This window comes from Mesorhizobium sp. M0058, assembly GCF_040323095.1.
In the GTDB taxonomy this organism is placed as follows: Bacteria; Pseudomonadota; Alphaproteobacteria; order Rhizobiales; family Rhizobiaceae; genus Mesorhizobium.
On record NZ_JAMYUQ010000009.1, the window covers coordinates 110,049 to 223,531 of the forward strand.

The window sequence follows — 113,483 nt, forward strand, 5'->3', positions numbered from 1 at the left end:
TTTGCGCGGCCGGCATCCGGCATCAGTTCCGGCAGCACCGCCGAGTCGTTGAACTGGATCGTCTGCGGGAAGCCGTGGCCCTGCGGATCGCGCCAGGGACCGCGCACCAGCCAGTCGAGGAAAAGCTGGGCGACATAGACCAGCATCAGGCTGGTCAGGATTTCGTTGGTGCCGAAGCGCGTCTTTAAGAGAGCCGGGATTGCAGCGTAGGCGGCGCCGCCGACCATGCCGAACAACAGCATCAGCGGCAGCACCAGCGGGCCTTCGAACCCGGGAAACAGCACCGGAATGGCCGAGCCGAAAATGCCGCCGAGGATGAACTGTCCCTCGGCGCCGATGTTCCAGATGTTGGCCTTGTAGCAGACGGACAGGCCGACCGCGATCAGGATCAACGGCGCGGCCTTGATCGCCAGCTCATGCAGCTGCCAGACCTGGCTGATCGGCTCGATGAAGTAAATCCCGAAAGCAGTCAGCGGGTTGACGCCGAGCAGCGCGAACAGAACCGCGCCGGCGATGATCGTCAGAGCGAAGGCGATGAAAGGCGACAGCGCCGAAAACAGCATCGAGCGCTGTGGGCGTTTGACGAGTTCGAGGCGCATCATGCCGTCTCCAGACCATGTTCGGCGTGGCCGGGCTCGGCGCCGCCCATCAACAGGCCGATCTTCTCGAAAGTGGCCTCGGCGATCGGCAGCGGCTTCGACAATTCGCCATTGTGCATGACCGCGATCGCGTCCGAAATCTCGAACAGCTCATCGAGGTCCTGGCTGATGACCAGAACCGCCGAGCCACTGCGCGCCAGTTCGATCAGCGCCTGGCGGATATGAGCGGCGGCGCCGGCGTCGACGCCCCAGGTGGGTTGGTTGACGACCATGACGGCAGGGCTGCGGTCGAGTTCGCGACCGACGATGAATTTCTGCAGATTGCCGCCCGAAAGGGCCGCAGCTTCCGGATCGGGCGCGCTCTTGCGCACATCCATCGCCACGATGATGCGCTGGGCGGCGGCATAGACCGCACCGCTTTTGACGGCGCCGCCGACGCCGACAAAAACCTTGCCGTCGGTGGCGTGCCGCGACAGAAGCAGGTTTTCCGAAAGCTTCATGCGTGGCGCCGCGCCATGGCCGAGGCGTTCTTCCGGCACGAAGGCAGCGCCCATCAGCCGCCGGCCTGTGATCGAGAGCGAGCCGGCATCCTTGCCGCGGATGCGCACGGATGCGGCGTCCTGCTGCAGCACCTCGCCGGAGACGGATTCGAAGAACTCGCCCTGGCCGTTGCCGGCGACACCGGCAATGCCGATCACCTCGCCGGCGCGCACAGTGAGGTTGATATTCTTCAGCGGAATCGAAAACGGCGTTGCCGGCTTGCGGCTGAGGGCGCGGATTTCGAGCAGCGGCTGCGCGGTCTCGATGCCTTCGGCCGGCGCACGCACCACGGCCTTCACCTCGTTACCGACCATCATGCGGGCCAGCGACGAAGCCGTTTCCTCGCGCGGATTGCAATGGCCGACGACCTTGCCGTGACGCAGCACGGTGGCGCGGTCGCAAATGCGTTTGACCTCTTCCAGCCGGTGCGAAATGTAGAGGATGGATTTGCCCTCGGAGCGCAGGCGCTCCAGCGTCTCGAACAGCTTGTCGGCTTCCTGCGGCGTCAGCACCGAGGTCGGCTCGTCGAGGATGATGAGCTGCGGCGTCTGCAACAGGCAGCGGATGATCTCGATGCGCTGGCGTTCGCCGACCGAGAGATCGCCGACCAGCGAGTCCGGATCGAGCGGCAGGCCATAGCTGAAGGAAAGCGCCCTCGCCTTGGCCGCGATCGAGCTGATCGGTGAGCCGTCATCCAGAGACAGAGCGATATTCTCGGCCGCGGTCAGCGCCTCGAACAGCGAAAAGTGCTGAAACACCATGCCGATGCCGAGCTTCTTCGCCATGCCCGGACTGGTGATCCGCACCGCTTCGCCGTTCCATAATATCTCGCCGGAATTGGGCTCCAGCGAGCCGAACAGCATCTTGACCAGCGTCGACTTGCCGGCGCCGTTTTCGCCAAGCAGCGCGTGGATCTCGCCCTTGGCGATGTTGAGGTCGATATGATCGCACGCCGTCAGCGTGCCGAATATCTTGGTCAGGCCACGAACCTCAAGCAGGTTCGCTCCATCATGATCTGCACTCACAGTGCCTCCCATCCGGTTCCCGGACATGTTCTGTGTTCCCGCCAGCATGGTATGCGCTGGCCGCTCTCGTGCGAAAGCAGCACCCACCTTGAAAGAGCTTCAAGAATTTCAGCGGAAACTCAAGGGGTAAAGACTGACCTGCTTCGTACAACAGACCGATCGCCCGGTTTTTCGTGCAAACAGTGCCTGGCGTCGCGGCAAAACGCTGAAAGCAAGGCAGATCAGGGGATCAGTATGGTCGTGCCCGTGGTCTTGCGCCCTTCGAGATCGGCTTGCGCCTTGCCGGCGTCCTTCAGAGCATAACGCTGGTTGATCTTGATCTCGACCGCACCGCTCAACACCACGTCGAACAATGCCGCGGCGGAGACTTCGAGGTCTTCACGCTTGGCGTTGTAGACGAACAAAGTCGGCCTGGTAGCGAACAGCGAGCCCTTCTGCGCCAGCAGCGACATCGAAAATGGCGGGATCGGTCCAGAGGACTGACCGAAAGAGACGAACATGCCGAGCGGCTTCAGACAGTCGAGCGAGGCCGGGAATGTGTCGTTGCCGACCGAATCGTAGACGACGTCACATTTCTTGCCGTCGGTTATGGCGGCGACGCCGGCGACGAAATCCTGCTCCTTGTAGTTGATGACATGGCCGAAGCCATGCGCCTTGGCGAGCTCGATCTTATCGGTTGAGCTTGCCGTGCCGATCACGGTGGCGCCGAGATGTTTTGCCCATTGTCCCAGGATCAGCCCGACGCCGCCGGCGGCGGCATGGAACAGGATGGTGTCGCCTGCCTTCACCTTGAAGGTCCGGCGCAACAGATACTCCGCCGTCATGCCTTTAAGCATCATGCCGGCGGCCTGTTCGTCGCTGATGCGGTCCGGCACCTTGACGACGCGGTCGGCGGCGACGACGCGCTGTTCGGCATAGGCGCCGACGTTGACGGCATAGGCGATGCGGTCGCCCGGCTTCAGCCAGTCGATGCCTGCACCGACCTCGAGAACCACACCTGCCGCCTCGCCGCCGGGGATCAGCGGGAAGCCGCCGGGCGGCGGATAGAGGCCGATGCGGTGATAGACATCGATGAAATTGAGGCCGATCGCGGTGTGCCTGACCAGGATCTGCCCGGCGCCGGGTTGTCCCGGATCGGCGTCTTCATAGGTCAGGACTTCCGGACCGCCATGGGCGTGGATACGGACTGCTTTGGACATTGTGGGCTTTCCTGCGGTCAGGCTTTCTTAGTGTCCGGCTTGGCGCCGAGTTTGGGGAAGAACTGCATGATACCGCCGATGCAGGCGAGGTAAAGTCCGGTGATGGTGATGCCGACCTTGGTAAAGACGCTGACCTGTTCGCCCAAAACGCCGATCTGGTCGTAGAAGGCGGCAAGGGCCGCCTGCGCCAGCGCCAGCGCACCGAAAGCACACCAGAGCAGCGTCATGCCAAGATTAATTGGCCGCAGCCGCACCACCCGCACGGGGTGAATGAAGTTGATCGGCACGAAGGTGAGGATGCCGGCCGCCACGACGACGCCGAAGGACACCCACTGTCCCGGCTCGATGACGAACAGCGTGAACACGACCATGTTCCAGACGACCGGAAAGCCTTTGAAGAAGTTCTCCTTCGTCTTCATTCCGGTGTCGGCATAATAGATGGCGCTGGACACCACGATGATGGCCGCCGACAGGAACGACAGCCCTTCGCCCATGAAGCCGCGCTGGTAGAGTGCGAAGGCCGGGATCAGCACGTAGGTGACATAGTCGATGATGTTGTCGAGGAGTTCGCCCGACCAGGTCGGCAAAATCTCCTTGACCTCGAGCTTGCGGGCGATCGGCCCGTCTATGCCGTCGACGAACAGCGCCAGCCCCAGCCACCAGAACATCGCCGTCCAGCGTTGCTCGCTTGCCGCCACCAGCGACAGGAAGGCCAGGAACGAGCCAGACGCGGTCAACAGATGCACCGAGAATGCCCGCGCCTGCGGCCAGGTGACCTTTTTCTTCGGCCTCGGAATCCGGTCGGTGATCTTTTTGGCGGCGTTTCTGGCCGTTGTGTTCTTGCTCACGGGCCCCGCCAATCCAGTTTGCAGATTTCGGCCGAGCGGCCGGCAAAGTTCCAGTTGCGGCCGAAAGCCCGCATCTTGCTCTTGTCGGACCTGGCCACGATGATCTCCGGCGCGATCCAGTATTCCGAGTTGCCGATCACGGTATCCTTCTCGCGATCCTTGCCGGGAATCGGTGTGACCGCCCCGTCGATGATCTTCGGTATCTGGAAAATGCGGGTCTTGTCACGCGTCTCGTAGGTGATCGGCACCTGCTCGACACCGAGGAACTTGCCGACAAGGATCGACAACAGCGAGGTTGTTCCGCCGGCCTTCCCGGTGAAGATCCTGGTCAGCGCTTTCACCGCGTAGACGGAGGCGCGCTTGTCGATGAACAGGCCTGCGGTCCAGTTGCCGCGGCTCATAAAGCCGGGGATTTCCATGACCAGACCGAGATTGAGGCCGGACAGGTCGACCTCGCCGAAATGGCCTGCGTCGATGCGGAAGCCCGCCCAGGTCTGACAATAACCCTCCGTCGGCGGATGGCTGCCAAGCGACAGCACGCAAGGACAAAAAACCGTGCAATTGCAGGAGAGTACGAGCTCTCCTTTCATTGCCCAGCCTTGCTCTGCCATGGAATTCTCCCCCGTCATGCCGAGACTACTAGCAGGGCGACTACCCAGACAAGCAGTATCGCACCGGCCACTCGGGTTGGAAGGCTGCCGGTGGTCTGTTTTTCGATCAAGGTGAACAGGCCGATCAGCGCCATCCAGAACACGTTCATCGCGCCGACGGCAAACATCACCAGCATCAGCGCCCAGCAGCAGCCGAGGCACCACAGGCCCTGCTTCAGCCCTAGCCGGAAGATGCCACCCGGCTCCGCGCTCCAGTTGGAAAACAGTGTCGAGAACGGGTTCCGGCATTTTGTCAGGCAGGCCTGCTTGAGGCTGCTGAACTGGTAGAGGCCGGCAACCAGCAGCGCGGCCGCCGCGGCAAGGCCGCTCACCGGATCGAGCAATCGAGCGGAGGACGTAAATGCGTGGACGAGCAACGTCAGCACCGCGAAGCCGATAGAGGCGACAAGCCATGTCGAGAGGTAGCCGGCAGCCAGGACCAGCGGATGGGCCACCGGCTCGCCCTTGATGCGGGCGGTGTCGGCGATTTCACAATAGGTACGGATCATCGGCGCCGCCGACGGCAGCATCGTCGCCACGGCCATCAAAAACCACATCACGATCAGCGCCAGAACCGGTGCGCCGCCGGCATCAAGTGGTGCGGGCGTCAGGCACATGCCGAAGAAGCGGTCGAGGACATCCGGCAGCGGCAGTTGCGGCAGATATCGCAGGACCACATGGCCTGGTACGCCGGGGAGCCGGGCTTCGGCGCCGCGGATCGCCATGGCGCCGAGAATGAACCAGGCGAGCAGAATGCCGCCGGCGATGGCGATGTTGACCGTCAGGCGGGGGCTGCGGGCCAGGCTTGCCGTGGCGCGGCCGGCGCGGTCGAGATGGCTGAAATCGTCCTGCTGGCCGGTCATGACAACCGAATGAGCCTAATCGCCGCGTTGATCAAGCCGCATGGTCTGACCTATATCCATGGGTAGACACCTGCATCGCAAACTGGAAGTCCAATTTGGATCATCGCGAGACAGCACGGATACTGGTAGCCGGCAGCGGCCCTGCCGGACTGATCGCGGCGCTCGGTTTCGCCGAGGCGGGCTTTCCGGTAACCCTGGTCGGACCCGAAGCAGGCGGGCCCGATGGCCGGACCACGGCGCTGATGAACCCTGCTCTCAAGGTTCTCAATCGGCTGGGCGTGCTGGCCGAACTTGCGCCGAAGGCCGCGCCGCTGAAGGTGATGCGCATCGTTGATGCGACCAGCCGGCTGATCCGCAGCCCGGTGGTGACTTTTCGCGCCATGGAGATCGGCGAGGAGCAGTTCGGGCTCAACCTGCCCAACAGTGCGCTGAACCCGACGCTGGCCAAGTCCGTCGCGGCCCATCCCGGCATCGAATGGCTGACGTCGATGGTCGAGAGTTGGCGTCTGGACGCCGATCAGGCGCATGCCGTCTTGACTGATGGTCGCGAAGTCTCGGCCGCGCTTGCGGTCGCTGCCGATGGGCGCCTGTCGCCGGCGCGCGAGGCGGCAGGCATAGTGGCCTCGGTGCGATCCTACCGCCAAGCGGCGCTGGTGCTGAATTTCGGCCATCGCAGCGAACACGGCTTCACCTCGACCGAGTTCCACACAGAGACCGGGCCGTTCACCCAGGTGCCGCTGCCCGGCAACCGCTCCAGCCTCGTCTGGGTGGTGAAACCGGAGGCGGCGAAGGACCTCGCCGCACTCGATGACGCGACGCTTTCCGAGCGTGTCGAGCAGCAGATGCAGTCGATGCTGGGCCGGGTGTCGGTCGAGCCCGGCCGACAAATTTACCCGCTTTCAGCGGCATCACCGGGGCGCTTCGCGCAAAACCGTGTGGCGCTGGTCGGCGAGGCTGCACATGTGTTCCCGCCGATCGGGGCCCAAGGTCTAAACCTCGGCATCAGGGACGTCGAGGATCTGATTGGAATCGCACGCGAAAATCGCGGCGACCCTGGCGCCGCAAGGGCTTTGGCCGCCTATGATTCCAGGCGCCGTCCCGACATTCTGGCGCGTTCGGGCGCGGTCAACCTGCTTAACATGTCGTTGCTGTCGGACATGTTGCCGGCGCAGATGGCACGCAGCGCCGGCCTCAATGTGCTCGGCAGTTTCGCGCCGCTGCGCGCCTTTTTCATGCGCGAAGGCTTGAGGCCGGGCAGCGGCTTTGCGGCGCTTACCGGCGGTTCAGGGAAACAGGTCCGGCGGTAAGATGCCGTGGCGGATCATGTAGAGCAGCCCGGTCACCGTCAGCACCGAGAGGCAGGTGGTGATCAGCACGCTGGCCGACGCGCGTTGCACCCAGACGCCATATTGCTGGGCGATGACGAAGACGTTGGTTGCGGTCGGTAATGCCGCCAAAAGCACGGCTGAAAAAACCCAGATTTCGGAAAAGTTCCCGATCCAGCTCAGCACGACGTAGCAGAGCGATGGATGCAGGATCAGCTTCAGCGCCGCGATCGACGCCAACTCATGCGGCCACGCGGTTGAGGGGCCGGAGCGCAAGCGTCACGCCCATGGCAAACAGGGCGCAAGGGGCGGCCGCCCGAGACAGATATTCGAGCAGGCGATCGACCGGCTGCGGTGGGTGAAAGCCGAGATAGGCGGCGCCGACGCCAAGCGCGGTCGCGATGATGAACGGGTGCAGGACGATTTTCCTGACTACGCCGAGGATGAGCCGCCACGGCGATGTCTTGTCGTCGCCCGACAGCGCCATCATCATCGGCGCGATGGCGAAATGCATGATATTTTCGAAGCAGAAGATCAGCGCAACGGGGACCGCCGCTTGTTCGCCGAAGGCGAGCAGCGCCAGCCCCGGCCCCATATAGCCGATATTGCCGTAGGCCGCGGCCAGCGCCTTGATCGTCGACTGGGCTATCTCGCCGCGCGACGCCGTCACCGACCAGACGAACATGATCGAGAAGATCGTGTAGGTGGAAAACACCGAGCCGAAGATGAAACGCCATTCGGTCAACTGTTCGAACGGCGTGCGGGCCAGCAATTGGAAGAACAGGGCAGGAAGCGCGACATAGACGATGAAGGTGTTCATCCAGCCAAGCGCTTCCAGCGGCTGCCTGGTGATGCGCGCGACCAGAAAGCCGATGAAAATCAGCCCGAAGAACGGAAGAACAAGACCGACAATGTCAGACATTTTTGCCCTGGCCCGAAACCCCGGGACCGGGCTAGCCCGTAGCTTCATCGGGCGTCAAGCGCTTCGGCATTGAACTGACACGCTTTCTGCGCCAAATAAAGCCTGATCCCAGACCTAAGTCGGGCTCGATTTTTGGCCACGGTGTGTGTAAATTCAAAGTCTTAGAGCGCTCTTCGCACATTCGAGGGGACGCCGGGCGCTCTAGAGGCTTAGTGGTGAGTATGATGAAAACGGCCAAATTTTCGATCGGACAGGTGGTTCGTCATCGGCTGTTTCCGTTCCGCGGCATCATTTTCGATGTCGATCCGCAATTTGCCAACACCGACGAATGGTACGAAGCCATCCCGGCCGACGTGCGGCCGCGCAAGGACCAGCCGTTCTATCACCTGCTCGCCGAGAATTCGGAAACCGAATACATCGCCTATGTCTCCGAGCAGAACCTGCTCGAGGATCAATCGGGCGAACCGGTCCGGCATCCACAGATCGGCGAGATGTTCGACAAGCGGCCCGACGGACGCTATGAGCCAAAACGCCAGTCGAGACACTGACATCACCTTGCATCGACGTGACGACAACAAAAAAGCGGGGCATGACCCCGCTTTTTGTCGCTCCGGTATCTGTCCCGGCGATTAGTTGGCGGCTTTGGCCTTGGCCTGCTCGTCCTTGAGCTTCTTGGCGAAGTCCTGGTTGTTCTTGACGACGAAATCCTGAAGTTTTTTCTGCCGATCCTCGATGTCCGACTGCTGCAGCGGCGCGCCGTCAAAGGCGCCGCTGAAGCCGGTCAAGGCAACCTTGATTGGATTTGGCTGACTCTGGAAGTTGATCGAGGTCAGCGTGATCGCCTGTCCCTTCTTGAAGGACGCGACGAGCGCGTCGGTCAGCGGCACTTCGGCAACGCAACGGTCGGCGAAGCAAATGACATAATCCAGCTTCGTCGCCTTGCCGGCGTCTATCTGCAGGGCGATGCCGGGGGGCACCAGGCGACCTGGGGGAACCGTGACCTGGAAGACCTTGCGGTTTACCTTGCCCTTCAACTCGATCAGGCTGACCCCGGTGACGAACTGGCCGTTGCCGGCAGTAATGATGTTCTGGACATTGCAGATGTCGACATCTTCCTGCTTGGTGCAGGCCTTGAACCAACCCTGCGGAATCTGTTGCTGTGCCGAAGCGGTGGGAAGTCCGGCGCCCAGAAAGCCGACCACGCCTGCGGCCAGGACCGAAAGGCGGTATGCGTTGCTCAGGCTCGTCATGTCGTGCATTTCCTCTCAAATGATCCCGGGACCGGCTTCTTCGCGCCGTGTGGTCCTGCTACCTGTTGCCGAATTGAGGCAACAGAATGACTTCGGAGCGCGTGTTACACTGCATGAGCAGCCGAATCCAGCCCGCCGCCTGCAATTCTTGGCCTCGCAATTTGGGTCGTGCGATTTGGGTTGATGTATCTGGCCGGAGCGCCGCAGCGCCATGTTAGGGTGCACTCCGAATCATCAAGCCGCCCAGTAAGGAGACGGTCATGGGCCGCATTCTTGTTTGGCTGATCGCCGCAATTTCGTTCTTCGCCTTTGCACCCGGCGTGGCGATGTCGGAACCGAAACATGCCATCGCCATGCAGGGCGAGCCGGCGCTGCCAGCCGACTACCAGCATTTCGACTACGTCAATCCCGATGCGCCCAAGGGCGGCAACATCACTTACTGCGTCGTCGGCAGCTTCGACAATCTGAACCCGTTCATCCTGAAGAGCCTGCGCACCACGGCGCGCGGCATGCAGGACCTCATTTTCGGCAATCTCGTCTTCGAGCCGTTGATGATGCGCAACTACGACGAGGCCTTCAGCCTCTATGGCCTGCTCGCAGACACAGCCGATATGGATCCCGAGCGCAAGTGGATCGAGTTCCATCTCAACCCAAATGCAAAGTGGTCCGATGGCGACCCGGTGACGCCGGATGACGTGCTGTTCACCTACGATGTCTTCACCGACAAGGGCCGCCCGCCCTACAGGGATCGCATGAGCCTGATCGCCAAGCTCGAAAAGACCGGCGATCACAGCGTGCGCTTCACCTTCAACGACAAGGCCAATCGCGAGACCCCCTTGATCATCGCGCTGACGCCGATCATCCCAAAGCACGCCTTCAACAAGGATACCTTCGACAAGACGACGTTGAAGCCGGTGATCGGCAGCGGTCCCTACATCATCGACAAGGTGCAGCCGGGACAGCGCATCGTGTTCAAGCGCAACCCGAATTACTGGGGCAAGGACATCCCTTCCAAGCGCGGCTTCGACAATTACGACCAGATCACCATCGAGTACTTCCTCAACGCCAATGCCAAGACGGAAGCGTTCAAGAAAGGCATCTGCGCCATTTACGATGAGGGCGATCCGGTCAAGCGCGAGCGCGATATCGATTTTCCCGCCTTTCATCGCGGCGAGGTGATCGCCGAGACCTTCGACACCGGCATACCGCCCGTGGTGACCGGCTTCCTGTTCAACACGCGACTGGAGAAGTTTTCCAATCCGGAGGTGCGGCGCGCGCTCGGCATGCTCTACGACTTCGAATGGGCTAACAAGAACCTGTTCGGCGGCAAGTACACGCGCACGATGAGCTACTGGCAGAATTCCGAACTTTCCGCGCTCGGCCATCCCGCCAGCGACAGGGAAAAGGCGCTGCTGGCGCCCTACCCCGGCCGCGTGCCGGCCGATGTCATGGACGGCAGCTGGCGCCCGCCGGTGAATGACGGCACCGGCCAGGACCGCAAGGTGATGAAGGTGGCGTTCGACCTGCTGAAGAGCCAGGGCTACGCCGTTAGGGATGGTGTCCTGCTGGACCCAAAGGGAATTCCCTTCGGTTTCGAGATCCTGACCGCCTCGCAGGACGAGGAACGCTTTGCCGCCATTTATCAGCGCTCGCTGGAAAAGATCGGCATCGCGGTGACCATCCGCAGCCTCGAAGCCGACCAGATCCAGTCGCGCAAGCAGCGTTTCGACTTTGAGGTTCTTGTCGGGTCGAGCGGGTTCAGCAACTCGCTGTCGCCCGGTATGGAGCAGAACCTTCGCTGGGGTTCTTCAGAGGCCAAAAGAGAAGGTTCATTCAATCTGGCCGGCGTCGCCGATCCGGCGGTCGACGCGGCGATCGACGCGATGCTGAGAGCACGGACCAAGGAAGACTATGTCGCCGCCGTGCGCGTGCTCGACCGATTGCTGATCTCCGGCAATTTCATGGTGCCGATGCAGTACAACGCGCAGCAATGGCTCGCTTACTGGAATTACCTGGATCATCCCAAAAAGACTCCCATATTCGGTTATCAATGGCCGACATGGTGGCGCAAGCCGAACTGAGCGTAGCCGAGATCATGCTCGGTAAAACGCTCGGCTGCAGGAGATCAAGATGAGCGATGACAATTCCATTTCCGTCGACGTGGTTTCCGACGTCGTCTGCCCCTGGTGCTTCGTCGGCCAGAAGCGGCTGGATAAAGCGATTGCCGCTGCCGGCGACGTTGAGGTTCATGTGCGCTGGCGGCCGTTCCAGCTCGACCCGACCATCCCGCCCGAGGGCAAGGACCGGCGCGAATACATGCTGGCCAAATTCGGCAGCGACGAGCGCATCCGCCAGATGCATGCCCGCATAGAGCCGCTCGGCGAAGCCGAAGGCATCGATTTCGCTTTCGACGCCATCAAGGTCGCCGCCAACACGCTGGACGCGCATCGTGTCATCCGCTGGGCCGGTGCCGCCGGTGAAGCCGTGCAGAACCGGCTCGTGCGCCGGCTGTTCCAACTGTATTTCGAGAAAGGCGGCAATATTGGCGATCACGCCGTGCTGATCGATGCCGCCCGCGAGGCCGGCATGGACGCTGCCGTGGTCGAAACGCTGTTGCCGACCGATGCCGACGTCGAGGAGGTGCGCACAGAAATCGCCACGGCATCGCGGATGGGGATCACCGGCGTGCCGTGTTTCCTGCTCGAAGGCAAATACGCCGTCATGGGCGCGCAGGACGCCGACACGCTGACTGATGCCATCCGCCAAGTCGCGGTCGCAAAGGCCAAGGGCGAACTGGAAAAGGCCGGCTAGAGCCTGTTCCATCCCGATGGAAATCGGGATGGGCTCTATCTCCTTGTTTGAGCATGATCTCTGGACAAAACGGTTTCCCGTTTGTCCGAGAAAACCGGCAACCACTTTTCGGGATCATGCTCGGGTTATTTCACCGTCACCTTGGCTTTGCTGAGGAAGAATCCGTGGCCGTTGCTGCCCGTGCAGGTCAGTCCCTTGGTTGACGACTGGCAGGTAAACGGCCCTTTGCTCCAGCTGCTTCCGTAAGCCAGCTTCGCCACATCGCTGCAGCAGCCCTGCTCGCCCGGATTCTTGATCAATGTCGCCGGGCCGTTCGGCCCAAGGATCACGGTGACGTAGCTGGGCTCGACGCGCGAACAGCTCAGTTCCGGACCGCCATCCTGTGGCTCGTAGGTGCTGGTGCCGCCCTTCGGCGTGTAGATGCAGCCGATGTTGCCGGACGGCGCATTGAACTCGATTTGCCCTTCGGCGCTTGCCGGAATGGTCTGGCTGCCGGCATGCGCAAGAGGCAGCCAGGCAAAGAGCGTCACGATTGCGGGAACGGCTGCGCTTGCAAGCATTGGGGAGCTTCCTTGTTGGGGACCGGACATGCATTGGTGCCGACAGTGCCCGGCAAGGTTCATTCCAGTGCGCTTGATTGTCAAACGGTGTTGAACTGCAGCTAAAAAGCGCGTGCCACCTCATGAACAGTCGCTTTACAGCAGCGACGATCTTGCGTGCCCAACCATGATGGCCGGTGAGATGATTCGGGCGGCCTGGGGCGATCATGGACGGCAATTTTTCGGGCGATCCGGTTAGCGCGCGGTGGGAAAACCGGCCGACGGGCAGGCCTTTTGGTCACAAAGCCGTGTATGAGCCTTCCCTCAGGGAATATATTCGCACATCTGAACGTTCTCGCAACACATTGAAATAAAGGACAAATTTGGCCCAAAGACGGCGATCTCGCAGCGCCAACTGTTGCCTCATGGCAACGGCGGGTGGGCTGCTTCACATCCGCCGGGATAAAATTCATAGAAAATGATCAATTGGTGTTACTATCCGTAACAAAACTAAAAAAGGTTTGGGCGGGATTGTGATTCGGGTCGACAGACCGCGACGTTCAATATCGGCACTTTGGAACCGCGACGCCCCCGTCGGGCCGTCGCCCCTGACGCCAGTATCGTCGATGCGGACCTTCTGGGGACTGATGCGGGCCTACTGGTTCTCGGACCGGTGGAGGGAGGCCTGGGCTCTCACCGTCGTCCTCGCACTCATCATAGCCCTGTCGAGCAAGGCCGACGTTTGGTTTACCGTGTTGGCGGGCGAACTGGCAGCCTCAATCGCTTTTTTTCACGACGCCGCGAATACCACGCCCCTTGAATCGGTGCTTACCAATGCCGGCCTGCTTGTGCTGCTGGTCGTGTTCAAGGACATGGGAATCATAGGCGCCTGCAAATTTGTATCGGCGACATTGCATCGCAAATGGCGCGCCTGGTTGAACGCGCGTTTCAATGCGGCGCTGCTCGATACCAACCATACGCACTACCACGCTCAGAATGGCTCGCCAGATGCGCCAGCGCCCGACAACATCGATCAGCGCGTGCAGGAATCCATCAAAGACATGGCGGGCGGCGCCATCGGGCTTGCCCAAGGTGTCTTCGGCGTCTTCACCTCACTTTATTTTGTCGGCGGCGCTTTGCTGGCGAATTCCGTGGAGGTAAAAGGCCTGGATGCCCTCGGCAGCTATGGCAGCGCCGTCCTCGCTCTCCTGGCGGTTGCCATCTACGTGCCGGTCAATACCTGGATCGCGATCAAACTCGGCGGAATGCTGGAGTGGCTCAACGTCAGGATGCAGAAGGCCGAAGGCACCTATCGCAGCGAACTGATCACCTTGTTGCGCCGCAGTTTCCATGTGTCGGCGTCGCAAGGCGAAGACGTGCAAAAGACGATACATGGACGGCTCTATCTCGATATCGATACCACCTGGTCGAAGCTCAACATCGTCAACACCCTCTATGCGGGATTCGAATCGGTCTATAATTTTGTCGGGGCCAAAGTTGTCGCCTACGGACCTGGTCTGGTGCCGTTCATCCACAACGGCGTCGACCTCAAGGGCTACATAACCGGTTCCGAGCAGGTCAACGCGCTGATCAGCAAATGTTCCTGGTTCATCCATGTCATGCCGAGTCTCGCCACGTTGCGGGCCAACAGCCAGCGCGTCATTGAGTTGGCGAACGCCATCGAAAACGTCCAGCAGCCGCAAGACTTCTACAGCCAGACCGGCCAGTCCGACTTCCACTATGCCAGCCAGAACCCCGTCTTCGGCCTGACCATCCAGAAGCTCGAACTGGCGCATCAGGGCGAGGACGCCACGCCATTCCTGAGTGCTGCCAATCTGCGCTTCCGGCGCGGCGAGTGGGCATTCCTCAAGGGCGAATCCGGCTGCGGCAAGACTTCACTGATCAAGGCGATCAACGGCCTGTGGCCCTATGGCCGCGGCACCATCGTCTTCCCTGACGGTGTGAAGAGTTTCTATGCCGCCCAGGAGGTCAAGCTGCAGCAGGTGTCGCTGAAGCAGCTGGTATCCCTGCCCGGCTCCGAGCAGGACTATGGCGATGCGCAAGTGGCGTCTGCCCTGCACAAGGCGGGCCTTGGCGACTTCATCGAACACATGGCCGATGAAAGCCGCGAGGGAAAGATCTGGGACCAGCTGCTGTCGGGCGGCCAGAAGCAGAAGCTGGTGGTGGCCCGCATCGTGCTGCAGCAACCGGGACTGCTGTTCCTCGACGAAGCGACCGGCGCGCTCGATCCCGATGGCAAGATTGCCTTCCATCAGGCGATCAAGGACAATTGTCCCGATGTCACGGTGATCAGCATCATGCACGAGGCGGTGGCGCCACGCTCGGCCTCGGGCGTAGAATTCTATCACAGCGTGGTCGCGATCGCCGACGGCGTCGCCACCAAGAGGCCGCTTGTTCCGAACCTGCCGCGCGAGCTCACCACCATCCTTACGCAGCCGCGGCCGGTCGAGGACAAATGGATGCGTTTTTCACGCCGGCTGAAGCAGAAATAGCAGCCGCGCCGAAGCGCGTTCCGCCACTGGCGGCGGGGCACTCGCTCCCTCCCCCTTCAATAATCATCACAGTCTCGCGATTGGGCCGGCTCCCGGCTGTTTTCCGCCACTCCCGCGATTGACTCGCCAAGATGCGCTCCTATGTTGCGCCCGCTCGCTGAATTCCAACTCGAACCGCGAGCAGAAAGGTCACCGCGCCATGCCTGGCGACAGTAGTCGAACGCAACCGCCGTCCGCCTCGATGTGACCTCTAACGGCTCACGTCCCGCCGGACGGCAAGGAGTGAGCCATGAACGAATTTACCCCCGTCGTAGCGGGCGACGATGCCGTCGCTATCGCCCGTATCCTTGCCAATGATCACGTCGCCGATGTCGTCGAGGCCCTGAACCGGGAATCTCGCGATACCGCGATAGAACTGCTTTGCGAAATGCCGTTCGAGCGGCTCGTCGAGATCTTCGACCAGCCTGAACTCGACGGCGCCTCCGATCTGGCCGAGGCGCTGCCGCGCGCCAAGGCGTGCAAGCTCCTGACCGCCATGTCGGTCGACCGCGCCGCCGATATCCTGCGCGAACTGGACGAACCGGCGCGCTCCAGCTGCTCGGCGGGTTGGTCCCGCCGCTGCGGGCAACGCTGCTTTCCATTCTCGGTTATCCCGAAGGCAGCGCCGCCTCGATCATGACGACCGAATTCGTCAGCGTGCCGTCGGACTGGACCGTCGGGCGCACGCTCGACTACATCCGCAAGGTGGAGCGGACGCGGGAGACCGTCTACGCCATCTACATCGTCGATCCAGACACGCATGTGCTGGTGCGCTCGACCGGCCTGCGCCGGCTGATCACCGGCGAGCCGGACGATCCGATCCTGTCGGTGGCGCCGGATCGCGCGCCGGTGACGGTGACGCCGCTGACCGATTGCGAAACACTGGCGCAGACGATCTCCAAATACGACCTGCTCGCGGTTCCCGTCGTCGACCACGGCAAGATCCTCGGCATCGTCACCATCGACGACATCATCGACACCATGATCGAGGAGACGACCGAGGACGCGCATCGCTTCGGCGGCATGGAGGCGCTCGACGAGCCCTACATGAAGATGAGCTTTCTCGCCATGATCAAGAAGCGCGGCGGCTGGCTGTGCGCGCTGTTCATCTCGGAGATGCTGACCGCCAACGCCATGCAAAGCTATGAAGGCGAACTGGAGAAGGCGATCGTGCTCACCCTGTTCATCCCGCTGATCATGAGCTCGGGCGGCAATTCCGGTTCGCAGGCGACCTCGCTCGTCATTCGCGCGCTGGCGCTGCGCGAGATCGGCCTTCGCGACTGGTGGCGGGTGGCGTTGCGCGAATTGCCCACCGGCTTCGTGCTCGGCGCCATGCTTGGCGTGGTCGGCATCTGCCGCATCGCGCTCTGGCAATATATGGGCTTCTACGATTATGGGCCGCATTGGCCGCTGATCGCGGCGACCGTGGGGGCAGCACTCGTCGGCATCGTCACCTTCGGCTCGCTGTCGGGGTCGATGCTGCCGTTCGCGCTGAAACGGATCGGCTTCGATCCGGCGAGCGCCTCGGCGCCGTTCGTCGCCACGCTGGTCGATGTCACCGGCCTGGTGATCTATTTCTCGGTGGCGCTGGTCATCCTGCGCGGCACTTTGTTGTAATAAGCTTCAGGCGTCCCATCGCGGTGGCAACAGCGGCTGCGATGGGATGGGGGTATTCAAGATGGAGCGCGCGGGCATCAATCGACCCGCACGCCGTCCTTCACGCGGTAGGTCGGCTTGTACATGGTGACCAGTTCCTCCGCTGCCGTGGGGTGGACGGCCATGGTGCGGTCGAAATCATCCTTGGTGACGCCGGCCTTCAGCGGAATGCCGAGCAACTGCGCCATCTCGCCGGCGTCCGGCCCGAGGATGTGCGCGCCGAGCACTTTTCGCGTGGCGCCGTCGACCACCAGCTTCGTCAGCATCTTTTCGTCGCGGCCCGACAGCGTGTGCCGCATCGGCCGGAATGTGGCGCGGTAGATTTCGATATCGGAGTAGCGCTTGACGGCATCGTCCTCGGACAGCCCGACGGTGCCGATCTCCGGCTGTGAGAAGACGGCGGTCGGGATGGTGTCGTGGTCGGGCGCGGTCGGATTGCCCTTGAATGCGGTCTCGATGAAACACATGGCCTCGTGGATCGCCACAGGCGTCAACTGCACGCGGTTGGTGACGTCGCCGATCGCCCAGATGTTGTCGATGTTGGTGCGGGAAAATTCGTCGACAACGATGGCGCCGGTTAAGCCGAGCTCGATGCCGACGCCTTCCAGGCCCATATTCTCGGTGTTGGGGAGGCGGCCGATGGCGAGCATGACCTGGTCGACGGTCAGCACCTTGCCGCCGGTGACCAACGCATCCAGCCTGCCGTCCGGCCGTTTGCGGACCCATTCCGACACGGCGTGGCAGAGGATCTTGATCCCCTTCTTTTCCATGGTTTCGTGCAACATGTGCCGCAGGTCCATGTCGAAGCGTGACAGTATCTCCTTGCCGCGATAGACCAGCGTGGTGTCGACGCCCAAGCCGTGGAAGATATTGGCGAATTCGACGGCGATGTAGCCGCCGCCCTCGATCATGATCGCCTTCGGCAGTTGCTTGAGGTCGAAAACCTCATTGGAAAAGATGCAATGCTCGTGACCGGGCAGCGCCGGGTGCGGCGCCGGCCGGCCGCCGGTGGCGATCAGGATCTGGTCGGCGGTGACGGTGCGGTCATCGCCCAGGAGATGCACGACATGCGGGTCGACCAGCATGGCGCGCGAGTGGAACGTCTCGCCGCCGGCGCCTTTCACGTTCTTTTCGTAGATCGCTTCCAGACGGGCGATCTCGCGGTCCTTGTTGGCGACCAGCGTCGGCCAGTCGAAGCTCGCCTCCGGCACCGTCCAGCCATAGCCGGCGGCGTCGGCAAAATGCTCGGGAAATTGCGAGGCATAGACATAGAGTTTTTTCGGCACGCAGCCACGCATGACGCAGGTGCCGCCATAGCGGTATTCCTCGGCGATGCCGACACGCTTGCCGAGCGCTGCCGCCAAGCGCGCCGCCCTCACCCCGCCGGAGCCGCCGCCGATGACGAAGAGATCGTAGTCGTAACCGGCCATGCTGCTGTTCCTTGCCCCAAGAAATGTTTGAGACAGGTAGGCTGCATGAAGCCAAAAGAAAAGCCCGGTTTCCACCGGGCTTTCTGGTCCAGCGGCAAGGATGCCGGTGGCGAAATCAGACGTCTTAGTTCTTCGGCGCTTCCGGCTGGTCACCGTCTGCGGGCGCATCGCCGTCGGCAGGTGCAGCGCCATCGGCGGGGGCAGTTGCGCTATCCGGCGCAGGCGCGGCCGGAGCAGCGGCCTTCGCGGCGGCTGCCAGCGTTTCGCCGACCTGCTGGGCGAGATCGCGCGCCAGGCCGTTCTGCCAGATGTCGGCGGCCTTCACCAGTTCGCGCGTCACGTTGGGGCCGTTGTCGAGCAGCTTCTTGCCGGCATCGGAATTGTAAAAGGCGGCGATGTCGGTGAGATCCTTCTCGGAGAACACCTTGGCATAGGCGAGCGCTGCTTCCTTCTCCAGATCGGCACGGCGCGAGGCCAGCGCCAGTGCCTTTTCGCTGACGGTCTTGCCGATCAGCTCCTGCATATCAGGGTTCTTCTGGATGAGCTGCTGCTCGAGCGAGGCCGCCGCTTGCGGCAGGATGTTGTCGAACGAGTCGGTCGCGTGGATTGCCGTGACCGCCGCCCGTGCCGCCTTCAGATGCGATTCCGTGATCTCCTGCGAGAACGCCGGGGAAGAGAAGGCGAAAACGGCCGAAGCCGCCAGAACGGCGCAAAGATTGCGAACCCGGTTATGCAACATCATGATCGGTAGAACTCCCTGGTTTTCGGGCGGCATGGACTGTTTGGATGCCGTCGCCGCCGGCGATGATGGCCGCTGACGCCAGCCCGATGAAAAGACCATGCTCGACCACACCAGGAATGGCATGGAGAGCATTAGAAAGCGCTCTTGTATCCGGAATGCGGCCAAAAGATGCATCGAGGATAAAATGGCCGCCGTCTGTAACAAAAGGCTGGCCCCCCGTCATCCTCAATGTAACCGGGCCGGAAAGGCCGAGACTTTTGGCCGCTGCCGCGACCGCGATTTCGGTCGCGCACAGGCCGAATTGGTTGACTTCGATCGGCAAGGGAAACCGGCCAAGGGTGTCGACCATCTTCGAGCGATCGGCAATGACGATCATGCGCTGAGATGCCGCCGCGACGATCTTCTCGCGCAGCAGCGCGCCGCCGCCGCCCTTGATCAGTGTCAGCGCCGCGTCGATCTCGTCGGCGCCGTCGACGGTAAGGTCGAGCTCGGGCGTTTCCTCAAGCGTCGACAGCGGCACGCCAAGTTCGCGGCAAAGGGCTGCGGTGCGCTCCGACGTCGGCACGCCGATGACGGACAAGCCGGTGGCGATCTTTTCGGCCAGCAGCCGCACGAATTCGTCGGCCGTCGTCCCGGTGCCGATGCCGATGCGCATGCCGTCGCTGACATGGGCAAGGGCTGCCCGCGCGGCCTCGACTTTCAACTGCCTCGCATCCATGCTCGCCCCAGGGGTTTGGCTTGGTTCTGATTTTTCTGGATGCGCGCTCCTAGCACTTTTGCCCGCAGGGTCAAAGACTTTGGCTCGCACCGGCTTGCCTGAAAGAAGCGCAGCCGCTATCGCCTGCCTGCAATGCATCAGCCACAGGACAGGCCATGACCCAACCGATCATCGTGTTCGACCTCGACGGGACGCTGATCGACACGGCGCCGGATCTGCTCGACAGCCTCAACCACAGCCTTGCCGCCAGCGAGCTTGCCGCTGTCGACGAGGCCGGCTTCCGGCGTTTTGTCGGCCAGGGCGGACGGGTGATGATCGAGCGCGCGCATACCGCGCAGCAGAAATCGCTGGCGGTGGAGGAGCACGACAGGCTGCTGAAGGTGTTCCTCGACCACTACACACTCAACATCCCCGGCAAGTCGCGCCCCTACCCCGGTGTCGTCGAAGCCATCGCCCGCTTCGAGAAGGCCGGCTATCTGCTCGCCATCTGCACCAACAAATATGAGGCGAATTCGAAAGCGCTGATCGAGGCGCTCGGCCTGACAAAGCATTTCGCCGCGATCGCCGGCCAGGACACGTTCGCCTTCCGCAAGCCCGACCCGCGCCATCTGACCGAGACCATCCGGCTCGCCGGCGGCGATCCGCATCATGCGCTGATGGTCGGCGATTCGCAGACCGACATCGACACCGCCAAGGCAGCCGGCATTCCGGTGGTCGCCGTCGATTTCGGCTACACCGACCGCCATGTCAGAGAATTCGAGCCGTCGGCGGTGATTTCGCATTTCGACGCGCTGACGCTCGACCTGGCGGAACGGCTGATTGCAGCTGCGGCCGGCTGAGCGAAACGGGCGATTGCGCGGCAGCGCCTGCCCTCGCCTATTTCAGGCACAGAAGGCCGGCGCATCGCCTTGACTTCACAACCCTGCCTCCCTTATATCGCGGCTCGCTTGGCCTTCGGGCAACGAGCGGGCGATTAGCTCAGCGGGAGAGCACACCCTTCACACGGGTGGGGTCGCAGGTTCAATCCCTGCATCGCCCACCATCTTTCTTTCCCTGAACAGCGCACTCCAAGCCAGCACTCCTAGCAGCTGCAACTCGCCCCTTCCCCACCAAAATTCTTCTGCGCGAAGTTCAAGGCGCTTGAGTAGCTCGTGTAGCTCTGGAACTGGCAGACATCGGAGCCGTTGCGCACCTTCATCTGCTCGAGATCCCAGAACGAAACCTCGATGTGATCGTTGGCGCAATAGACCGTGTATTTTTCAGGCTCCAGCGCGTTGGCTTTCTGCAGCGGCATGGAGACGGCTGGAATGCAAAGCGCGGAAAGTGCAAGCATGACGGCGTGACGCGTGCGCATGTAAAAACCTCTGGAGTGAGAACAGCCCGTATTTGTCGCGACGATAGTGAGCGGCGCATCGCGGCTTTTTTACGCGCCCTTGTCTTCGCCCCGCTCGGGCCTTCAGTGTTTCTATATGCTGGTCCATATCTCCAATGTGTTGGCCTTGATGATCGGCACCGCACGGGCTGTCACCAGTCGGCCAGCGGCAACCGTGAGGTCGGCGGCCAGCAGTTCGGCGGCGCCACGGTCGGCGTCGTTGTAGGGGTTGTAGCGAACTTCGTTCTTGCCGGCGGCAGCGGCGACACGTTCTTCGCCAGGGTTTGGAATGCCCCAGCCCAAGGCCCGCATTTTTGCGGAAAGCGCCCCGGCCTCCTCGCGCGCCATGCCGGCGAACTGGACGTAAACCGTCTGTGGGCTCTGCTGGATACGCAGCCGGTCCTTCAGCGTGTTGAGTGCGTTGCGATCCTGCTCACCGATAACAGTCTGGCCGTCGGCTGCCGAAAGGGCGAGATCGGCAACCGCCCGGCGCGCGCCGGCAAACACAGCCAGCCAGTCCGGGCGTTCCCACAATTCAGGCGGTACCCCAAGCAGGGTCTCAAGCACGTTGCGGCGCCCCGCCGGTGTCAGCCCGCTTATGCTTTGCAGGCCGGCCATCTCGACGAGAGCCGCGACGATCTTCTGCCGTTCGACCACCGGAAGGTCTGCGTCTTCGAGGACGGCAATCAGGTCACCGCGCAGTGCATCATTTGCGCCGTCGAGCAGCTTGACGCGAGCCGCCAGTTCGTCGGCCGCGGTTCCATTGGGGCCGCGGTTCTTCAGTGAATCCGTCCATTCGATGAGAGGGTCGAAATTGAGGCTCGTGAGCCTTTCAAGCTCGGCAACCGGGAGCCGATACTGCTCGACGTTGAACGCCCCCGTAGCGTCGGCTGGAATGAAGAACGCATCGACCTCAAATTCCGGCTCCCTCACCTCTCCCTTCACGGCCGCCGACACCGAGGACACCGCGAGCTTCCAATAGGCATAAGGGACCGGCACGCCGTCGACCGGCTGGTCCGCGGGCCGGAAGACAGGACCACTGAAGATGGTCACCCGATTGGCGAGCGGATTGTGCTGCGAGCGAACCCAGTTTTCGAGCGGCACCCATCGGCTGCCGTAGAAAGTACGCGGCTGCGGCATCGTGTTTGGCAGGAAAGAGGCATACTGCGCCAGCTTGAGCGCCGCCGTTGCCGGATCGCCGGCGAACTCCGGACCCCAGGCGATGTCGCTGGCACTTGCAAATCGCGCCGCCAGCCAGGGCCGGTCCGCGCGAAAGTACCAGTTGGGACGAGGCTGGTAGTCGACCGACAATCGGCTGTCGGGTTTCAGTCTGCTGGCGGTGAATTGCAGCGGCAACCTCTGCGACCGATCCAGGTTGACGGCCGAATAGATGGCCATGCGATGAGTTCGGCCCATGACCAGCGAGTAGTTGATGTAATCAAGCGGCGGCGCCACGGCGTCGTTGGCCAGGTCGTCGGTTATCCTGGGCAAGCCGATCGTGGCCCCTATGAAATCGACCTTGTATCCCGAAAGAACGTTAGGCTGTTTGTCTATGTCTTTGCCAAGCAGCGGTTCAAGCGCGGCGCGCAGCGGCGCCGGCAATTGGTCGAGCGCGACCTCGCCGCTTTTGACCTGCCCGGCCAGCTCGACCAGCACCCCCTGTCGCAAATCGGGCGCCAACTTGTCCAGGGACACGCTGCCGAGTTTGAGCTGTTCGACCACAAGCAAGATCGCGGATCGCAAAGTGGCCTGCGTGGCTTGCTGCTCGGCCAGCGTCTTGGCGGCGTCTTCCGCCTTCTTCTCGGCAACGGCAAGTGCAGCCTCGGCTCGCTGGCGTGCGTCTTCCGTCTTTTCAAGGGCGGTGGAAAGCTTTCCATTGAGCTTTGCGACCTCACTCGCCGTCGTCTCGGCATCCTTGCGCGCGTCAACAGCGTCATTTCTCTGGACGTAGGCGAAATAGGTGGTTGCCCCAAGGATCGCGGCCAGGATGGCAAACAGCGCGATCAATATATTCTTGCTGCGATCGCGCTGCTTCTGGCTGTCGGTCTCCGCCTTGGCGCTCGCCTCGACGAACTCGGCGATGTCTGGCCCCTGCGGAAGCTCCGCCGCCTCCTTCAGCGCTTCGCCGCGCAGGAGATAGCCGGGATAGCCGGTGTTCTTCCATTGCCGCGCCTGGGCGGCCACGCGAATGCGAAAGCGCTCGGTCAGTTCGTCCGAACTCAGTTCGTCGTCGGATGCGAAGCCGTCGCCGGATACGGCACCGTCTTTGGTCGTCACGACTACAGGTTCAGGGACAGCGATGGCGATCGCCCCGGAATCGGTGATTTCACGCGATGCGGATTCGTCGTCGGCCGCAACGGCAACTGGCTCGGCTGTTTCGAGCCCACCACCGCCGGCGAAAGACGCGAGCCGCGCCGGGCTGACGTCGGCTGAGGTGATGCCCGGCCGCGTGACCAGTTCGGCGGACCAATAATCGAGTATGCGCTGCGCCGCGCGCCGGTCGGATTCCCGCGCGATGGTGCTGCCGGCGCGCCGTGCCTTGGCCAGGAAGTCGCGGATGGCCTGCGCATCGGGGGCCGTGTTGTCGATGCTGGCTTCCGTCGTCTCGGCGCCGGCCTTGTCGCTGCGGCTCATCGATGGGTCGACGGCTTCATTGCTGCTGGCGATGCGCATCAGCTCGAGATGTGCGATCCGGATGTCGCTCAGCGAAATAAAATCGGCCGGAGTTTCGGTCTCCGTGCCTGTCGCAAGTTCATCGCTCATGGCCCCAGGTCCTCAATGATCTTGTGCAAAGGCGTGCTGACGCGGACGATCGAGGCGCATTCCGTTTTCAGCGCCAGATCGACCTGGACGAAGCGTTGCTGGGCCTCGTCCCGATAGGCTTCGAAGGCAAGGATGAAGGCGGTATCGACGGTCTCGCGCGATAGCTGGTCGTTGACGTCGGTGGAGTAGTCGACGAGCGTCGCCCGCCACGCTCCAGTGGGGTCGAGGTCGGCAAGAACCTTGACCTTCACTTCCAGGTTTCGCCACAGCGGCGAAAACTGGAACGGCAGCGACTTGTCCGCCGCAGCGCCCCCTTCTATCGGCTCGATCATGTCGGTAAGGCTGGCCAGCTTGTTGTCGATGTCCTGCCATAGCTTGTGCTCGACGACGCGCGCATAGATGGTCGAGGACAGCACCATGATCGCGTCATGCGCGGCCTTGATCAAGGGCACGGACGGCTCTTCTGCAGGAAGTTTGCCGGCTATCGTATCTAGACCGGTGGCCAAAAGTCCGAAGGGCAGGTTCTTTGCCGTGACGAAAATCTGCTGGTTGAGCCGCGACGGCACGACGCGCAGCACGGTGCGCACGTCAAACAGCGCGTCGTAGGCGTCCGGAGACTTGTTATCGATGGCAGCCTGCAACTTGATCGCAGCCGCCTTGAGGTCGTCGAGCCAGGCCTGCTCGATATCGTGAAGCGCCGGCCCCGCCGGCAGCTCCATGACCGACTCTCCGATAGAGACACAGAAGAGCTTCAATATTTTGAGGAAATTGCGCATGACGCGGACCTGCTCCAGGTCGGCCCCCATGTCGCGGGCGGCGACCAGCAGGTTCTGGAAGCTGCCGATGCCGTATTGAAAACTCTGCAGATGGTCATGCAGGTCCTTGTAGGTCTTGAGGACATCGATCTGGCTGGTGACATTGGTGAGGCCGTTGTCGGCGGCAAGCGTGGCCTGAATGTCCTTGGACTGCTGGTTGACGGCGTTGAAGCCTGCGAGCGCGGTGTTGACCCGATCGTCGGTCGTCATGCCGGGCAACTCGGCCGTCGGTTTCTGGCCCGCGGCGAGTTCGTCCAGATAGGCCTTGAACCGGGCCGCGCACTGCGGATTTTGCGCCACGACGGCAGTCATAAGCGCCTGCGACAGTTTATTGGTCAACGCATAGTCAAGGATGTTGAACCAGACTGTAAGCGCCGCCCCCTGGAGGTTGATGGCGCCAGCGACGATTCCAGCGTCCTTGGTTACCTGCAACCAATCGGGAGGCAATGGGTAGAGATCAGCCAGTTGAAGCCTGAGGTCGAAATAGGCGCTGATCTCTGAACTCCCTGGTGTTTGGTGTCTGGCGTTATAAACCGTCACATCCGAAAAATTTTACATGCCGTAGTCCCAAATCGCCGCGCATCGAGCTGCGCCATCGGTCTGCATAGCTCACCATCTACACGGGCTTGGCCGCGAGGTCCTGGATGATGGTGTCGATCGCGATGCCTTCGTTGCGATAATATGTGCTTTTGGTAGGCGCGTTGGGCTCGGTGAGCCAGCCTCCGCTGTGATGCAGCGCAATCAGGTTCCAGTCGGTGTCGAAGACCGGCGAGCCCGAGGAACCCGGCAGCGTGTCGGTCAGATACTGGACGCGGCCGCCGCCGACGAAGGCCACGACATTGGCGACGAATGAAATCTGCTTTTGCGCGCCGCCGGGATGCTGGATGATGTTGACATGGTCGCCGGCCTTGACGGCCATGGGCTTCAATTCCAACTCGCCCCATTTGGAGGCATCGCCCTTGATGCGGACAGCTGACCAATCATTGTCCTTGGAGGTACGAAGCGGCACGGCGGTGTCGATGTCGAACTGGTCGAGCGGCGCGTCGAGCCCGGCAACGGTGCGCTGATAGTTGAACTGGACCACCGTGCCCGCCAATGAAGCGTCGTCAGGCAAGACATGGTTGTTGGTGATCAGTATCCCGCCGGTGGTCATGAAGCCGGTGCCGGAGCTGCCATCCGCACGCTTGATGCGCACCACCGATCTTGCCCTGACAAGGCCGAGTTCGAGATAGCTGATCGGCACCAGCGTGCTCTTGTCGCCAAGGATTTTTTCGAGCTGGGCCGGCGCCGTCGCGCCGCTCCAATTGGCGGTCGCGGGGCCTTCGACCGGCGGCGGCGGGGCGTGCTGCTTTGCCTGCAGCAGTGCCTGGTCGCCGGGATTCTCATCGAGTGCAAAGGCGACGAGGTCGTCGGCCCTGGTCTCCTGCTTTGCGCGCTGGACAATCGCAAACCAGTTGTTGATCGCCTTGTTGTCAAAGGCGATCTGGGCCGTCGAAAGACCGACACCTTTGGCAACACGCACGCCGTCGCCGATCATCGGGTAAAGGTTGGCGAGGATGCGGTTGAGACTGTTCAGTTCGGATTGCGTCCATTCGGTCATGGGATTCCCTCCGACCCTAAGCCTTCTTCTTCCGCTTGCGTGATCCCGCCCGCATGGCAATTTCGGTGCCGCGAACCGTTTCGTACTGGTCGGCATCGACCAGCGACTGGTCGAAGCTGACGCCGGTCATTTCGGAGATTTCGGTCAGCGGGTACATGGCGCCGATGAACTCGTCGGAGACGGCAAACTCAAGCTGCGTGTCCGACAAATCCTGTTCGAGCACGAAGCCGTAGCTGGCGATGCCGTCACTGACGCGGGCGACCACCACCTTCCAGAAGCGGCGCGGCACTAGCGCGCGAAGACTGGTGCCTTTGGGACCCTTGCCGGCAAAGGTCCGGTCGTCTTCGGCGAGGACCGGCCCGGCGAAGACGCAAAGCCGCTCGCTCGCCGCCTCCGACAGGACGTGGTTCTCAAGATCGCCCCAGTTCTTCTCGCCGCTGTCGGAGCGGTTGTAGCCTTCGACCTGGGGCGAGCAGTTGGTGACATGGAAGGAGCAGACATTGCCCCTGAGCAGCAGCTCGAAGGTGCTGCCCCAGGCCACGTCATCGCGCCTGACGATATGGCCCTTGTCGAAGGCGCCCTGATCCTGGGTGTAGAAGACATCGGGGATCTGATACTTGTCGTCGAGCCGCAGATCCGGGAACCAGCGCTCGCTGAACAGGCCGCCACGCGAATAGTTGCGGCCCTTTTCCGGCTCGCGCAGATTGCTCTCCTCGGTGACGTTGGAGGCGGTGAACAGCGCCAGCCGCCGCTTGGCGTGCATCTTGAGTGAAAAATTCTGGTAATCTAGCCGCGTGCCCCCTGCCTTGAGCTGCGCCAGCACGGACAGGTCGGTGGCCTCCGGCATCGGCACCACGACGGGCGCGAGCTTGGTGCCGCCGGACAGGAATTTTTCGTCGTAGCCCTTATAGCCGGCATAGTCCGCGACCGTTTTGGGAACGAATGCGCCGCCTGGAGGGGTCGGCTTGGCCGCTTCCAGTTCGACCGATTCCGTGACCGCTTCATGGCCAGGCGTTGCGCCGAGCGAGACGGTGATGCGCAACGGCACTTCGAAGGTGACGCTGCCGCCCGGCGAAACGACGACGCCTCCGGATGGAGGCGTCTGGGTGGCGACGCCCGGGATCTGCTGGGCGCCGCCGACTTCAACCAGGTTTACGCCCTCGGCCGGCGACCCACTGTCCGCCTTGTTCCACCATGCGCCCCAATCGTTGGGGCCGCCGCTGGCGGCGCCGGCGAAATTGAGGCCGAGGTCGACGACACGCTGGTCCTTGGCGAGCGCGCCGGTGGGCACGGCGTAGTTGCGCTCGAGATAGCGGCCGGCAAAATGCAGCGCCACGACCTCGCCGGTGGCGAGGTTGATCATGGCGGTGCCGGAGTTGCCGCCAGTGGTCGAGCAATCATGTGTCGCCGCGCTGACGATCTTGCCGAAACTCTCCGTATCGAAGCCGCCCTGCAGCATGCCCGGTTGCAGGCGCTTGACCTGGAAACGATTGCGCATGAGCTCGTTCTGGACATCGACCGCGTTGCGATTGTCGAACGCCGGATAGCCGATGGCGACGACTTCCTGGCGCAGCATATCGCGCGCGTCGGCGACCGCGAGCGACAGCGGCGTGATGTTGTCGGGCAGGCCTTCGACTTCGAGAATCGCCATGTCCCAATAGGGATGGATCATCCGGACATTGCGGATCTTGAAGACGTTTCCTGCCGCCGAATCGCGCTTGAAGTCGATGCCGGCGGCGCGGCCGTTGATGAATTGCACATTGCGGTCGCCAAGGCCGTCCGCAAATATCTGCGCCACATGACGGTTGGTCATCAGCAGGTTGCGGCCGACGACGAAGCCCGTGCCGCCGTAAGGGATATTGGTGTCCCACAACAGTTCGATACGCCCGATCGCCGGCAGGGCGGCTTCGATGCGCTGCTTCAATGCGGCCTCGCTGGTAAGCTTCGTCCACAGCGAATGGCCAGGTGTCGGAGCGCCGTCGAAAGTCAGCGTCGTAAAGGTGCCATCCTTGATGTCATAGACCGGCCGCAACTCCGGGATGATTATGGCTTCCAGATCGGAAAGCTGCTCGGGCGCGACTTCGGCGCCCCGCGCGAGGCTCTCCATGCCAGCGCGCGCCGATTCAAACGCCGCCTCCGTCTTGCCGGCTTCCGCAGGCGCAAGGGATTCCAGAGCGCCGCCTGCCATCGTCTCCACGTTGCCGAGGACTGATTCAGTCCCCTCGCCCCCGGTGACGAGATCGAGATATTGACGGATTCGCTGCTCTCTGCTGACCGGCATAGTCGCCCTCAAAGGTTCTGTCGAAGAAAAGAAATGTATTGCCCCATTTTAGACTGGTGCAATTCTGACTGGCAGGCAAGGAAACAAATCAACTCGCGTCGAAGATGACCGGAGTGCAACGTCGGCATGTCTCTTTGCCGCAGTCGCTCGCGCGATGTATGACGCTCGCATTATTTCAGCGATGCTGTATGTGATCTCCGTCACAGACGCTCACGCTGTTTGCGCCCACCTATCGCAACGGGTGGAAGGGCCATTGCGGCCGCTCGGTTTTACAGAAATTTTATCACCTATCCATTTTTATCAGTTGGCGCCTGCACGCGCGGCTCCTCTCGCCGCGCGTGCAGGCGGCTTTCCGCCCCGCACGAGCCAGGCACTGGGCGCGACCACTGCGCCAAGCCTTTACAAGGCGTAATCGCAAGGGATGAACGCCGGCCTTTGACGCGGTGCACTCTTGCCTTAGACTTCGGCCCTTAAACTTCGCCGATTGCGGCAATTGGGAATTTGGAACATGGCTTTTGGCGGCCCAAACGACAGAAACGATCTGCCGCGCCTGGCACGCATCGATCCAAAGCTGTTCGATATCCTGTTCAGCGGCTGCAAGGTCGAGCGCTACGCCGCCGGCCAGCATCTGTTCGTCCAGGAAGATGCCGCCGACCGAATCTACGGGGTGATGAGCGGCACGGTGGAAATCTCGATCTATTCGCCTGGCGGGCAGAAGCTGGTGGCCAATATCGAGCTGTCGCGCAGCCTCGTCGGCGAGATCGGCGCGCTTGACGGGCGGCCACGCACCGCCACCGCCATCTGCCTGACCGCTTGCGAGCTGGTTTCGCTCAGCAGGACACAACTCTTTGATCGCATTGAGAGAAATCCACCGCTGGCACGCGCGATGATCGAACTTCTGTGCGCCCGGCTGCGCTGGGTCAGCGGCGAACTCGGCGACCAGGCCTTCTTCGGCATCGAGGCGAGGCTCGCCAAACGCCTGGTCTTCCTGGCCAAGGTGATGGCCGACAGCGCCGGCTGGATCCCGATCTCGCAATCGGAACTCGGAGAGTTCCTCGGCGCCACGCGCGAGTCCGTCAACAAGACGCTCAACGACTGGCGCAACCGCTCGTTCATTGCCATCAAACGCGGCGGCCTGCGCATCACCGACACCGGGGCGCTGCGCCATATCGCCGAATCGCAGGACGACGACTGACGCCGATCCCGAATCAGCCCCGGCTAAGACTCAGAGCCGCGAAATCAGGTAGCGCAGCGCCGAGCGGCTGGGCATGAAGAAGTATCCACCACCCTTGGTGGTGACGAATTGCGGCATGTCACGGAGCGTCGTGACCTTTTCCCATGACGGAATGGTGAACCTGCCATCACCGCTGCGCGAACCAATCGTCGGGTCCTTTTCAGCGACGAGGCCCTGGAACGTGGCCGACGAAACCCAGGTCTGCTGAATGAATTCGTACTGGCGCTCTATGTCGGCGTTGAGGCACATGAACAGCAGCCCTTTTTCGACCTTGCCATTCTTGCCGTCCTGCTTCTCATAGGTACGGCCGACCCGCAGGATACGATGGCGCTTGCCGATATTGATCTGCGTATCGCGGTCCTCACCCAGCGAGTCGCGTGGGTTGGAACGGCGAATGTGGGCACCAAGCGGGCAGCGATGGCCTTGCGGATCCTCGGCGCCAGCGGCGAAGTCGTTGTCGATGACGCGTCCCGGATGATCGGGGTTTCGCACCAGCGAGCTACCGTTCTGCCAGCGGCCGAGCATCTTGGCGGCAATCCAGTCTTGCGTGATGGCTTGGTTGCCGAGTTGGCTCGCGACCAAGGCTGCAGCCTTTTTGCAGTAGTTGTTGAAGACGTCGACGTGCTGCTCGAACTGGCGAATAACCAGGAATGAACCGTTGCGCCCGAAATCGCGCGGCGGTGGCGGCAGGCCCGGAATCAGCCGGCTACGGCGCACCTGCGAAAGGATTCCGGTCCGATCGCGTGATGCGCTTACCGAGGGCGAGGCTGGATAGAACCCATGCTCATCACGATAGCCGAACAGGAACTCGCCGGGCGCGACCAGATGCATGGGCGCGGCGCCCCTGCTGGCGCGGGTCGTGCCGCGGACAATCGGCTGCGAAATCCCGTCCGCGAAACCGAAATGCTCGTAGGCTGGCCCACGTTCCGACCGATCGTCACGCTTTGCCCCGTCGGACGATTTCGTCTTCGTGTCGGTCGGACCCCGGTTTACGGCGAGCGGCAGTTCGGCGACGACCTTCATGCCTGCACCGGTCGTCTTTCGTCTCACGGTGGCAATCTCGGTCTTCAACCGTCCCGGGTCTTCAGCATAGCAGACGATGACCAGGTCCACAGGGTTCTCCAACGACCCCCACTCCCATTCGTCCGGGCCGTCGCGGCCTCGGTCGTCCAGTATGCGCCCACGCTCGGGATTGCCCATGCCATGGCGAAAGGCGATCGGAAATGTTTCCAGTGGATCGCCCTCCACACCCTCGTCGAGCCCAAACTGCCGCAGGCCACCGGGACCAAAGGCGACTATCATAGCTCGCCCGGCGGGCCTGCCTTCGCCGAAACTCGTCTGCTCGACAACGAAATCGAGCCAGGCTCTGCGCTTGGGCGCCGGCAACTTGTCCGGCACCCGGATCGCAAGCATATGCGAATAAGCGAGCGGGCCGAGCGGGCCGAAGAAGATGGACTGGATCTCGCCGGTTTCCAGCTGCTGCTCGAGAGGCGCCGGAAAGGCAGAGCTGATATTGGCCAGCAGCGAAGTGGTCTTTTGAACGGTGGTTGTTTCGCTCGCCGGGCGCCGTAGCGAACCGAACAAGCTCAGCCAGTCGCGCGCCTCGTTGCCGACGGCGGAAGCAATGCCGCGCCTGACCTGGGAATTGATCCGGATGCGCTCTGTGTTGATTTGGGGATAGGCGGAGTACCAGAACAGGGTCGGCACCTGCTGGCGCCGCGCCCAGCGCTTGAAACGATCGCCGTCGCGCGCGCCGTCCAGGAACAGCCATCGTGTGCGTGGATAGCCCACGGTGTTGCTCCACACGCCGGTGAGGCCAGCGGACGCCTTGGCGATGAAGTCCTCAAGATAGCTTTCCCAGCTGCCGCCGTAGTTGGAGAAGAACATCAATCGGTTGGAGCCGGGCAGCAGTATCCAGCGGGCGAAATGGATGGTGTTGATGGTGTTGAGGAAGCCTGGCTTGAATACCTTCTGGGCAGCTATCGAGATCAGGTAGAAGGAAAACCTGAGCGCCAGCCGCCGCAGAATGCCGGCCTTCATCGTCGAAATCGCAGTCAGATGGTTTTGTGCCGCGTGGCCCTCCTTGACGAGTATCGCGTTCAATTCAGATATGCCGATCGATGTGCTTTCCGGCCGATCCCTGTCCTCGCGGCGTCGCAGCGCCAGCAAGCACGAAAACGCCAGCAGCGCCGCTGCCACCAACACTCCAAGTCCCGACAACAGAAGTGAGGTGATTGCTACGGCTATGGCGGTGAAGGAGATTTCCTGGGAACTGATGTCGATAGATCTGCCGAACACCACACCGTAGGTCATATACCAGCAAGCAGCCCAGATGATCGCCACCGTGACGAAGACCGGCGGTACCAGCAACGTCGTCATCAGGGCACGGCCCCAATGACCCGGCGGCTTTTCCAGCAGGCTCTCGGCCGGCTCGAACGCCCAGGCAAACGTCCGTAATGACTGGACATGCTGGCGAACTTCAGCGAGCACGGCAGGAGCGTTGCCGGCGCCTTTGCGTGGCCGCTCGACGATGTCGCGCACGGCTTCGAAAAGCTGCTGCTCGGCCTTGATACGCTGGACCGAGTGCCCCGGCGTGCCCGAAAACACCAGTCCGGCATTGCTGCCGAAGGACGGCGATATGTCGACATTGTGCTTGCGCAGGAAATCGTTCAATGCGCCGCCATCGCGCAGATCGCAGACATCCTTGAAGATCGGCCGCAGCCGGTGCCCGATGGCGTGCGTGACCGCATCGATGACATCGTCGATGCTGCCGTCACCGGAAATCTCGAGAACCAGAGCTCCTTTTTCCTGACCGGAATCAGCGCCGATCTCGCCGGTGCCGACCACGGTCAGGCTGGTGAAGTGGACGGTGCCGGCAATGTCGAGCGCGGTGCGGATATCTTCGACGGCCGGGTTGCCGAGGCTGGCAACCTTGTCGCGGACAGCATCCAGCGACGCGGATCGGGTGACCGGGCAGACCACCGTCACCATAGACTGCGTTACGGTGCGGCAGAGTTCTGCCCGTTCGAAATCGACCTTGAGCGTTTCGGGATAGGCGCCGATGCGGGTCATCCGCCCGGCCTTGCCGGGCATGCGGCGCACGCCCTGCTTCTGGAACAGGGCGCGCAGGCTTTCGCCGATCTGGATCCTGGCAATCTCGGCGCCGATGCACTGATGAATGCCGTGGCCGAAGACCATGTAGTCGCGATACGGGCGCGATGTGTCGAACTGGTCCGGGTTCTGCACGGCGTCGGCATCGAACATCGCCGACAGCGTCGCCGGCATCACCACCGTGCCGGCCTTCACCAGGCGCTCGCGGCGCGTACCCTTGCCGATGATCGCGTCGCGGGCCGTGTAGCGCCAGGGGCCGACCCAGATCGGCTTGAAGCGCATGGCTTCAAGGACGGCCCTGTCGAGCTTGGCGGTATCGTTTTCGGCCAATGCGGCATCGATAGCCTGCCGTGCGTCGGGCCGCGACAGGATCACGTCGAGGCAATTGCCGGCGGCCAACACATTGGTCGGGACGAAGCCGGCGATCATGCCCAGCATGATCGAATTGAGGTCGTCCCGCGACAGGCGGCCCTGATCCGTCTGGACAACCAGCCTCGCCAGCGGTTGCTCGGCCTTCAAGCCCCGGTCCCTCGCCGACTGGATGGAGCGATCGATGACTTTGAGAAGACGGTCGCCCGCCACCACTGCGAGTTCGCGCATGACGGGGCTCGCCGTCGGGTCCGAAAAGAACAGCGCACTCAGCGCGATCGCCCAGTCGGCGAATTCGGATTCATCGTCGATCTCGACGCCGAAATAATCGCGGCAGATGTGCACCGGGACGATCTTCATCAACTTGGAGATCGCATCGAAGCCGGGGCTGGCGCGCGTCATGATCTCTTGCGAATGACGCGCCGCGATCGGCCTGACGGCGGCTTCGACCTCGGCCGGCGGGAATGCACTCAGCACCGACGATTTCATGCGCCGGTAGTCGGCGCCGTCCTGCATGCCGAGGATGAAGTTGGATCCCCGGGCAAGCTCGGTCATTTCCGGGCCGTATGGGGTCTGGAATTCGTCGCCGCGCTCCAATATGTCGCGGACATCGGCGTTCTTGGTGACCACGAGAACACCGAAGAGCTTGCCGGTCGGCCGGAAACGCCGCAACAAGGAAAGCGCCCAGCGGGGGTCTTCGGCCAGAGACCCGACGATGCGCGCAATCAGCCCTGTCTTCCGGATCCGGCCGAGATCGAAGGGCGGCATTTCCGACAGCGGGCGCTGGTTTTTCTGGGCCGCGCGAATAGCGTCGAAATACTTCAGTTCGGTCATGCGCGTTCAAGCCCCCCGGCTATCCACGTTATTGCGATGCCGGCCGTTCAACGCCTAGGTTTGCATCGGTTGCACGTATGTGAATCTTTTCACAGTTGGTCCATGTTCCAGCCAGCATTGACGCCATGTTCATTTGGCCAGTCGGAAATTGGCGACGAGGAACTCGTTCGCGGCCTTGTCGGTGAAAGGTATCCAGCGCACACGCTGTTCTGAAAAATCAGGATGCCGGGTGGTGAAAATGGTCATCTCGCGCCGCGCCTGTTCCGGCCGGCCGCTTCGCATCAGCGCGCCGATCTTCAGGAACCTGGAATAAAAATAGCCGGGAGACAGGTTGAGCGAGCGATCGGCGGCAGCGATCGCCGCCGGCCAGTTCTCGACCAAACAGTAGGCCGCCGTCAGTTCCCCCAGATTGTGGAAGCGGTAGAGGTCGAACGGGCTCAATCGCTCGGTATCGAGAAAGAACGGTATCGCTGACGCGGCATTGCCGAGCAGCAGCTGGGCGCTGCCCATGGCCGAGCGCGCGAAGGCAAAGCTCGGATTGATGTGGATCGCTTCCTCGAAATGGTCGACGGCCGATCGCGGTTCGCCGCGCATGATGTCGACGGCGCCGAGATGGGCGTGCGGGCGTGCATCCAGGCTGTCCACCAGCAACGCCTTGCGGGCAAACTGCTCGACCTTGTTCAAATCGTCGCTGTCGCCGAAACGCAGCCATGCCCGCCAGAAATACCACCACGCCAGTTCATTGAGCACGGCGCTCGAGTTGGCGTCCTCGCGGTACGCCTTCTGGAAGAACTCGAGTGCGGTTTCGGTGTCGCCACGGGTGCGCCGGTTCATGTGCCAGCGGCCGCGTCGCACCAGTTGCCAGGTCTCCAGGCTTTCCCAGGGAACCTGGAAGGTGCGTGCCTGTTCCGCCCGGTCGACCTCCTTGTCGAGGATCGTAACAATCTCAGCGCCGATCTGGTCGCGCAGGTTGAAGATGTCGACCAGATCGCGATCGAAGCGCTGCGACCACACCAGCCGCCCGTTGGACGCGTCGGCCAGCGAGGTGTTGAGGCGGATCTGGCCACCATTGCGCATCAGCGTGCCGCTGACGATGTAGCGCGCGCCGAGCGCGTTGCCGATCACCCGGGTGCCCAGCGTGTCGTCGCGGAACTGGAAGCTGGAGCCCTTGGCGATGACCGAGAGCCATCTGGTGTTGGATAGACCATAGATGATGTCCTCGGCGATGCCGTCGGCCATGTAGCCGATGTCATGCTCGCCGCCATCGGCGTGGAAGGGCAGGACGGCGATCGCCGGCGGCCCCTTGGACGACAGCTTCTGCTGCGCATTGGCCTGGGGAATGGCCGCGAACGACGCCGCCGGCGAGGATCCGTTGCCGCTGCGGCCGGCGATCAGAACGCGCACCGGCAAGGCGATGTTCTTCAGCCTGAATTCGCCGAGATCGGTGAATTCGGCCGCCGTCTTGTCCTTCACATGGTGCCAGGTCGTCTCCGAAACGGCGAGACCGTCGCCCGGCGCGAATTCCTGGATTCTCGCGGCGATGTTGACGTCGTCGCCGTAGAGGCGGCCACCACGCACGATGACGTCGCCGGTGTTGATGCCGGCGCGAAACGGCATGCGCATATCGTCGGCAACCTCGGCGTTGAGGGCGACGATGCGGCCCTGGAAATCAAAGGCCGCGCGCAACGCCTCGATCGGATTGCCGAACTCGGCCATGATGCTGTCGCCGGCGTCGCCGAACGTGCGGCCGCCAAATGTGCCACAGCTGTCGGCGATGATGTCGCGCCGTTCCTCGAATGCCGCGACAGCAGACTCGTCGTCGATGCCCATCAGCCGGGAGAACCCGACGGCATCGATAGAAATGATTGTCGCCAGCTGACGGGTGTAGTTCCGTACAGCCATGTTCGAGCCCCCGCTCCCTTTCTGGTTCTGGTCCAGCACAGGCGACGACCCGTTCCTGAAACACTTCGCCGCGCGCTGAGAGATGAAGATTCCGGCGGGGTTGGCGCGCCATGCCACCCCGCCAGGACCAGAAGTCTAGCAGGGTCTTGGGCAAAGCTCTACCACCATCGGGTTGTCCAGCGCGGGCCGTGGCAGCACTCATGGTTGGCCGGCGGTTGGCGCAAATATTGGCGTGCCGTAGCTCTGAGCGCGGCGATCCAGGGCTTCACGGAACCTGCGCGACGTCAGCACTCGGAACAAACTGTGCTGCCTGCGAGTTTCCGGTGCGGTTCATACCAACGTGAAATGAGGGTAATCATGCGAAATCTTGTTCTGGCGACCGGCGTCGTCGTTCTTCTGGCCGGCTCGACGGCCTTTGCCGCGGATGACAGCCCACTGCCGCCGACGAATGCCCAGAAACTGTCGGCAATCATCGCCAAGGTCGAGCAGCGCGACGGCTTTCGCTATGTGAAGGAGGTCGACTGGGACAAGGACGGGTACACCGTCACCTATTACACCGCCGACAAGGCGAAAGTCGAAATCACCTTCGATCCCGTAACAGCCGAACCGAAATAGCGCTGATACCGCACCGCTTCGGCAATTCCGTCCGCCGCGTTTTTTGCCTACGATGGTGGCAGTTGTCGGACAACGGGGCGACCATGCTTTCTTCCAATCGAATTGCCAACTCGCTTGCGCTTGTCGTTGCACTGGCTGGCGCGGCGGTCTGCCTTGGTCCAGCGCGTGCCGACGGGCCATCCTTCGACTGCCGCAAAGCCAGCCTGCCGGTGGAAAAGGCGATCTGTGCCGACCGCAACTGTCGGCAATTGATGCCTTGGTCGCCAAGGCCTTTACGGGTTTCGAGCCAGCCTTTGGCCGCGACAAGCGCAAGATCGCCCGTGCGCTCATCACTGACAGGAACGCCTGCGGGCAGGATGCCGCCTGCATCGTCAGCGCCCAGAACAATGCGCTGCAGACCTACGGCAATGCGCCGTCCTGGGTGCAGGATTACAACATCGCCCTGATCGGCAAGAAGGCGCTCGACACCGCAGCCCGCCATCCAGGCAGCCTCGACCAGTCCCTGCCCTCGTCGATCGGCCAATGCGCCTTGACCCACATCACCGCGCTGACGACGCGGCTCGGCGACGACCCGCTGGAAACCGCCGGCCCTGAAGCCGGCAGCCTGGCGCGGTTCAGCAATGGCGGCGCCGGGGTTTCCTACGAGCGGGAGCCTGGCCTTGCCAGTTCGAAAGCCGGCGATCCTGTCGTCATGTGCCTGATATCGATCCCGAGGGATTGTCCGCAGGGCGACGAGCGCGGGCGGGTCTATTACGGCGTCGACCTCACGATAAAAGGCACATGGGTTTTGCCGGATTCGCAACATCTATGCGGCGGCGCCTGAAGATTTGCCGCAAAGCACTGCTGGATGCACTCTTGCGCCGATCCGCCTTTGATGGCTGAGTGCGCGTAACAGTTGCAGGGCACGGGGGTGCATGGCCATGGTTAAGCATGTTTTGAAGCGCATCCTGATGATGCTTGCCGGCTATTTCGTTTCGGTGCTGATCGGATTGTTCGCGGTCGTGGCGATATATTGCGCACTCGCCGTATTGCCCAACGCGCCGGACTATTTCGGCGCCATGCAATTTTCGCCCATTGTCGTGCTGCTGTGGCCGCCGCTCGGCATGGTCGTCTATTTCCTGACGATCGTGCTGACCGGCCTGCAGACGCTGATCTTCGCGCTGCTCGCCGAATTCTTTGCCCTGCGCAATTTCCTGGTGCACATGCTGTTTGGCGCCGCTGCCGCTGCAGCCGGCTTCTTCCTGGTCTGGCCGGCCGCGGAAGAGGATGCCGGACGCTGGGCCGATATCGGCATCATCGCCGCCGCCGGCCTCGTAGCCGGCCTGGTCTATTGGCTGATCGCGGGCCGCGACGCCGGCTTCCGGCGTCCGCTCATCCAGCGCTGATCGCGGGAAACGGGCGACCGTCCATCGGCCAAAATTCTAATAAAACCAGAGAGACAAAGTGAGTTCCTCGTTTCGTTGAACGAGGAACTCCGCTGGTTCAGCTCGTCGGCGAACGCACCGCTTCGGTCGCGTCCAGCGCCTGCATCAGCCGCGTGTCGCGGTCGTAGACGTCGTTGAAATATTCGACTTTGCCGGACAGGTCCGGCCAGGCAGTGAAGTAGGAGACATAGACGGGAATCGTACGTGTCACATCTTCGCTGGCATGGCCGTGCTTGAGCTTTTCGGCGATGTCGTCGACCGAGACGCCGAGCACCGCCGCCGCCATCCCACGTGGATCCTGAAGGCGAATACAGCCATGGCTGAGCGCCCGCATATCGCGCTGGAAGAAGGATTTTTGCGGCGTGTCGTGCATGTAGATGGCGTGCTTGTTGGGGAACAGGATCTTCAGTTCGCCCAGCGCATTGGCTTCGCTCGGCTGCTGGCGCACGCTGTAGGGAATGTTGGCGCCGTAGGCGCCCCAATTGACCGAGGAAGAGGGAACCCGCCTGCCGCGCGAATCGGTCACCTCGTAGCCGGCACGGTCGAGATAGCCCGGATCGCCACGCAGCCTTGGGAGCATCTCGTTGACGATGATCGACTGCGGCACGCCCCAATAGGGATGGAAATCGACCTGCTTGATCTCCTTGAAGAAGAAGGCGGTCTGGTTGGTGGTCCGGCCTATGACGACGCGGGTCTTCAGCTTCTCCTCGCCATTGTCGATATAGCTGGCGGTGAAGGCGGGCTGGTTGATGAACACCCGCGGGCTGCCGAGATCGGACGGCAGCCAGCGCAATTCTTCCAGCGCGACCTGCACCTTCTGCAGCCTGTCTGCCTTGGATGCGCCGGCGAGCGAGGCGACGGTGCGCGGGCCGATGACCCCATCGCCCTTCATGCCGGCCTTCACCTGCACGGCCTTGATGATCGGAACCAGTTCGGGAACATAGACATCGCTGGTGCCGAGACGAGACAGGATCTCGCCATAGGCGCCGCCCATCTCGTCGTCGAGATTGCGCGCGATCAGCGTCAGCAGCTTCGGCAGTTCGGCGCTGGTCTCGCCGGGCTTCAGCAACAGCTTGGGATCGACGACGATTTCGTTTTCGGCGCTCGCCTGCAGCGATTCAAGTTCGACGCGCAGCGCCTGATATTCCGCGTTCTGCGGGTGCCGCGATTCGAGGTAGGTGCGCACTTCCTGGGTGTGGGCCAGCGTCTTGAGCGCGCCTTCCATGTCGACCGGCTTCGGCGGAAATTCATAGTAGCCGGTGATGCGATTGGGATCGACGCGCCCGCTCTGGGCGTCACGGGCATAGCGCAGTACGCGCGCCGACAGCGCCATCTCGAAGCGCACGAGTTCCTTCAGATGGGCGTCGGCACCGACTGCCGATGCGTTGGCTGCCGGCACCTCGACCGTGTAGTCGGCCGACGTGAGACCATAGCTTGCGGCTTCGCCAAGCACCCGCACCGCATCCTGGGCGCGGGCATTGGGATTGCCTTCGTTCACCCAGATGAAATCAGGATTGGCAGAGTAATAGGCAATCAGTGCCTTGGCGATATCGGGCTCGGCATAGAGTTCATATTCGCTGAGGCCTGCAACGGCTTCGCGGAAGGCAGTGCTGGTCGCCGACGGCACAAAGGCGGCGTCTTCAGCTGTTGCCACCTGGGGAGGTGCTGCCACCAACGCGGCAAAGTCGACGCGCACCAGCCGGTCGGCGTTGTAGGTGTAGTAGGACGGGCTGCTGATCCTGGTGCCGCCACCGCCCGATACGGCGGGCTTCGGCTTGCGCTTCGGCGGCGGCGGGAATTCGCCTTGCGGCCTGTGCTTGACGCCACCGCCGAACAGCATGTCGAACAGGCCTTGCGCGCTTGCCTGCGGCACACCGAAGGCCAGTGCTGCCGCCACTGCAAGCGGCATCACGGTGGCTTTATTTCCGAGGAATTTCATTAATCACCCGCTCCGGCTGCAAGCCGGCTCCCGTTCCGCGCCGCTAGACGATCTTGCCAACCGCATGGCGGATGTAAGGCGCTACTATACCGATTCATACCGATTTCGTTAAGCTTCCATAAATTTCCGCGGGCCTGTTGCAGAACGGTTTCACAACATCGTGACGTCTGGAGCGGCGTTGCCGCTCCAGACCGGTCAAAGCGGCTGCTGCTTCAGGCGTTGGCGCCACCGTCGATGGTGAGCGCGGCGCCGGTGACGAAGCGCCCTTCCGGACCGGCGAGCCAGGCAACCATGCCGGCGATCTCGTCAGCCTTGCCGAAGCGGGGCGTCGCCATCTTCCGCCGCTGGTGTTCGGCATGCGGGCCTTCGGCCGGGTTCATGTCGGTGTCGGTCGAACCGGGATGAACGACGTTGGCGGTGATGCCGCGCGGACCGAGGTCTCGCGCCAGCGCCTTGGTCAGGCCGACCAGCGCAGCCTTGCTGGTCGAATAGGCGCTGAGGCTGGTGTCGGTGACGCGCTCGGCCAGATTGCTGCCGATCGAAATGATGCGGCCGCCCTCGCCCATGTGAGCCGCTGCCGCCTTCGAGGCTACGAACGGCGCTCTCAGATTGACCTCAATGGTCTCGTCAAAGTCGGCCAGCGACATCTGTTCGATGGGCGCCGCGCGCCAGATGCCGGCGCTGTTGACCAGGATGTCGAGCCGGCCGAAGGCATTCACCGCCTCGGTGACCGAGCCTTCGATGGCGGCAGCGTCGCGATTGTCGGCTTGGATGGCGATCGCGCGACCACCTGCCGCTATAATCTCGGCGACGACAGCTTGGGCCGGCGCCGAGCTGTTGACGTAGGTGATGGCGACGTCGGCGCCATCGGCCGCAAGCCGTTTTGCTATCGCAGCACCTATGCCGCGGCTGCCGCCGGTGACCAGTGCTGCCTTGCCGTTCAATCCGTTCGCTGACATGTCATTTCCCCGTTATGTAACGATCGATACATAAATATCTGGCAACCTTGCCTGGCGACGTCAAGTGAATTATGTATCGATCAACACAGAAAGATCGTCATGCCGGAAAGAGGCCGTCCCCGCACCTTCGATCGAACCGCCGCCTTGCGGCAGGCGATGGAGCTGTTCTGGGCCAAAGGCTATGAGGGCACCTCGATCGCCGACCTGACCGCGGCGATGGGGATCAGCTCGCCCAGCCTCTATGCCGCCTTCGGCAGCAAGGAGGCGCTGTTTCTGGAAGCGACCGAGTATTACACCCGCAACGAAGGCACCGAGATCTGGAGCGCGCTGGACGAAGCGCCGACGGCATGCCAGGCGATCGAGAATTTCCTGCGCCAGACGGCAAAAGCGTACTCTCAGGACGACCGCCCGCAGGGCTGTCTCATCGCGCTGGGCGCACTGCACCAGGATTCAAGCAGCGGCGCGATCTGCGATGATTTTCGCCGCCGCCGCGCCGAAAACCACACCCTCTTGCTGAGACGGCTGGAACGCGGTGTGGCGGAAGGCGAATTGCCGGCGGGTTTCGACAGCAACGCGGCGGCGACCTTCTATGCGACGGTCCAGCACGGCATGTCGATCCAGGCCCGCGACGGCGCCTCGTGCGACGCGCTGATGGCCACAGTGGCCGGAGCGATGGCGGCGTGGCAGGGGCTGGTCGGAACAGCGTGACAAAGGGCGGAGCTTGTGCTGGAAATCCAGTCGGCGGCGAAATGCGCCGGGAGGGATCATCCGTGAAAAAAGGGTATCGCGAGTTGCTCGACGAGGCCAATGCCGAGATCGAGGTGGTCTCGCCCGAGGAAGCGGCCGGGCTGCTCGACGACGAGGACACCATCTTCGTCGACCTGCGCGATCCACGCGAGATCGAGCGGGACGGCCAGATCCCCGGCGCCAAACATGTCACTCGCGGCATGCTGGAATTCTGGATCGATCCCGAAAGCCCCTACCACAAGCCGTTCTTCGCCTCGGGCAAGAGCTTTGTCTTCTTTTGCGCGGGCGGCTGGCGCTCGGCGCTGGCCACCAAGACGGCGCAGGATATGGGGCTGTCGCCGGTCAAGCACATCCTTGGCGGCTATACCGCCTGGAAGGCGGCCGGATTGCCCGTCGAGCCGGGCGGCAAGAAGAACGGTTAGCTCACCGCTCCGGCGTTGTCGGAGTCGACAATACACCCATTGGAATCAATGCAGTATCGGCTCGCGCTCGTTTTTGACAAAAGTCACAGCGCGTTCGACAACACCTTTGTCGGCGAGAATGCGACGGTGGCCGAGCCCATCGGCCCAGTGCAGCCGCACATGGCTGCCGGCGCCGGCATAACGTGTGGCATGATCGGCGGGGACTTCGCGGTCGTCCGGCGCGTGGATGACCAGCGTCGGCACCGGCGCCTCAGCCAACTGGCGGTCGCCGGTGAATTCATGCAGCGGCCGGCCCGACAGCCTTTTCACCTGATCGGCCATGGAAACCTGCGAACGCGGACCGACATTGAGCATGCGGCTGAAGTCGGCGAAGATCGCCGGCAGGGAACTTGGCGCGGCGACCAGCACCAGCCGCTCGGCCGCGACGGGCTGGATACCCTTGATCGAACCGGCAATGGCATTGGCGGCGACGGCGCCACCGAAGGAATGGCCGACGATCGCCTTGAACGGACCGAACCATTCGCCGGCGACCCTGACCGCCTCGACCGCATTGACCATATTGAGATGACGGCCCAGCGACTGGCCATGGCCCGGCAGGTCGAGCGAGGCGACCCGGTAGCCCGCATCGCGAAAGCCTTCGATCAGCGCCCGCATATATTCCGTGCGCGAACGCCAGCCATGGACCACCAGCACCGTGCCGGCGGACGCCCTGCCCGGCTCGGGCCGGAATTCGTGCACCATGACGCAGCCGGCCTTGGTCGTCAGCCGATGATGGCGCGCCTCGGCCATGAAGCCGGCGGCGCGGTCGACCGCACGCCGTTCACCGTCGCTGAGCGCCTTGACGCTGGGCGTGCGGCAGAACAGTTCGAAGGCGGCGCGCCCGCTCAGGCGGGGCGCCACATGCTCGGCGGCGCGGAACACGCCCCGGATGACCTTCAGTCCAAATGATGCCATAGTGGCGATCCATCCATTCCGTTCAAGCATGAACATAATAGTTCAAACATGAACATTAAACAAGAGCTGCCCTGGGACAACCCGCGCTTTCGCAACTGGGTCGCGGTGGCGCGCGCCTGCCATGTGCTGGAGCGTACGCTGGCGGTAAAGCTGGCGCCGCTGGATCTCAAGCCGGCGCAGCTCGACGTGCTGATGAACCTCTATCGCCATCCCGGCATGTCGCAGCACGATCTCGCCCGCAAACTGCTGGTCGGCCGCTCCAACATCACCATGCTGTTGCCGCAGCTCGAGGCGCGCGGCCTGCTGCGCCGCGAAGGCGACGAGAAGGACAAGCGCGTGCTGCGGCTGACGCTTACCGAGGCCGGCACGGAGCTCCTGATGAAAGCGCTGAAGGTGCATATGGCGCTGATCGAAAAGGCGATGAGCCAGTCGACAGCGGAACAGTGCGACATGATCGGCGAACAGATGCGCAAGATTTATGACGTGCTGAAGGATACCTGAGCCGTTCGATCCACGCGCCTCCCACCTCACCACATCGTCTTCTTCGCCCGCTCCGGCCATTCCTTGTCGTAAGTACCGGCATCGATATTCTTGCGGCTGGTGACTTCCAGGATTCTTCCGGGTGTCGGCAGCGATTTCGGGTCGACGTGCTTTGCCGGGTTCCACAGCTCCGAGCGAACGATGGCGCGGGCGCACTGGAAATAGACCGAATCGACATCGACCACGGTGACCGAGCGCGCCGGCTTGCCTTCGACGGCGAAGGAGGCGCAAAGCGCGGCGTCGGTGGCGATGCGGGCGCGGCCGTTGACGCGCAGCGTCGTGCCCGAACCCGGCACAAGAAACAGCAGCCCGACGCGAGGATCGCGGATGATGTTCTTAAGCGAATCGGCGCGGTTGTTGCCGCGTCGGTCTGGCATCATCAGCGTTCTCGGGTCATGCATTCGCACAAAGCCGGCGAGATCGCCGCGCGGCGAGCAGTCCAGCCCTTCCGGCCCGCTCGTCGCCAGAGCGACAAAAGGCGAGGCTTCGATGAAGGCGGCATATTCGGGAATGACGTGGTCGAGTTCCTTGACCGTCGACGCTTCGCCGGGCAGGCCGTAGAGCGCTTCAAGTTGTTCAACCGATGTGATCTCAGACATTTCCCGTCTCCGAACCTTTGCCAGCGTTACCCCCAGTCAATGACGTTTTGCCGACAGTGCCGAACTAGCGGTCGCGGCTCAGTCCCTTCTCCTGGAGCTCGGCGAGATAGGCATTCCAGCGCGCGTCCTTTTCGTGGCCAAGCGTGTGCAGGTAATTCCAGGTGAAGATGCCGGTGTCGTGAAAATCGTCGAAGGTGATGCGCACGGCGTAGTTGCCGACCGGCTCGATCTTGAGGATGGCCACGTTGCGCTTGCCGGGAACCGTCACCCGCTGGTCCGGCGAATGGCCCTGCACCTCGGCCGAGGGTGAAGCGACGCGCAGCAGTTCGGCCGGCAGTTCGAACGGCCGATGATCGGGAAAGGTGACGGACAGCAGTTTTCTGTCCTTCGAGACCCTGAGTTCCTTCGGCGCCGTCATTGTTCTGCATCCCGTCAATCCGCCCTTCCCTACGCTGCTTCGCGCGCGCGGAAAAGGCCATTTGGACCCGGCCGACACCGGATGTCGGCCAGGGAATGTCACCAAAGATCGAGAGCGGCTATCTTGAATGGCGGGTTGGATCGTATCACATAGCCGTATATAACGGCGCCACTCGCAGCCACGGGAATGCTTGAACGCATGGACATGATCGATCCCTTCGGTCGCACGATCAGCTACTTGCGCGTGTCGGTCACCGACCGCTGCGATTTCCGCTGCACCTATTGCATGGCCGAGGACATGGCGTTCCTGCCCAAGAAGGACCTGCTGTCGCTCGAGGAACTCGACCGGCTCTGCACCGTCTTCATCGAAAAGGGCGTGCGCAAACTGCGCCTCACCGGCGGCGAGCCGCTGGTGCGCAAAAACATCATGCATCTGGTGCGCCAGCTGTCGCGGCACCTGAAGAGCGGCGCGCTGGAAGAGTTGACGCTGACCACCAATGGCTCGCAGCTGTCGCGCTTTGCCGCCGAGCTTGCCGATTGCGGTGTCGAGCGCATCAATGTCTCGCTGGATACGCTCGATGCCGACAAGTTCCACGCCATCACCCGCTGGGGCCATCTCGGCAAGGTCATGCAAGGCATCGATGCCGCGCAGGCGGCGGGGCTGAAGGTGAAGCTCAACGCCGTTGCGCTGAAGAACTTCAACGACGTCGAGCTGCCGGAGATGATGCGCTGGGCGCATGGCCGCGGCATGGACTTGACCGTCATCGAGACCATGCCGATGGGCGAGATCGACGCCGACCGCACCGACCAGTATCTGCCGCTGTCGCTGCTGCGCGCCTCGCTCGAGCGCCAGTTCACGCTGAGCGACATCCCCTACAAGACCGGCGGTCCGGCCCGCTACGTCCATGTCGCAGAGACCGGCGGCAGGCTGGGCTTCATCACGCCGATGACGCATAATTTCTGCGAAAGCTGCAACCGCGTGCGGCTGACCTGCACCGGCACGCTCTATATGTGCCTGGGTCAGGAGGATGCCGCCGACCTGCGCGCGCCGTTGCGTGCGTCCGAAGGCAACGAACTGGTCGCTGCTGCCATCGACGAAGCGATCGGCCGCAAGCCGAAGGGCCATGATTTCATCATCGACCGCCGCACCAGCCGCCCGTCGGTGTCGAGACATATGAGCGTCACCGGCGGCTGATTTTCTCCGCGATTGGTGCAGAATGCTTCCGTTGGAAGCGAGGGGGATTTCCATGCAGCGTGTTTGCCAAACCGGGCTGTCAGCGCTGGTCGTGGCCCTATCATTGGCGACCACAGTGGCGCTCGCAAAGCCGTTCACCTACATCAATGCGCGCTATGGCACGGTGTGCACGTTCCCGAGCCAGATTTTCAGCAAGCCGATGCCTGAGTCCCTCAATGGCGACGGTCGAAAATGGCTTAGCCCCGATGGTGCGAGCTTGTCCTGTTACGGCGGATACAAGCTGACGGAAGATACGCCCGACAGTCTGGTTGAAAAGGAAAAAGCCGACCCTGACTCTGGGGAAAAGGTCACTTACAGCAAAACCGGTAAGAACTGGGCAGTGGTCTCAGGCACCAAAGGCGACAAGATCTTCTATACCCGAATCGTCTTCGAAAAAGAGGATGCAATCCATACAGTCTGGATCGAATATCCCGCCTCGCTCAAGGCCAAGTACGACCCACTGGTCGGCGCTATCGGCGACAGCCTGCATGGGGCTGAGCAACACTGGGAATAAATCGCTCTCGACGCTGCAAACCCGATTTACCGCCATCGCGTTCCGCCCTAAATTTCGGCCTATAGCGGCTCGTCGCTCGGTTTGAGGGAATACGACATGCGCACATTCTTACTTTCTCTTGCAATGCTTGGGTTTGCCGCCGCGCCGGCAGCAGCACAGTCCATCGGTGGCAGCTACACCGTCGCGGGCACCAATTTCGACGGCTCGAAATATGGCGGCGAAGCCACCATCACGCTGACCAGCGAGACCACCTGTACCATCCATTGGGAGACGGGCGGATCATCGTCGGACGGCATCTGCATGCGCAACGACGATGCCTTTTCCGCCGGCTATGTCATGGGCAAGGAAATCGGTCTCGTCGTCTACAAGGTAGAAGATGACGGCTCGCTGCACGGCCTGTGGACCATCGCCGGCAAGAACGGCAGCGGCACCGAGGTGCTGACGCCGAAATGAGCCTGCTGGTCGGCTGACCAGCCTCTTAGCGATGTTGTGGGCCACGGGTGAAAATCCGTGGCCTATTTCTTTGACGTTGCTGTCTTGCCGCCGGCTGCTACAGGCTTGGGCGGTTCACCGTTTCGCCGAAACGTCGAACCGCTTTATTCTTTGTTTTCACGCAATTCCGGACGGAAAACCGTTTCACACTTTTCCTGGAATTGCTCTTGCAAAACCGGTAACGCCCTTGCCTCTTTCCCCAAACATTCGCGGCGCGCTGTGCATGATGGTGGCCATGATCGGCTTCACCCTCAACGACGCCATCACCAAGTTCTCGTCGGAATCGATGAACATGGCGCAGGTGATGCTGGTGCGCGGCGCCTTTGCGTCGCTGCTCGTCGGCCTGCTCGCCTGGCAGCAAGGCGCGCTCGCGCGACCGAGGTCGATGCTGCAGCCGCTGGTAGCGCTTCGCGTGGTCGCCGAGGCCGGCGCCACCGTCGCCTTCCTTGTGGCATTAGCGCATCTGCCGATCGCCAATGTCTCGGCGGTGCTGCAGGCGCTGCCGCTGGCGGTGACGATGGGGGCGGCACTCGTATTCAGCGAAGCGGTCGGCTGGCGGCGCTGGCTGGCGATCGCGGTCGGCTTTGGCGGCGTGCTGATCATCGTGCGGCCAGGCTTCGAAGGCTTCAGCATCTATTCGCTGTACGCACTCGTCAGCGTCGCCTGTTGCGCAGTACGTGACCTCGCCACCAAGCGCATCCCGAGGGCTATCCCGACCTTGCTGGTGTCGACGGCAACGGCAATCGCCATGACCATCGTTGGCGCCGTGCTGCTGTCGCCGATGGGCGGCTGGACGCCGATGTCCGGCAAAGGCTCGGCACTTTTGGCATTGGCGGCGGTGCTGGTGCTGATCGGCTACCAGTTCATCATCATGGCAATGCGGGCCGGCGACATCTCCTTCATTGCGCCATTCCGCTACACCGCCCTCTTTTGGTCGATGCTGCTTGGCCTCATCATCTTCGGCGATGTCCCCGACCTGCCGATGATCTTCGGCTCCGCCATCATCATCGGCTCCGGCCTCTACGCGCTCTATCGCGAGCGGGTCGCCGGCCGGCAAAAACCCGCAGCCGAAAGCGCTGGACCCGACATGGCGCCGGACGGCATATAGGTTGGCCATGAGCCAAGACATTGCAGGAATTATCCTGGCCGGAGGCCTGTCACGGCGCATGGGCGGCGGCGACAAGACTTTGCTGGCGCTTGGCGAGCGTCCGCTTCTCGACCATGTCGTTGCCCGCCTGGCGCCGCAGGTCGGATCGCTGGCGCTCAGCGCCAATAGTGACCCGGCGCGCTTCGCCGCGGCCGGTCTTCCGGTTCTCGCCGATGCGGTGGAAGGCTATGCCGGACCGCTGGCCGGAATTCTCACCGGCCTCGAATGGGCGGCAGCGAATACCGCTTTCAAGGCATTGGCGACGGCCGCCGGCGACACGCCGTTCCTGCCGGTGGACCTGGTCGAGAGGCTGGCTGCGGCTGTTGACGAGCGACCAGGCTCCATCGCTGTTGCCAGTTCCGGCGGCAGGCGGCATCCGACCTTTGCGCTGTGGCCGCTCGGGCTGCGTGAGGCCTTGCGCCATTTCCTGATCGACGAGGACAACAGGCGCGTCTCCGCCTTCATCGAGCGGCACGACTGTGTCGAAGTGGAATTTCCGTTGCTGACCCACGGCAGTGACGAGATCGACCCGTTCTTCAACATCAACACACCGCACGACCTTGCGGTGGCCGAGCGTCTGTTGCAGAGCATCGGCCCATGAACATCTTCGGCATCACCGGCTGGAAGAATTCCGGCAAGACCACACTGACCGAGAAGCTGGTCACAGAGCTCGTCCGGCGCGGCTGGACAGTGTCGACGGTCAAACACGCCCATCATGAGTTCGACATCGACAAGCCTGGCGCCGACAGCTTTCGTCACCGCCAGGCGGGCGCCACCGAAGTCGCGGTGGTGTCGGGCAAACGCTGGGCGCTGATGCATGAATTGCGCGGTGAGGACGAGCCGACGCTGGAGACGGTCCTGTCGCGGTTGGCCCCGTGCGACATCGTGCTGGTCGAAGGCTACAAACGCGAGGTGCACAAAAAGATCGAGACCCGGCGGCAGGAGGCCAAGGACCGCTCGCCGCTGTCGGCGAACGACGGACATATCGTGGCGATTGCCGCCGACTTCGCGGTTACCGGCGAAAGCCTGCCTGTGTTCGATCTCGACGACACGGGAGGGATAGCCGACTTCATCGAGCGCATGACCGGCCTCAAACCTTGAGGCGCCTGCCCTCGCCCGGGTCAGCCGCCCTCTTCAGCCGTTGCATTGTCTAAGCGCGTCTCGCCTGAACGGCCTCATGCGACGCGCTTCAGGTTGTTTTATTTATGCATGTCGTCGTCCCAAAACCGCTGCGCACTTTTGGGCGACATGCATTAACCCGGCGTCGGCATTGGCTGGACCCGCAAATCCCGCAAGCAACGGTTTTACAGTTGCTTTTCTCCCGAAAACAGTGGGAGTATCGCGCCAGCGGGCGGTCAAAAGCACCGCCCCACAGAGCCGTTCCGGAACGACGGCCGGGAGCCATAAAGAGAGGACTATCATGCGTATTGCACTGCGTATCGCGCTCGCCGCATCGGCTGCGCTGCTGACGCTCGGCGTCGCCCAGGCTCAGGAAACGACCCTGAGAATCGGCACCGAAGGCGCCTACCCCCCATTCAACAACCTGACCTCCGACGGCCAGCTCGTGGGCTTCGACATCGACATCGCCAAGGCGCTCTGCGACGAGATGAAGGTCAAGTGCACCTTCGTCGCCCAGGATTGGGACGGCATCATTCCGGCCCTGCAGGCCGGCAAGTTCGACGCCATCGTCGCCTCGATGTCGATCACGCCGGAGCGCGCCGAGAAGGTTGACTTCACCCACAAATACTACAACACGCCGTCGGCGATCGCGGTACCCAAGGATTCGACCCTCAAGGGCGTGACCAAGGAAGACCTGGCCGGCAAGACCATCGGCGTCGCAACCACCACGACGCATTTCAATTATGCCTCGAAAACCTATACGGACAGCACGGTCAAGGGCTATCCGAGCAGCCCCGAAGAGCAGGCTGATCTCGCCAATGGCCGTCTCGACGCGATCGAGGACGATATCGTCGTGTTGCAACAGTTCCTGGATTCGCCTGATGGCGCCTGCTGCAAGATTCTCGGCCAGCCTTCGCCGCAGCCGGTCGATATCTTTGGACCGGGCGCCGGCATCGCCGTGCGCAAGGGCGAGACGGATCTGGTCAACAAGTTGAACAGCGCCATCGACGCAATCCGCGCCAACGGAAAGTACAAGGAAATCAACGACAAGTACTTCAAGTTCGACGTCTTCGGCGCCGAGTCCTGATCGTCTGAAACAAGGCGGCAGGGGAAATTTCCTGCTGCCGCCTTGGCCTGACAGAAGTGGAGACAAGACCCGTCAATGCCAAGCCAGAACATATGGATACTTCTCACTTGGGGACCCGATGGCTGGATTGACGATATTGCCTATGGCGCACTGGTCACCATTGCGCTCGCGCTGGCGACACTGCCGATCGGCCTGACGATCGGCTTTTTCGTCGCCTGGGCAAAACAATCCGAAGAGCCGTCGCTTCGCGTGGCTGCCAACATCTACACCACGGTGTTTCGCGGACTGCCGGAACTGGTGACGCTTTTCCTGTTCTTCTTCGGCATGCCGATCCTCTTGCAGTATGTCATCCGTCTGTTCAGGCCGGAAGCGACGGTCGATGTCGACAGCTTCCTCGCCGGCATGATCGTGCTGTCGCTGATCTTTTCGTCGTATTCCAGCGAAGTCTTCCTGTCGGCCTTTCGCGCCATTCCGAAGGGCCAGTATGAGGGCGGCTATGCGATCGGGCTGTCGAAATGGCAGACGATGCGCAAGGTGATCCTGCCGCAGCTGCTGCGCATCGCCTTCCCCGGCCTTGAGAATTGCTGGCTGAGCCTGCTCAAGGACACGGCCCTGGTGTCGGTCGTCAATCTGGCTGAAACCTTGCGCAACGCCGGCGTGGCGGCCCGTGTCACCAAACATTCCTTCCTGTTCTACAGCGTCGCGGCGATGGTGTTCCTTATCCTTGCCATCCTGTCGTCGATCGCCACCGGCTTCATCCTGCGTTCGCTCGGGAGGAGGGAGGCACGATGAGCGTCGTGACGCGCGCCGCCGTCGACATCGAGAAGCCACCACCACGGGCGCGAGGCTGGCCCCGGGCCCGTATCGTCGGCTACGCGCTGGTCGGCTTCTGGATCCTGTTCGGCATCGGCATCGCCGTCTATCTGGTTTACGCTTGGAATGGCGAATTCTTCGCCAGATACGCGCCGGCCTATCTGCAGGGCTTGGGAACCACGCTTGCGCTGGTGGCCATCTCGATGGTGCTCGGCGCGCTTTTTTCGCTGCCCGTCACCTATGCCCGCATGTCGAAGAACCGCTATCTGTCCGTCCTGGCCTATTGCTACGTCTACTTCTTCCGCGGCACGCCGCTGCTGGTCCAGGTCTATCTCGTCTATTACGGCCTGGGCTCATTCCGGGTGCAACTCGAATCCGTCGGGCTGTGGTGGTTCTTCCGCGACGCCTTCAATTGCGGTGTGTTCGCCTTCGCGCTCAACACCGCCGCCTACCAGGCCGAAATCCTGCGCGGCGCCATCGAGAGTGTTCCGAGGGGCCAATGGGAGGGCGCTGCTTCGCTCGGCCTGCACAAGCTGCAGACGCTGCGCAAGGTCATCCTGCCGCAGGCGTTTATCGTCGCGCTCCGGCCCTATGGCAATGAACTCGTCCTGATGATCAAGGCCTCCGCCATCGTTGCCATCATCACCGTCTATGATTTGATGGGCAACGCGAAGCTCGCCTACGCCAAGTCCTTCGACTTCCAGGCCTATGTCTGGGTCGCCATCGTCTATCTGGTGATGGTCGAGATCCTGCGCCACGGCGTCGAATGGATCGAGCGACGGATCACCATTCATCTGATCCGCTGAGCGGTCGGCTGTACCAGTCGATCGGCTCATGCGCGTCTTGACGAATGGCGCGTAGAGCCTAGAGCTTTCCAAGACAATTCCGTTCCGTCTGAAGGGCAAACTCATGGCATCTGTGGCATTTCTCGGTCTTGGCGTGATGGGCTATCCCATGGCCGGGCACCTCAGGAACAAAGGCGGCCACGACGTCACCGTCTACAACCGCACCGCGGCGAAGGCGGAACAATGGGTGGCCCAGCATGGCGGCAAGCTTGCTTTGACGCCGGCAGAGGCCGCAGAGGGCCAGGATTTCGTCTTCTCCTGCGTCGGCAATGACGACGATCTGCGCTCGGTGACGACCGGGGCCGATGGCGCCTTCGCCGCGATAAAAAAAGGCTCCGTTTTCATCGACAACACCACGGCTTCGGCCGAAGTCGCGCGCGAACTGGCCGACGCCGCTGAAAAGGCCGGCTTTTCCTTCCTCGACGCGCCGGTTTCCGGCGGGCAGGCGGGCGCCGAGAACGGCGTGCTGACGGTGATGGTCGGCGGCGAGCAGGCTGCCTTCGACAGGGCCAGGCCGGTCATCGACGCCTTTGCCCGCATGGTCGGGCTGATGGGGCCGTCGGGCGCCGGCCAGCTCACCAAGATGATCAATCAGATCACCATTGCCGGGCTGGTGCAGGGACTGGCCGAAGGCATCCACTTCGGCAAGAGGGCCGGGCTCGACATCGAGAAGGTCATCGAAGTCATCTCCAAGGGCGCTGCCGGGTCCTGGCAGATGGAGAACCGCCACAAGACGATGAATGCCGGTAAATATGATTTCGGCTTTGCCGTCGACTGGATGCGCAAGGATCTCGGCATCTGCCTCGATGAAGCCGACCGCAATGGCGCGAGACTGCCGGTGACCGCCCTTGTCGACCAGTTCTACAAGGATGTGCAGGCGATGGGCGGCAAGCGCTGGGACACCTCGTCCCTGCTGGCGCGCCTGGAAAAATAGGCGTTCGCAATGGCCGAGCTTTCGCCCCAATCGAACGCCGACGAGATCGTCGCCCATTTGCGCTCGATCGGCTCGGAGGACAATCGCCGCGGTATGCTGCGCTACGGCATCAAGATCGAGCGCGCGCTCGGCATCTCGCATCGCATGCAGCGGCAGATCGCCAAAAAGATCAAGCGCAACCACGAGCGTGCTTTCGAGCTTTGGCAGACCGGCATCATGGAGGCGCAGTTCATCGCTTCCGTCACGGCCGACCCGAAGCGCTTCTCAGCCGCGGATGCACGACAATGGGCCGCGTCCTTCGATTCCTGGGACATCGTCGACGGCGTCTCCGATCTCTTCGTCGACACGGACGCCTGGAAGGAGCTGATTGAAGAGTTCGCGGCGGACGAGCGCGAGTTCGTTCGACGCACGGCCTTCGCCATGATGGCGTGGTCCGTCGTGCACCGGAAGCAGGAGCCGGTGGCGACTTTCCTCGGCTTCCTGCCGATCATCGAAGCGCATGCCACCGACAGCCGCAATTTCGTGAAGAAGGCGGTAAACTGGGCGCTTCGTTCGATCGGGAAGCGATCGTTGGAGATGCACGGCGCTGCCCTTGCCGTGGCCGAACGACTGGCCCAGTCGGCCGACAAGACGGCGCGCTGGATTGGCAAGGACGCCGTACGGGAACTCACCAATGCCAAGATCATCGAGCGGATCGCCGCCAGAAAAGGCTGACCTAGCCAACGTCCGGTTCACCGAGGTGACGCGGCAGACGCGCGCCGATTTCGAAGGCCTCTTCGAAGCGCAAGGCGGTCCGAAGTATTGCTGGTGCATGGCCTGGCGGCCCCTGCCCGGCCGCCGCGAGCATGTTCAGCACGCCGAGTTGAAACGGGCCATGATGGCGCTTGTCGAGGCCGGCACGCCGGTCGGAATCTTGGCCCAGATTGACGGCAAGACCGTCGGCTGGTGCTCGGTCGCGCCGCGCCAGACATATCGGAAGCTGACGTCGCAACAGGACGATGACGAGACCGGCATCTGGTCGATCGTCTGCTTCTATGTGCCAAGGGCGCTGCGCGGCGGCGGGCTGGCGGCAGCGCTGCTTGACGCTGCCATAGATCACGCCTTTGCCAAGGGCGCCGGCGTGATCGAGGCCTACCCGGTCGGCGAGGCATCGCCGAGCTACCGTTTCATGGGGTTTCGCGACATGTTCATCGCTCGCGGGTTCCATGAGGTCGGCATGGCCGGCTCTCGCAGACATGTGATGCGGCTCGAGCGTTGACGCGATCGGCCGCGGCGTCTTTACTCCTGCACAAAGGAAGCGGCCGATGAGCAGTCCTCTCAAATCGACCTTGGCGCTTGCAGCCGCGTTGTTGGTGTTCACCGCTACCAACGCCTCAGGCCAAACCGCGCGCATCTTCTGGAAAGATCTGCGTCCTGCGACGCAGGCGGTGGCCGAAGATGCCGGTCTGCCGATGATTGCGGCAAAACTGCCCGATCGTGGCGAGACATTGTCGCTCAACCTGCAAGACAAGATAGTACAATTAGCCGGCTACGCATTGCCGGTCGACCGTGATGGCGATCTCGTCTACCAATTCCTGCTGGTGCCGTGGACAGGCGCTTGCAGCCACATGCCGACGCCGCCGCCCAACCAGATCGTGCTGGTGACGCCGGCCCGTCCCTACAAGATGTCGCAGTCCTATGAGTCGGTTGCCGTGACCGGCGCTTTGCGGCCCGGCTTGGAGAAGAGCCAGTTGTTCATTCTCGACGGCGTCAGCATCATCCAGTCCGGCTACACCGTACGCAAAGCCGATGTGGTGGCAGTCGACACGGTGCCGGACACGATCACGCTGCCGGTCAACTCGCCCTGGAGTTTCCTCAACAAAAAGAAGAACTAAACGGCGCCTGCTTGTGCAGCGTCACCGCCCAGTCACGGACAACCGCGCTCAGGCCGCGTTGGCGCCGGATTCCTTGTCCAGCAGCATGTAGTCGAGCGGCATTTCGGTCGTGTACTTGATCTGCTCCATGGCGAAGGACGACGATACGTCGCGGATCTCGATCTTGGCGATCAGCCGCTTGTAGAAGGCGTCATAGGCGGCGATATCGGGCACCACGACGCGCAAGAGATAATCGACGTCGCCGCTCATGCGGTAGAATTCGACCACCTCGGGAAATTCCTGGATGACTTCCGAGAAACGCCGCAGCCATTCATGGCTGTGCGAATTGGTGCGGATCGACACGAAGACGGTGACGCGCACATTGACCTTTTCGTGGTCGAGAATGGCGACGCGCCGCTTGATGACTCCCTCTTCCTCCAGCTTCTGGATGCGGCGCCAGCACGGCGTCGTCGACAGGCCGACTTTCTTGGCGACATCGGCAACCGCGAGCGTCGCGTCCTCCTGCAGGAGGCGGAGAATTTTTCTGTCGAGGCGATCCATTGAGGTGCTCCTGGTGCAGGCCGCGTTCCCTCGAGCGCGACGCGCTTTGGGAATAGATTGGCTATACTCCCTCTTATTTCGACCTTTCACAAGAAAGAAATTCTGCCGGATGGCACAAAAGCGAGTGATATCTTGCTTAAAGTCTAATCTATGCGATAGCGGATTTCCGATCTCAGAAACGGCAGCAAATCCATTTCAAACCATGGATTCTGCTTCAGCCATCCTGAGTTGCGCCATGACGGGTGTGGCAGCGGCAGCACTTTCAGGCTGGCCGGCGCATCCCAGATGGTGCGCCAGTCCTTCACGGTTTCGGTCAGCGACGGCCGGCGCGTGGCGCCCATATGCCAGGATTGCGCGTAGGAGCCGATTGTCAAAACGAGGTCGATCTGCGGCATCAGCGCCATCAGCGGCGCGCGCCAGGCCAGCGCGCATTCTCGGCGCGGCGGCAGGTCGCCGCCCTTGGCGTCCTGGCCGGGGAAGCAGAACCCCATTGGCACGATGGCGAATTTATCCGTGTCGTAGAATTCCTCGCTTGTCACGCCCAGCCAGCTTCGCAAGCGGTCGCCGGAGGCGTCGGTGAACGGCATGCCCGACAAATGCACCTTTGTGCCTGGCGCCTGGCCGGCGAGCAGGATGCGGGCGCTGGATGATGGCAGCAGCACCGGGCGCGGCTCGTGCGGCAGTGGCCTGCCGACCGGAGTGTCGACGCAGATGCGGCAGGCGCGGACCTTTGCCGTCAAGCGTTCGAGTTCCGCCTCCATCAGGCGGAAGCGCTCGGACGGCTGGAGACGGCGCTGTACCAGCGCAGCACGTTGGTGCACTCGTCCGGCACTTTGATGCGCGCCGGTTTCATGAAATCCATGGCGATCATGCCGGTGATATCGGCGATCGAATAGGCGTCGCCGGCGGCGAATTCGCGGTTTGCCAGTTCGGGCTCGAGCAGTTTCAGGAATTCAACCGCTTTCGCCTTGTTGGCCTCGCCCCATTCGGGGATCTGCGGAATTTCCCATTCCTTCATCGCCGGATGGATGTGGCGAAAAGCCTGGGCGACGCAGCTGAGCAGATTGAACTCCATGCGCCTTTGCCACATCTCGACCTTGGCCTTGCCGAGCGCGCCTTGCCCGAACAGCGCCGGTTCGGGATGCAGTTCCTCGAAATAGCGGCAGATGGCGACGGATTCGGTGAGGATGGTACCGTCGTCGAGCTCGAGCACCGGCAGCCGCTGCAGCGGGTTGCGCGACCTGACCGGCTCCTGCTTGTGCCCCATCGCACCCATGTCGACCGGCACCAGCGGCACTGCGATGCCCTTTTCGGCGAGGAAAACCCGCACGCGCCGCGGATTGGGGGCGCGGCCGCCGTCGAACAGTTTCATGCTTATCCTCCCGATCTGGTCCTTCAACTATAGTGCTCGTCACCAGACGCGAAACATCTCTCGCAAGGCGTCACCGACCGAAGCCAGGGTGCCGTGCTTTCTTTCGAGCGGGCCGCCGTGGTGGCTTTCGCGCCAGTCTTGCGGCTGATCGAACGTGCCGGCCCAGATGCCAACCTTGCCGGCGCGGGCAATGGCCTGCTCGGTGTCGAAATCGCCATAGGCAATTGCCCAGCCGGCCTCAACCTGGGCCCGGTTGAGATCCTTTCCACCGGCCTTGCAATCGCCGAGCAGGCGGCCGTAGCGGTCGCGCTGCCAGCCGCTGCAGGTCACCGGATTGCCTGATATCAGCCGCACCAGCGCCTGGCGCGCCAGCCTGCCGCAAGCATAGTCCGCGCCATCCCTACGGCAGATCTGCTGGTATTCCGGAGCGTCGATGCCGCGCATGCGGATACGTTCGGTGCCAAGAGTGAGTGAATCGCCATCGTTGACGATCGCCGCCCCTTGCGCCTTGCGCGTCTCGAAACGGTCGAGGCGTGCGGCGAGCAGGATCAGCAGGCCGAGCAGAATGACCGTCAGCGCGTAGTCCAGCAGCTTGCGCCACAGGCTTCGCGGCGGCGGCGGATAGTATCGCCGGCGCGGCCTTGGCGACCACGAACGGCTCATATGGCAAACAGTCTCTTAATCATTCGAACGTAGCTTAACGAATTGAGATCGCTGCGCGCATAAATCGAAGTTTCCATGCCTCTGCTACGCTCGAACACAGCGGATAAATTCATTGTGGACCGCCGGAAACCGCACCGCAACAGCGATGTGGCGCGCGCGGTGCGCAAGACGCGCGACCGTCTTTCGCAGCAGGTCGGCAATCTCGACTTCGACCGCGAGCTGCTGAAGCTGCACGCCGGGACCATGGTGGGCGGCGCAGCCGTCATCCCACTGCTGGTGTTGGCGGTCGCGGCGGCCGGGCTGCTGGCCGGTGTGGACAAACAGATCAGCGTCTGGGCGCTGTTCACCCTGATCTGCTATTCGATCGTCGCCTTCATGGCGCGGCGCGTCGGCCGCACCGAAGCTGCCGAGCTCAACCCTGTTCGCACCCGCAGGGATTTTCTGATCGGCCATTCGCTGTGCGGCCTCGGCTGGGCGTGGTTCGCCTGGCTCGGCTGCGCCACCTGCCAGATCGACCAGTTCCAGGTGGCCAAGGCGGTGGTGCTGCTGCTGGCCATGGCGACCACCGCTATCATGGCGTCGTCCTTGCGCGGCTCGCTGCTTGCCACCTTCGTCGTTCCGGTGGCGGTCTATGCCTATGCCGAAACGAAATTTTGGGTGCCGGTCGGGACGATCATGGTCGCCCTGCTGGTCGCGGCATTGCCGTTCTTTGCCTATATCGCGCGCCATCTCAACCGCTCGTCGCTGATACTTCTGTCCTTCCGCTCCGAAAAGGACGCGCTGCTAGCAGAGGTGGAGACAGCGAAATCAATGTCGGACGAAGCTCGTCGGCGGGCCGAAGACGCCAATCTGGCGAAGTCGCGCTTCCTTGCTTCTATGAGCCATGAGCTCAGGACGCCCCTCAACGCCATTCTCGGTTTTTCCGAGGTGATGGCCAATGAGGTGCTCGGGCCGATGAGCAACCCGACCTATCGCGACTACGCCCGCGACGTGCACGATTCCGGCCAGCATCTGCTCGACCTGATCAACGAAATCCTCGATCTGTCGCGCATCGAGGCCGGCCGCTATCAGCTCAACGAAGAGCCGGTGATGCTGCTCAACATCGCCGAAGATTGCTGCCACATGATGGAATTGAAGGCGCGCAACAAGGACATCCGCATCGTCCAGGATTTCGAAAGTGCCCTGCCGCGGCTGTTCGCCGACGAGCGCGCGGTGCGGCAGATCACGCTCAACCTCCTGTCCAACGCCATCAAATTCACCGCCACCGGCGGCGAAGTTCGCGTGCGCGTCGGCTGGACGGCGGGCGGTGGCCAGTACATTTCGGTCAAGGACAATGGGCCGGGCATACCGGAGGACGAAATCCCGATCGTGCTGTCCGCCTTCGGCCAGGGCTCGATCGCCATCAAGAGCGCCGAACAGGGCACCGGGCTCGGGCTGCCGATCGTTCAGGGCCTGCTCGCCATGCATGGCGGCGAATTCGAACTTCAGTCGAAATTGCGCGAAGGCACCGAGGCAATCGCCATCTTCCCGCTCGCCCGAGTGATGGAGGAACTGCCGGCGCTGCCGACAAAGGCGGTCGCGGCGGCTCGCCGACGCTGACAGCTTGTTCTAGGCTTTGACCGCCGCCGCCATGCCCGAACTGGTAAGCGCCGCCGCCTTGACCAGACCGGCGGCAAGGGCGGCCCCTACCCCTTCGCCGTGGCTGATGCCGAGATCGAACAGCGGCCTGAGGCCGAGCCGCTCGGCGGCAAGCCTTTGGCCGGGTTCGGGCGACTGGCTGGCCAGCAGGCAATGGTCGAGCGCACCCGGGTTGGCGGCATGCAGCACGGCAGCGGCAGCGGTCGCGGCGAAGCCGTCGAGCAGCACCGGGATTTTTTGCATCCGGGCGGCGAGGATAGCGCCGGCAATGGCCGCGAATTCGCGGCCGCCGACCCGGCGCAGTGCTTCCAGGGGGTCCTTCAGAGCCGCACCATGCAAGGCGACGGCTTTATCGACTACATCAGCCTTGCGCGCCTGCATGGCCGCGTCGGCGCCCGAGGCGGGGCCGACCCAGTCGGCGCCGCTGCCACCGAACAGGGCGGCGCACAAAGCCGCCGCAACGGTGGAGTTGCCGACGCCGAGATCGCCGAGGCAAATCAGATCGGAGCCACCGGCAATGGCTTCCATGCCGAAGGCCATGGTGGCGGCGCAGCCGCGTTCGTCGAGGGCGGCGTCCTCGGTGATGTCGGCGGTCGCAATGTGCAGCGCCAGATCGAACACCTTGAGGCCAAGATTGTTGGCGACGCAAATCTGGTTGATTGCCGCACCGCCGGCGGCGCACAGCTCAACGGCGTTTGCGGTCGCAGCGACAGGGCGCGGCGAGATGCCGTGGCGGGTCACGCCATGGTTACCGGCGAAGATCGCCACTAGGGGCCGGTTCACCGCCGGCGGGGCGCGCCCGCTCCAGACAGCAAGCCAGGCGGCGATGTCCTCGATACGTCCAAGCGAGGCTTTCGGCTTGTCGGCCTTGGAAAACAGGGTGCGCACCCTGTTTTCCGCGACTGTATCGGCAGGCGGCAGGCTCGCCAGCAGATTGCGAAAGTCGTCGAAGGGCAGCGCGCTGGTCATGTCGGTCCTGATCATTCCCTGTGGTTGATCAGCGGCATAACCGCCTTGCCCGGCCGGCACAACTCCCCTCGACATTGGCGCGAAAGCGGTTGCCCGCGCCGCATTCCGAAGGGCTTGCATTGGCTTTGCCGTTGCACCATGTGGAGATGGAACGAGGGATTCCGGACGGAACCTTCAAGAGAAAGTCATGACGGCCATCGAATCCCCGTGCATCCTGGTCTGTTCGATCGACATGAAAACCGGCTTCTGCTTCGGCTGTGGCCGCACGCGCGATGAAATCGGCGCCTGGATGGGGATGACGCCGGAGGTACGCCGCAGCGTCATGGCCGAGTTGCCGGCCCGATTGGAAACGGTCGAGCGCCGGCCGCGCCGGGAAACACGCCGCAGCCGCATGGCGCGCGAGCGCGACGTCCTCTCTTGAGGCGGCAGGTCCAATGAACCGACTGTTCTGGATCGTGATGGCGGCAATCGGCCTCGGGCTGGTGCTGCTGATGATCAACAACGACGCCGGCAGCACGTTCGGCATCGAGAATTACGATTTCAGCCGTCTGGTCTGGCTGGGGGCGATCGGCTTGCTGGTCAGCGCCGGCCTTGTCCGGTCCGGCAGGCCGCTCGGCGTCATGGCCCGCAATCTCGGCACGTGGGCCCTGATCGTGCTGGCGCTCGTCGCCGGCTACCAGTACCGCTACGAGTTGCAGGATTTCGCCAGCCGGGTGACGGCGGGCCTCGTTCCCGGCAGCCCGCTGGCGCTCGGCGTCGAGGACGGCCATGCCACCGTGACCCTGGACAAGGCCGGCAGCGGCCATTTCGAGGCCCGCATCACGATCAACGGCGCGCCGATCCGCACCGTCGTCGATACCGGCGCGACCAGTACAGTGCTCACCGCCGAAGACGCGCAGGCGGCCGGCTTCAATCCGGCCGCGCTGAGCTTCACCGTCCCGGTCTCGACCGCCAATGGCATGGCACGCGCCGCTTCGGTGCGCACCGACGAACTGGCGATCGGCGGCATCGTGCGCAAGAACATGCAGGTGATGGTCGCCGCGCCCGGCGCGCTCAGCCAGAGCCTGCTCGGCATGAACTTCATCGGTTCCCTGTCGGGTTTCGACGTGCGCGGCGACCGGATGATTCTGCGCGACTGAACTGCTTAAGCGGCCTTTTCAACACGGTCGAAATCGACGGCAGCGAACGCTGCCTTCAGCACATCCGGTCCGGCGCCGGGTTTCGTCGCGTCGGTGGACAGTATCTGCCGGAAGCGGCGCGCGCCCGGCAGGCCGTGGAACAGCCCGACCATGTGGCGGGTGACGTGGCCGAGCCGCCCGCCCTGCTCGATATGCCGCGCGGCGTAGTCGGCCATCGTGTCGATCAGCGCGGCAAAATCGTAGGCGCCGGCCTTGTCGCCGTAGAATGCCGCGTCGACGCCGGCCAGGATGCCTGGCGTGTGGTAGGCGGCGCGGCCAAGCATGGCGCCATCGACATGATCGAGGTGGCGAGCCGCCTCTTCGAGCGATTGAACGCCTCCATTGATGCCAATGAATTTGTTCGATTTTCTAGCCTTGAGGCGATAGACCCTGTCATAGTCGAGCGGCGGGATGTCGCGATTTTCCTTCGGGCTCAGACCCTCCAGCCAAGCCTTGCGCGCATGCACCCACAGCGCGTCGGCGCCGGCCGCGAAAACGCCGTCGGCCAGCGCGTCGAGCGCGGGCTCCGGATCCTGCTCGTCGACGCCGATGCGGCATTTGACCGTCACCGGGATTTTCACCGCCGCCTTCATCGCCGCCACACAATCGGCGACGAGGTCAGGCACTTTCATCAGGCAGGCGCCGAACGTGCCGGACTGGACGCGGTCGGACGGACAGCCGACATTGAGATTGATCTCGTCGTAACCGAAGCCCTCGCCGATGCGCGCCGCCTCGGCCAGCTTTTGCGGATCGGAGCCGCCGAGCTGCAGTGCCACCGGATGTTCGGTCTCGTCAAAACCAAGCAGCCGCTCGCGCGCACCATGGATGACAGCGTCCGCCACCACCATTTCGGTGTAGAGCAGCGCACGCTGCGTCAACTGGCGGTGGAAGAACCGGCAATGCCGGTCGGTCCAGTCCATCATGGGTGCAATAGCCAGTCTATGATCTTGATTTTTCAGCATTTTTTCTTTAACATCAAATCGTTAGAGCAGCCCGAGTGCACGCGAATTTACGCCAGAATACGACCCTTTTCGCCACGTTTCGATCTCTCAGTGCACACGGAGCGCACACGAGAAAATGGCCACCTACACAAAACTCTCGTCCGGTTCATGGCGTGTCCAAGTCCGTCGCAAGGGTCGCTACGTTAGCGAGACCTTTCTGCGCCGAGACGACGCCAGGCGCTGGGCAACCTAAACCGAGCGCCAAGTCGATCGCGGTGAGACGCCGACCAAGTCCGTATAGCGCGCCTGAAAACTTTCGGCGAACCCATCGACCTTCATATCGACGACATGTGCGATGTAGGCAAGTCCCCTCGCCGCTCCAAGGCCGCAGCCCTCGATATGCTCCAAACATCTGGGGAAGTGCAGCATCGCCACCCTCGATCGCGAACGGCTCGTTCGCTTCGGTCGTGATCGAGCCGCCCAGGGTGCCGGACGATGAGTCTCGGTATCGACATCACCTAGGGAAAGTCGTTGAGCGTCGTTCCTGGATGATCTGCCTGGTCGTGATCGCGACAGCCGCTGGCGAGAGCCGCCAAACTCGCATGAGATTGTCTGAAGCGGAGGACCATCCATGGAAGGACCCATTTCGACCTATTTTGCATCGATTGAACCCGTGGCCCCCGACGTTTTCTGGACCGCTTGCTGCATCCGGCGCGGCATTTCAAACATCCCCACGACGTTTTGGCCGACGTTGCCCTGGACGCTCAGGAGAAGCGCGCCATTCTTTCGTCATGGGCATCGGATGCCTGCGCCGTAGAATCCGTGCCAGCGCTTCGCATGCTGCCGGGAGCGGGTGAACCGGTCAGCTTCGACACGATCATGGATGCGTTGCAACAGTTGGATCAATCGGATGAGCGTGCCGGTCCTGACTGCAGTGACAGCGCGGCAGTGGCCGCGTTCGTACCATTCGTCGATCGGATTTAAGGGCGACGTAGTTGTCTTGCACCATGGACCCGTCGGCGAGTGACCCCGCCGGCGGGATGGGTGTGGCATCGGTGCGTTCCCCCAGATTGCCGATGAAAATTTTCCTATTCTTGCTCTTGAAGGTGCAAGTCGCGATTCTAAATTGATGGTCGCCGGCAGCCTAATGGGGCCGGCAATACCAGGAGGCGGCAAGGCTCTTGGCGCCTTCTGTTGTCCATGTTGCTCAAAGGAGAATGTGGCTATGAAGACAAACCTCGATTTTACCCCTCTATACCGGTCCAGCATCGGCTTCGACCGCATGGTCGACATGCTTGAAAGTGCGAGCCGTGTGGCCTCGTTCGACAACTGGCCGCCCTACGATATCGCCAAGGTTGATGATGATCAGTATCGCATCACGATGGCGGTCGCCGGTTTCTCGCAGGACCAGCTGACCGTCACCCACCAGCCCAACATGCTGGTTGTGAGCGGGTCGCAATCCGGCGATGAGAACGGCCGGTATCTGTACCGTGGCATCAACGGGCGCGCTTTCGAGCGTCGGTTCGAACTGGCCGATCATGTCAAAGTCGAGGGCGCCAGCCTTGAGAACGGGCTGCTGAGCATCGATCTCAAGCGCGAGGTTCCCCAGGAGATGAAACCGCGCAAGATCGAAATCTCCAGCGGGGCTCCCATGCCGAAGATCGAGGCGCCCAAGGTCGAGACCGACAAGCTGGCCGCCTGAGCAATCCACCATGAAGGCTTTCGCTTGAGCCGGGCGTCCCGCCCGACTCAGAGACCTACAAAAGGAGAAAGACAATGAGCGTACGTGACTTGATCCCATGGGGCCGGGGCAACGGAAACTCGGCGCCCAGTCTCTTCCCCGACGGAGATCGAGACCCCTTCGTCTCCCTCCACCGGGAGGTAAACCGGCTGTTCGATGACGCCTTCCGCAGCTTTGGCGCCAGACTGCCGGCCTTCGGTCCCTCTTTCGCCGCCAGTTGGCCGAGTGTCGAAATCTCCGACACGGACAAGGAAGTCCGCGTCACGGCGGAAATACCTGGCCTGGACGAGAGCGACATAGAAGTCCTGCTGGAAAATGGGGCGCTCAAGCTTAAAGGCGAGAAGCGTTCCGAGACCGAGGACAAGGACCGGCAGTTCTCCGAGCGCTTCTACGGTCGCTTCGAGCGCCTCATTCCGCTCGGCTACGAGGTCGAAGAAGACAAGGTCAACGCCACCTTCAAGAACGGGGTGCTGACCGTGACGTTGCCCAAGACCGAGCGGGCGCAGGCGAAGGCCAAGCGGATCGCAATCAACGGGAAGAACTGACGGATGCAGTATGGGTGGCGGCCCTTACGGCCGCTGCCCGTGCGACCCTTCATAACGGGAGGGACAGGCAATGGAGACAGTTCAAAGCAGCGACAACATCAGGAACCCAACCAAGACGTCCGTCCGGCCGGACAATGACAATCGGCCTCGTCTAGACGGGCCGGCTTTGTCAATGGGACGGTCAGTGTTTCCGGAGGGCGCAGTGGCGCGGATCTACCAGCCCTGCCGCTCGGCCATGACCTCGGCAAAGCCCCACAGGGACTGGCGATTGGTCTTCGAACGCCGCACAGCCCCGTTCATCGAGCCGCTGATGGGCTATACCGGTGGCCGGGACACCCTGACCCAGGTTGAACTGAACTTTCCGACGCTGGAAGCGGCGATCCGTTATGCCGAGCGTCAAGGCCTCAATTACGTGGTGCAGGCGGCACCTCCTGCTTCCCCGGCCAAGATCAGGAGACAACATGTATCGGAGGAAAAACAGGCCTTTTCCGACCTGGTTTGGCAGCGGCTGCAGTTGGCTTGGCTCCAGGCAAGTCACGGCTATGGCGCCGGTGCACAGACAGCGCACATACAGACGGCGCTTTCGGAGCCCGAGACATTCTACGCCTCTCCGATGGAGGTCGTGGACGACCCGGTGCTCGCACCCGACGAGAAACGCGCCGTGCTCAAGAACTGGGCCTGGAACGAGTATCTGATCGACCTGGCCACCGCCGAAGGCATGCCGGAAAATGCACGCCCGTCGCGATTGGACGAGGTCGAACTCGCCTTGCTGGCCTTGGAAGTCCGAAACCGGGGCTTCCAGACCAGAACCAGCCCGGTGCACTCCCGGATAGCCGCATGATAAGGCAAGAAGGAACCCACTGATCGTCTTCGACGCCCAACGGACCATCCCGAAACCCTTCCCGCTTGCGGTCGCGGCAGCGGGCGGGCGCGCGCCGACAACTTTCCCAATGCGTGGGCGCCCGATTGCGCCTCGGCAGAACTCGGCCCAGTTGTTAGGATCGCGCTGATATGGACGCTCCAATGAATGGCGACAGAGGTTCCTATGTATCAATCCTTCAACGGCTCCGCCCATCCCCTGGCACCGAAAGAGATCGCGATCGCTGCCGTCCCCGAAGACGAGCGTGTCTGGGTCCCACAGGCTAAGGGCGTGTGGTTCCGACCACTTATGCTCAACACAATGCAGGGGCAGTGGTGCAATCTGCTCCGCGTACGCCGGGCCGGGATATTAAGCCGTCATCTGCATCCGGCCCCCGTGCATGGATATGTGATCAAGGGGCGTTGGCACTATCTTGAACACGACTGGGTGGCAGAGACCGGATCTTACGTTTTCGAGCCGCCCGGTGAAATCCACACGCTCACGGTTCCAAGCGACGTGCCCGAGATGATCACCTTCTTCAACATTTCCGGCTGCATGGTTTACCTGGACAAGGATAACAAGCAGATTGGTTTCGAGGACGTTTTCACCAAGATCGACATGTGCAGAAATCATTATGCGAGCGTGGGTCTCGGTAAGGATTTCGTCGATCAGTTCGTGCGGTAGACATCCGCCCGTTTGTCTTCCGCGCCGATGAGTTCGCGCTCCGCCACAGAGGCGAAACGAGGAGATCTTGGTGACCGATTCCATATGGGCCATGCCCTTCTTCGCGGGCAAGACCGTCGTCATTACCGGAGGCACGACAGGCATCGGAAACGGCATCGCCATGGCGTTCGCCGGGGCCGGGGCAATCGTCCACGCGACGGGGGCCACGGCCGCCGAGGTAGCGGCCGCTCGTGCATACGGCACCCCCGTCTCGTATTCAGTACTCGACGTCCGGGACATGACTGCGGTCGAAGGATATTCCAGTCAGTTCACATCCGTTGCAGCGCTCGTAAATTGCGCAGGGGTAAACCTGCGCGCCGCCGAATTCACTGTCCAGGGTTTCGAAACGGTGGTCGATATCAATCTCACCGGCTCCATGCGGAGTGCGAGCGCGTTCCGAGGGGCACTCTCGAACGGGGGCGCCATCGTCAACATCGCCTCGATGTTCGCGTTTTTCGGCGCGGCTCATGCGCCGGCTTACGCCGCATCCAAGGGCGCGGTCGTGCAACTTACCAAGTCACTTGCGATCGCCTATGCCGGGGATGGCATTCGCGTAAACGCATTGGCGCCTGGCTGGATCGAGACCGCCATGACCGCCGCGCCACGGGCCGATCCAGCTCGCAACGCGGAATTGATGAAACGCACTCCGATGGGTCGCTGGGGTACGCCGGGCGACCTGACCGGCCCCGCCTTGTTCTTGTGTTCGCCGCTCGCGGGATTCATCACTGGGGCAATTTTGCCGGTTGACGGTGGCTATCTCATTGCGTGAGGCGTTGGCTATGCTGCGCGACCGATCTCCAAGCCTGTGTCGTCGAGATCAAGATCGAACGCGACCAATCGACCATGCCTGACCGCAATTGCCGCCACCAACTCCGCAAGCTCGCCATCCGTATGCTCGCAAAAAGCTGCCTGTTTCCTGACAGTCGTGACCGCATCCCGGGTCGATACGACAGAGAACGGCCTCCGGGATCTCACGAATGATTCCGCAACCTCCGCGACGGATGAAGCTCGGTCAAAATTATCTTGCATACTTGCACCTCTGTACGACGCTAGCCCAAGCTCGGCCCGCGCAAATTGTTCCCATTGGCCTAATGCAGCCTGGTTGGCGTCCGGCTTGGGCTCCTTTGTGAGCGAAGGCCGGGAGCAACGCGACATGGCCGTCGCCGTCTGCCTTAGACAGTCGGCTGGACGCATTCGTCTCCGAATGCGGACACGGGGCCGGACGCCTAAAAACGAGGAGGATCAGATGTGTCCAAGCCGCTCGCCAAAGTTTCCGATCCTGGGACCACCGCAGTTCGGCGCAACAAGTCGCCGGGAGATCTGCTTGCTCGCGTTGATTGCGGTCGACTGACTCCTGGCTCATTCGCCGCCTCGCCGGCTGGCTCCGGTCGGCCGGCCTCGTCCGTCTTCGTCATCGCTGGCCGGCGGACGATCCAATCCACCAAACCGGCTTCGGTCTCCTCGCAGGCCACGAATTCGCGCACCAGACTTCGCGCCAGCTCGCGCCATTGACACTCGGGCACGTTCATCTCCGCGATCAGATCTCGGCATGCAGCGCGTATGATGTCGGCATCGAAGGCTGACACGGCGACAGGACCACGGTCTGCATTCTTTGCTCGAGCAGTGTCGTCGCCCTGACGTTCGCGAAAGCGCCTCAGCACCTCGCGCGATGCGGCGATCGCTTGTCGGGTTTGACTCATAGCCTCGTAAAATCCAACTTCGCGGACCAGTGAGCGGTGCCGCGATAGAATGAAGTCCTCCATAACCGCATGCGCAGTGTCCGTACGCGTTGCAACCATCGCCGCCTCCCTGCAGGCGCACCCAATGCTTGCAGCTTCTGCCGGTGTTCGGGCGGCCGCCTGCATTTGTCGTGTCGCTGCTATGATCGCGTGAGTTAAAGCCGGTGAAGCGTCGCTGCAATTACAAATGTAAGTGTGGCATCCGATAAGCGGTATGCCCGCTGGCTGCGGCGGCGGCGAATTCGTTGTTCAGACGGTCGAAGTCTTCCTGTCGAAGGGCTCTCCGCGTTGCCGGAACGAGGAATCAGGATCCGGACAAAATGCATGCGGCCGTGCCGCCGTTCAGGGGGCGCTATTGGCGAAAATCCGCCAATTTGCGCCAGTCGAAGACAACGCCCACTCCAGGCTCGTCGGGTGCTATCGCCAAACCATCCTGAAGCCTAAGCGGCTCGGTGGTGTAAAGGTCAATATCGAAACTATGCGCCTCCACCCAGCCGGCATTTGTCTGACCTGCAACGAGACTGACATGAAGTTCCTGCATCCCGTGACTGCAGACCGGAATGCCAGCCTTGCGTGAGAGCGCCGCCACGCGCAGCCAGCCTGTGACCCCGCCGCAGTTGGAGGCGTCGGGTTGGATGTAGCTGAGATTCGACCAAGCGAAGGCATGCTCGAACTCCTCGATGACATGCAGGTTTTCTCCCATTGCCAGGGGCATTCCGGTCGCCTTGGCAATGCTGGCGTAACCCTCATAGTCGTCGGGTATGATGGGCTCCTCGAACCACAGCAGATCGTAGGCGGCGAATGCTCTCGCTGCCTCGATCGCTCGCGGGACGTCAAGCGCGTAGTTAGCGTCAACCATAAAGGTGACATGAGGTCCTATGCGCTCGCGAACTGCCTTCACCCGGGCCACATCCTCGGCCAGGTCGTCCTTGCCGACCTTGATCTTCACCCCGGTGAAGCCGCCATTGAGATAGGAATCGATGCTGGCCAAAAGCTGATCGAGGGTAAAGTTTAGGTCGATGCCGCCGCGATAGGCCTTGGCGCTCTTCCCGGCCCCGCCCGCCATCTGCCAAAGCGGCAGGCCGCTACGCCGGCCCTTGAGGTCCCACAACGCGATGTCGATCGCCGAAATCGCGAAAGAAGCGATGCCGCCGCGCCCGACATAGTGGATGTGCCAGAGCATGCCGTCGTAAATCGTGTCGATCTGCGTCGTGTCGCGAGCCTTGAGGAACGGCGCGAGGTCGTGATCGATCATTGCCTTGATCGCATAGCCGCCCCTGCCGCCGGTGTAGGTGTAGCCTGTGCCCTCGGTGCCGTCGGCAAGCCTCAGCGTGACGGTGACCAGCTCGAAATGCGTGTGCGCGCCGTGCTTGGCATCGGTCATCACCTCACGCAGTGGGACCCGGAACAGCCGGGTCTCGACTTCCTTGATTTCGGTGCGGCTCATGCTGCGCTCCATTCAGGTTTTTTCATCGGACCATAATTGCACCGGCAGCGCTGACTAGCAACAATGTGGTTGATCTTTCAGCGATTCTGAAGCCAGTCTGTCATTTTTGGTCCTACAAAAGCATCAAACCGCTTGTGCTTTGGTCCGATTTACCTTCTAATAACAGGACCATCTGGGAGGAAAAGGCTTGCTGGATACGGAAGAGCGTCCTGAGATGCCCGCGGCTATTCTCGCCGCCCGCGCGGCCGACGCGATGGTGGCCGGCATAGAGGCCGACATCACGTCCGGAAGGCTTGGCGACGGCAGCTACCTGCCGGCCGAGCGCGAACTGATGATCGAGTATGGTGTCGGCCGGGGCGTTGTGCGTGAGGCGATTGCGCGCCTGGCCAGCCGCGGCCTGGTGGAAGCGCGTCCGCGGTTCCGGCCCGTGGCGCGCCGGCCTGGCCTGGATGCCGCGCTCGGCGCCCTCGACGGCATTGTAGGACATCTGCTGAGCGACCAGGCGGGCGTGAAGAACCTCTACGACATGCGCGTCTTCCTCGAGGCGTCGCTGGCGCGCAACGCCGCCATCCATGCCCGCAAGGATGACGTCACAGCCCTGAGGGCGGCGCTGGCGATGAACGAGGCGGCCATCCCGGATTCCGAGAAATTCTATGCGACGGACGTGGCGTTCCACGCAGCGCTCTATGACATCGCGCGCAACCCGGTGCTGCCTGTCGTGCACAAGGCATTTACCGCATGGCTGTCGCCGCATTGGATGCGCATGCCACGGTCGCCCGAGCGCAACCGCGTGAATTTCCTCAGCCATCGTGAAATCTGCACGGCCATCATTGAGCGAGATCCTGACGGCGCCGAGCGGGCGCTGCTCAACCACCTCTCGGCGGCCTGGGAGTATGTCCGCGGTACATTCGAAAGCCGTGAGGCGCCGGAAGCATGACGCAGTCCTACGACCATATCGTGGTGGGCGGCGGAGCAGCCGGCTGCGTCGCGGCGGCAAGGCTTGTCAAAGCGGGACGGCGAACCCTGCTGCTGGAGGCCGGCCATTCCCATCATCATCCCTTGCTCGACATGCCGCCCGGCATCTTCAAGATGATCAACGGCTCGAAATTCATGCGCTATCACCGCACCGAGCCGCAGGCCCATCTCGACGGCCGCGTCCATGAAATCTCGCAAGGCAACGTGCTGGGCGGCGGCACCTCGGTCAACGCCCAGGTCTACATGCGAGGCCGCTCGGCCGATTATGAGGAGTGGGACGAACTGCTGCGCGGCAACAATGCCGGCGTGCGCTGGAACTGGCAGGCGGTGCTGCCGCATTTCACCGGCATGGAGGGAAACAACCGCCTCGGCGGCGAACTGCATGGCAGCGAAGGTCCGCTGCTGGTCTCGGATCCAGGCCACATCGATGATGTTTCCCGTTGGTTCGTCCAGGCCGTCCAAGGCCTTGGATTGCCGTACAACCATGACTTCAACGGACCGTCGCAGCGCGGGGTCGGCTTCTACCAGTTCATGAACCGGCGGGGAAAGCGCAGCAGCGCCGCCTATGCCTTCATCGAGCCGCTGACGAATGATCCCAAGCTGACGCTGAAACTCAATTGCACAGTCAGCCGGCTGCTGATCGAAAACGGTCGGGTCACCGGCGTCGTCTATTCGGATGCGTCGGGCGCCGAGCATACCGTCCATGCAGATGCCGACGTGATCGTCTCGTCCGGTGCCCTCGTCTCGCCGAAACTGCTCATGCTGTCCGGCATCGGCCCCGCCGAGGCGCTTGCCGGGCACGGCATTTCCTGCGTCGCCGACCTGCCCGGGGTCGGCGAAAACCTGATCGACCATCCGGAGGTGCCGATCATCGCCACCGCAAACGGCCCATACGGCTATTTCAGGCAGGGCCAAGGCTGGAGGATGATCAGGAACGGCCTGCATTTCAAGCTCTTCGGCACCGGCACGATCCTGTCAGCGGGGGTGGAGGCCGGAGCCTTCGTCAATCCGGCCGATCCCGAGGGCGAACCGACGATCCAGGCCTTCTGCGTACCGCACGTCTATCTGGACCGCGATATCCTGACCTTGGTCGAGAACACCTATGGGCTTACCGTGACGACAGTGGTGGTGAAGCCAAAGTCGCGCGGTTTCGTGAGGCTGCGTTCGGCGGATCCGAAGGACATGCCGATCGTTTCGCCGAACCTCCTTAAACATCCCGACGACATGAGGGAAATGATCTCCGGCCAGCGTTATTTCCTGCAGGTTTTTCAGACCAAGCCGCTCGCCGATCGGGTCAAGGCCATTGCCGTGCCAAGCCAGGATGATCTCAGCGACGAAGCCATGACAAAGCATTGCAAGCGCTTTGTGAAGACCAACTACCATCCGGCCGGGACATGCCGGATGGGCTCGGACAGCGACCGGATGGCGGTGCTGGACGCGGCGCTGCGCGTGCGCGGAATAGACAATCTGCGGGTTGCCGACATGTCGGCCTGCCCCAACATCAATGCCGGCAATACGGCGGCGCCCGCCATGATGCTGGGCGACCGCTGCGCCGACTTTATTTTGGAGGCGGCATAGCGCCGGATCCAGCTTGCCGACGGCGTCATCGCCGAAGCCGTCTGGGCCGATATCGTGAGGAAATTACACAGTCGCTGAAAGCGACAATAAAGGAGGAAAGAGCATGATCATTACCCGTCGAAAACTACTGGTTGGCTCCGCCGCCGGCGCGGTCGCGCTGACACTCGGCTCACGCGCCTTCGCGGCGCTCCCGCCACTCGCCAAGAAGGACAAGTACAAGGTCGGTTTCGCCCAGACGGAAAGCAACAATCCGTGGCGCCTTGCCGAGACCAAGAGCATGCAGGACGAAGCCGCCAAGCTCGGCCATCAGCTGGTCTACACGGATGCCGCCGGTTCGTCGGCCAAGCAGGCCTCCGACGTGAACTCGATGATCGCGCAGGGCGTCGACGCAATCTTCCTGCCGCCCCGCGAAGACAAGCCCCTGGTGCCGGTCATTCTTGCCGCGCGCGATGCCGGCATACCGGTGTTTCTGGTCGACCGCGACGTTGATCACACCATGGCCAAGCCGGGCGAGGATTATGTCTGCTTCATCGGTTCGGATTTCATCGAGGAGGCGACCCGCGTCGGCGAATGGCTGGTCAAGAACGCCAATGGCAAGTCGAAAATCATCGAGCTGGAAGGCACGACCGGAGCCTCGGCCGCTACCGACCGCAAGAAAGGCTTCGACGATTTCATCGCCAAGCACTCGCAGTTCACCATCCTGGCATCGCAGTCCGGCGACTTCGCCCGTGACAAGGGCCGGCAGGTCGCCGAGACGCTGCTTCAGGCGCACCCTGATGCGGATATCATCTACGCGCATAATGATGAGATGGCGCTAGGCGCCATCGCCGCTTTGGAAGCAGCCGGCAAGACCCCGGGCAAGGATGTGCTGATCTTGTCGATCGACGGCGAGAAGGAAGGCGTCCAGGCGATCATTGACGGCAAGATCGGCGCTATCTGCGCTTGCAGCCCGCTGTTCGGGCCGAAGGCCTTCGCAACGATGGCCGACTATGCGGCCGGCAAGAAGATCCCGCCGTTCATCAAGAACGAGGATGCCTTCTTCGACGCCACGAACGCGAAGAAAGACTTCGATATTGCGTTCTGATATCCACTTTCTTTCCAGTTGCCCTACCCGCTTCGGCGGGTAGGGTTTGGGAGTTTGACGATGACCGCTCAGCCGGACCAAGCCGCGCTGCTCCTGGACATGCGTGACATCCAGAAGCGTTTTGCCGGCATCCCTGCCCTGGCCGATGCCTCGCTCCAGGTGCTTCCGGGCGAGATCCACGCACTCATCGGCCAGAACGGTGCGGGCAAATCGACACTTATCAAGGTGCTCACCGGCTATTACCGCCGGGATGCGGGGCAGGTGCTGTTCGAACGGAAGCCGTTCGAAGTTGGGTCTCCGCATCAGGCGCAGGTCAGCGGCATCAGCACCATCTACCAGGAGATCAATCTCGTACCGCTGCGCTCGGTGACCGAGAACATCTGCCTTGGACGCGAGAAGCGCCGCCGCGGCCTGCTCGACTGGAGCGCGATGCATGCGGAAGCCGAGCGCCTGCTCAGCCGCTTCTCGATCGGCATCGACGTGCGCCGCCCGCTCAGCGATTTCAACACCGCCACGCAGCAGATGGTGGCGATCGCCCGCGCCATCGGCTTTTCCGCCCGCCTCGTGATCATGGATGAGCCGACCTCCTCGCTGGACGAGCGTGAAGTCTCGGTCTTGTTCAGCGTTATCCGTCAGCTCAAGGCCGACGGCGTCTCCGTTCTGTTCGTCAGCCACAAGCTCGACGAGTTGTATGAGGTCTGCGACCGGGTCACGATCATGCGTGACGGCCGCACGGTGCGAAGCGCGGCGATGAGCGACATCGGCAAGCTGGAGCTGGTCGCGGCCATGCTCGGCCGCGACGTCGCAGCCGTCGAAGGCCATGCGACCGCGTTCGGTGAACGCGATCGGTCGAGGATCGGTGATGTGCTGTTTACCGCGCAAGGGCTGGCGGCCGGCCAGTTAGTGCGTGACGTGAGCTTCGACCTGCGCCGCGGCGAGATCGCCGGCTTTGCCGGCTTGCTCGGCGCCGGCCGCACCGAAACAGCCCGCCTCGTATTCGGCGCCGACCGCCGGAGCGCAGGCGAGATGACGATGGAGGGCGCGTCCTACCATCCCGCACGTGCCGCTGACGCCATCGCCGCAGGGATGGGCTTCTGCACTGAGGACCGCAAGGCCGAGGGCATCGTGCCGGAAATGACCGTCGCGGAGAACATAACACTGGCACTGCTGCCGAAAATCAGCCGCAATGGCATCCTGAACGAGGCCCGGCAGAAGGAGATCGTCGAGCGCTTCATTCGTGAACTCGACATCAAATGCTCGGGGCCTAACCAGAAGGTCCGCGAGTTGTCGGGCGGCAACCAGCAAAAGGTGCTGCTTGCCCGCTGGCTGGCAATGAACCCGAAGCTGCTCATTCTCGATGAGCCGACGCGCGGCATCGATGTCGGGGCCAAGGCCGAGATCCAGCGCCTCATCCGCAAGCTTGCCGATGACGGGCTCGGCGTGCTGATGATCTCCTCGGAACTCGAGGAAGTGATGGAAGGAGCCGACCGCATATTCGTGCTGCGCGAAGGAGTGAGGGTGGCCGAACTGGAAGGCCAGGCAGCCAACGAGGAGGACGTGCTCGCGGCGATGGCGCATGGCGGCGCGGCGAAGGAGGCAGCGTGAGCGATCTGGCCACACCATCCGCAGCCAACGACGCTGGAAACCGCCGCTTTGATGTGTTCGGTTTCCTGGCGCGCTACGGCACGGTGATCGCGCTTGTGCTGCTGGTGGTCTTCAACCTTGCCTATACGCGCAATTTCGCGACGCTGCAGACACTCAACGTCAACCTAACCCAGGTCTGCACGATTGTGATCGTCGCGGTGGGGATGACCCTGGTGATCGCCACCGGCGGCATCGACCTGTCGGTTGGTTCGCTGATGGCGATCTCCGGCGCATTGGCGCCGATGATCTTCATGGGCACGATCTTCCCGGTCGGAAACATCTGTCTGGCGGTAGCCGTCGCGATGATTGCCTCGATCCTCGTCGCCGGCCTGTTCGGGCTGTTCAACGGCTGGTTGGTCTCGCGTTTCCGCATCCAACCGATCGTCGCAACGCTCGTGCTGTTCATCGCCGGGCGCGGGATCGCGCAGGTCATGACCAACGGCAATCTGCAGACCTTCCGCGTGCCGCAATTCCAGTGGATCGGACTTGCCCGCCCGCTCGGCATTCCCGCGCAGGTCATCATCATGGCCGTGCTGGTTGCGGCGGCCGCTTGGGCCCTTCACCGCACGGTGTTCGGGCGAAGCATCCTGGCGGTCGGCGGCAATGAAAAGGCCTCTGAACTCGCCGGCATCGCCGTATCGAGGATCAAGCTCGCTGTCTATGCGATCAGCGGCCTGTGCGCGGGGCTAGCCGGTCTCGTCGTCATTGCGATCAACTCCTCCAGCGACGCCAATCTCGTGGGGCTGGGCATGGAACTCGACGCCATCGCGGCGGTCGCGGTGGGCGGCACGCTGTTGAGTGGCGGAAAGGCCACAATCATCGGCACCCTGCTGGGCGCACTGACCATCCAGTTGGTGCGCTACACGCTGCTCGCCAATGGCGTACCCGACGCCGCTGCGCTCGTCGTCAAGGCCGGCATCATCGCATTCGCCGTCTGGCTGCAGCAGCAACACCGGGTGTAATCCATGAACAGCGCCAGACTGGTTCGCATCATCGGCACTTACGGTGTCGTCATCGCGCTTGCAGCCCTCGTCCTGTTCGGATTCCTGCGCTACGACCGCTTCCTCGGCCTCTTCAACGTGATGAGCGTTCTGCGCTACAACTCGATGTTCGCGCTCGTCGCGCTCGGCATGTGCTTCGTGATCATGACCGGCGGCATAGACCTGTCCGTCGGCTCCGTCGCCGCCTTGGGCAGCGTCGCGTCAGCCCTGGCGAGCCCGCACGGCATCGTGGCAGGCCTTGCAGCGGGCGTTGGCGCCGGCCTGGCAGCCGGGCTGATCAACGCGCTCCTGGTTACGCGCGGCAACCTGATGCCTTTCATCGCCACGCTTGCCACCATGCTGGCCGCAAGCGGCTCGGCGCTGCTTCTGGCCGGCAACCAGACCGTTTCGGTGTCTTACGATTCGGGTTTCACCGCCATCGGCCAAGGGAATTTCTGGATTTTCCCGATTCCGGCAGTCATCGCCCTGGTTGCCTATGCCGTCGGCTCAGTGGTCCTGAACTACACCAGCACGGGACGGACGGTGCTGGCCATCGGCGGCGGCGAGGATGCCTCGCGGCTGATGGGGCTGCGCACGGACGGCGTCAAATTTCTCGTCTATGTCGCAAGCGGGTGCCTGGCCGGGCTCGCCGGCGTCGTCCTCGCTTCTCAGTTCGGCGCAGGCCAGCCGATCGAGGGCGTCGGCTGGGAACTGTTTGCCATCGCAGCGGTCGTCGTGGGCGGGACGCTGCTGACCGGCGGCTCTGGCTCGGTGTTGACCACGCTGGCCGGCGTGCTGTTGCTCGGCATCCTTTTCAACGTCCTGAACTTCGAAAACGGCATGGGCTGGATTTCGCTGTCAGCCTACTGGCAGTCGGTGATCCGCGGGCTGTTTTTGCTCGTCGTCGTCCTTCTCCAGGCACGGCTTACGGCAAGGCGCGAAACTGCCTGAGGATGGCGAGCGCCTTCGAGCACGATGGCGCTGCAGAATCAGTGCGCGTTGCGCACCCGGCCGATGAGCGCATCCCGCAGACTTTCTGCGGCGATGCTTCCCCGGTGCACCTGGGGTCCGACACCCTTGGAGCAGGATCCGCAAGCGGATCCTGGTGCCGTCACATGGCCGTCCTGGAGACGGTCATTTCCCGGCGACCGCCACGAACACGGACTGCCCCTGCCTTTCCAGCCGAAACAGGATGGGCTTGCTCTGCCGGCGAGAGTTCGCCCACTCCTCGACGATATCCGAAGGCTCCGTCACGCGGCGATTGTTGGCCGATATGATGACATCGCCGGGCTGCAATCCGCTCCGGGCGGCAAGGCCATCGGGAACCACTTCCACGACGAAGACGCCGGTTGTTCCTGATTTGATGCCTAGCTGCTGACGCGCCTGATCCGGAATCGGGCTGAGGGATAGGCCGAGGCCTTCGGCCGCCGACTTCTTGTCGGGAACAGCGCCGGTCTTCACCTCCGCATCCTTGCGCTCACCGATGACAAGCGCGATCTCCTGGTCCTTTCCGCCGTTACTCCGTGTCAGAGTGGCCTTGCTGCCAGGCTTCTGGCTAGCCGTCGCAAGCGTGAGGTCATGGACACCCTCAATGCCCTTGCCGTTGAACCGGGTGATCACGTCACCCGGCTTCAAGCCGGCTTTCTCCGCCGGGCTGCCGGGCTCAACCGAAGCAACCAGCGCGCCCTTGTCATCCTTCATCCCGAGGGCCTCAGCCAGCGACGGCGTGATGTCCTGCAGGCGGACCCCGATGAAGCCGCGCTCGATCCGGCCGGTTCGGATCAACTGGTCGGCGATGCTCTGGGCGGTACGCGATGGCACCGCAAACCCGATTCCGATGCTGCCGCCCGACGGCGAGACAATGGCGGTGTTGACGCCGATCACCTCGCCACGTGCGTTGAACAGCGGACCGCCCGAGTTGCCTCGATTGATCGACGCGTCCGTCTGGAGAAAATCGTCGTACGGCCCGGCTTGAATGTCTCGCGAGCGGGCCGAAAGAACGCCGACAGTGACAGTCCCTCCGAGCCCGAAGGGACTGCCGATCGCGATTGTCCATGCGCCCGGCTGCATTGCATCCGAGTCACCCCATTTGGTCGTGGTCATGTTGGGCCGCGGGTCGACCTTCAGCACCGCTATATCGGTGGCGGGGTCACGGCCGACCAATTGCGCCGGCGCCGTTTCCTTGTCGGAAAATACGACATGGATCTCTGTCGCATCGGCAACGACATGGTTGTTGGTGACGATGTAGCCGTCGGCACTGATCACAAATCCGGAGCCAAGCGCCTCCCTCACCTGCGGCTGAACGGGTCCGAGGCCCTGGCCGTCGAACGGACTTGTAAAGTCGCCCGCCGTCGTCTGGTCCTGGACAACCTCCCGGGTCGTGATCGCGACCACGGCCGGCAATTTCTGCTGGATGATCGCTGTGAAGTCGGTCGGGGTATCCTGGGCCAGGACAGGCGCCACGCCACTGGCCGAGAGCATCAGCGCAACCGCGATCAAGCGCGTTGCAAATCGTCTTTGCATATCGTGAGACATTGCTGGACCTCCTGCCGGACAGCCCCGGCCGCTCGGCCGCGCCGCGCGGAGCCGGTGCTCCGGACGCTAGAACTGCCAACAAAGCTGTTTGTTTCAGCCCCCCGGAAAAATGGCACGGCCAGGAAAAATAGCCCGACCGCGGGGGTCCGGAAGGCAGCAGCCGGGAACCATTGAAGCCGTCGAGTTCAACCGTCCACAGGACTGGTCCCAGACGTGGCAGAAATCAGCAAAGCGACTGCGTCAGCTCCGGCAAATGCCCGATATGCCCATGGAGCCAACCTAGCGGCTGAGGTGCCTCTACCGGGCCTGGTGCGAAAAGGATCTGCAATGAAAGAGGGAGCTCCACAGCCGCCGAGAGACGCGGCTGTGATCACCACCGCTCGAACTCCCTCAAGGGAACAAAAGGGTACCAACTAAGTTCGGCCCCCATAATGAGGATGCCTATATGGACCTGTTGCCCCAGTCTGCCGAACACACCGTCTCCCCGCCGCCCGCTCCAGACCTTCACCGGCTTTTGTTCGATCCAAACTTGCGTATACACGGCTTGATTGATGACACTGTCGTCACCAAAGCCTTGGACGATTTGAAAGCCGTGCGTTCCGGGGAAGACGATCTCTACGTTGAAATCGACACGCCCGGAGGCGACGCCGACGGCGCGCGACGTCTAGCTCTAGAGTTCAAACTTTTTCTGAAACACTCGGGCCGCAACGGCTACATCATTGGCAAGAATACGGTTTACTCTGCCGGGGTAACGGTCCTTGCCGCTTTCCCGAAAGCCTGCAGGTTCCTTTGCCCGCAAGCAGTCCTGCTGATTCATGAAAGAAGGCTTGAGAAAGACTTGGTTCTGAATGGACCAATTCGAAGCTGTCTTCAGATCGTTCGCGAACAACTTGCGCTGTTGGAAACGGCAGAGCGACTCGAGAATGAAGGGTTCGCCGATCTCGTCCAAGGTTCTCGAACATCGCTGGAAGAGCTGCGCGACCATGCCCTGAACAGCTGCTACCTGATGGCAGCAAGAGCTTTGGAGCTAGGCCTTGTTGAAGACATTGCCCATTAACTTGATGCCTCGATGCAAACGGCAGAGCGGAGTCAAACACGCTTGCCTCACTCATGTCGGCGGCGACCATGAACGACGAGGTTGACAAGATAGAGCGGGCCGGCGGCTGTCTTTGCGGGTCTGTGAGGTATGTTGTCACCGGCGCGCCGTTGCGCGTTGGCTTGTGTCATTGCCAGGATTGCAAGCGAACCAGCGGCAGCACCTACAGTGCCTTTGCCGTGTGGCCGCGGTCGGCTTACCAGTGCAAGGGCGAGCTTGCGGCGTTCAACGGCAGAGGTTTTTGTCCGGCATGCGGGTCGCGCGTGGTGAATCTCCGCGACGACGAAGCCGAGATCATGATCGGCACTCTCGACGATGCGCCAAACGACCTTCTCCCGACATACGAGCTTTGGACCCCCCGGCGCGAAGCCTGGCTCCACAACCTGCCTTGGGCTGACCAATTCGCGGGCGATCGCACCGAAGAAGGCCAAAATTGGCGCGAGGCCCGACGAGTATGACCATGCTCGAATGGCCCTCCACCCCTTGAACCGTGAAAGTCAGCTTGATGCGCGATGAATCACTCAAGTTCTTGAAGGAAATTGTGGCGACCCCGTCGCCGAGCGGCTTTGAGCAACCCGTAGCGGAGCTTTTCCGCGAGTATGTTCGTCCCTATGCCCACAGGTTGACCACGGACGTCATGGGCAATGTCACGGCGATCATCAATCCTGAGGCGTCTATGCGCTTCATGTATGCCGGGCACATGGATGAGGTCGGCTTCATCGTCCATTACATCGACGATGACGGCTTTCTTTTCTTCAGCACCATAGGTGGAACGGACGTTGCCACTGAAATCGGCCAGCGTGTCTGGGTGCACGGCAAGGAGCCGATCCTGGGCGTCGTAGGTCGCAAAGCAATCCAGACGTTCAAAGCCTCTGACACGTCTCAAACTCCCTCGCTGATGGAACTATGGATCGATATCGGCGCGAGTTCGCGAGAGGAAGCGTTGAAGGTCGTAGAGGTCGGCAGCGCGGTCACTATCCACGGCGAGTTTGCGGCGCTACAGGGCAACCTTGCTGTCGGACGAGCGTTCGACAACAAGGTTGGCCTCCTCATCGGCGCCGAGGTCCTGCGCTGCCTCTCCGAGGAGGGAGGCGTTCACCCCGGCGTGGGCCTCTATATCCTGGGTACGGTTCAAGAGGAAATTGGTTCCCGAGGCGCGATGACCTCAGCGTTCAATATCGCGCCTCGAACCGGCCTCGCAATTGATATGGGCGTGGCAATGGACTATCCGCGCGCTCGCGCCGAGGATCAGGGCAAACTGGACCTTGGGAAAGGGCCGGCAATCACTCAAGGCGCGAACACCAACCCGGTGGTGTTCAATCTGCTGAAGTCGGTGGCCGAGAAAGAGGGCCTACCTTATCAGCTTCAGGCGGTGGGCAGCTCAAGCCCTACCGACGCGCGTGTCATGCAGCAGAACCGAGGCGGCGTCGCAAGTGGGGTGCTCTCCGTGCCTTTGCGTTACATGCATACCCCGTCGGAAGTTGTTTGCCTGGATGATGTGCAAACGACGATTGACCTGGTTTGTGCATATTGCCGGCAATTGACGCCGGAGATCGACTTCACGCCAAGATGAGGCGGCGGGATTGATTGTGGAAGTCGTGGCTCCAACAGTCGCCGATCTGGCGCCTGTCGCCTACCGCCTGGTGCGTCGGTCACCGCGCACCTGCGAAAACCCAACCACGGTCCACTGGGGAGCGCGCCTCAGGTCACCGCGACCGCTTCCACCAAACGCCTGAGGAAATCCGTCAGACCGGCTTCAGGATCATCACCTGCGCCAACGAGCACCGAAATACCCCAGCGCCCAAGCACGGCCTCCTCCACAGGGTTGCGGCTGGGCATGAAGATGAACGAAGGGGGACGATCTTTCTCATATCCAGACCGGTGCCAGGTTTGCCAAAGCCGGTGCAACAGCAGCCGGATGTTTGGATCGGAGAGGCTATAGCCAATGAACAGGATCGTGCTGCCGAGAGCATCGGAGCGAAAGCGGACATCAAGGGGAGAATTGAAGGACAGGCGGTCAAGATAGTCGGTTTCGGTGAGGACAAGGGAAGAGTCCTCGTCAAAGTCGCCGTGAAATTTCACGATGTGCGTTATGCCTCGACGGGCCTGCGCAACGTGCCGTGCGTTGGCCACTTTCACGTACTCTCGACCGTGGATTTCAAAAGCGAGTTCCAGGTTCCGGTCATAGTTCGTCGTATAGATGACGGGAAAATCGAGCGTCACGATGAGACGGTGCAATTCCGATTTCTCGATCCGTTCCTTGGCGACAGACCAGTTTCTGTCCATCCAACTGCGAAGTGGTCCGATGCTGCCATGCTTGATCCGATAGTATTCGGCCAAGGTCTGAAAACGATCGCGTCGCGTGGAAAATTCATCGTCGACGCCGAGCTCCTTTGCCATTCGCTCGATGAGCTTCTCCCAAGACGGAAGTCCGACGCTGATCGATACCCCCGCCCCCACAAACAAAATTGCGCTGCGATGACGAATTGCGTTGGCGAGCGAAGCTATAGGATCATCATCGTTCATGGATAGGTCTTCCGAAGCCACTCGCGTGGGCCGGACCTAAAGGTGCGTGCCCCGTGCGCGGATCTTGGACGGGGCCCCGCAATTCGAGCCAGCACGGCGCACTGCGGGAGCATCGTGCCCCGCCGTCATCGACTAAATCGGATCGACCGTGCACCAGCCAGCCCAGAGGGGGCGGTCCTTGCAGTCCTGCCGAGCCGCTTGCCACCCGAACTGAAGTAGCGGCTGCGAGGACACTGGCTGTGAACTGGAACCGGCGCTGTTGCGGTTTACTGGCCACGATGATTCAGTTCTGCGCCAGCATATTGCGCAAAGCTCTATCGAGTTTCGCATTCACCAAGAGGTTGCGCCGCTTCGCGCCGATAAAGATGGCGAGAGAGTAAATCATTGTAAGAACAGAAATCATCGTCATTCCGGCCTAAACATCAGCGACCGGAGATGTTCCATGCGCCCGGAAATATTCCAGTGCAGGTGTTTTAAATCGCCGAAGCTACGCGCTCAATGCGCGGTTGGTTTCGTGTCCAGGGCGGACGAATTAGCGCAAGGCGGTATTCATCCTCCCACATCGGCGGCGGACTGAAGCGAAATGCTGGTTGTGTCCCCCAGGATGCAATGAAACGCCGATGCTTTGCATGCGGCCCGGAACAAATGCTCGCTTGCACAGTTCGAGCCATGCAGCGGTCGACCCCCGCGCTGCAAGATCGGTAGCCCGATCGCCCGCGCCGGCCCCTCCCACGGCGCGGGCTTTTGTTTGAATTCACGCTGTCGGGGTTGGAGTCGCTCCGCCGTTGTCGCGAGCCGGCTGATATACGCGCTGTCCGGGGCTCCCGGGATGTCGGCGACATCGGCAGTCGCGCAGTCCGGCAGGTCAGCCGATGCACGGGAACAACGCGGCACTGTGATGGTTTGGTGGCCTCGGAAGGTGGCAGAGAACGATGGGCAAAAAGCCCAAACAGCACGCAAAATCTACGGCGGATCGCGAAAAGGCGATCGAGGCGCTCTACTTCGCGCGCAAGTGCGGCCTTACGAAGGAAGAGGCACTCAAGATGCTCAGGGAAGCCCCGATCGGGATCGATGATGAAGCCGAAGAGCGCTCCGGCAGTTAGAGGCGACCGCCATTCGCGCGTCGCAGCCGGCCGCAGCGCATGATCTTCTTCACTTCCGATACGCATTTCAACGATCCGCGCATTCTGCGCCTCGACCGGCGTCCCTTCGCCTCGTTGGTCGAGCATGACCAGGCGCTGGTTGCGTTTTGGAACGAAACGGTTGGCCCGAACGACGAGGTCTGGCACCTCGGCGATTTCGCCAAGGGTCCAGCCGAGACCGTGTCTTCACTGCTGTCGTCTCTTAACGGGTCCAAGCACCTGATAATTGGCAACAATGATGGCGCTGCCACCATTGGCGACCCGGCCTGGGCGAGCGTGCACCACTATATGGAGCTTCTTGTCGAGGGCAGCTTGCTGGTTCTGTGTCACTATCCTTTTCGCACCTGGAACCAGATCGGCAAGAGATCGGTAAACCTGCACGGTCATTCGCACGGTCGTCTGAAGCCGATAACGCGCCAGCATGATGTCGGCGTCGACGCATGGGGGTTTCGTCCGGTAACCTTTGCTGCCATTCAGGCCAGTCGCCGGCGGGGTTAGCCCGGCAGAACGCCGGGCGAGCGAAGGTCTCAGCTTTGCGGGATTCGAGCCGACGAGAGGCCGTCTGTAATCCTGCCGGGCCCGCAACAACGCGACAATCCTGGTTGGGCGACTTCAAATAGGAGAACTGCTTCATATATGCGGTTTTCGCGGTACGCGGACCGCGCCACACCATCAGCTTGAGTGTGGCGAAGTCTTACGGAAGCCCCACCGGCCGTCGCAGCGCGAGATCGAACGCATCGCCTGAGCTCAGCACGTGAACCCTCAGATCATGAATCGAAAGGGCGGCATCAGGCTCACCTTCCGCGATGTTGGAATGGGTCACGCCGGCTGCGTCGACCAGATAGACAGCGCCGCTGCCAATGACCTTGAACATCTCGCCCTTCACCACGATCGCGGTGTCTTCATCAATGCCGATGCCGAGGACGCGCGGGTTCTGCGACACCGCCCCGATGAGCCGCCCAATGCGGCCACGTTCCGCAAAGTGCTGGTCGATAATGACGTTCGGCAGCAGGCCCAGTCCCGGCGCCATGCGAATGTGGCCGATCCGAAAGGACGCTGCGTTCGGCCCCTTCACCATCATTGTGTCGCTCATGACCGACGCGCCCGCGGAGGTGCCGGCAATGACGCCTCCGGCTTCATAGATTTCGTGCACCCGCTCGTCGATGGGCGTGTCGCCGATCTGGCTGGTGATGCGGAGCTGGTCGCCGCCGGAGAAGAACACCGCGCTCACGTCTGCAAGCGCACTTATTTTCTTTTCATGAGCTGCCTCGAGGCGGTCGTTGACGTAGAGCTCGATGACATCCTTGATGCCCAGCTCACCGAAGGACCTCTGATACTTCTCGAGATAGCCATCCGGCTCATGAGACGCGATGGTGGCAAGCACCAGGCGGCCGTTCGGAACCAGGCTCGCCACCTCCTTCAAGATGACACGATCGCCATCATGGTCCTCGTGGCCGCCGATGATGACGAGCGTTCCGGCTTTACCGTTCGAGGATCGTTTTTTCTTCTTGTCGGTCATTTGCCCACGTCTTTCTTGCGCAGGAAAACGTGCGGGTGGTTGTCCTCGCTGGTCATGAAAGCGACTGCGAACTCCCTGCTGTTATGCGCCCATCCAGACACGCCGGTCGCGGTAAGCACGATGGCTCCGGCTTCGCCGCCGATCGCCTCGACTTCCTTGAGCGCGGGATTCAGCACCTGCTCCAGGCCGCCTTCAGCCTGTCCCGAAGACAATGCCTGCCGCGCCGAGAGTGCCTGCATGACACGGGCCGCGAGAGCCTTTCGCGCGATATGCTCACCGTCTCCCGAGAAGGCGACGGCTCCCAACCGGTTGTCGGCATAATAGCCGCAGCCGGGTTGCGGAGAATCCCCCACACGACCGGGAGCACTGCCGTCCAGTCCGCCGGTCGAAGTGCCCACGGCGATGTCCCCGTATTGATCCAGGGCAACCACACCGATCGTATCCTTCGCCTCAGACTTGCTGGAGGCGTCGCGCTGCTGCGGCGTGATCAAATCCGCCGGATCGCAAAGCTCCAGCTGCTTGTCGGCGGCGAAACGCCGGGCTCCCTCCGACGCCAGCAGGATCGGCTCCTCATGCAGCATGGCCTTGGCGACACTGATTGGATGGCGCACGCCCTTGATCACTGCGACGGCACCTACATTGAAGTCCCTGCCCTCCATCAGGCCAGCGCACATCTCGACCTCGCCGTCCGAATTGAGGGCACTTCCATATCCCGCATTGAATGTCGGGTCGGCCTCGAGGACGCGACCGGCAGCTTCCACGGCATCGACCGCCGTTCCGCCGCCGGCCAGGACGGCCCGACCTGCCTCGAGCGCCTCGATGCATCCGTTGCGATGCGCCTCCTCCTCTTGCGGATCGATCTCCTTGGCGCCGCCGTGCAGGATCAGCGACCACATCAGCCAGCCCTCAGATGGCGAATATGGGTCTGATCGGGCCCTCCCCTCGAAGGCGTCGCGCCTCCGAAGCCGGTTACCTGCCGCCACACGGCTTCAACGTCGTCGACGGTCAGCACGACAAGGTCGTTTTCCCGTGCAAGCCTGAGACACACGTCGACGGCCTCCTTCTCGGGACAGACGGCGTGAATGCGGCCTGGGGCGCAGCCGGCGTTCAAGGCACCTTCCCGCAGCAAGCCGGCGATCGCTCCGGGGGCTCGGCCGCGCAGCTCCTGCTCATCCTCCTTGAAGACGATGACGTCGAATATCCGCGAAGCGATCGCGCCCATCTCGCGTATATCACAATCGCGGCGGTCACCGGGTATGGCGACCAAGCCGATCGTGCGCTGATAGCCGCGCCTCATGTGGGAAACGAGCTTTCCGAGCGCCTTCAGCCCTTCCGGATTGTGCGCATAGTCGACGATCGTGCGGAAACCATGCCCGTCGAAGACGTTGAGGCGACCGGGAGATTGCTCGAACGAGGTGCCAAACTCGGCCAGCGCCGCCCGGATCGTTGCCGCCGGAACGTCGTGGCAATGCGCCATGGCGACGGCTGCCAGGCTGTTGGCAACGTTGAATTCGGCCGAACCCTCGAAGGTCGCGGGAATTTCGTCGACGCTCATCAGGAACATCGATTCCCCATCCTCGTGGATGAAAATGTCCCAGCCGTCGCTGCTGGGCTCCCGCGTCACGGCGCGGCCGCCTTCCGCCAGGTGGCTGCGCAAGAAACCGGGCCACTCGCTCCTGCTCGCCAGCGAGAAGTAGCAGGTCCTGCCGCCGGCATCGCGCGACATTGCGGACGTATGGACGTCGTCGGCATTGAGAATGCTCCATCCGCCGCGGCGGACGGACTCGACCACGACCGATTTCACCTCCGCCAGGTCCTCGATCGTGTCGATGCCCCTCAGCCCGAGATGGTCGCCGTGGACGTTCAGCACCGCGCCAACATCGCATGCATCGAAGGCAAGCCCTTCGCGCAGGATCCCGCCGCGCGCACATTCCAGCACCGCGACATCGACACCCGGCTCGCGCAGCACGATCCTGGCGCTCTGCGGGCCTGAGCAATCGCCTGTGATGATTCGTTCGCCGTTCAGGTAGACGCCGGTGGTCGAGGTGAGCCCGACGGTTGCGCCATTCGCCTGCAGGATGTGCGCCAGCATTCTGGCAGTGGTCGACTTGCCGTTGGTCCCGGTGATCGCGAAGATCGGAATCCGGCCGTCCTTGCCGCCTTTGAAGAGAAGATCGAGCACGGGCCGTGCGACGTTGCGGGCGCGCCCCGACGAGGGTTCGAGATGCATGCGAAAGCCGGGACCGGCATTCACCTCTATGATGCCGCCGCCGGTTTCGCTCACCGGCCATGAGATGTCGGGACAGACGAAGTCGATCCCGGCAATGTCGAGACCGACGATCTGTGCCGCCCGCCTGGCGATCAGCGCGTTTTCGGGATGGATTTCTTCCGTTCGGTCGATCGCGGTCCCACCGGTGGAGAGATTGGCGGTGGGCCGCAAGAGCACCATTTGGCCCGGCGCTGGAACGCTCGCCAGGGCGAGCTGCGATTTTGACAGGAAATGCTCGACGCATTCGTCGATTTCGATGCGGGTCAATACCGAGGAATGGCCCTCTCCCCTCCGCGGGTCGCGGTTCGTCTCCTCGACGAGCTCGGCGACAGAACTCCGGCCATCGCCGACCACATGGGCCGGAACCCTCTCGGCAAGCGCCACCACCTTTCCGCCGATCACCAGGATCCTGTGGTCCGAGCCGACGAAATGCTGCTCGACGATAACGCTGCGGCTGTGTTCTCGCGCCTGTTCGAAGCCCCAGCGGACCTCGTCTTCCGTTGCCAGACCGATGTTGACGCCGCTTCCATGATTGCCATCGAGTGGTTTGGTGACCACGGGGTAGCCCAGCCGTGCTGCCGCCGCGACTGCGTCCTGCGCCGATCGCACCAGCTCCCCGCGTGGCACCGGCAGGCCGGCCTGTTGCAGCAGGAATTTGGTCAGGTCCTTATCCGAGGCGATCTCGGTCGCAATCTCGGAAGTGAGGTCGCTGCAACTGGCGCGGATGCGCTTCTGATGCTTTCCGTGACCAAACAGCACGAGGCTGCTGTCGTCGATCCGCGCCGCGGGTATGCCTCGCCTCTCGGCCTCGCGCACCAAGGAAGCAGTCGTAGGCCCCAAGGCACGCTCGGCGGCCAGACGCTTGAGCTGCTGCAGCCTGGCTGCGAACTCGAATGGCCCCTGCGTTTCCGCAATGTCGCCGAGCCCCTCGACACCATGCAGATTGGCCGGCAGCAGACTGTCCACCAGTTCGAGCGCGACGCGTCCGGCGAGCAGCCCGACAAGCTCATCCTTGTAGGCGAACATGACGTTATAAGTGCCGGGACTGCCTTTGACCGACCGTGTCTTTCCTCGTGTCACCCGGTGACCGAGCATGCTCTGCAGTTCCAGGGCGACATGCTCGACGACGTGGCCGAGCCAGGTTCCTTCCTGCATGCGGCGGACGAAGCCGCCGGCGGCGCCATAGCTGCAGCCATGGCCCGCAAGGCCGGGCAACAGTCGGACGATTTGTTCGGAAAACCCAGGCAGTTTGTCTGTCGGGAACGCCTCAAGTGCTCCGAGGTCGATCCGAATCTGGACCATTGGCGTCATGCTATAGAGGTGCGGCCCGCGAAACACGCGGGCGTCCACGACGCGGATAGGGCGAAAACGCGAGGCGCCCCGATGAATTTCTTTGTCCGACATAGTCCGTTTCTCCTGACTAACTCCGCAACATCCGGAGGATCGGTTAGTTCCCGGCCTTTCAGCCCAAATATTTTTGCAGGAGAGAGAAACAAAAGCGGCCGTTAACATATGTTGGCCCAAGAACACCCTCTGGTCATCTCGGCCACGTGCGGTCGCTGTTCTGAGGGCTACTTATTCTCTCGGGACGAGGCGGGCCAGGCATTCGCTCCTCTTCACAAGCATTCGCCGGGCACACCGCGGCCGTTGAGCTAGTGCCCGGCTTTGCTCATGGCCACCCATTGTGCGGGTGCAGCACTGAGGCATTAATCTTCAGCACGCCTTCGGCACCCGGGAACATTTCCAGACGCGTCAGGTTTGGAACCATCCTTGCACCGGAACTACAGCCATGCAGAGTCGAAAATCGGTGAAGGCCGCGCTTGTCAAGGAGATCGACGCGGTCCGCCTTCGTATCTCGCTGCTTGAAAGCGAGTTATGCAGAGATGGCAGACCCAGGCAAATTGGATGGCGTTCAGGATACGAACTGAACGCCCACAAAGCCCGCCTTGCTCGACTGGAGACCGTGCTTGCCCACTATCCGTCGGCACCGGCGGCCCGGGCATCGAAACAGCAACAGCTTGAGTTGCGCGCAAGGCAACCAAGTAATTTTGGGGAAACGCCATGGCTGACAGACCCTCAATCAGAACTCCGCTAGCCCGAGTGCGGGGCCTTGGATCGGCGAAACACGGAACCGAAACGTTCATGCTGGAGCGGCTGACATCTGCTGCCCTGTTGATCCTTGTCATTTACATCGTCGCGGTCGTTATAATGCTGGTCGGTGAGCCTCGAGACGCCGTCCTCAGCGTCGTAGGATCGATCTATGTCGCGCCAGCCCTTATTGGCTTCATTCTCGTAAGCTGCGTTCACATGCGGCTTGGAATGCAATCGATCATCGAAGATTACTGCCACGCCACCGTGCTCAAATCGCTTCTTCTGATCGCCAATTGGTTATTCTGCTGGGCAGTCGCGCTCGCAAGCTTGTTCGCTGTGCTGTTAATCAGCTTCAGATAGCGATCCGGTTCTCAGCTGCAGCCAGCGTCTGCCACCGGCAGGCTGAAGTTCGCCTCAGCGGCGAACCGGGCTGGCTTGCGCACAGGAGTTCGACAACCCGGCCTCATCTGATTTGCGGCAGCCTGTCCCATTGATGGAAAGGGGGTGGAGAGGTCAGCTCCCACTCCAATGTGGTAGCTCCTGGCCCCCATGGGTTCATGCCGGCGGCTCTTTGCCGGTAGAAAGCTTCCAAGATGCCGAAGAGGAAAATCACGACACTCGCGGCCGACAGGTACGATCCATAAGAGGACACCATGTTCCAGCCGGCGAATGCGTCGGGATAGTCGACATAGCGACGCGGCATGCCCGCCAATCCAAGGAAGTGATGGGGGAAGAAGACGAGGTTCACGCCGACGAAGGTCGTCCAGAAATGGACCCCAGCCAGAAGCGGATTGTAGAGATATCCCGTCATTTTCGGAAACCAGTAATACCAGCCCGCGAAGATGCCGAAGATCGCTCCCAGTGAAAGTATGTAGTGGAAATGCGCGACGACGAAGTATGTGTCGTGCAGTTCACGGTCGAGGCCGGCATTTGCGAGTTGAACGCCCGTCACCCCGCCTACGGTGAACAGGAATATGAAGCCGAGGGCCCAGAGCATCGGCGTCCGCAGGCTGACCGAACCGCCCCACATGGTTGCAATCCAGGAGAACACTTTTATCCCGGTCGGCACTGCGATCACCATCGTGGCGAAGGTGAAGTAGCGCTGCGTGTCGAGGCCTATCCCGCTGGTGTACATATGGTGGGCCCAGACGACGAAGCCGATCACCCCGATCGCCACGATTGCGTAGACCATCCCGAGATACCCGAAGATCGGCTTTCGCGAGAAGGTCGAGATCACCTGGCTGACGATGCCGAACGCCGGCAGGATCATGATGTAGACTTCCGGGTGGCCGAAGAACCAGAAGAGATGCTGGTACAGCAGCGGGTCGCCTCCGCCGTCCGGCGCGAAGAACGTGGTTCCGAAATTGCGATCGGTCAGGAGCATGGTGATGGCGCCGGCCAGCACCGGCAGAGCCAGCAGCAGCAGGAAGGCGGTGATGAGGATCGACCACACAAACAGGGGCATCTTGTGCAGGGTCATCCCCGGCGCGCGCATGTTGAAGATGGTGGTGATGAAGTTGATGGCTCCCAGGATCGAGGAGGCGCCCGCAATGTGCAGAGACAGGATGACCAGATCCACGGCGGGACCGGGATGGCCGGAGGTCGACAGCGGCGGGTACAGGAACCAGCCGGTCCCAGGGCCATAGCCGCCGGGGACGCTGGGCATGAAGATCGACAACAAAAGCAACATCAATGCCGGCGGCAGCAGCCAGAACGAGATGTTGTTCATGCGCGGGAAGGCCATGTCGGGGGCGCCGATCATGATCGGAACCATCCAGTTGGCGAAGCCGCCGATCAGGGCGGGCATCACAGTGTAGAAGATCATGATCAGCGCGTGGGCCGTGGTGAAGACGTTGTAAAGCTGCTTGCCGGCGTCGATCGCCGCGTCGCCCTGGTAACCATAGATCATCGACGCCAGTCCGGGGAAAAACTGGATCCCGGGTTGCTGCAGCTCGATTCGCATGCTCACCGACAAGAGCATGCCGATCACCCCCGCGATGAAAGCGAAGGCCAGATAGAGTGTGCCGATGTCCTTGTGGTTGGTCGAAAACAGCCATCGGGTGATGCCGGTCGGCTGGTGGCTGTCGAGACCGTCCGGATCTGCCGCCGTATATTCGTTCATGACCTTCTCCGCTTGAGCCGTCCGTCGCCAGCATCGAACCGTGCTGGAACTTGATTGTTCCCTCCACCGAACCGGCGGTAGGAACATTCCACGGAAGCCGCGGTTAGGTTCCGCGCGGCCGACCCTGCGCGGCTGAGGATCGACGTCCATGCTGGCGATAATTGCTGCGACACTGGTTCTGACTACGGTGGTTGGTGGGCTGATATCCGCCTTCTGGCTCGAGGCGCGTTATGGTCTCCATGACCCCATGCCGCCGGACATGTCGGTGCCCAGGCAACTGAACGCCCCGGCCTGGAGCCGGTGGTCCTGACATGGACGCGATCACCGCGACACTCGACCCGAGAACGCGAGCCGGCTGGCTGCTGCTCGGCTTCGCGCTCGGCGGTTTCTTCGACGGCATCGTCCTGCATCAGATCCTGCAATGGCATCATCTTCTCTCGGGCGTCGCCGATCCGGTGGGTTCCGACCTGCGCTTCCAGATCATGGCCGACGGCCTCTTCCATCTTTTCATGTATGTGCTCGCCGTCGCCGGCACGGTGCTGCTGGTGGCCGCGAGGGCGGCCGGCGCGCGGCCCGGGACCACCACGGAGATCCTGCGGCTCGCCTTCGCCGGGTTCGGCGTCTGGCATGTCGTCGATGCCGTCGTGTTTCACTGGCTGCTGGGTCTGCACCGGATCAAGATGAACAGCGACTTGCCGCTCGCCTGGGATATTGCGTGGCTGGTCATCTTCGGCATCGTGCCGCTTGTGTTGGTGCTGGTGCTGCCCAACCGCGGCGGACCGGCACGCGGTGCTTCGGCAGCGCTTACCAGCATCGTCCTGCTCGCGGGATTGGCAGCCGGCGCCGGCCCGTTCTTCAACGGTGCCGCCAATTCCATCATCGTCTTTCGGGCCGGGATGGAACCGGCGGCGATGATGCGGGCCGTTGAAGTCGCCGACGCCCATCTCAAATGGGTCGACGCCAGCGGCACCATCTGGGCGGTCGACCGCGTCTCATGGCGCGGGTTGGTATCCCTTCACGCGCGCGGCGCCCTTGTGGTCAGCACGACGCCTGTCATTGCCGGATGCCTCGCCTGGACCGATGCCGCCGGAATGAGCAGTAGCTCCAGCCAGCAGCGAGGCACTCCTGCCAGGCTATGACTTCCGGACAGGGATAGGGGAGTATCAAGCATGCAGTTCGCCACCGAGAGCAGCCACGGCCGGAGCCTGACACCGCGCATCGTCGTGGTCGGCGGAGGCTTTGCCGGTCTGGAGGTTGCCAAGGCGCTCGGCAAGGCGGAAATCGGGGTGACGATCATCGACCGCCACAATCACCACTTGTTCCAGCCCTTGCTCTATCAGGTTGCAACCGCCGCCTTGTCGGCGCCTGACATCGCCGAGCCAATCCGCAAGATCCTGGGCCGCTATCCCTCGGTTCAGGTTCTCTTCGGCGATGTCACCGAGATCGTCACCGAAGCCAGGATACTGGTGCTGGCCGATGGGACCACGGTCCCCTACGACATCCTGGTCTTGGCCACCGGTTCGCAGCCATTCTATTTCGGCCAGGAGAGCTGGGCTCGGGTTTGTCCCGGCTTGAAGACCATCGAGGACGCGCGCACGATCCGGTCACGGCTGCTGCTATCGTTCGAGCACGCGGAACGGACCACCGATCCAGTCGAGCAATCCCGGCTGATGACGATCGCCATTATCGGCGGCGGCCCGACCGGTGTCGAACTGGCGGGCTCGATCGCCGAACTCAGCCGGCACACACTGGCGCGCGACTTCCGCAACATCCGGCCCGAGAAGACAAGGATCATACTGGTAGAAGCCGGCGAGCGTCTGCTCGCCGGATTCGCCCCGGAGCTTTCCAGATATGCACGTCTGCGCCTTGAAAGCCTGGGCGTCGAGGTCGCGCTCGGCAACCGGGTCGAGGCGATCGAAGCGCATCAGATCACCGTCGGCGGCCAGGTGATCCCGGTGGCCTTGACGCTCTGGGCCGCCGGGGTGGCGGCTTCTCCGCTGGTCGCCCAGCTTGGTGTCGGGCTCGACCGCGGCGGTCGGGTGAAGGTCGAATCCGACCTGCAGGTCGTCGGCCATCCCGATGTCTTCGCGCTTGGCGACGTCGCACTGGTCCTCGATGGGAACGGCCAGCCATTGCCGGGTCTTGCCCAGGTCGCCAAGCAGCAGGGCGAGCACCTCGGCAAGGCACTGGCACGCCGGATAGATGCTGGCGATACGCTGCCCGCTTTTGTCTTCAGCAATCGAGGCAACACGGCCATTGTCGGCCGCCACGCTGCCGTGTTCGAATCGGGTAGGCTGAAACTGAAAGGCTGGTTCGCCTGGTCTGCCTGGGCGCTCATCCATGTCTACCTGCTCGTCGGTTTTCAGCACCGCGTTCAGGTCTCGATCCAGTGGCTCTGGCGCTACCTGACCTATGAGCGTGGCGCCCGGCTCATCGCCGAGGAGCGAGTCGAACCGGGTTCGAAATCATCGCCGGGAGCGGCCCCGAGAGAGCCGCTGCCAACCAAGGCAGACGCCGCCCCGGCATTGCACGCCCGCACTGACTAGATTGCCGGGTGCTCAGTTCGGAGACAGTGGCGATGCGGGGGTCAGCTCTGGATTCCGCCACGGCCCGTCGTCCCACGGCAGCCCGAACCTCGATAGTTGAGGCGGGTGGTTCCCAGCTTGTATCCGGTGCCGGCCTGATGGATCCGGATGGCACCAACGACGTTGCGTCCCTATATGAACAAATGAACACAGGCTCCTCGAAACGGGATCTGTTGAACCCCTCCTCTTCAGAGACAGCTCGTCATGACGTCACCTGCGACTGCTGAACAACCCCCGGTCATTCAGACGGGGCTTCCCGCCCTGAGCAACAGCTATGCGCAATTGCCGGAGCGCTTCTTCGCGCAAACAGATCCGAAGCCGGTGTCCGAACCGCGGCTGATCCGGTTCAACCGGCACCTCGCGGAGGAACTCGGGCTCGATGCCGACCAGCTTACCAGCCCGGATGGAGTGGCGATGCTTGCCGGCAACAGATTTCCGGAAGGGTTGCAAGCAATCGCCCTGGCCTATGCGGGCCACCAGTTCGGAAACTTCGTGCCTCAGCTTGGCGACGGGCGCGCCCTGCTGCTTGGCGAAGTGGTGGACGTCAACGGCGTTCGCCGTGACATCCAGCTGAAAGGATCGGGACCAACGCGGTTCTCGCGCAACGGCGACGGCCGCGCCGCACTCGGCCCTGTCCTGCGCGAATATGTCGTCAGCGAAGCGATGGGGGCGCTCGGCATTCCGACGACGCGAAGCCTTGCGGCGGTGCTCACCGGCGACCCGGTCTATCGCGAGGTCCGGCTGCCCGGCGCCGTCCTGACACGGGTGGCGGCAAGCCATATCAGGATCGGCACGTTCCAATATTTCGCCGCGCGCCACGACACCGAGGCGCTCAAGATACTGGCCGACTATGCCATTCAGCGTCACTTCCCACAGCTGGCGGGGGAAGCACGGCCGTACCGGGCTTTGCTGGAGGCCGTTGTCGCCGCACAGGCGGACCTGGTGGCGCGCTGGATGCTGGTCGGCTTCATCCATGGCGTCATGAACACCGACAACATGTCGATCTCGGGCGAGACGATCGACTATGGCCCATGCGCCTTCATGGACGCTTACGACCCCAGCGCGGTGTTCAGTTCGATAGACCGCGCCGGTCGCTATGCCTATGCCAACCAGCCTCGTGTCGCCACATGGAACCTTGCGCGCTTTGCCGAGACCCTGCTGCCGCTCATGAGCACGGACGAGAATGAAGCAGTGTCTGAAGCGGAAGAGGTGCTGAGGTCGTTCCAGGCCTCCTATGAGGCTGTGTTGCAGCGCGGCTTCCGCAGAAAACTCGGACTGCTGACCGAAGCGGAAGGCGACTTGCAGCTCGCTGCCGACTTTCTGGATGTGCTGGCTCGCGGCGAAGCGGATTTTACGCTCGGCTTCCGGCGCCTGGGCGATGACCTCGACGCTGCGGACGGCCAAGGCACGGCGCGGCAGTTGTTTAAGGATCCAGGTGCATTCGATGCCTGGTCGGCGCGGTGGCGCCAGCGCATCGCAAGCGAGGGCGACACGGCCACGCGCCGTTCTGCCATGCAATCGGTCAATCCCAAATTCATCCCCCGCAATCATCGCATCGAGGCGATGATCCAGGCGGCGTTGGGCGGCGACTTCAGACCGTTCGAGGAGATTCTGGCGGTCGTCAGCCGTCCCTTCGATGAGCAGCCGGGAATGGAACGCTTTGCTGAGCCGCCACGCCCGGATGAGCGCGTCCTGCAGACATTCTGCGGTACATGAGACATTCGTGATGGTCGCTTAACATGTGCAAATGCGGAAGACCCATTTGCAAGCTATCGTCACGGGCACTCTCGTAGGGGCTGAGCTATGACGATCATAGAATTGGCATTCGAATTGCTGGCACGGAAGCTCGTAGACCGTACCGGAATATCAGACGAAGATGCTCGAGACCTTGTCGCAGCCATGGGAGCTGACTGGTCATCGCTCGTGCGAGCAGCGAGGGCGATCAAAGAGGCTTAGGTCTTTTGACGTCGTTTTAGCTGCCATCAGCTGCAGGCAGATCGGACCAGAGGCTGCTGCCGCGATCCAGGCGCGACACCGCGCTCTTCACCGATCATGTCAGCAACGTGGTCAAGCACTGTATTTCGGTCGCTCCAGATCGACCGGATACAACACGCTGTCCCCTGAAAGCCACGGCGGCCCGCTACGCAAGTCGCCGCAAGCTCGCAATAAACAGCGATAGCAGCCCAGGCTTAGGATTTATATTGCAGGCCCGCACCACTGGCAGGGCGACGCGGGCGGGCCGCTGCCGTTCCTTGAAATCCGCGTTGGGAGTCAGATTCCGTCGGCACCGAAAAGCACAGGTGCTGACGAAGCAGACGGAACTTCCCCCCACGATCACGGTTTTGAGTCACGATAGCAACCCAAGGAGATGCAGATGTCGAGCAAAATGCCGCCCGTGCCGCCTGAGAACCAGAGCCAGAAGGGTCGAGGAGAAGGGCGACAGGTTAGCCACGATGATGCCCAGCACGGCACTCACGGAGCGCCGGATCCGGAGCGCCAAGGGCAGCAAGCCAACACCAAGGTCAACACCACTCATCAGGGCCGTCAGCAGGATCGGTGATCATGTCCACATCGAAGAAACACCCGAACACGATCCGGCAGGGCGGGCCAGGCGCATCGCACGAGAACGCCAGAAAACCCCTGCAGGTCAACAAACCCCCGGCGGATGAAGACCGTCGATCCAAAAGCCGAGTTTCAGGGGGTGGCGGTGAAAAGGACAGTCATCATTCGCACAATCCAGCCAAGAAGGGTAGCAACAGTTGAACCCACGGCTTTGTGAATGATTGTGCTAAAGCGCGCCGCGTGTGCATGTCATTGTCTCACAACCGAGCCTTTTTTTGAGTGACATGCATAGCCGGACCAGGGTGAGGATCAGCGAGTCGAGACGCCCGGAAAAACCGGAGGCCGTGGGCCCGCACCACTGGCGGAGCGATGCGGGCCCGGCCAAGGGTTACGGCCCTCGACCAGCAGCGAGGGGCTCGCTGCCGCATGCAGAACAAGCCCCGTAATTTCAGGTTCCGCTAATATACAAAAAAGCCGGCCACCTTTCGGCAGCCGGCCAGTTCCAACAGAACAAGGGAACGTGCACTGATGGGGCAGTGCAACGCCCGAAGTGTTTCGAGGCGACGATGTTCCACCGGAAATCCACAGATTCGCCGTTTCGATCTACATTGGCCGGATTGAAAGATCTTTGACGATCTCTCCCAAGTTCTCGCGGAGCCCGGTCCGACGTGTGGCGCCCTGTCTGCGCCTTGGCTCTCTATGCGGCCAGCAAGCTCATCTTTGAAGAATGCCCGCCGCGACTGCCGCGCGCGTCAAACACCGGCGTGCAATTGGTCGAGCGCGCGGCAGACCGGGGACGCGTCAAGTCGAGCGTCGGTCGACGTAGGTGTAGACGCCGGCCCCAATGGCGACCGCGCCGACCGTGATCACGATCGATGGCGCGCCCATCAAACTGGCAAAGACCGCCCAGATGAGGGCGATGACGATAGCGCCGAGTGTTCCCAGGATCAGTCTCGGCATTGTCTACCCCTCCACGTTCGGGCCGCCTGTGGATGGTCGTCACCCACCGGTCATGCGAAACGCCGCATGAAAGCACAGTGTGGCCCATGAGGTGAAGGGCCGCGCCGGAATACTCCGGTGCGGAAAAGATGATGCCCGCGCCGCCAAAGCCCGGGTGTTCAATAGCCAAATGGCTGGACCGGCGCCTAGCGCCTCAGCGCGTGGACTTCCGCCATGCTTTCGCCGCCCATCGGCAGGGCCATGTCATCATCGAGCAGCCGGGTGATGCGGGCAAAGCCCGTAAACGCCTTCCTGGCTGCTTCGGCCGACATTCTGCCCGACAGGGCCGCGGAGCAGCAATTCACGGCGCACTGATACACAGGCCCACGCCGTCCCAATGGCCATTTCTGCAAAAAGACCATCGCTTCGGCAACGCTATCGACTTCCTCGACGGGGTGTCCCTGCCCGCGCGCAATGCGCACGGGCGTAAAGAAATGCAAGCGGTCCATTTTGTTCTCTCCCTGGTCGGCCGCAGCGCGAACCAACCCTACTAAATTCGCGGATGGCGCGTTTGTTCCGCTTATTGCAAAAAAATCTGCGCTGGTGGGCTTGGGTTGCCGACGCCCGCTTTTGTCCGGAACGTTAGGCCGGCTGATGCATTTCGCTCTCGTGATTGCCTTGAGGGACACGTTCAAACCATGCGCATAGCCCATGTCGCCCCTTTGCACGAATCGGTGCCACCCCTTCTCTATGGCGGCACCGAGCGCATCGTTTCCTATCTGACCGAAGGGCTGGTCGAACTCGGCCATGAGGTGACGCTGTTCGCCAGCGGCGACAGCCGGACGTCGGCCAGACTGATACCAGGTCGCGAACGCGCGCTACGCCTCGATCCGCGTCCACTGAAATCGGACACGGCGGCGCATCTTGCGATGCTTGCCGATGTGAGGAACCGAGCCCACGACTTTGATATCATTCATTTTCATCTCAGCCATTTCCTGCATTTCTCGTTCTTCGAGACCATGCCGGACAAGACGGTGACAACGCCTCATGGCCGGCTCGATTATGTCGATCTGGCGCCAGCCTATGAGCGTTTTCCGCGCTTTCCGCTGATCTCGATCTCGCATAGCCAGAAGACCGGGCTTGCGAATGCCAATTGGCTGGCCACCATCCATCACGGGCTGCCGACGGGTCTCTATCAGCCGACCTTCGAGACGGCGGCAGGCGAACCATACCTCGCCTTTCTCGGCCGGCTTTCGCGCGACAAGCGGCCGGACCGGGCCATCGACATCGCCTTGCGCTCGGGCATGAAACTCAAGCTGGCGGCCAAGATCGGCGACGATGATCGCGCCTATTTCCATGAGACGATCGAGCCGTTGATCGATGGCGACCGCATCGACTATGTCGGCGAGATCGCCGAGAGTGAGAAGACTGAATTCCTCGGCAATGCCGCTGGTCTGCTGTTTCCGATAGACTGGCCCGAGCCGTTCGGCCTTGCCGCGATCGAGGCGATGGCGTGCGGTACGCCAACCATCGGCTGGAACTGCGGTGCGTTGCCGGAAGTCATCGACCATGGCGTTACCGGATTTGTCGTCGATTCTCTCGACGCCGCGGTCGCCGCGGTGCCGGCCTTGCTGCAACTCGACCGGCGAAAGGTGCGCGCCGTCTTCGAAAGTCGGTTCTCCGCCAACAGGATGGCGCGCGACTATCTCACTGCCTATGCGCGTCTCATCGGCGCCCCGGCTGAATCGAAAGCGTCGTGAACGACGGCGGACGTTCCGAGCCCGAAACAGAGATTTGTGACTGATGACCGAACTTGACGAGCGCAAGCTCGACCCTGCCGTGGCCCTTGCCTCCCTGGACGAAACCGCGCCGCGCGAGCCGCACCGGCTGTTTGCCCTAAAGCAAGGCGACTGTTTTGCCGTGGCCGATGCCTACGGCGATATCAGGGGTGCGGGCGACGGTTTCTTCCGTGACGACACCCGGGTGCTGTCGGAGTTCAGGCTCACCGTCGGCGGCCGGCAGACATCGCTGCTCGGCGCCTCGCTCAGCCAGGACAATGTGCTGTTCACCAGCAATATGACCAATTTGCCGATGCAAAGCGTCGGTGGCCGCGACATCCCGCAGGGCGCCATCCATATCGAGCGCGTCAGGCTGTTGTGGCAGGACCGGCTGTTCGAGCGCATCACCCTTTCCAACTACAGCCAGGAGCATTCGGCAATCCGCGTCTCGCTGCATTTTGCCGCCGATTTCCGCGACATGTTCGAGGTGCGCGGTTCGACCCGGCCGAAGCGCGGAATGGCGCATGCAGCGGAGATCGCGCCTGCCTCGGTGCTGCTGCGCTATGACGGACTGGACGGGCTGGCGCGGGTGTCGGCGATCTCGTTCTCGCAGCCGCCAGACCAGTTGAGCGCCGAGCGCGCGGATTTCCTCATCGCAGTGACCAAGCGCAGCAGCAAGATGCTTTACGTCGAGGCCGGCGCGGAACTGACCGAAACGCCCGACCGCGACCGCTTCCGGGCGGCCGCGGCGCGCGCCCGTTTCGGCATGCGGGCCAAGCGCCGCCATGGCGCGACGGTGCACAGTTCGGGTCGCGTCTTCAACGATTGGGTCGAACGCGCCCGCGCGGATGTCGCCTTGCTGACCACCGAGTTGTCGACCGGCCCCTACCCCTATGCCGGCATCCCCTGGTTTTCGACGGCCTTCGGCCGTGACGGCGTCATCTCGGCGCTGCAGATGCTATGGCTCAACCCCGGCCTGGCGCGCGGCGTGCTTGCCTTCCTCGCCCAGCACCAGGCGACCGAGACATCGCCTTTCAGCGACTCGCAGCCCGGCAAGATCATGCACGAGACGCGCAAGGGCGAGATGGTGGCGCTGCAGGAACTGCCTTTCGGCCGCTACTATGGCGGCGTCGATACCACGCCGCTCTACATCCACCTCGCTTGCGCCTATGCCGAACGCACCGGCGACATGGACTTCATCGCCAGCCTGTGGCCGTCTCTCTGCGCCGCCGCCAAGTGGACGGAAGAGGCGAGCCGCGCAACCGGCTTCGTCACCTATCAGCGCGCTGCCGAATCCGGCCTTGCGAACCAGGGCTGGAAGGACAGCTTCGACTCCGTCTTCCACGCCGACGGGCGCATCCCCAAGGGGCCGATCGCGCTGGTCGAAGTGCAGGGTTATGTCTTCGCCGCCTTCAGGGGCCTTGCCGCTCTCGCCCGCCGCCGGGGCGAGTTCGCGCAGGCCGAGCACTGGGAAAATCGCGCCGAAGAGATGCGGATCGCCGTCGAGCGTGATTTCTGGCTGGACGATCTCGGGTTCTATGCGCTGGCGATCGACGGCGCCGGAGAGCCGTGCAAGGTGCGCACCTCGAATGCCGGACACCTGCTCTATGTCGGCCTGCCCGAACCGGCGCGGGCTAAGATGGTCGCCGACCAGTTGCTTTCGGCTTCCTTCCACTCCGGCTGGGGGGTGCGAACGCTTTCCGACGATGCTGTGCTGTTCAACCCGATGTCGTACCACAATGGTTCCATCTGGCCGCACGACACGGCGATGTGCGGCGCCGGCCTGGCGCGGTTCGGCGAGCGTGACAGCGTGGTGCGGCTGATGAGCGGTACGTTCGAATCGGCAGTGCATTTCAACATGCGACTGCCGGAACTGTTCTGCGGTTTCACCCGCTCGCCGGGCGAAGCGCCGATCGCCTACCCCGTCGCCTGCCTGCCGCAAGCGTGGTCGGCAGGCTCGGCCTTCATGCTGATGCAGGCGTGCCTCGGTCTGGAAATCGACGGCTGGAACGGCGAAATCCACGTCACTCGACCCCGTTTGCCGATCGGCATCGATACGCTGACGCTCAGGCATCTGGGTGTCGGCGAAAAGAGGGTCGATCTTACCTTCCAGCGCGTCGGCGACCGCGTCGTCGCCTTTCTCGCCGACCGCCATGAAGGGCTGGTTCCGCTGATCGTGCGGACATGATCTGAACGGCCTTCAACGGGAACCGAACCCAGGGTTTGTGCGTTGCGAAAAACACAGGTTCTCACGGGCGATCGTCGGCTGCGAACACTCAAATCGAACCATGAAGAAAAAGGCCCTGGCGGCCAAAATTGAGTTGGAATTGGAATGACTGATTATGGCATGGCCCTGCTCTGGGTCTTGATCCTTGCAAGCCTTGGCCTTTCGATTCTAGCCGTTATGTTATCGATCTCCAGGCAACGTCGTAGCCATAGCTTGACGGTTGCACCGACTGCCGGCGAGGACGTCGCATCGGAAGCGACGCGCAAGGTCTTGCGGGAGTTCGAGAAGAACGGACAATCTCCCGACGCGGCGCTGGTGAACTGGTCGCCCGACACCTTGCGCAAGATACTTGCCGACGACCTGCCGGACGCGCAGGTCATCGTCGTCTCGAACCGAGAACCCTATATCCACAACATCAAGGACGACGGCGTCGAGCTTCTGGTGCCGGCCAGCGGCCTGGTGTCGGCGCTTGAGCCTATCACCCGCGCCTGCAGCGGCACCTGGATCGCCTATGGCGGCGGAACTGCGGATCGTCTGACGGTCGACAGCAACGATCGGGTTCAGGTGCCGCCGGACAATCCGTCCTATACGCTGCGCCGCGTGTGGCTGAGCGACGACGAATACCAGGGCTATTATCTCGGCTTTGCCAATGAAGGGCTTTGGCCGCTCTGCCATATCGCCTTCACACGGCCGGTCTTCCGTGCCTCGGACTGGGAGGCCTATGAGGCCGTCAACCGCAAATTCGCCGATATGGTGGTTGCCGAGGCGCGCAATGAGCGGCCGATCGTGCTGGTTCAGGATTACCATTTCGCGCTCCTGCCGCGCATGATCCGCGAGCGCCTGCCGGAGGCGATCATCATCACCTTCTGGCACATCCCGTGGCCGAACTCCGAAGTGTTCAGCATCTGCCCATGGCGCGAACGCGTTCTTGATGGACTGCTCGGGAGCTCGATCATCGGCTTTCACACCCAGTTTCATGCCAATAATTTCACTGAAAGCGTAGACAGGTTCCTGGAAAGCCGGATCGAGCGCGCCGACGCCGCGATCTCGTATGGCGGGCGGACGACACTGGTGCACGCCTATCCCATCTCCATCGAATGGCCGGCCGAACTCCTGGCCAAACTGCCACCGGTCGAGGAAAGCCGCGCCCGCCTGCGTGAGCGGTTCGGCCTGTCGGCGGACGTCAAGCTGTGCGTCGGCGTCGAGCGCCTGGACTACACCAAGGGCATCCTCGACCGCTTCCATGCGCTGGACGAATTGTTTACGCGCCACCCCGAGTGGATCGGCAAGGTAGTGTTCCTGCAGATTGCTGCCCCAAGCCGCGGCACGCTGCCGGCGTACCAGCAATTGCACGATGAATGCCTGCGTTATGCCAACGAGCTCAACCAGCGCTACGGTCATGACGGCTACAAGCCCGTGGTCATGGTGGCTGAGCACCATTCGCAGCAACAGGTCTATGAGATCTATCGCGCCGCCGACATCTGCATGGTCACCAGCCTGCATGACGGCATGAACCTCGTAGCCAAGGAATTCGTCGCCGCGCGTGACGACGAACAGGGCGTGCTGTTGCTCAGCACGTTTGCCGGCGCGTCGCGCGAACTGCTGGAAGCACTGATCGTCAATCCTTACGACGCGGCGATGATGAGCCAGGTGCTGCTGCAGGCGCTGACCATGTCACCGGACGAACAACGCGAGCGCATGCGCCCGATGCGCGAAATAGTGCGCGACAACAATGTCTTTCGCTGGGCCGGCAGCATGCTGCTCGATGCGGCGCGCCTGCGCAAACGCGGCGACCTCGAAAGAGCGACAAGTGTCGCCGAGCGGCCCGCAAACACCGGCAGCAACATCGTCTCACTGTTCGACCGCATGCGGAAGGTGGCGTCATGAATAGCCTGTCGAAAGCACCGGGCCTGCCAACCGCACCCGACCTGCCGGAAGGACAATGGGCGCTTTTCCTCGACATCGACGGCACGTTGCTGGAGCACGCCGCGCACCCCGACGCCGTGTCCGTGAGCGACGAACTGCGCAACCTCCTCGGCGCCGTCGACAAACGGCTGGACGGCGCCGTCGCCTTTATCACCGGCCGCTCGGTCGAGGGCGCCGACCGCCTGTTTCATCCGTTGAAGCTGCGTGTTGCCGGTCTCTATGGGCTGGAACACCGGCTGACGCCGGACGGCCCGGTCGTTACCGCGGATGCTCCCGCCGATATCGCTGCCCTTGCCGACGCCATCGACGCCGAACTCGATGACGGCCTTGTTCATATCGAGCGCAAGGGTCCGATCCTCGCCATCCATACGCGTGCGGCGCCGCATCTGCTGGCCAGGGCAACGCATCTTGCCGAACAGGCATTGACCGAGCTTCCCAAGGGCTATCGGGTTATCCCGGGCAACGCCGGCGTCGAACTCATGCCGCTCGAAGCGGCCAAGGGCGCTGCCGTGCGGCGTTTCATGGCAATCCCGCCCTTTGCCGGACGGCGACCGGTCTTTCTCGGCGACGACACCGCCGACGAAAACGGTTTCGAGGCGATCAACGAGGCCGGCGGCATCTCGATCCGGGTCAAGCCGCGTGGGCCGACCGTGGCCCAATACAGGCTCGATGATGTCACCTGCGCGATAGCTTGGCTTGCCGCCAATTTCGACGCATCACCGGCTCTCAACCGCAAAGCGTCCTGATCGCTGCCGCCTGCGGATCGAATCAAGATTCGCCGCGTTTGCGCCGACCTTCGCCAAAAGCCGATCGATAAGCGCTGTTCTCATTGAATATCTTTAAGGCCAAAGCCGGCAAATGGATTGCTTGCCGGTTCCCCTGCGTCAGGCATAACCTGCGCAGTCGACGCGTGAGGGCGCGTGCGGCATCAAGGGGAGGACATCGCAGTGACCATACAAGGCGCATCACCTGATCTATACAATGAGGATCTGGCTCCGGCCAAAGTCCGAAACTGGGGGCCGTTCTCGATCTTCAACGTCTGGACGTCGGACGTCCACAGCCTCTGGGGCTATTATCTCGCCGCAAGCCTGTTCCTGTTTTGCGGCGGCTTCGTCAATTTCATCATCGCCATCGGCATCGGTTCGCTGATCATCTACGCGCTGATGAACATGGTCGGCTATGCCGGCGTGAAGACCGGCGTGCCCTACCCCGTGCTGGCGCGCGCCTCCTTCGGCATCTGGGGCGCCAACATTCCGGCCCTGGTGCGCGCCATCGTCGCCTGCTTCTGGTACGGCGCGCAGACGGCGGCGGCATCGGGCGCGATCGTGGCGTTGCTGATCCGCTCGCAATGGTTCGCCGATTTCAACGCCAACACGCATTTCCTCGGCCACACGGGTCTGGAAGTGATCTGTTTTGTGGTCATCTGGGCACTGCAATTGCTGATCATCCAGAACGGCATGGAAACGGTGCGCCGCTTCCAGGATTGGGCCGGACCGGCGGTGTGGGTGATGATGTTGATCCTGGCGATCTATCTCTGTGTAAAATCCGGGAGATTTGCCTTCACCAGCGACATCCCGATGGATGTGCTGCTCGACAAGACAAAGGATGCCGGCGTACCCGGAACCCCTGGCTCCTGGACGTCGCTGTTTGCGGTGGCGGCGATCTGGGTCACCTATTTCTCAGCGCTCTATCTCAATTTCTGCGATTTCGCCCGCTATGCCCCAGACAAGGCATCGCTGCGCAAGGGCAACATCTGGGGCCTGCCGATCAATCTCATCCTGTTCTCGCTGGTCGCCGGCGTGACCACCATCGCTGCCTTCGACGTGTATGGCGAAGTGCTTCTGCATCCCGACCAGATCTCGGCGAAATTCGACAGCTGGTTCCTGGCAGCGCTTGCAGCCCTGACTTTTGCCGTGGCGACGCTCGGCATCAATGTGGTGGCAAACTTCGTCTCGCCGGCCTTCGACTTCTCCAATGTCTTTCCCCGGCAGATCGACTTCAAGAAGGGCGGCTATATCGCAGCTGTTATCGCGCTGGTGCTCTATCCCTTCGCGCCGTGGGAAGGCAGTGCCGCATCTTTCGTCAACGTCATCGGCGCGACGATGGGGCCGATCTTCGGGGTGATGATGGTCGACTACTATCTGATCCGGAAGGGCGAGGTCGACGTCGAGGCACTGTACCGCGAAGATGGCGAGTTCCGCTTCCAGGGCGGCTGGCACGTCAACGCCTTCATAGCAGCCGGCATCGGCGCCATCTTCTCCTCGGTCCTGCCGAACTTCACCAATTTGCTGCCGGCATGGTGGGGCGTTTATGGCTGGTTTTTCGGCGTCGGCATTGCAGGGGTCATCTACTACGTCCTTCGCACCGCCGCCCTTGGCGCAGGGGCCAGGACGGCGAAGGCGTGAAATTGAGGGATAGGGAGTAGTCAGTAGTCAGTAGTCAGTAGTCAGTAGTCAGTAGGGAATAATACCCCTACTCCCTACTCCCTACTCCCTACTCCCTACTCCCTACTCCCTACTCCCTACTCCACCATCTCAGCCAACCTCCGCACCGTGTTCCAGTTGCGTGCGGTGCCGATGCCCATGCGCTTGTGGTTCATGGCAGCGAGCAGCCGCGAGCTTGGCCGCTGGCGCGAAAAGACGACCCAGATGTCGCCGTCGACCGAAGCCACCCTCTCGTCCTCGGCGGCATAGGCCTGGAGCGCGGCCACACCATCCGCTGGCGCTGGCTCGCGCATCACCCGCACGGCCACCTGATCGCCTGCCTCGGCAGAGTCGGCCGGGAATGGGTTGCCGGCGGCAAGTTTCAGCCAATCCTCGGCAGTGCGCACGATGATGACGACATTGCGGCCGAAGGTTTTTTCGAAGGCCGTTTCCAACTGCTGTTCCAGCTTGGCGATACCAGTCGCCCGTGTCTCGAAGACCAGATTGCCGGTCGCCACCAGGGTGCGCGGGTTCTTCAGCCCAAGCTGTTCAGCCATCGCCTTGAGGTCGGCCATGACGACCCGGCGGCCTTCGCCGAGGATAATGCTGTAGAGCAGCGCAACATAGGTTTGCATGGCAACGCGGCCTGCTTATACCAGCCGCGACTGGTCCACCGCGGCCGAGATGAAGCTGGCGAACAGGGGATGCGGCTCCAGCGGCCGGCTCTTCAGCTCCGGGTGATACTGGACGCCGATAAACCAGGGATGGTCGGGATATTCGACGGTTTCCGGCAGCACACCGTCGGGCGACATGCCGGCAAACACCAGGCCGCAATCTTCTAGCCGCTCCTTGTAGTCGATATTGACCTCGTAGCGGTGGCGATGGCGCTCGGAAATCTGGGTGTCGCCATAGATGTCGGCGATCTTCGAACCCTTGGCGAGTTCAGCCTGATAGGCGCCAAGCCGCATGGTGCCGCCGAGATCGCCCGTTTCGCGGCGCTTCTCCAGCATGTTGCCTTTCAGCCATTCGGTCATCAGGCCGACGACCGGCTCGTCGGTCGGACCGAATTCGGTCGACGAGGCGTGTTCGACGCCGGCCAGCGAGCGCGCTGCCTCGATGCAGGCCATCTGCATGCCGAAGCAGATGCCGAAATACGGCACCTTGCGCTCGCGGGCGAATTTCGCCGCCAGGATCTTGCCTTCCGAGCCGCGCTCGCCGAAGCCGCCGGGCACCAGGATGCCATGCACCTTTTCCAGCCACGGCGTCGGGTCTTCCTTCTCGAAAATCTCGCTCTCGATCCAGTCGAGCTTGACCTTGACGCGGTTGGCCATGCCGCCATGCGACAAAGCCTCGATCAGCGATTTGTAGGCATCCTTGAGGCCGGTGTATTTGCCGACAATGGCGATCGTTACCTCGCCTTCCGGATTGTGGATGCGGTTGGACACGGCCTGCCAGGGCTCCATGCGCGGCTTCGGCGCCGGATCGATACCGAAGGCGGCCAGCACTTCCGAATCGAGCCCTTCCTTGTGGTAAGCCATCGGCACGTCATAGATGTGGGGCACGTCGAGCGCCTGGATGACGGCGCTCTCGCGCACATTGCAGAACAGCGACAGTTTTCTGCGCTCTTCCTTGGGGATGGCGCGGTCGGCGCGGACCAGCAGGATATCGGGCGCGATGCCGATGCCGCGCAGTTCCTTGACCGAATGCTGGGTCGGCTTGGTCTTCAACTCGCCGGCCGTGGGGATGTAAGGCATCAAGGTCAGGTGGACATAGACGGCGTTGTTGCGCGGCAGATCGTTGCCGAGCTGGCGGATAGCCTCGAGAAACGGCATCGCCTCGATATCGCCAACCGTACCGCCGATCTCGCACAGCACGAAATCATAGTCGTCATTGCCGTCGAGCACGAAATTCTTGATCTCATCGGTGACATGCGGAATGACCTGCACGGTGGCGCCGAGATAGTCGCCGCGCCGTTCGCGCTCGATGATGTTCTTGTAGATGCGGCCGGTGGTGATGTTGTCTTGCTGGTTGGCCGAGCGGCCGGTGAAGCGCTCGTAATGGCCAAGATCGAGATCGGTCTCGGCGCCGTCATCGGTGACGAAAACCTCGCCATGCTGGTAAGGCGACATCGTTCCGGGATCGACATTGAGATAGGGATCGAGCTTTTTGATGCGTGCGCGATAGCCTCGCGCCTGCAAGAGAGCCCCAAGGGCCGCTGCAGCGATGCCTTTTCCAAGTGAGGAAACCACGCCGCCTGTGATGAATACATATCGCGCCATGGGAGTCATCGCTTAACGCGGCCGAATTGATTCCGCCAGAGAAAAAACCGCCGCTGAGGCTTTTTCCAGAGAAGGCGCGATAGTCCCGAGGTTCGAGACTGGTGTTTTGGTCAAAACAAAAGGGCCGGCAAAAGCCGGCCCTTTCGGCAGGTTTGTGAAAGCGTCAGATGATGACGACCTTGGTGCCGACCCTGACGCGGCTGTAGAGGTCCATGACGTGCTCGTTGATCATGCGGAAGCAGCCATTGGAAGCGCTGGTTCCGATCGACTGCGGCGCGATGGTGCCGTGGATGCGCAGATGCGTGTCCTTCTTGCCGTCGTAGAGATAGATGGCGCGGGCGCCGAGCGGGTTCTGGCCGCCGCCGGGCATGCCGTCCTTGTACTGGCCATAATGCTTGGGTTCGCGCTTCTGCATGTCGAGCGTCGGGATCCAGCGCGGCCATTCCTGCTTGTCGCCAACGGCAACCTTGCCCTTGAACTGCAGGCCTTCGCGGCCGACCGCGATCGCATAGCGGCGGGCGGTGAAAGCCGATTCGACGAGGTAGAGGCGGCGCGCGCTGGTATCGATGACGATCGTACCCGGCTCATAGCCGCTGAATTCGACGTCCTGCGGCACGAATTCCGGCTTCACCTTGAACTGCTTCTTGGCTTGCCGCTTGGCGAGAGCCTGGTCGAGCGCGCGCGTTTCGGGGAGATAGGCAATCGACGAGGCAGAGGACGTGCCGCCGAACAGGCCGGCGAACAGTCCGCCGCTCGTCGGCTTCTGGCCCGGGGCCTCGCTGCGCAATTCGCCATTGTTGCCGGTCAGCGCGATATTCATCGCTTCGGCCGGAAGCGGTTCAGCCGATTCGATCGGCTCGATCGGCGCGATCGGGTCAACCGGAGCGATGATCTTGGTGGTCTTCTTGCCTGGCTTGGCGTCGGCAACCACGACCGGCTTGCCCTTGCTTGCCAGGAACGCCTGGCGCTGGGCATCGGCCCTGGCTTTCGCCGCATCGCGCATCGCCAGCTTGCGGGCCTCGAGCGCCTTGACGCGGGCGAGATCCCTGTCGGCGGCGATCTTGTCTTCGAGCTTGCTGATCTGAGCCAGATCATCCGGGCTCGGGTTTTTCTTCTTCTTGAGAAGCTTCAGCTGCGTCGCATCGCTCTTGGCGGCGACGTTGATGACAGCGGTTTTGCCAACCGCCTGCGGTGAGGTCATTGCCGGAGTGCCGGCGAAGACCGCGGAGCTCATGCCGAATACGGCACAAAACCCCATGAAAATGAAGCTGCGAAGCTGCATGGCGAAGATCCGATCGTTCAATGCTTGTTGCCCACGGCGTCGCCCGGCGCCCCCCAAGGGCGCAGAAAGTGCCGCCGGCAATCTATAATCGAAGTGGCGTACGGGCCTCAAGCACGGGGTGCGGTCGAATCTTCGTGATCGTGTGCCATTTGCCGCGACTGTGTTGAAACAACAACAGATCGCGGCATCTGACGCTACCGACTACTGGTTCGGAACCTGCGGTGTCACCGGCAAGGTAACGCCATTGGTAGCCGGCGGCGTAGCCGAATCGGTTGCAGGTGGCGTCGCCGGAGATGGAGCCGTCGCCGGGGCCGTGGTGGCGGGCGGCGTGGTGGCGGCGCCGTTGGCCGCGGGCGCGGCCGGTGCGGTGTTGCCCGAAGGCGGCGTCGGCGCCGTCGTGCCGGGCAACTGATTGAGCACGCCGTTGCCGCTGTCGGCCGGCACGCGGTCGAGAATGTCGATCGGTTTTTCGCCATAGCGGGCAACGATCGAGAGTGTCAGCGACGTCACGAAGAAGGCCGCGGCCAGGATCGCCGTCGCCCGCGTCAGCGCATTGGCGGCGCCACGCGCGGTCATGAAACCGGAACCGCCGCCAATGCCGAGACCACCGCCTTCGGAGCGTTGCAGCAGCACCACGCCGACAAGGGCGAGCACGACCATGAGGTGGATGACGATCAGTACGGTTTCCATATTTTATCCTGGCAAGCCCTGCCGCTCCCTGGCGATCAGGGCCGGTGATTTGGAGGCGGCTCCATACAATGCTTTAACGGCATTTCCAAGCCCGTGGCCGGAATATGGGAAGCAATGCGCCCTTTGCAACGATTTCCGCCGAACTGCTGCGTTCATAAGTCTATGACCGAACTGGTCGGCAACGAAATTCCGGGGCCTACGAGATATTCTGGTATGCCTCGGCGATGGCGAGAAAGTCGGACGCCTTCAGGCTGGCGCCGCCAACCAGCGCGCCATCGACGTTTTTGACGCCTAGCAGTTCGACAGCGTTGGACGCCTTGACCGAGCCGCCATAGAGGATGCGCATCTTGCCGGCCACGGCTGCGCCGAGCGCTTCCGCCAGTTTTTGGCGGATATGCGCGTGCGCCTCCGCCACGTCTTCGGCGGTCGGCGTCAGGCCGGTGCCGATAGCCCATACCGGCTCGTAGGCGATAACGGTGTTGGCGGGCGTTGCGCTCGGTGGCACCGAGCCGGCGACCTGGCGCGATAACACGTCGAGTGCTGTGCCCGCTTCGCGCTCGGCCTTGGTCTCGCCGATGCAGATGATGGCGACGAGCCCTGCCCGCCACGCCGCCGAGGCCTTGGCGAGGACGATGGCATCGTCCTCGCTGCGCTGTTCGCGGCACTCGGAATGGCCGACAATGACGTGGCTGGCGCCCGCATCCTTCAGCATCTCGGCTGAGACGCAGCCGGTGAAGGCGCCGCTTTCCTTGATGTGGCAGTCCTCGCCACCGGCCCGCACCGGCGTGCGCGACAGGATTTCGACGGCGCGCGACAGTAAGGTCGCCGGCACGCAGACCAATGCTTCGGTCTCTGCGTCGAGCCCGCTCATGAAGCCGTTGCCGATCATCCTGAGCTCGTTCAGCGAAGCGCTGGTGCCGTTCATTTTCCAGTTGCCGGCAACGAGCGGTCGAATTCCTGGCGTCATGGGGATCTGGTTCTCCGGGCGACATTGGGGTCTCGCCCTCCCTATCAAAATCAGGCCACAAAGCAATCGACAGTGAGCCGGAAGGGCGCTATTGCGCTTGTTTCAGACTCGGGCGCACGCAAAACTGCGCAAAAATCGGAAGTAACAATGCTTGGTATATTGAGAAGCGCGGCAGGCACCTGGGTCGCGAAAGCCCTGCTGTCGCTGCTGGTGTTGAGTTTCCTTGCCTGGGGCGTCACCACGCGGATGACGGGCGGCTTCCTGGCTGGCCATCATGCGGTGATCACCGCCGGCAGCACCACCGTGTCGATCACCGAGTACCGCCTCGCCTACGATCGCCAGATCGCCATGCTGCAGCAGCAGATCGGCCAGCGCATCAGCCGCGACCAGGCCAAGGCCTATGGCATCGACAACCAGGTGCTGGCTCAGTTGGTGTCCGGCGCCGTCCTTGACGAACAGGCGCGCAAGCTCGGGCTTGGCTTCTCCAAGGACAGGCTGGCCGAACTGACGCGGCAGGAACCCGCCTTCCAAGGCCCGAATGGCCAGTTCGACCGCCGGCTGTTCGAATCCCGGCTGCGCGAACTGGGAATGCGGCCGGAGGATTATCTGAAGAACCGGGCTCAGGTGGCGGTGCGCCAGCAGATCGTCGAAGCGGTTTCGGACGGCCTCAAGGCTCCGGACACCTTCTTCAAGGCAGTTGCGCTCTATCGGGGCGAAGACCGCACCATCGACTATCTGATCTTGCCAAAGGCGTTGGTGGAGCCCATCGAGGCGCCATCCGACAGCGTGCTTCAGGCTTATTTCGAGGCCAACAAGAAAACCTACGCGGCGCCAGAATACCGCAAATTCTCCTATGTCCGGCTCGAGCCCGAAGACATCATGGATGTCAGCGCCGTAACGGACCAGCAGGTCAGCGACGACTACAACAAGAACAAGGGCCGCTACACCACGCCGGAAATGCGCACCATCGAACAGCTGGTGTTCCCTTCCGCGGACGCCGCCAAGGCGGCATCCGATTCGCTGAAGACGGGCGCCACTTTCGACAAGATCGTCACCGCGCAGGGCAAGACCCCGGCCGACACGCTGCTCGGCACGCTCTCCAAGGATAAGATCACCGACAAGGCGGTCGCCGATGCCGCATTCGCGCTTGCCGTCAACGAAGTCAGCCCGGTCGTCCAGGGCGCGTTCGGTCCGGTGCTTTTGCGCGTCACCGAGATCAAACCGGAAACGGTGAAGCCGCTGGCGGAAGTGTCAGACCAGATCCGAAAGGATCTGGCGCTCGGCGAAGCAAGCCGCATCCTGCTCGACGTGCACGACAACTACGAAGACACCCGCGCCGCCGGCAGCACGCTGGCCGAAGCCGCCGCCAAACTGAAGCTCAAGGACGTCACCGTCGAGGCCATAGACCGCACCGGCCTCAAGCCGGACGGCACCATCATCAAGGACCTGCCGGCATCGCCGGACCTGATCAAGGCGGTGTTCGAGGCCGAGCCCAACACCGAGAATCAAGCCCTGACCACGCCTAACAACGGCTTCGTGTTCTATGAACTGACATCGATCACGCCGGCTCGCGACCGCACGCTGGACGAAGTCCGCCAGCGCGTGGTGGCGGACTGGACGACAGAGGAAACGACCAAGCGGCTGACCGCGAAAGCAGACGAACTCGACAAGCGCCTCAAGGCTGGCACCACACTCGACGTCATCGCCGGCGAACTGAAGCTTGAAAAGCAGACCAAGCGCGGCGTGAAGCGCGAGGCCGACGATGTCGATTTCGGCAAGGAGGGTGCTGCTGCGATGTTCGGGGTCGGCGAAGGCGGCACCGGGCTGATCCCCTCGCCCACCGGCGACGGCCAGATCCTGTTCAAGGTCGCCGAAGTGTTCGAGCCGGCCGGAGCCGACGCCAGCTCGGTACCCGACGATGCGCAAAAATCCTTCACGCAAGGCATGTCCGACGATCTGCTCGACCAGCTGGTGGCGCAGTTGCAGACGCAGTACGCCGTCAGCGTCGACCAGGCCGCCGTTTCCCAAGCCCTCGCCCAATGAATGGCCTTAGCCCAATGAACGTCTTGGCCCAATGAGCGCCCTGAAGACCCATATCGCCAAGGTCGCCACGGGAACCGGGCTTACCTTCGAGGAAGCGCGCGAAGCTTTCGACATCATCATGTCTGGCGACGCGACGCCGGGCCAGATCGGCGGCTTCCTGATGGCGTTGCGCGTGCGCGGGGAGACCGTGAGCGAGATTTCCGGCGCCGTCGCCACCATGCGTGCCAAGATGCTGCGCGTCGAAGCTCCTGAGGGCGCCATCGACATTGTCGGCACGGGCGGCGACAATTCGCATTCAGTCAACATCTCGACCGCTTCGGCCTTCGTCATTGCCGGCTGCGGCGTGCCGGTCGCCAAGCACGGCAATCGCGGCCTGTCGTCGCTGACGGGCGCTGCCGATGTGCTGGTCGCGCTCGGCGTCAAGATCGATATCCTGCCAGAGGTGATCGGCCGCTGCATCCAGGAGGCCGGCGTCGGCTTCATGTTCGCGCCGGCGCACCACCCTGCGATGAAGCATGTCGGCCCGACCCGCGTCGAGCTCGGCACGCGTACCATCTTCAACCTGCTCGGACCGCTGTCCAATCCGGCTGGCGTCAGCAGGCAGATGGTCGGCGTGTTCCTGCCGGAATGGATCGTGCCGGTGGCCGAGACATTGAAGGCGTTGGGCACCGAGCATGCCTGGGTGGTCCATGGGGATGGCTATGACGAAATCACCACCACCGGCGAAACGCAGGTGGCGGAACTGGCCGGCGGCGAGATCCGCCATTTCACGCTCACCCCGGAAGCCGTCGGCCTGCAGCGCCACACCAAGGACGAGTTGCGCGGCGGCGACGCCGCCTACAATGCCACGGCGTTGCGCGACATGCTGAGAGGTGCTGCCGGGGCCTATCGCGATACGGTGCTGATGAACGCCGGCGCCGGCATGGTGGTGGCCGGCAAGGCGACGACGCTTGCCGACGGCATGGCCGCGGCCACACAGGCCATCGACAGCGGCCGGGCGCTGGGCGTGCTCGACAGGCTGGTCGAGATTTCGAACGGATGAGCCGTGGCTGACATTCTGCGCAAGATCGAGGCCTACAAGCGCGACGAGATCGCGGCGGCGAAGGCGCGGATACCGTTGGCCGAGATCAAGGCGCGAGCCAAGGATGCCGACGCACCGCGTGGCTTTCGGAGGGCGCTTGAGGCGAAGCGCAGATCGGGCAGCTTCGGCCTGATCGCCGAGATCAAAAAGGCAAGCCCAT

Annotated in this window: 104 protein-coding genes, 1 tRNA gene and 2 pseudogenes (2 of these 107 cut by a window edge); 62 read left to right on the forward strand and 45 right to left on the reverse strand. The window is 62.4% G+C overall.

Annotated features, from left to right (window positions below):
• The 6 genes from NKJ75_RS17125 to NKJ75_RS17150 form a co-directional block, all read right to left on the reverse strand.
• Positions 1–602: the 5' portion of an ABC transporter permease gene (locus tag NKJ75_RS17125; protein ID WP_027050893.1), read on the reverse strand. 523 nt of this gene lie to the left of the window's left edge; 602 of the gene's 1,125 nt are visible here — the first part of the coding sequence; the start codon lies at positions 600–602; its stop codon lies off the left edge, out of view.
• The gene (locus NKJ75_RS17130) at positions 599–2,176 is read right to left on the reverse strand and encodes an ABC transporter ATP-binding protein (protein ID WP_352500008.1); all 1,578 of its coding nucleotides are present in this window, start codon (positions 2,174–2,176) and stop codon (positions 599–601) included. The genes NKJ75_RS17125 and NKJ75_RS17130 overlap by 4 nt, the downstream gene beginning before the upstream one ends.
• A 209-nt stretch (positions 2,177–2,385) precedes the next feature.
• Complete coding sequence (locus NKJ75_RS17135; protein ID WP_023745058.1) at positions 2,386–3,363, reverse strand: quinone oxidoreductase family protein; 978 nt, start codon at positions 3,361–3,363, stop codon at positions 2,386–2,388.
• Positions 3,364–3,380: 17 nt separating this feature from the next.
• Positions 3,381–4,211 carry a phosphatidylcholine synthase gene (gene pcsA / locus NKJ75_RS17140; protein ID WP_023668966.1) on the reverse strand — a complete coding sequence of 277 codons (831 nt, stop codon included), beginning with the start codon at positions 4,209–4,211 and terminating at the stop codon, positions 3,381–3,383.
• Positions 4,208–4,822 (reverse strand): DUF1326 domain-containing protein, encoded by a 615-nt coding sequence (locus NKJ75_RS17145; protein WP_023835085.1) that lies wholly within the window; start codon positions 4,820–4,822, stop codon positions 4,208–4,210. Before NKJ75_RS17145 ends, pcsA begins: the two co-directional genes overlap by 4 nt.
• A gap of 14 nt (positions 4,823–4,836) precedes the next feature.
• Positions 4,837–5,724, reverse strand: coding sequence for a DUF2182 domain-containing protein (locus tag NKJ75_RS17150; protein ID WP_023835084.1), 888 nt, complete (start codon positions 5,722–5,724; stop codon positions 4,837–4,839).
• A 95-nt stretch (positions 5,725–5,819) separates the two neighbouring features.
• Here NKJ75_RS17150 and NKJ75_RS17155 point away from each other — a divergent pair, with 95 nt between their 5' ends.
• Positions 5,820–7,031, forward strand: coding sequence for a UbiH/UbiF family hydroxylase (locus NKJ75_RS17155; RefSeq protein ID WP_023835083.1), 1,212 nt, complete (start codon positions 5,820–5,822; stop codon positions 7,029–7,031).
• Here NKJ75_RS17155 and NKJ75_RS17160 read toward each other — a convergent pair.
• Positions 7,008–7,971: pseudogene (locus NKJ75_RS17160) on the reverse strand (AEC family transporter). The gene NKJ75_RS17155 and the pseudogene NKJ75_RS17160 overlap by 24 nt on opposite strands.
• 224 nt (positions 7,972–8,195) lie before the next feature.
• Here NKJ75_RS17160 and hspQ point away from each other — a divergent pair.
• The gene (hspQ, locus tag NKJ75_RS17165; RefSeq protein ID WP_023668971.1) at positions 8,196–8,519 is read left to right on the forward strand and encodes a heat shock protein HspQ; all 324 of its coding nucleotides are present in this window, start codon (positions 8,196–8,198) and stop codon (positions 8,517–8,519) included.
• A gap of 81 nt (positions 8,520–8,600) precedes the next feature.
• Here hspQ and NKJ75_RS17170 read toward each other — a convergent pair whose 3' ends face one another.
• Positions 8,601–9,221: an invasion associated locus B family protein gene (locus NKJ75_RS17170; RefSeq protein WP_023835082.1), complete on the reverse strand. Its 621-nt coding sequence runs from the start codon at positions 9,219–9,221 to the stop codon at positions 8,601–8,603.
• Between the two features lie 260 nt (positions 9,222–9,481).
• On the opposite strand from NKJ75_RS17170, the gene NKJ75_RS17175 reads away from it, so the two are divergent.
• Positions 9,482–11,302 (forward strand): extracellular solute-binding protein, encoded by a 1,821-nt coding sequence (locus NKJ75_RS17175; RefSeq protein WP_023835081.1) that lies wholly within the window; start codon positions 9,482–9,484, stop codon positions 11,300–11,302.
• A 49-nt stretch (positions 11,303–11,351) separates the two neighbouring features.
• Positions 11,352–12,032 carry a DsbA family oxidoreductase gene (locus NKJ75_RS17180; protein WP_023835080.1) on the forward strand — a complete coding sequence of 227 codons (681 nt, stop codon included), beginning with the start codon at positions 11,352–11,354 and terminating at the stop codon, positions 12,030–12,032.
• Between the two features lie 125 nt (positions 12,033–12,157).
• On the opposite strand, the gene NKJ75_RS17185 is transcribed toward NKJ75_RS17180, so the two are convergent.
• Entirely contained in the window at positions 12,158–12,592 is a 435-nt protein-coding gene (locus tag NKJ75_RS17185) for a hypothetical protein (RefSeq protein ID WP_023750697.1), read from the reverse strand.
• A 605-nt stretch (positions 12,593–13,197) separates the two neighbouring features.
• On the opposite strand from NKJ75_RS17185, the gene NKJ75_RS17190 reads away from it, so the two are divergent.
• Positions 13,198–15,084: an ABC transporter ATP-binding protein/permease gene (locus NKJ75_RS17190; RefSeq protein ID WP_023835079.1), complete on the forward strand. Its 1,887-nt coding sequence runs from the start codon at positions 13,198–13,200 to the stop codon at positions 15,082–15,084.
• 289 nt (positions 15,085–15,373) lie between these two features.
• Positions 15,374–16,740: pseudogene (mgtE, locus tag NKJ75_RS17195) on the forward strand (magnesium transporter).
• A gap of 77 nt (positions 16,741–16,817) precedes the next feature.
• On the opposite strand, the gene gor reads toward mgtE, so the two are convergent.
• From gor to rpiA, 3 genes are all read right to left on the reverse strand, one after another.
• Positions 16,818–18,209, reverse strand: coding sequence for a glutathione-disulfide reductase (gene gor / locus NKJ75_RS17200; protein ID WP_352499979.1), 1,392 nt, complete (start codon positions 18,207–18,209; stop codon positions 16,818–16,820).
• Between the two features lie 124 nt (positions 18,210–18,333).
• Entirely contained in the window at positions 18,334–18,951 is a 618-nt protein-coding gene (locus tag NKJ75_RS17205) for a DUF2059 domain-containing protein (RefSeq protein ID WP_023835078.1), read from the reverse strand.
• On the reverse strand, positions 18,938–19,669 hold the full coding sequence (gene rpiA, locus NKJ75_RS17210) for a ribose-5-phosphate isomerase RpiA (protein WP_023820739.1): 732 nt from the start codon (positions 19,667–19,669) through the stop codon (positions 18,938–18,940). Before rpiA ends, NKJ75_RS17205 begins: the two co-directional genes overlap by 14 nt.
• Positions 19,670–19,824: 155 nt before the next feature.
• Here rpiA and NKJ75_RS17215 point away from each other — a divergent pair, with 155 nt between their 5' ends.
• Both NKJ75_RS17215 and NKJ75_RS17220 read left to right on the forward strand, forming a co-directional pair.
• Complete coding sequence (locus NKJ75_RS17215) at positions 19,825–20,508, forward strand: phosphoglycolate phosphatase (RefSeq protein WP_023691328.1); 684 nt, start codon at positions 19,825–19,827, stop codon at positions 20,506–20,508.
• Between the two features lie 128 nt (positions 20,509–20,636).
• A tRNA-Val gene (locus NKJ75_RS17220) sits at positions 20,637–20,711 on the forward strand.
• Between the two features lie 39 nt (positions 20,712–20,750).
• Here NKJ75_RS17220 and NKJ75_RS17225 read toward each other — a convergent pair.
• The 5 genes from NKJ75_RS17225 to NKJ75_RS17245 form a co-directional block, all read right to left on the reverse strand.
• Positions 20,751–21,023, reverse strand: coding sequence for a hypothetical protein (locus tag NKJ75_RS17225; RefSeq protein ID WP_023696133.1), 273 nt, complete (start codon positions 21,021–21,023; stop codon positions 20,751–20,753).
• A gap of 111 nt (positions 21,024–21,134) precedes the next feature.
• Positions 21,135–23,804, reverse strand: coding sequence for a DNA/RNA non-specific endonuclease (locus NKJ75_RS17230; RefSeq protein ID WP_023745068.1), 2,670 nt, complete (start codon positions 23,802–23,804; stop codon positions 21,135–21,137).
• Complete coding sequence (locus NKJ75_RS17235) at positions 23,801–24,931, reverse strand: hypothetical protein (RefSeq protein WP_155921533.1); 1,131 nt, start codon at positions 24,929–24,931, stop codon at positions 23,801–23,803. The genes NKJ75_RS17230 and NKJ75_RS17235 overlap by 4 nt, the downstream gene beginning before the upstream one ends.
• Positions 24,932–25,235: 304 nt before the next feature.
• Complete coding sequence (locus tag NKJ75_RS17240; protein ID WP_023745069.1) at positions 25,236–26,219, reverse strand: trypsin-like peptidase domain-containing protein; 984 nt, start codon at positions 26,217–26,219, stop codon at positions 25,236–25,238.
• 16 nt (positions 26,220–26,235) lie between these two features.
• On the reverse strand, positions 26,236–28,500 hold the full coding sequence (locus tag NKJ75_RS17245) for a DNA/RNA non-specific endonuclease (protein ID WP_352499980.1): 2,265 nt from the start codon (positions 28,498–28,500) through the stop codon (positions 26,236–26,238).
• Positions 28,501–29,008: 508 nt separating this feature from the next.
• Here NKJ75_RS17245 and NKJ75_RS17250 point away from each other — a divergent pair.
• Complete coding sequence (locus tag NKJ75_RS17250) at positions 29,009–29,695, forward strand: Crp/Fnr family transcriptional regulator (protein WP_023668987.1); 687 nt, start codon at positions 29,009–29,011, stop codon at positions 29,693–29,695.
• A 30-nt stretch (positions 29,696–29,725) separates the two neighbouring features.
• On the opposite strand, the gene NKJ75_RS17255 is transcribed toward NKJ75_RS17250, so the two are convergent.
• Together NKJ75_RS17255 and NKJ75_RS17260 are read right to left on the reverse strand one after the other, a co-directional pair.
• Positions 29,726–34,048: a cytochrome P450 gene (locus tag NKJ75_RS17255; protein WP_023668988.1), complete on the reverse strand. Its 4,323-nt coding sequence runs from the start codon at positions 34,046–34,048 to the stop codon at positions 29,726–29,728.
• A 129-nt stretch (positions 34,049–34,177) separates the two neighbouring features.
• On the reverse strand, positions 34,178–35,950 hold the full coding sequence (locus tag NKJ75_RS17260) for an adenylate/guanylate cyclase domain-containing protein (RefSeq protein WP_352499981.1): 1,773 nt from the start codon (positions 35,948–35,950) through the stop codon (positions 34,178–34,180).
• 357 nt (positions 35,951–36,307) lie between these two features.
• On the opposite strand from NKJ75_RS17260, the gene NKJ75_RS17265 reads away from it, so the two are divergent.
• From NKJ75_RS17265 to NKJ75_RS17275, 3 genes are all read left to right on the forward strand, one after another.
• On the forward strand, positions 36,308–36,565 hold the full coding sequence (locus NKJ75_RS17265) for a PepSY domain-containing protein (RefSeq protein ID WP_023668990.1): 258 nt from the start codon (positions 36,308–36,310) through the stop codon (positions 36,563–36,565).
• Between the two features lie 256 nt (positions 36,566–36,821).
• Entirely contained in the window at positions 36,822–37,388 is a 567-nt protein-coding gene (locus tag NKJ75_RS17270) for a hypothetical protein (protein WP_352499982.1), read from the forward strand.
• Between the two features lie 91 nt (positions 37,389–37,479).
• A complete protein-coding gene (locus NKJ75_RS17275) occupies positions 37,480–37,950 on the forward strand; it encodes a hypothetical protein (RefSeq protein ID WP_023668992.1) in 471 nt (156 codons plus the stop codon).
• Between the two features lie 97 nt (positions 37,951–38,047).
• Here NKJ75_RS17275 and NKJ75_RS17280 read toward each other — a convergent pair whose 3' ends face one another.
• Both NKJ75_RS17280 and NKJ75_RS17285 read right to left on the reverse strand, forming a co-directional pair.
• A complete protein-coding gene (locus NKJ75_RS17280) occupies positions 38,048–39,928 on the reverse strand; it encodes a L,D-transpeptidase family protein (protein ID WP_352499983.1) in 1,881 nt (626 codons plus the stop codon).
• Positions 39,929–40,140: 212 nt separating this feature from the next.
• Positions 40,141–40,887: a 3-oxoacyl-ACP reductase family protein gene (locus tag NKJ75_RS17285; protein WP_023688499.1), complete on the reverse strand. Its 747-nt coding sequence runs from the start codon at positions 40,885–40,887 to the stop codon at positions 40,141–40,143.
• Between the two features lie 99 nt (positions 40,888–40,986).
• On the opposite strand from NKJ75_RS17285, the gene NKJ75_RS17290 reads away from it, so the two are divergent.
• Together NKJ75_RS17290 and NKJ75_RS17295 are read left to right on the forward strand one after the other, a co-directional pair.
• Complete coding sequence (locus tag NKJ75_RS17290; RefSeq protein ID WP_352499984.1) at positions 40,987–41,595, forward strand: TetR/AcrR family transcriptional regulator; 609 nt, start codon at positions 40,987–40,989, stop codon at positions 41,593–41,595.
• A 62-nt stretch (positions 41,596–41,657) separates the two neighbouring features.
• Positions 41,658–42,056 carry a rhodanese-like domain-containing protein gene (locus NKJ75_RS17295; RefSeq protein WP_023688500.1) on the forward strand — a complete coding sequence of 133 codons (399 nt, stop codon included), beginning with the start codon at positions 41,658–41,660 and terminating at the stop codon, positions 42,054–42,056.
• Between the two features lie 45 nt (positions 42,057–42,101).
• Here the strand turns inward: NKJ75_RS17295 and NKJ75_RS17300 are convergent, their stop codons facing one another.
• The gene (locus NKJ75_RS17300; RefSeq protein WP_023668996.1) at positions 42,102–43,010 is read right to left on the reverse strand and encodes an alpha/beta hydrolase; all 909 of its coding nucleotides are present in this window, start codon (positions 43,008–43,010) and stop codon (positions 42,102–42,104) included.
• Between the two features lie 48 nt (positions 43,011–43,058).
• Between NKJ75_RS17300 and NKJ75_RS17305 the strand changes: the two genes are divergently transcribed.
• Entirely contained in the window at positions 43,059–43,511 is a 453-nt protein-coding gene (locus NKJ75_RS17305) for a MarR family winged helix-turn-helix transcriptional regulator (RefSeq protein WP_023682500.1), read from the forward strand.
• Positions 43,512–43,537: 26 nt separating this feature from the next.
• On the opposite strand, the gene NKJ75_RS17310 is transcribed toward NKJ75_RS17305, so the two are convergent.
• Together NKJ75_RS17310 and NKJ75_RS17315 are read right to left on the reverse strand one after the other, a co-directional pair.
• Positions 43,538–44,149: a pyridoxamine 5'-phosphate oxidase family protein gene (locus NKJ75_RS17310; RefSeq protein WP_352499985.1), complete on the reverse strand. Its 612-nt coding sequence runs from the start codon at positions 44,147–44,149 to the stop codon at positions 43,538–43,540.
• A 64-nt stretch (positions 44,150–44,213) separates the two neighbouring features.
• Positions 44,214–44,567, reverse strand: a complete 354-nt coding sequence (locus NKJ75_RS17315) for a gamma-butyrobetaine hydroxylase family protein (RefSeq protein WP_023668999.1) — start codon at positions 44,565–44,567, stop codon at positions 44,214–44,216.
• A 198-nt stretch (positions 44,568–44,765) separates the two neighbouring features.
• Here NKJ75_RS17315 and moaA point away from each other — a divergent pair, with 198 nt between their 5' ends.
• The 13 genes from moaA to NKJ75_RS17380 all read left to right on the forward strand — a co-directional run bounded on the left by moaA (position 44,766) and on the right by NKJ75_RS17380 (position 54,625).
• Positions 44,766–45,761: a GTP 3',8-cyclase MoaA gene (gene moaA / locus NKJ75_RS17320; RefSeq protein ID WP_031197799.1), complete on the forward strand. Its 996-nt coding sequence runs from the start codon at positions 44,766–44,768 to the stop codon at positions 45,759–45,761.
• Positions 45,762–45,813: 52 nt separating this feature from the next.
• The gene (locus NKJ75_RS17325) at positions 45,814–46,314 is read left to right on the forward strand and encodes a hypothetical protein (RefSeq protein WP_023820731.1); all 501 of its coding nucleotides are present in this window, start codon (positions 45,814–45,816) and stop codon (positions 46,312–46,314) included.
• A gap of 96 nt (positions 46,315–46,410) precedes the next feature.
• The gene (locus NKJ75_RS17330; protein WP_023669002.1) at positions 46,411–46,767 is read left to right on the forward strand and encodes a hypothetical protein; all 357 of its coding nucleotides are present in this window, start codon (positions 46,411–46,413) and stop codon (positions 46,765–46,767) included.
• A 226-nt stretch (positions 46,768–46,993) separates the two neighbouring features.
• Positions 46,994–47,914 carry a DMT family transporter gene (locus tag NKJ75_RS17335; RefSeq protein WP_352499986.1) on the forward strand — a complete coding sequence of 307 codons (921 nt, stop codon included), beginning with the start codon at positions 46,994–46,996 and terminating at the stop codon, positions 47,912–47,914.
• Positions 47,915–47,921: 7 nt separating this feature from the next.
• The gene (mobA, locus tag NKJ75_RS17340; RefSeq protein WP_023706846.1) at positions 47,922–48,554 is read left to right on the forward strand and encodes a molybdenum cofactor guanylyltransferase MobA; all 633 of its coding nucleotides are present in this window, start codon (positions 47,922–47,924) and stop codon (positions 48,552–48,554) included.
• Complete coding sequence (gene mobB, locus NKJ75_RS17345) at positions 48,551–49,054, forward strand: molybdopterin-guanine dinucleotide biosynthesis protein B (protein ID WP_023738823.1); 504 nt, start codon at positions 48,551–48,553, stop codon at positions 49,052–49,054. Before mobA ends, mobB begins: the two co-directional genes overlap by 4 nt.
• Positions 49,055–49,373: 319 nt before the next feature.
• Positions 49,374–50,159: an ABC transporter substrate-binding protein gene (locus tag NKJ75_RS17350; protein ID WP_023688509.1), complete on the forward strand. Its 786-nt coding sequence runs from the start codon at positions 49,374–49,376 to the stop codon at positions 50,157–50,159.
• A gap of 75 nt (positions 50,160–50,234) precedes the next feature.
• Positions 50,235–50,951 (forward strand): ABC transporter permease, encoded by a 717-nt coding sequence (locus NKJ75_RS17355; protein WP_023669007.1) that lies wholly within the window; start codon positions 50,235–50,237, stop codon positions 50,949–50,951.
• Positions 50,948–51,778: an ABC transporter permease gene (locus NKJ75_RS17360; protein WP_023688511.1), complete on the forward strand. Its 831-nt coding sequence runs from the start codon at positions 50,948–50,950 to the stop codon at positions 51,776–51,778. The genes NKJ75_RS17355 and NKJ75_RS17360 overlap by 4 nt, the downstream gene beginning before the upstream one ends.
• A 103-nt stretch (positions 51,779–51,881) precedes the next feature.
• Positions 51,882–52,751 (forward strand): NAD(P)-dependent oxidoreductase, encoded by an 870-nt coding sequence (locus NKJ75_RS17365; RefSeq protein WP_352499987.1) that lies wholly within the window; start codon positions 51,882–51,884, stop codon positions 52,749–52,751.
• Positions 52,752–52,760: 9 nt separating this feature from the next.
• Complete coding sequence (locus NKJ75_RS17370) at positions 52,761–53,465, forward strand: DNA alkylation repair protein (protein WP_023738821.1); 705 nt, start codon at positions 52,761–52,763, stop codon at positions 53,463–53,465.
• The gene (locus NKJ75_RS17375; protein WP_352499988.1) at positions 53,425–54,009 is read left to right on the forward strand and encodes a GNAT family N-acetyltransferase; all 585 of its coding nucleotides are present in this window, start codon (positions 53,425–53,427) and stop codon (positions 54,007–54,009) included. The genes NKJ75_RS17370 and NKJ75_RS17375 overlap by 41 nt, the downstream gene beginning before the upstream one ends.
• Positions 54,010–54,055: 46 nt before the next feature.
• Entirely contained in the window at positions 54,056–54,625 is a 570-nt protein-coding gene (locus tag NKJ75_RS17380; protein ID WP_023682485.1) for a DUF3299 domain-containing protein, read from the forward strand.
• 48 nt (positions 54,626–54,673) lie between these two features.
• Here the strand turns inward: NKJ75_RS17380 and NKJ75_RS17385 are convergent, their stop codons facing one another.
• The 4 genes from NKJ75_RS17385 to NKJ75_RS17400 all read right to left on the reverse strand — a co-directional run bounded on the left by NKJ75_RS17385 (position 54,674) and on the right by NKJ75_RS17400 (position 57,200).
• Complete coding sequence (locus tag NKJ75_RS17385; RefSeq protein WP_023669013.1) at positions 54,674–55,165, reverse strand: Lrp/AsnC family transcriptional regulator; 492 nt, start codon at positions 55,163–55,165, stop codon at positions 54,674–54,676.
• Positions 55,166–55,308: 143 nt separating this feature from the next.
• Complete coding sequence (locus NKJ75_RS17390) at positions 55,309–55,926, reverse strand: uracil-DNA glycosylase family protein (protein ID WP_023682484.1); 618 nt, start codon at positions 55,924–55,926, stop codon at positions 55,309–55,311.
• Complete coding sequence (locus NKJ75_RS17395; RefSeq protein ID WP_023682483.1) at positions 55,926–56,537, reverse strand: glutathione S-transferase; 612 nt, start codon at positions 56,535–56,537, stop codon at positions 55,926–55,928. Before NKJ75_RS17395 ends, NKJ75_RS17390 begins: the two co-directional genes overlap by 1 nt.
• A gap of 39 nt (positions 56,538–56,576) precedes the next feature.
• A complete protein-coding gene (locus tag NKJ75_RS17400) occupies positions 56,577–57,200 on the reverse strand; it encodes a thermonuclease family protein (protein WP_352499989.1) in 624 nt (207 codons plus the stop codon).
• Between the two features lie 75 nt (positions 57,201–57,275).
• On the opposite strand from NKJ75_RS17400, the gene NKJ75_RS17405 reads away from it, so the two are divergent.
• Positions 57,276–58,799, forward strand: a complete 1,524-nt coding sequence (locus tag NKJ75_RS17405) for a sensor histidine kinase (RefSeq protein ID WP_023682481.1) — start codon at positions 57,276–57,278, stop codon at positions 58,797–58,799.
• A gap of 9 nt (positions 58,800–58,808) precedes the next feature.
• Here the strand turns inward: NKJ75_RS17405 and NKJ75_RS17410 are convergent, their stop codons facing one another.
• Positions 58,809–59,807 (reverse strand): nicotinate-nucleotide--dimethylbenzimidazole phosphoribosyltransferase, encoded by a 999-nt coding sequence (locus NKJ75_RS17410; protein WP_023726598.1) that lies wholly within the window; start codon positions 59,805–59,807, stop codon positions 58,809–58,811.
• 187 nt (positions 59,808–59,994) lie between these two features.
• On the opposite strand from NKJ75_RS17410, the gene NKJ75_RS17415 reads away from it, so the two are divergent.
• Both NKJ75_RS17415 and NKJ75_RS17420 read left to right on the forward strand, forming a co-directional pair.
• Positions 59,995–60,228, forward strand: coding sequence for a DUF1289 domain-containing protein (locus NKJ75_RS17415; protein WP_023824914.1), 234 nt, complete (start codon positions 59,995–59,997; stop codon positions 60,226–60,228).
• A 13-nt stretch (positions 60,229–60,241) separates the two neighbouring features.
• Positions 60,242–60,946, forward strand: a complete 705-nt coding sequence (locus NKJ75_RS17420; protein WP_023752257.1) for a TIGR02281 family clan AA aspartic protease — start codon at positions 60,242–60,244, stop codon at positions 60,944–60,946.
• A gap of 5 nt (positions 60,947–60,951) precedes the next feature.
• On the opposite strand, the gene dusA is transcribed toward NKJ75_RS17420, so the two are convergent.
• The gene (gene dusA, locus NKJ75_RS17425) at positions 60,952–61,947 is read right to left on the reverse strand and encodes a tRNA dihydrouridine(20/20a) synthase DusA (protein WP_352499990.1); all 996 of its coding nucleotides are present in this window, start codon (positions 61,945–61,947) and stop codon (positions 60,952–60,954) included.
• A gap of 678 nt (positions 61,948–62,625) precedes the next feature.
• Here dusA and NKJ75_RS17430 point away from each other — a divergent pair.
• From NKJ75_RS17430 to NKJ75_RS17455, 6 genes are all read left to right on the forward strand, one after another.
• Entirely contained in the window at positions 62,626–62,910 is a 285-nt protein-coding gene (locus tag NKJ75_RS17430; RefSeq protein ID WP_023688522.1) for a hypothetical protein, read from the forward strand.
• Positions 62,911–63,151: 241 nt separating this feature from the next.
• Complete coding sequence (locus NKJ75_RS17435; protein ID WP_023824891.1) at positions 63,152–63,628, forward strand: Hsp20 family protein; 477 nt, start codon at positions 63,152–63,154, stop codon at positions 63,626–63,628.
• A gap of 74 nt (positions 63,629–63,702) precedes the next feature.
• A complete protein-coding gene (locus tag NKJ75_RS17440; RefSeq protein ID WP_023682476.1) occupies positions 63,703–64,212 on the forward strand; it encodes an Hsp20/alpha crystallin family protein in 510 nt (169 codons plus the stop codon).
• A gap of 202 nt (positions 64,213–64,414) precedes the next feature.
• Positions 64,415–65,053, forward strand: coding sequence for an NADH dehydrogenase ubiquinone Fe-S protein 4 (locus NKJ75_RS17445; RefSeq protein ID WP_348528162.1), 639 nt, complete (start codon positions 64,415–64,417; stop codon positions 65,051–65,053).
• A gap of 204 nt (positions 65,054–65,257) precedes the next feature.
• The gene (locus NKJ75_RS17450) at positions 65,258–65,755 is read left to right on the forward strand and encodes a 2,4'-dihydroxyacetophenone dioxygenase family protein (protein WP_352499991.1); all 498 of its coding nucleotides are present in this window, start codon (positions 65,258–65,260) and stop codon (positions 65,753–65,755) included.
• 70 nt (positions 65,756–65,825) lie between these two features.
• A complete protein-coding gene (locus tag NKJ75_RS17455; protein ID WP_245265786.1) occupies positions 65,826–66,563 on the forward strand; it encodes an SDR family oxidoreductase in 738 nt (245 codons plus the stop codon).
• Between the two features lie 457 nt (positions 66,564–67,020).
• Here NKJ75_RS17455 and NKJ75_RS17460 read toward each other — a convergent pair whose 3' ends face one another.
• Both NKJ75_RS17460 and NKJ75_RS17465 read right to left on the reverse strand, forming a co-directional pair.
• Positions 67,021–67,593, reverse strand: coding sequence for a hypothetical protein (locus tag NKJ75_RS17460; RefSeq protein ID WP_196814988.1), 573 nt, complete (start codon positions 67,591–67,593; stop codon positions 67,021–67,023).
• 292 nt (positions 67,594–67,885) lie between these two features.
• The gene (locus tag NKJ75_RS17465) at positions 67,886–68,980 is read right to left on the reverse strand and encodes a mandelate racemase/muconate lactonizing enzyme family protein (RefSeq protein WP_023745094.1); all 1,095 of its coding nucleotides are present in this window, start codon (positions 68,978–68,980) and stop codon (positions 67,886–67,888) included.
• A 187-nt stretch (positions 68,981–69,167) separates the two neighbouring features.
• Between NKJ75_RS17465 and NKJ75_RS17470 the strand changes: the two genes are divergently transcribed.
• The 6 genes from NKJ75_RS17470 (at position 69,168) to NKJ75_RS17495 (ending at position 76,192) form a co-directional block, all read left to right on the forward strand.
• A complete protein-coding gene (locus tag NKJ75_RS17470) occupies positions 69,168–69,917 on the forward strand; it encodes an FCD domain-containing protein (protein WP_023682469.1) in 750 nt (249 codons plus the stop codon).
• Complete coding sequence (locus tag NKJ75_RS17475; protein ID WP_023672663.1) at positions 69,914–71,533, forward strand: GMC family oxidoreductase; 1,620 nt, start codon at positions 69,914–69,916, stop codon at positions 71,531–71,533. The genes NKJ75_RS17470 and NKJ75_RS17475 overlap by 4 nt, the downstream gene beginning before the upstream one ends.
• 103 nt (positions 71,534–71,636) lie before the next feature.
• Positions 71,637–72,617, forward strand: a complete 981-nt coding sequence (locus NKJ75_RS17480; RefSeq protein WP_023672664.1) for an ABC transporter substrate-binding protein — start codon at positions 71,637–71,639, stop codon at positions 72,615–72,617.
• A 60-nt stretch (positions 72,618–72,677) separates the two neighbouring features.
• Positions 72,678–74,222, forward strand: a complete 1,545-nt coding sequence (locus NKJ75_RS17485; protein ID WP_023682466.1) for a sugar ABC transporter ATP-binding protein — start codon at positions 72,678–72,680, stop codon at positions 74,220–74,222.
• On the forward strand, positions 74,219–75,223 hold the full coding sequence (locus NKJ75_RS17490; protein WP_502903879.1) for an ABC transporter permease: 1,005 nt from the start codon (positions 74,219–74,221) through the stop codon (positions 75,221–75,223). Before NKJ75_RS17485 ends, NKJ75_RS17490 begins: the two co-directional genes overlap by 4 nt.
• 3 nt (positions 75,224–75,226) lie before the next feature.
• Positions 75,227–76,192 (forward strand): ABC transporter permease, encoded by a 966-nt coding sequence (locus tag NKJ75_RS17495; RefSeq protein ID WP_023682464.1) that lies wholly within the window; start codon positions 75,227–75,229, stop codon positions 76,190–76,192.
• A 183-nt stretch (positions 76,193–76,375) separates the two neighbouring features.
• Here NKJ75_RS17495 and NKJ75_RS17500 read toward each other — a convergent pair whose 3' ends face one another.
• Positions 76,376–77,776 carry a Do family serine endopeptidase gene (locus NKJ75_RS17500; RefSeq protein WP_023707500.1) on the reverse strand — a complete coding sequence of 467 codons (1,401 nt, stop codon included), beginning with the start codon at positions 77,774–77,776 and terminating at the stop codon, positions 76,376–76,378.
• Between the two features lie 445 nt (positions 77,777–78,221).
• Here NKJ75_RS17500 and NKJ75_RS17505 point away from each other — a divergent pair, with 445 nt between their 5' ends.
• The 3 genes from NKJ75_RS17505 (at position 78,222) to NKJ75_RS17515 (ending at position 80,445) form a co-directional block, all read left to right on the forward strand.
• A complete protein-coding gene (locus tag NKJ75_RS17505; protein ID WP_023672669.1) occupies positions 78,222–78,833 on the forward strand; it encodes an ATP-dependent Clp protease proteolytic subunit in 612 nt (203 codons plus the stop codon).
• 68 nt (positions 78,834–78,901) lie between these two features.
• The gene (locus NKJ75_RS17510) at positions 78,902–79,330 is read left to right on the forward strand and encodes a GFA family protein (RefSeq protein ID WP_050589274.1); all 429 of its coding nucleotides are present in this window, start codon (positions 78,902–78,904) and stop codon (positions 79,328–79,330) included.
• Between the two features lie 47 nt (positions 79,331–79,377).
• Positions 79,378–80,445 (forward strand): M42 family metallopeptidase, encoded by a 1,068-nt coding sequence (locus tag NKJ75_RS17515; RefSeq protein WP_023672671.1) that lies wholly within the window; start codon positions 79,378–79,380, stop codon positions 80,443–80,445.
• Positions 80,446–80,573: 128 nt separating this feature from the next.
• Here NKJ75_RS17515 and NKJ75_RS17520 read toward each other — a convergent pair whose 3' ends face one another.
• Positions 80,574–81,398 (reverse strand): SIR2 family NAD-dependent protein deacylase, encoded by an 825-nt coding sequence (locus tag NKJ75_RS17520; protein WP_023834098.1) that lies wholly within the window; start codon positions 81,396–81,398, stop codon positions 80,574–80,576.
• Positions 81,399–82,330: 932 nt separating this feature from the next.
• Here NKJ75_RS17520 and NKJ75_RS17525 point away from each other — a divergent pair.
• Together NKJ75_RS17525 and NKJ75_RS17530 are read left to right on the forward strand one after the other, a co-directional pair.
• On the forward strand, positions 82,331–82,501 hold the full coding sequence (locus NKJ75_RS17525) for a hypothetical protein (RefSeq protein ID WP_023672674.1): 171 nt from the start codon (positions 82,331–82,333) through the stop codon (positions 82,499–82,501).
• 39 nt (positions 82,502–82,540) lie between these two features.
• Positions 82,541–83,038 carry a hydrolase gene (locus NKJ75_RS17530; RefSeq protein WP_023806123.1) on the forward strand — a complete coding sequence of 166 codons (498 nt, stop codon included), beginning with the start codon at positions 82,541–82,543 and terminating at the stop codon, positions 83,036–83,038.
• 196 nt (positions 83,039–83,234) lie between these two features.
• Here the strand turns inward: NKJ75_RS17530 and NKJ75_RS17535 are convergent, their stop codons facing one another.
• From NKJ75_RS17535 to cphA, 3 genes are read right to left on the reverse strand one after another with little or no spacing between them, the layout of a single operon-like run.
• Positions 83,235–84,059: a cyanophycinase gene (locus tag NKJ75_RS17535; protein WP_023710470.1), complete on the reverse strand. Its 825-nt coding sequence runs from the start codon at positions 84,057–84,059 to the stop codon at positions 83,235–83,237.
• Positions 84,056–84,955: an isoaspartyl peptidase/L-asparaginase family protein gene (locus NKJ75_RS17540; RefSeq protein ID WP_352499992.1), complete on the reverse strand. Its 900-nt coding sequence runs from the start codon at positions 84,953–84,955 to the stop codon at positions 84,056–84,058. Before NKJ75_RS17540 ends, NKJ75_RS17535 begins: the two co-directional genes overlap by 4 nt.
• Positions 84,955–87,732, reverse strand: a complete 2,778-nt coding sequence (gene cphA, locus NKJ75_RS17545; protein ID WP_352499993.1) for a cyanophycin synthetase — start codon at positions 87,730–87,732, stop codon at positions 84,955–84,957. Before cphA ends, NKJ75_RS17540 begins: the two co-directional genes overlap by 1 nt.
• Positions 87,733–88,389: 657 nt before the next feature.
• Here cphA and sdhD point away from each other — a divergent pair.
• On the forward strand, positions 88,390–88,779 hold the full coding sequence (gene sdhD / locus NKJ75_RS17550; RefSeq protein WP_027050929.1) for a succinate dehydrogenase, hydrophobic membrane anchor protein: 390 nt from the start codon (positions 88,390–88,392) through the stop codon (positions 88,777–88,779).
• Positions 88,780–88,882: 103 nt separating this feature from the next.
• Here sdhD and ctaD read toward each other — a convergent pair whose 3' ends face one another.
• The gene (gene ctaD, locus NKJ75_RS17555; protein ID WP_352499994.1) at positions 88,883–90,541 is read right to left on the reverse strand and encodes a cytochrome c oxidase subunit I; all 1,659 of its coding nucleotides are present in this window, start codon (positions 90,539–90,541) and stop codon (positions 88,883–88,885) included.
• 311 nt (positions 90,542–90,852) lie between these two features.
• Between ctaD and NKJ75_RS17560 the strand changes: the two genes are divergently transcribed.
• From NKJ75_RS17560 to NKJ75_RS17580, 5 genes are all read left to right on the forward strand, one after another.
• The gene (locus NKJ75_RS17560) at positions 90,853–91,680 is read left to right on the forward strand and encodes a DUF2243 domain-containing protein (protein WP_023696175.1); all 828 of its coding nucleotides are present in this window, start codon (positions 90,853–90,855) and stop codon (positions 91,678–91,680) included.
• Positions 91,681–91,710: 30 nt separating this feature from the next.
• On the forward strand, positions 91,711–93,087 hold the full coding sequence (locus NKJ75_RS17565; RefSeq protein ID WP_023672682.1) for an NAD(P)/FAD-dependent oxidoreductase: 1,377 nt from the start codon (positions 91,711–91,713) through the stop codon (positions 93,085–93,087).
• A 243-nt stretch (positions 93,088–93,330) separates the two neighbouring features.
• Positions 93,331–94,842 (forward strand): protein adenylyltransferase SelO, encoded by a 1,512-nt coding sequence (locus NKJ75_RS17570; RefSeq protein WP_352462499.1) that lies wholly within the window; start codon positions 93,331–93,333, stop codon positions 94,840–94,842.
• A 658-nt stretch (positions 94,843–95,500) separates the two neighbouring features.
• The gene (locus NKJ75_RS17575; RefSeq protein WP_023688550.1) at positions 95,501–95,686 is read left to right on the forward strand and encodes a hypothetical protein; all 186 of its coding nucleotides are present in this window, start codon (positions 95,501–95,503) and stop codon (positions 95,684–95,686) included.
• Between the two features lie 2 nt (positions 95,687–95,688).
• Positions 95,689–95,889, forward strand: a complete 201-nt coding sequence (locus NKJ75_RS17580) for a hypothetical protein (protein ID WP_081725396.1) — start codon at positions 95,689–95,691, stop codon at positions 95,887–95,889.
• A gap of 600 nt (positions 95,890–96,489) precedes the next feature.
• Here NKJ75_RS17580 and NKJ75_RS17585 read toward each other — a convergent pair.
• Positions 96,490–96,648, reverse strand: a complete 159-nt coding sequence (locus tag NKJ75_RS17585) for a hypothetical protein (protein ID WP_023672685.1) — start codon at positions 96,646–96,648, stop codon at positions 96,490–96,492.
• A gap of 185 nt (positions 96,649–96,833) precedes the next feature.
• Positions 96,834–97,136 (reverse strand): DUF982 domain-containing protein, encoded by a 303-nt coding sequence (locus tag NKJ75_RS17590; protein WP_023688551.1) that lies wholly within the window; start codon positions 97,134–97,136, stop codon positions 96,834–96,836.
• 189 nt (positions 97,137–97,325) lie between these two features.
• Between NKJ75_RS17590 and NKJ75_RS17595 the strand changes: the two genes are divergently transcribed.
• The 5 genes from NKJ75_RS17595 (at position 97,326) to NKJ75_RS17615 (ending at position 104,963) form a co-directional block, all read left to right on the forward strand.
• Positions 97,326–98,387 carry a glycosyltransferase family 4 protein gene (locus tag NKJ75_RS17595; protein ID WP_023672687.1) on the forward strand — a complete coding sequence of 354 codons (1,062 nt, stop codon included), beginning with the start codon at positions 97,326–97,328 and terminating at the stop codon, positions 98,385–98,387.
• 43 nt (positions 98,388–98,430) lie between these two features.
• Positions 98,431–100,593 carry an amylo-alpha-1,6-glucosidase gene (locus NKJ75_RS17600; protein ID WP_023834104.1) on the forward strand — a complete coding sequence of 721 codons (2,163 nt, stop codon included), beginning with the start codon at positions 98,431–98,433 and terminating at the stop codon, positions 100,591–100,593.
• Between the two features lie 144 nt (positions 100,594–100,737).
• Positions 100,738–102,519: an alpha,alpha-trehalose-phosphate synthase (UDP-forming) gene (locus NKJ75_RS17605; RefSeq protein WP_023824879.1), complete on the forward strand. Its 1,782-nt coding sequence runs from the start codon at positions 100,738–100,740 to the stop codon at positions 102,517–102,519.
• Positions 102,516–103,304 carry a trehalose-phosphatase gene (gene otsB / locus NKJ75_RS17610; protein WP_352499995.1) on the forward strand — a complete coding sequence of 263 codons (789 nt, stop codon included), beginning with the start codon at positions 102,516–102,518 and terminating at the stop codon, positions 103,302–103,304. The genes NKJ75_RS17605 and otsB overlap by 4 nt, the downstream gene beginning before the upstream one ends.
• 201 nt (positions 103,305–103,505) lie before the next feature.
• Positions 103,506–104,963: an NCS1 family nucleobase:cation symporter-1 gene (locus NKJ75_RS17615; RefSeq protein WP_023688556.1), complete on the forward strand. Its 1,458-nt coding sequence runs from the start codon at positions 103,506–103,508 to the stop codon at positions 104,961–104,963.
• Positions 104,964–105,079: 116 nt separating this feature from the next.
• Here the strand turns inward: NKJ75_RS17615 and NKJ75_RS17620 are convergent, their stop codons facing one another.
• The 5 genes from NKJ75_RS17620 to tpiA all read right to left on the reverse strand — a co-directional run bounded on the left by NKJ75_RS17620 (position 105,080) and on the right by tpiA (position 110,199).
• Positions 105,080–105,616: a DUF1697 domain-containing protein gene (locus tag NKJ75_RS17620; protein WP_023709418.1), complete on the reverse strand. Its 537-nt coding sequence runs from the start codon at positions 105,614–105,616 to the stop codon at positions 105,080–105,082.
• 15 nt (positions 105,617–105,631) lie between these two features.
• Entirely contained in the window at positions 105,632–107,269 is a 1,638-nt protein-coding gene (gene pyrG / locus NKJ75_RS17625) for a CTP synthase (RefSeq protein WP_081725397.1), read from the reverse strand.
• Positions 107,270–107,423: 154 nt separating this feature from the next.
• Entirely contained in the window at positions 107,424–108,542 is a 1,119-nt protein-coding gene (locus NKJ75_RS17630; protein ID WP_023693456.1) for a L,D-transpeptidase, read from the reverse strand.
• Between the two features lie 201 nt (positions 108,543–108,743).
• A complete protein-coding gene (secG, locus tag NKJ75_RS17635) occupies positions 108,744–109,232 on the reverse strand; it encodes a preprotein translocase subunit SecG (RefSeq protein ID WP_023693455.1) in 489 nt (162 codons plus the stop codon).
• 196 nt (positions 109,233–109,428) lie between these two features.
• The gene (gene tpiA, locus NKJ75_RS17640; protein ID WP_023688559.1) at positions 109,429–110,199 is read right to left on the reverse strand and encodes a triose-phosphate isomerase; all 771 of its coding nucleotides are present in this window, start codon (positions 110,197–110,199) and stop codon (positions 109,429–109,431) included.
• A 147-nt stretch (positions 110,200–110,346) separates the two neighbouring features.
• On the opposite strand from tpiA, the gene NKJ75_RS17645 reads away from it, so the two are divergent.
• The 3 genes in view from NKJ75_RS17645 to trpC are tightly spaced (at most 31 nt apart) and all read left to right on the forward strand, a layout consistent with a single transcriptional unit that may run on beyond the window.
• Complete coding sequence (locus NKJ75_RS17645; RefSeq protein ID WP_023688560.1) at positions 110,347–112,242, forward strand: peptidylprolyl isomerase; 1,896 nt, start codon at positions 110,347–110,349, stop codon at positions 112,240–112,242.
• Between the two features lie 31 nt (positions 112,243–112,273).
• Positions 112,274–113,284 carry an anthranilate phosphoribosyltransferase gene (gene trpD, locus NKJ75_RS17650; RefSeq protein WP_023684712.1) on the forward strand — a complete coding sequence of 337 codons (1,011 nt, stop codon included), beginning with the start codon at positions 112,274–112,276 and terminating at the stop codon, positions 113,282–113,284.
• Between the two features lie 3 nt (positions 113,285–113,287).
• Positions 113,288–113,483, forward strand: partial view of an indole-3-glycerol phosphate synthase TrpC gene (trpC, locus tag NKJ75_RS17655; protein ID WP_023684711.1) — the beginning only. The gene runs 617 nt beyond the window's last position; 196 of the gene's 813 nt are visible here — the first part of the coding sequence; its start codon is at positions 113,288–113,290; its stop codon lies off the right edge, out of view.

Coding starts and splice junctions, on each gene's coding strand:
- NKJ75_RS17325 (WP_023820731.1), top strand. CDS start 45,814: ATGCAGCGTGTTTGCCAAACCGGGCTGTCAGCGCTGGTCGTGGCCCTA.
- NKJ75_RS17255 (WP_023668988.1), bottom strand. CDS start 34,048: ATGACCGAACTGAAGTATTTCGACGCTATTCGCGCGGCCCAGAAAAAC.
- NKJ75_RS17525 (WP_023672674.1), top strand. CDS start 82,331: ATGGGCAAAAAGCCCAAACAGCACGCAAAATCTACGGCGGATCGCGAA.
- NKJ75_RS17390 (WP_023682484.1), bottom strand. CDS start 55,926: ATGGAGGCGGAACTCGAACGCTTGACGGCAAAGGTCCGCGCCTGCCGC.
- NKJ75_RS17520 (WP_023834098.1), bottom strand. CDS start 81,398: ATGAACGATGATGATCCTATAGCTTCGCTCGCCAACGCAATTCGTCAT.
- gor (WP_352499979.1), bottom strand. CDS start 18,209: ATGGCCGGTTACGACTACGATCTCTTCGTCATCGGCGGCGGCTCCGGC.
- NKJ75_RS17630 (WP_023693456.1), bottom strand. CDS start 108,542: ATGCAGCTTCGCAGCTTCATTTTCATGGGGTTTTGTGCCGTATTCGGC.
- NKJ75_RS17175 (WP_023835081.1), top strand. CDS start 9,482: ATGGGCCGCATTCTTGTTTGGCTGATCGCCGCAATTTCGTTCTTCGCC.
- NKJ75_RS17415 (WP_023824914.1), top strand. CDS start 59,995: ATGACGGCCATCGAATCCCCGTGCATCCTGGTCTGTTCGATCGACATG.
- NKJ75_RS17365 (WP_352499987.1), top strand. CDS start 51,882: ATGGCATCTGTGGCATTTCTCGGTCTTGGCGTGATGGGCTATCCCATG.
- dusA (WP_352499990.1), bottom strand. CDS start 61,947: ATGCTGAAAAATCAAGATCATAGACTGGCTATTGCACCCATGATGGAC.
- NKJ75_RS17395 (WP_023682483.1), bottom strand. CDS start 56,537: ATGAAACTGTTCGACGGCGGCCGCGCCCCCAATCCGCGGCGCGTGCGG.
- NKJ75_RS17480 (WP_023672664.1), top strand. CDS start 71,637: ATGATCATTACCCGTCGAAAACTACTGGTTGGCTCCGCCGCCGGCGCG.
- NKJ75_RS17145 (WP_023835085.1), bottom strand. CDS start 4,822: ATGGCAGAGCAAGGCTGGGCAATGAAAGGAGAGCTCGTACTCTCCTGC.
- NKJ75_RS17250 (WP_023668987.1), top strand. CDS start 29,009: ATGGCTTTTGGCGGCCCAAACGACAGAAACGATCTGCCGCGCCTGGCA.
- NKJ75_RS17515 (WP_023672671.1), top strand. CDS start 79,378: ATGCGCGATGAATCACTCAAGTTCTTGAAGGAAATTGTGGCGACCCCG.
- NKJ75_RS17595 (WP_023672687.1), top strand. CDS start 97,326: ATGCGCATAGCCCATGTCGCCCCTTTGCACGAATCGGTGCCACCCCTT.
- NKJ75_RS17315 (WP_023668999.1), bottom strand. CDS start 44,567: ATGACGGCGCCGAAGGAACTCAGGGTCTCGAAGGACAGAAAACTGCTG.
- NKJ75_RS17475 (WP_023672663.1), top strand. CDS start 69,914: ATGACGCAGTCCTACGACCATATCGTGGTGGGCGGCGGAGCAGCCGGC.
- rpiA (WP_023820739.1), bottom strand. CDS start 19,669: ATGGATGCGAGGCAGTTGAAAGTCGAGGCCGCGCGGGCAGCCCTTGCC.
- NKJ75_RS17275 (WP_023668992.1), top strand. CDS start 37,480: ATGGCCATGGTTAAGCATGTTTTGAAGCGCATCCTGATGATGCTTGCC.
- NKJ75_RS17645 (WP_023688560.1), top strand. CDS start 110,347: ATGCTTGGTATATTGAGAAGCGCGGCAGGCACCTGGGTCGCGAAAGCC.
- NKJ75_RS17495 (WP_023682464.1), top strand. CDS start 75,227: ATGAACAGCGCCAGACTGGTTCGCATCATCGGCACTTACGGTGTCGTC.
- NKJ75_RS17360 (WP_023688511.1), top strand. CDS start 50,948: ATGAGCGTCGTGACGCGCGCCGCCGTCGACATCGAGAAGCCACCACCA.
- NKJ75_RS17135 (WP_023745058.1), bottom strand. CDS start 3,363: ATGTCCAAAGCAGTCCGTATCCACGCCCATGGCGGTCCGGAAGTCCTG.
- NKJ75_RS17280 (WP_352499983.1), bottom strand. CDS start 39,928: ATGAAATTCCTCGGAAATAAAGCCACCGTGATGCCGCTTGCAGTGGCG.
- pyrG (WP_081725397.1), bottom strand. CDS start 107,269: ATGACTCCCATGGCGCGATATGTATTCATCACAGGCGGCGTGGTTTCC.
- NKJ75_RS17405 (WP_023682481.1), top strand. CDS start 57,276: ATGCCTCTGCTACGCTCGAACACAGCGGATAAATTCATTGTGGACCGC.
- sdhD (WP_027050929.1), top strand. CDS start 88,390: ATGGCTGACAGACCCTCAATCAGAACTCCGCTAGCCCGAGTGCGGGGC.
- trpD (WP_023684712.1), top strand. CDS start 112,274: ATGAGCGCCCTGAAGACCCATATCGCCAAGGTCGCCACGGGAACCGGG.
- NKJ75_RS17570 (WP_352462499.1), top strand. CDS start 93,331: ATGACGTCACCTGCGACTGCTGAACAACCCCCGGTCATTCAGACGGGG.
- NKJ75_RS17380 (WP_023682485.1), top strand. CDS start 54,056: ATGAGCAGTCCTCTCAAATCGACCTTGGCGCTTGCAGCCGCGTTGTTG.
- NKJ75_RS17465 (WP_023745094.1), bottom strand. CDS start 68,980: ATGAGCCGCACCGAAATCAAGGAAGTCGAGACCCGGCTGTTCCGGGTC.
- NKJ75_RS17580 (WP_081725396.1), top strand. CDS start 95,689: ATGTCCACATCGAAGAAACACCCGAACACGATCCGGCAGGGCGGGCCA.
- NKJ75_RS17400 (WP_352499989.1), bottom strand. CDS start 57,200: ATGAGCCGTTCGTGGTCGCCAAGGCCGCGCCGGCGATACTATCCGCCG.
- NKJ75_RS17370 (WP_023738821.1), top strand. CDS start 52,761: ATGGCCGAGCTTTCGCCCCAATCGAACGCCGACGAGATCGTCGCCCAT.
- secG (WP_023693455.1), bottom strand. CDS start 109,232: ATGGAAACCGTACTGATCGTCATCCACCTCATGGTCGTGCTCGCCCTT.
- NKJ75_RS17575 (WP_023688550.1), top strand. CDS start 95,501: ATGTCGAGCAAAATGCCGCCCGTGCCGCCTGAGAACCAGAGCCAGAAG.
- NKJ75_RS17565 (WP_023672682.1), top strand. CDS start 91,711: ATGCAGTTCGCCACCGAGAGCAGCCACGGCCGGAGCCTGACACCGCGC.
- NKJ75_RS17410 (WP_023726598.1), bottom strand. CDS start 59,807: ATGACCAGCGCGCTGCCCTTCGACGACTTTCGCAATCTGCTGGCGAGC.
- NKJ75_RS17620 (WP_023709418.1), bottom strand. CDS start 105,616: ATGCAAACCTATGTTGCGCTGCTCTACAGCATTATCCTCGGCGAAGGC.
- NKJ75_RS17505 (WP_023672669.1), top strand. CDS start 78,222: ATGGACCTGTTGCCCCAGTCTGCCGAACACACCGTCTCCCCGCCGCCC.
- NKJ75_RS17285 (WP_023688499.1), bottom strand. CDS start 40,887: ATGTCAGCGAACGGATTGAACGGCAAGGCAGCACTGGTCACCGGCGGC.
- hspQ (WP_023668971.1), top strand. CDS start 8,196: ATGAAAACGGCCAAATTTTCGATCGGACAGGTGGTTCGTCATCGGCTG.
- tpiA (WP_023688559.1), bottom strand. CDS start 110,199: ATGACGCCAGGAATTCGACCGCTCGTTGCCGGCAACTGGAAAATGAAC.
- NKJ75_RS17265 (WP_023668990.1), top strand. CDS start 36,308: ATGCGAAATCTTGTTCTGGCGACCGGCGTCGTCGTTCTTCTGGCCGGC.
- NKJ75_RS17590 (WP_023688551.1), bottom strand. CDS start 97,136: ATGGACCGCTTGCATTTCTTTACGCCCGTGCGCATTGCGCGCGGGCAG.
- NKJ75_RS17460 (WP_196814988.1), bottom strand. CDS start 67,593: ATGGTTGCAACGCGTACGGACACTGCGCATGCGGTTATGGAGGACTTC.
- NKJ75_RS17330 (WP_023669002.1), top strand. CDS start 46,411: ATGCGCACATTCTTACTTTCTCTTGCAATGCTTGGGTTTGCCGCCGCG.
- NKJ75_RS17235 (WP_155921533.1), bottom strand. CDS start 24,931: ATGACTGCCGTCGTGGCGCAAAATCCGCAGTGCGCGGCCCGGTTCAAG.
- NKJ75_RS17530 (WP_023806123.1), top strand. CDS start 82,541: ATGATCTTCTTCACTTCCGATACGCATTTCAACGATCCGCGCATTCTG.
- NKJ75_RS17375 (WP_352499988.1), top strand. CDS start 53,425: ATGCCAAGATCATCGAGCGGATCGCCGCCAGAAAAGGCTGACCTAGCC.
- NKJ75_RS17225 (WP_023696133.1), bottom strand. CDS start 21,023: ATGCGCACGCGTCACGCCGTCATGCTTGCACTTTCCGCGCTTTGCATT.
- NKJ75_RS17180 (WP_023835080.1), top strand. CDS start 11,352: ATGAGCGATGACAATTCCATTTCCGTCGACGTGGTTTCCGACGTCGTC.
- cphA (WP_352499993.1), bottom strand. CDS start 87,732: ATGTCGGACAAAGAAATTCATCGGGGCGCCTCGCGTTTTCGCCCTATC.
- NKJ75_RS17215 (WP_023691328.1), top strand. CDS start 19,825: ATGACCCAACCGATCATCGTGTTCGACCTCGACGGGACGCTGATCGAC.
- NKJ75_RS17605 (WP_023824879.1), top strand. CDS start 100,738: ATGACTGATTATGGCATGGCCCTGCTCTGGGTCTTGATCCTTGCAAGC.
- NKJ75_RS17435 (WP_023824891.1), top strand. CDS start 63,152: ATGAAGACAAACCTCGATTTTACCCCTCTATACCGGTCCAGCATCGGC.
- NKJ75_RS17420 (WP_023752257.1), top strand. CDS start 60,242: ATGAACCGACTGTTCTGGATCGTGATGGCGGCAATCGGCCTCGGGCTG.
- NKJ75_RS17185 (WP_023750697.1), bottom strand. CDS start 12,592: ATGCTTGCAAGCGCAGCCGTTCCCGCAATCGTGACGCTCTTTGCCTGG.
- NKJ75_RS17130 (WP_352500008.1), bottom strand. CDS start 2,176: ATGGGAGGCACTGTGAGTGCAGATCATGATGGAGCGAACCTGCTTGAG.
- NKJ75_RS17500 (WP_023707500.1), bottom strand. CDS start 77,776: ATGTCTCACGATATGCAAAGACGATTTGCAACGCGCTTGATCGCGGTT.
- NKJ75_RS17170 (WP_023835082.1), bottom strand. CDS start 9,221: ATGACGAGCCTGAGCAACGCATACCGCCTTTCGGTCCTGGCCGCAGGC.
- NKJ75_RS17540 (WP_352499992.1), bottom strand. CDS start 84,955: ATGTGGTCGCTGATCCTGCACGGCGGCGCCAAGGAGATCGATCCGCAA.
- NKJ75_RS17290 (WP_352499984.1), top strand. CDS start 40,987: ATGCCGGAAAGAGGCCGTCCCCGCACCTTCGATCGAACCGCCGCCTTG.
- NKJ75_RS17600 (WP_023834104.1), top strand. CDS start 98,431: ATGACCGAACTTGACGAGCGCAAGCTCGACCCTGCCGTGGCCCTTGCC.
- NKJ75_RS17310 (WP_352499985.1), bottom strand. CDS start 44,149: ATGTCTGAGATCACATCGGTTGAACAACTTGAAGCGCTCTACGGCCTG.
- NKJ75_RS17560 (WP_023696175.1), top strand. CDS start 90,853: ATGGACGCGATCACCGCGACACTCGACCCGAGAACGCGAGCCGGCTGG.
- NKJ75_RS17240 (WP_023745069.1), bottom strand. CDS start 26,219: ATGACCGAATGGACGCAATCCGAACTGAACAGTCTCAACCGCATCCTC.
- mobB (WP_023738823.1), top strand. CDS start 48,551: ATGAACATCTTCGGCATCACCGGCTGGAAGAATTCCGGCAAGACCACA.
- NKJ75_RS17230 (WP_023745068.1), bottom strand. CDS start 23,804: ATGAGCGATGAACTTGCGACAGGCACGGAGACCGAAACTCCGGCCGAT.
- NKJ75_RS17450 (WP_352499991.1), top strand. CDS start 65,258: ATGTATCAATCCTTCAACGGCTCCGCCCATCCCCTGGCACCGAAAGAG.
- NKJ75_RS17355 (WP_023669007.1), top strand. CDS start 50,235: ATGCCAAGCCAGAACATATGGATACTTCTCACTTGGGGACCCGATGGC.
- NKJ75_RS17260 (WP_352499981.1), bottom strand. CDS start 35,950: ATGGCTGTACGGAACTACACCCGTCAGCTGGCGACAATCATTTCTATC.
- moaA (WP_031197799.1), top strand. CDS start 44,766: ATGGACATGATCGATCCCTTCGGTCGCACGATCAGCTACTTGCGCGTG.
- NKJ75_RS17585 (WP_023672685.1), bottom strand. CDS start 96,648: ATGCCGAGACTGATCCTGGGAACACTCGGCGCTATCGTCATCGCCCTC.
- NKJ75_RS17440 (WP_023682476.1), top strand. CDS start 63,703: ATGAGCGTACGTGACTTGATCCCATGGGGCCGGGGCAACGGAAACTCG.
- NKJ75_RS17535 (WP_023710470.1), bottom strand. CDS start 84,059: ATGACCGACAAGAAGAAAAAACGATCCTCGAACGGTAAAGCCGGAACG.
- NKJ75_RS17485 (WP_023682466.1), top strand. CDS start 72,678: ATGACCGCTCAGCCGGACCAAGCCGCGCTGCTCCTGGACATGCGTGAC.
- NKJ75_RS17150 (WP_023835084.1), bottom strand. CDS start 5,724: ATGACCGGCCAGCAGGACGATTTCAGCCATCTCGACCGCGCCGGCCGC.
- NKJ75_RS17305 (WP_023682500.1), top strand. CDS start 43,059: ATGAACATTAAACAAGAGCTGCCCTGGGACAACCCGCGCTTTCGCAAC.
- mobA (WP_023706846.1), top strand. CDS start 47,922: ATGAGCCAAGACATTGCAGGAATTATCCTGGCCGGAGGCCTGTCACGG.
- NKJ75_RS17510 (WP_050589274.1), top strand. CDS start 78,902: ATGAACGACGAGGTTGACAAGATAGAGCGGGCCGGCGGCTGTCTTTGC.
- NKJ75_RS17205 (WP_023835078.1), bottom strand. CDS start 18,951: ATGATGTTGCATAACCGGGTTCGCAATCTTTGCGCCGTTCTGGCGGCT.
- NKJ75_RS17350 (WP_023688509.1), top strand. CDS start 49,374: ATGCGTATTGCACTGCGTATCGCGCTCGCCGCATCGGCTGCGCTGCTG.
- NKJ75_RS17385 (WP_023669013.1), bottom strand. CDS start 55,165: ATGGATCGCCTCGACAGAAAAATTCTCCGCCTCCTGCAGGAGGACGCG.
- NKJ75_RS17300 (WP_023668996.1), bottom strand. CDS start 43,010: ATGGCATCATTTGGACTGAAGGTCATCCGGGGCGTGTTCCGCGCCGCC.
- ctaD (WP_352499994.1), bottom strand. CDS start 90,541: ATGAACGAATATACGGCGGCAGATCCGGACGGTCTCGACAGCCACCAG.
- otsB (WP_352499995.1), top strand. CDS start 102,516: ATGAATAGCCTGTCGAAAGCACCGGGCCTGCCAACCGCACCCGACCTG.
- NKJ75_RS17190 (WP_023835079.1), top strand. CDS start 13,198: ATGCGGACCTTCTGGGGACTGATGCGGGCCTACTGGTTCTCGGACCGG.
- NKJ75_RS17245 (WP_352499980.1), bottom strand. CDS start 28,500: ATGCCGGTCAGCAGAGAGCAGCGAATCCGTCAATATCTCGATCTCGTC.